At 45.2% G+C, this 115,343-nt stretch carries 105 protein-coding genes, 3 pseudogenes and 1 riboswitch (2 of these 109 cut by a window edge); of the genes and pseudogenes, 28 read left to right on the top strand and 80 right to left on the bottom strand.

All coding sequences use genetic code 11. From position 1 onward, the window contains the following. From icmF to FY534_RS10320, 3 genes are all read right to left on the bottom strand, one after another. On the bottom strand, positions 1 to 1,648 hold the start of the coding sequence (icmF, locus tag FY534_RS10310) for a fused isobutyryl-CoA mutase/GTPase IcmF (protein WP_370541572.1). The gene continues 1,676 nt to the left of window position 1, outside the view; only the first 1,648 of its 3,324 coding nucleotides appear in the window; the start codon lies at positions 1,646 to 1,648; the stop codon falls past the left edge of the window. A gap of 97 nt (positions 1,649 to 1,745) precedes the next feature. Beyond that, a complete protein-coding gene (locus FY534_RS10315) occupies positions 1,746 to 2,375 on the bottom strand; it encodes a TetR/AcrR family transcriptional regulator (RefSeq protein WP_072872889.1) in 630 nt (209 codons plus the stop codon). A gap of 62 nt (positions 2,376 to 2,437) precedes the next feature. Beyond that, positions 2,438 to 4,465 (bottom strand): peptidoglycan D,D-transpeptidase FtsI family protein, encoded by a 2,028-nt coding sequence (locus FY534_RS10320; RefSeq protein ID WP_203114492.1) that lies wholly within the window; start codon positions 4,463 to 4,465, stop codon positions 2,438 to 2,440. A 151-nt stretch (positions 4,466 to 4,616) separates the two neighbouring features. Here FY534_RS10320 and FY534_RS10325 point away from each other — a divergent pair, with 151 nt between their 5' ends. Then, positions 4,617 to 5,510 (top strand): deoxyribonuclease IV, encoded by an 894-nt coding sequence (locus tag FY534_RS10325; RefSeq protein ID WP_238413505.1) that lies wholly within the window; start codon positions 4,617 to 4,619, stop codon positions 5,508 to 5,510. A 113-nt stretch (positions 5,511 to 5,623) separates the two neighbouring features. Here the strand turns inward: FY534_RS10325 and FY534_RS10330 are convergent, their stop codons facing one another. From FY534_RS10330 to FY534_RS10360, 7 genes are all read right to left on the bottom strand, one after another. Next, positions 5,624 to 5,941, bottom strand: a complete 318-nt coding sequence (locus FY534_RS10330) for a MazG-like family protein (protein ID WP_238413506.1) — start codon at positions 5,939 to 5,941, stop codon at positions 5,624 to 5,626. Between the two features lie 88 nt (positions 5,942 to 6,029). After that, complete coding sequence (locus FY534_RS10335) at positions 6,030 to 6,395, bottom strand: Na-translocating system protein MpsC family protein (RefSeq protein WP_072872886.1); 366 nt, start codon at positions 6,393 to 6,395, stop codon at positions 6,030 to 6,032. After that, complete coding sequence (locus FY534_RS10340; RefSeq protein ID WP_203114493.1) at positions 6,388 to 9,081, bottom strand: DUF2309 domain-containing protein; 2,694 nt, start codon at positions 9,079 to 9,081, stop codon at positions 6,388 to 6,390. The genes FY534_RS10335 and FY534_RS10340 overlap by 8 nt, the downstream gene beginning before the upstream one ends. A gap of 6 nt (positions 9,082 to 9,087) precedes the next feature. Further along, complete coding sequence (locus tag FY534_RS10345; protein ID WP_203114494.1) at positions 9,088 to 10,617, bottom strand: NADH dehydrogenase subunit 5; 1,530 nt, start codon at positions 10,615 to 10,617, stop codon at positions 9,088 to 9,090. Positions 10,618 to 10,855: 238 nt separating this feature from the next. Beyond that, entirely contained in the window at positions 10,856 to 12,625 is a 1,770-nt protein-coding gene (locus tag FY534_RS10350) for an acyl-CoA dehydrogenase family protein (RefSeq protein WP_238413507.1), read from the bottom strand. A gap of 33 nt (positions 12,626 to 12,658) precedes the next feature. Beyond that, the gene (locus FY534_RS10355) at positions 12,659 to 13,837 is read right to left on the bottom strand and encodes an acetyl-CoA C-acetyltransferase (protein WP_203114495.1); all 1,179 of its coding nucleotides are present in this window, start codon (positions 13,835 to 13,837) and stop codon (positions 12,659 to 12,661) included. A 110-nt stretch (positions 13,838 to 13,947) separates the two neighbouring features. Continuing rightward, positions 13,948 to 16,353 (bottom strand): 3-hydroxyacyl-CoA dehydrogenase/enoyl-CoA hydratase family protein, encoded by a 2,406-nt coding sequence (locus FY534_RS10360; protein WP_203114496.1) that lies wholly within the window; start codon positions 16,351 to 16,353, stop codon positions 13,948 to 13,950. Between the two features lie 290 nt (positions 16,354 to 16,643). On the opposite strand from FY534_RS10360, the gene FY534_RS10365 reads away from it, so the two are divergent. Beyond that, positions 16,644 to 16,988 carry a histidine triad nucleotide-binding protein gene (locus tag FY534_RS10365; protein ID WP_203114497.1) on the top strand — a complete coding sequence of 115 codons (345 nt, stop codon included), beginning with the start codon at positions 16,644 to 16,646 and terminating at the stop codon, positions 16,986 to 16,988. Positions 16,989 to 17,046: 58 nt separating this feature from the next. Here FY534_RS10365 and FY534_RS10370 read toward each other — a convergent pair whose 3' ends face one another. The 6 genes from FY534_RS10370 to FY534_RS10395 form a co-directional block, all read right to left on the bottom strand. Then, on the bottom strand, positions 17,047 to 17,508 hold the full coding sequence (locus FY534_RS10370) for an OsmC family protein (RefSeq protein ID WP_203114498.1): 462 nt from the start codon (positions 17,506 to 17,508) through the stop codon (positions 17,047 to 17,049). A gap of 86 nt (positions 17,509 to 17,594) precedes the next feature. Continuing rightward, the gene (locus FY534_RS10375; RefSeq protein WP_203114499.1) at positions 17,595 to 17,966 is read right to left on the bottom strand and encodes a cupredoxin domain-containing protein; all 372 of its coding nucleotides are present in this window, start codon (positions 17,964 to 17,966) and stop codon (positions 17,595 to 17,597) included. Positions 17,967 to 18,071: 105 nt separating this feature from the next. Continuing rightward, complete coding sequence (locus FY534_RS10380; protein WP_203114500.1) at positions 18,072 to 18,608, bottom strand: phosphatase PAP2 family protein; 537 nt, start codon at positions 18,606 to 18,608, stop codon at positions 18,072 to 18,074. 66 nt (positions 18,609 to 18,674) lie between these two features. Continuing rightward, on the bottom strand, positions 18,675 to 19,706 hold the full coding sequence (locus tag FY534_RS10385) for a phospholipase D-like domain-containing protein (RefSeq protein ID WP_203114501.1): 1,032 nt from the start codon (positions 19,704 to 19,706) through the stop codon (positions 18,675 to 18,677). 229 nt (positions 19,707 to 19,935) lie between these two features. Continuing rightward, complete coding sequence (locus tag FY534_RS10390; protein ID WP_203114502.1) at positions 19,936 to 20,667, bottom strand: hypothetical protein; 732 nt, start codon at positions 20,665 to 20,667, stop codon at positions 19,936 to 19,938. Next, positions 20,664 to 23,672, bottom strand: coding sequence for a DEAD/DEAH box helicase (locus FY534_RS10395; RefSeq protein WP_203114503.1), 3,009 nt, complete (start codon positions 23,670 to 23,672; stop codon positions 20,664 to 20,666). The genes FY534_RS10390 and FY534_RS10395 overlap by 4 nt, the downstream gene beginning before the upstream one ends. Before the next feature lie 122 nt (positions 23,673 to 23,794). On the opposite strand from FY534_RS10395, the gene FY534_RS10400 reads away from it, so the two are divergent. The 3 genes from FY534_RS10400 to FY534_RS10410 are packed head-to-tail and all read left to right on the top strand — an operon-like array spanning position 23,795 to position 24,906. Beyond that, a complete protein-coding gene (locus tag FY534_RS10400) occupies positions 23,795 to 24,124 on the top strand; it encodes a YtrH family sporulation protein (protein WP_072872874.1) in 330 nt (109 codons plus the stop codon). A gap of 19 nt (positions 24,125 to 24,143) precedes the next feature. Beyond that, the gene (locus FY534_RS10405) at positions 24,144 to 24,572 is read left to right on the top strand and encodes a hypothetical protein (protein WP_238413508.1); all 429 of its coding nucleotides are present in this window, start codon (positions 24,144 to 24,146) and stop codon (positions 24,570 to 24,572) included. 16 nt (positions 24,573 to 24,588) lie between these two features. Continuing rightward, positions 24,589 to 24,906: a DUF1811 family protein gene (locus FY534_RS10410; protein WP_238413509.1), complete on the top strand. Its 318-nt coding sequence runs from the start codon at positions 24,589 to 24,591 to the stop codon at positions 24,904 to 24,906. 78 nt (positions 24,907 to 24,984) lie between these two features. Here FY534_RS10410 and FY534_RS10415 read toward each other — a convergent pair whose 3' ends face one another. From FY534_RS10415 to FY534_RS10460, 10 genes and pseudogenes are all read right to left on the bottom strand, one after another. Then, complete coding sequence (locus FY534_RS10415) at positions 24,985 to 26,073, bottom strand: M24 family metallopeptidase (RefSeq protein ID WP_203114505.1); 1,089 nt, start codon at positions 26,071 to 26,073, stop codon at positions 24,985 to 24,987. A gap of 47 nt (positions 26,074 to 26,120) precedes the next feature. Beyond that, positions 26,121 to 26,735, bottom strand: a complete 615-nt coding sequence (locus tag FY534_RS10420; protein ID WP_203114506.1) for a flavin reductase family protein — start codon at positions 26,733 to 26,735, stop codon at positions 26,121 to 26,123. A 21-nt stretch (positions 26,736 to 26,756) separates the two neighbouring features. Further along, complete coding sequence (locus tag FY534_RS10425; RefSeq protein ID WP_203115599.1) at positions 26,757 to 27,560, bottom strand: enoyl-CoA hydratase/isomerase family protein; 804 nt, start codon at positions 27,558 to 27,560, stop codon at positions 26,757 to 26,759. A 167-nt stretch (positions 27,561 to 27,727) separates the two neighbouring features. Then, positions 27,728 to 29,332 (bottom strand): APC family permease, encoded by a 1,605-nt coding sequence (locus tag FY534_RS10430; RefSeq protein ID WP_072872869.1) that lies wholly within the window; start codon positions 29,330 to 29,332, stop codon positions 27,728 to 27,730. A gap of 261 nt (positions 29,333 to 29,593) precedes the next feature. Further along, positions 29,594 to 30,507: pseudogene (locus tag FY534_RS10435) on the bottom strand (proline dehydrogenase family protein). 27 nt (positions 30,508 to 30,534) lie between these two features. Continuing rightward, positions 30,535 to 31,485: a 4-hydroxy-3-methylbut-2-enyl diphosphate reductase gene (locus FY534_RS10440; protein WP_072872867.1), complete on the bottom strand. Its 951-nt coding sequence runs from the start codon at positions 31,483 to 31,485 to the stop codon at positions 30,535 to 30,537. Positions 31,486 to 31,550: 65 nt separating this feature from the next. Continuing rightward, positions 31,551 to 33,071, bottom strand: a complete 1,521-nt coding sequence (locus tag FY534_RS10445; RefSeq protein WP_255567366.1) for a nicotinate phosphoribosyltransferase — start codon at positions 33,069 to 33,071, stop codon at positions 31,551 to 31,553. 46 nt (positions 33,072 to 33,117) lie between these two features. Next, entirely contained in the window at positions 33,118 to 34,005 is an 888-nt protein-coding gene (locus FY534_RS10450) for an inositol monophosphatase family protein (RefSeq protein ID WP_238413510.1), read from the bottom strand. A gap of 270 nt (positions 34,006 to 34,275) precedes the next feature. Continuing rightward, positions 34,276 to 37,458: a bifunctional cytochrome P450/NADPH--P450 reductase gene (locus tag FY534_RS10455; RefSeq protein WP_203114508.1), complete on the bottom strand. Its 3,183-nt coding sequence runs from the start codon at positions 37,456 to 37,458 to the stop codon at positions 34,276 to 34,278. A gap of 170 nt (positions 37,459 to 37,628) precedes the next feature. After that, on the bottom strand, positions 37,629 to 38,234 hold the full coding sequence (locus tag FY534_RS10460; protein WP_203114509.1) for a TetR/AcrR family transcriptional regulator: 606 nt from the start codon (positions 38,232 to 38,234) through the stop codon (positions 37,629 to 37,631). Positions 38,235 to 38,470: 236 nt separating this feature from the next. On the opposite strand from FY534_RS10460, the gene FY534_RS10465 reads away from it, so the two are divergent. Next, complete coding sequence (locus tag FY534_RS10465) at positions 38,471 to 39,964, top strand: lyase family protein (protein WP_203114510.1); 1,494 nt, start codon at positions 38,471 to 38,473, stop codon at positions 39,962 to 39,964. On the opposite strand, the gene hutH is transcribed toward FY534_RS10465, so the two are convergent. The 4 genes from hutH to FY534_RS10485 all read right to left on the bottom strand — a co-directional run bounded on the left by hutH (position 39,961) and on the right by FY534_RS10485 (position 44,555). Next, complete coding sequence (gene hutH, locus FY534_RS10470) at positions 39,961 to 41,493, bottom strand: histidine ammonia-lyase (protein ID WP_203114511.1); 1,533 nt, start codon at positions 41,491 to 41,493, stop codon at positions 39,961 to 39,963. The genes FY534_RS10465 and hutH overlap by 4 nt on opposite strands. 162 nt (positions 41,494 to 41,655) lie before the next feature. Further along, positions 41,656 to 42,066: a hypothetical protein gene (locus tag FY534_RS10475; RefSeq protein WP_203114512.1), complete on the bottom strand. Its 411-nt coding sequence runs from the start codon at positions 42,064 to 42,066 to the stop codon at positions 41,656 to 41,658. A gap of 28 nt (positions 42,067 to 42,094) precedes the next feature. Continuing rightward, positions 42,095 to 44,197: a S9 family peptidase gene (locus tag FY534_RS10480; protein ID WP_203114513.1), complete on the bottom strand. Its 2,103-nt coding sequence runs from the start codon at positions 44,195 to 44,197 to the stop codon at positions 42,095 to 42,097. Positions 44,198 to 44,222: 25 nt separating this feature from the next. Beyond that, positions 44,223 to 44,555, bottom strand: coding sequence for a hypothetical protein (locus FY534_RS10485; RefSeq protein WP_203114514.1), 333 nt, complete (start codon positions 44,553 to 44,555; stop codon positions 44,223 to 44,225). 138 nt (positions 44,556 to 44,693) lie between these two features. Between FY534_RS10485 and FY534_RS10490 the strand changes: the two genes are divergently transcribed. Continuing rightward, positions 44,694 to 44,843, top strand: a complete 150-nt coding sequence (locus FY534_RS10490) for a hypothetical protein (protein ID WP_165611920.1) — start codon at positions 44,694 to 44,696, stop codon at positions 44,841 to 44,843. A 123-nt stretch (positions 44,844 to 44,966) separates the two neighbouring features. Here the strand turns inward: FY534_RS10490 and FY534_RS10495 are convergent, their stop codons facing one another. The 4 genes and pseudogenes from FY534_RS10495 to FY534_RS14860 form a co-directional block, all read right to left on the bottom strand. Further along, the gene (locus tag FY534_RS10495; RefSeq protein ID WP_203114515.1) at positions 44,967 to 45,944 is read right to left on the bottom strand and encodes an electron transfer flavoprotein subunit alpha/FixB family protein; all 978 of its coding nucleotides are present in this window, start codon (positions 45,942 to 45,944) and stop codon (positions 44,967 to 44,969) included. A gap of 22 nt (positions 45,945 to 45,966) precedes the next feature. Then, entirely contained in the window at positions 45,967 to 46,737 is a 771-nt protein-coding gene (locus tag FY534_RS10500) for an electron transfer flavoprotein subunit beta/FixA family protein (protein ID WP_072872857.1), read from the bottom strand. A gap of 3 nt (positions 46,738 to 46,740) precedes the next feature. Further along, a complete protein-coding gene (locus FY534_RS10505; protein ID WP_238413759.1) occupies positions 46,741 to 47,199 on the bottom strand; it encodes a TetR/AcrR family transcriptional regulator C-terminal domain-containing protein in 459 nt (152 codons plus the stop codon). Positions 47,200 to 47,208: 9 nt separating this feature from the next. Beyond that, positions 47,209 to 47,367, bottom strand: a pseudogene (locus FY534_RS14860) (helix-turn-helix domain-containing protein); the annotation flags it as partial. A 165-nt stretch (positions 47,368 to 47,532) separates the two neighbouring features. Here FY534_RS14860 and FY534_RS10510 point away from each other — a divergent pair. Further along, positions 47,533 to 47,823: a hypothetical protein gene (locus FY534_RS10510; protein ID WP_238413511.1), complete on the top strand. Its 291-nt coding sequence runs from the start codon at positions 47,533 to 47,535 to the stop codon at positions 47,821 to 47,823. Between the two features lie 218 nt (positions 47,824 to 48,041). Here FY534_RS10510 and FY534_RS10515 read toward each other — a convergent pair whose 3' ends face one another. The 12 genes from FY534_RS10515 to FY534_RS10570 form a co-directional block, all read right to left on the bottom strand. Further along, positions 48,042 to 48,485: an RrF2 family transcriptional regulator gene (locus tag FY534_RS10515; RefSeq protein ID WP_203114516.1), complete on the bottom strand. Its 444-nt coding sequence runs from the start codon at positions 48,483 to 48,485 to the stop codon at positions 48,042 to 48,044. A gap of 69 nt (positions 48,486 to 48,554) precedes the next feature. Further along, entirely contained in the window at positions 48,555 to 48,863 is a 309-nt protein-coding gene (locus FY534_RS10520) for a non-heme iron oxygenase ferredoxin subunit (RefSeq protein ID WP_203114517.1), read from the bottom strand. Positions 48,864 to 48,943: 80 nt separating this feature from the next. Continuing rightward, positions 48,944 to 50,341 carry a Fe-S cluster assembly protein SufB gene (gene sufB / locus FY534_RS10525; protein WP_072872853.1) on the bottom strand — a complete coding sequence of 466 codons (1,398 nt, stop codon included), beginning with the start codon at positions 50,339 to 50,341 and terminating at the stop codon, positions 48,944 to 48,946. 53 nt (positions 50,342 to 50,394) lie between these two features. Beyond that, on the bottom strand, positions 50,395 to 50,817 hold the full coding sequence (gene sufU, locus FY534_RS10530) for a Fe-S cluster assembly sulfur transfer protein SufU (RefSeq protein WP_072872852.1): 423 nt from the start codon (positions 50,815 to 50,817) through the stop codon (positions 50,395 to 50,397). Next, positions 50,804 to 52,042, bottom strand: coding sequence for a cysteine desulfurase (locus FY534_RS10535; RefSeq protein ID WP_278247823.1), 1,239 nt, complete (start codon positions 52,040 to 52,042; stop codon positions 50,804 to 50,806). The genes sufU and FY534_RS10535 overlap by 14 nt, the downstream gene beginning before the upstream one ends. Then, entirely contained in the window at positions 52,042 to 53,322 is a 1,281-nt protein-coding gene (locus tag FY534_RS10540) for a SufB/SufD family protein (protein ID WP_203114518.1), read from the bottom strand. Before FY534_RS10540 ends, FY534_RS10535 begins: the two co-directional genes overlap by 1 nt. Positions 53,323 to 53,334: 12 nt before the next feature. Further along, positions 53,335 to 54,120 carry a Fe-S cluster assembly ATPase SufC gene (gene sufC, locus FY534_RS10545; RefSeq protein WP_072872850.1) on the bottom strand — a complete coding sequence of 262 codons (786 nt, stop codon included), beginning with the start codon at positions 54,118 to 54,120 and terminating at the stop codon, positions 53,335 to 53,337. 332 nt (positions 54,121 to 54,452) lie between these two features. Next, positions 54,453 to 54,761, bottom strand: coding sequence for a metal-sulfur cluster assembly factor (locus FY534_RS10550; RefSeq protein ID WP_072872849.1), 309 nt, complete (start codon positions 54,759 to 54,761; stop codon positions 54,453 to 54,455). Between the two features lie 14 nt (positions 54,762 to 54,775). After that, positions 54,776 to 55,894: an alanine dehydrogenase gene (gene ald, locus FY534_RS10555; RefSeq protein ID WP_072872848.1), complete on the bottom strand. Its 1,119-nt coding sequence runs from the start codon at positions 55,892 to 55,894 to the stop codon at positions 54,776 to 54,778. A gap of 99 nt (positions 55,895 to 55,993) precedes the next feature. Continuing rightward, the gene (locus FY534_RS10560; protein ID WP_203114519.1) at positions 55,994 to 56,293 is read right to left on the bottom strand and encodes a hypothetical protein; all 300 of its coding nucleotides are present in this window, start codon (positions 56,291 to 56,293) and stop codon (positions 55,994 to 55,996) included. Positions 56,294 to 56,413: 120 nt separating this feature from the next. Then, positions 56,414 to 57,478, bottom strand: coding sequence for a hypothetical protein (locus tag FY534_RS10565; RefSeq protein WP_203114520.1), 1,065 nt, complete (start codon positions 57,476 to 57,478; stop codon positions 56,414 to 56,416). Beyond that, entirely contained in the window at positions 57,468 to 58,016 is a 549-nt protein-coding gene (locus FY534_RS10570) for a sigma-70 family RNA polymerase sigma factor (protein ID WP_238413512.1), read from the bottom strand. The genes FY534_RS10565 and FY534_RS10570 overlap by 11 nt, the downstream gene beginning before the upstream one ends. A 187-nt stretch (positions 58,017 to 58,203) precedes the next feature. Between FY534_RS10570 and FY534_RS10575 the strand changes: the two genes are divergently transcribed. Then, complete coding sequence (locus FY534_RS10575; RefSeq protein ID WP_203114521.1) at positions 58,204 to 59,283, top strand: quinone-dependent dihydroorotate dehydrogenase; 1,080 nt, start codon at positions 58,204 to 58,206, stop codon at positions 59,281 to 59,283. A 103-nt stretch (positions 59,284 to 59,386) separates the two neighbouring features. Continuing rightward, entirely contained in the window at positions 59,387 to 59,995 is a 609-nt protein-coding gene (locus tag FY534_RS10580) for a superoxide dismutase (protein ID WP_203114522.1), read from the top strand. Positions 59,996 to 60,120: 125 nt separating this feature from the next. Here the strand turns inward: FY534_RS10580 and FY534_RS10585 are convergent, their stop codons facing one another. Both FY534_RS10585 and panD read right to left on the bottom strand, forming a co-directional pair. Further along, complete coding sequence (locus FY534_RS10585) at positions 60,121 to 61,674, bottom strand: IS1182 family transposase (RefSeq protein WP_203115601.1); 1,554 nt, start codon at positions 61,672 to 61,674, stop codon at positions 60,121 to 60,123. Between the two features lie 168 nt (positions 61,675 to 61,842). Continuing rightward, positions 61,843 to 62,247 (bottom strand): aspartate 1-decarboxylase, encoded by a 405-nt coding sequence (panD, locus tag FY534_RS10590; protein ID WP_072872916.1) that lies wholly within the window; start codon positions 62,245 to 62,247, stop codon positions 61,843 to 61,845. A gap of 125 nt (positions 62,248 to 62,372) precedes the next feature. Between panD and iadA the strand changes: the two genes are divergently transcribed. Then, positions 62,373 to 63,710 carry a beta-aspartyl-peptidase gene (gene iadA, locus FY534_RS10595; protein ID WP_072872843.1) on the top strand — a complete coding sequence of 446 codons (1,338 nt, stop codon included), beginning with the start codon at positions 62,373 to 62,375 and terminating at the stop codon, positions 63,708 to 63,710. A 63-nt stretch (positions 63,711 to 63,773) separates the two neighbouring features. Here the strand turns inward: iadA and folE are convergent, their stop codons facing one another. The 4 genes from folE to FY534_RS10615 form a co-directional block, all read right to left on the bottom strand. Next, positions 63,774 to 64,358 carry a GTP cyclohydrolase I FolE gene (gene folE, locus FY534_RS10600; protein WP_083574013.1) on the bottom strand — a complete coding sequence of 195 codons (585 nt, stop codon included), beginning with the start codon at positions 64,356 to 64,358 and terminating at the stop codon, positions 63,774 to 63,776. A gap of 222 nt (positions 64,359 to 64,580) precedes the next feature. Then, positions 64,581 to 65,516: a MerR family transcriptional regulator gene (locus FY534_RS10605; protein ID WP_203114523.1), complete on the bottom strand. Its 936-nt coding sequence runs from the start codon at positions 65,514 to 65,516 to the stop codon at positions 64,581 to 64,583. 288 nt (positions 65,517 to 65,804) lie between these two features. Then, the gene (locus FY534_RS10610) at positions 65,805 to 66,446 is read right to left on the bottom strand and encodes a TetR/AcrR family transcriptional regulator (RefSeq protein ID WP_203114524.1); all 642 of its coding nucleotides are present in this window, start codon (positions 66,444 to 66,446) and stop codon (positions 65,805 to 65,807) included. Positions 66,447 to 66,618: 172 nt separating this feature from the next. Beyond that, complete coding sequence (locus FY534_RS10615; protein ID WP_203114525.1) at positions 66,619 to 67,815, bottom strand: hypothetical protein; 1,197 nt, start codon at positions 67,813 to 67,815, stop codon at positions 66,619 to 66,621. A gap of 252 nt (positions 67,816 to 68,067) precedes the next feature. Here FY534_RS10615 and sigK point away from each other — a divergent pair, with 252 nt between their 5' ends. The 3 genes from sigK to FY534_RS10630 all read left to right on the top strand — a co-directional run bounded on the left by sigK (position 68,068) and on the right by FY534_RS10630 (position 70,340). Next, complete coding sequence (gene sigK, locus FY534_RS10620; RefSeq protein ID WP_072872840.1) at positions 68,068 to 68,805, top strand: RNA polymerase sporulation sigma factor SigK; 738 nt, start codon at positions 68,068 to 68,070, stop codon at positions 68,803 to 68,805. A 140-nt stretch (positions 68,806 to 68,945) separates the two neighbouring features. Further along, positions 68,946 to 69,416, top strand: coding sequence for a hypothetical protein (locus FY534_RS10625; RefSeq protein WP_072872839.1), 471 nt, complete (start codon positions 68,946 to 68,948; stop codon positions 69,414 to 69,416). 135 nt (positions 69,417 to 69,551) lie between these two features. Beyond that, a complete protein-coding gene (locus FY534_RS10630; protein WP_072872838.1) occupies positions 69,552 to 70,340 on the top strand; it encodes an SDR family oxidoreductase in 789 nt (262 codons plus the stop codon). Positions 70,341 to 70,428: 88 nt separating this feature from the next. Here the strand turns inward: FY534_RS10630 and FY534_RS10635 are convergent, their stop codons facing one another. From FY534_RS10635 to FY534_RS10645, 3 genes are read right to left on the bottom strand one after another with little or no spacing between them, the layout of a single operon-like run. Continuing rightward, entirely contained in the window at positions 70,429 to 71,661 is a 1,233-nt protein-coding gene (locus FY534_RS10635; protein WP_072872837.1) for a S1C family serine protease, read from the bottom strand. Positions 71,662 to 71,673: 12 nt separating this feature from the next. Continuing rightward, on the bottom strand, positions 71,674 to 73,635 hold the full coding sequence (locus FY534_RS10640; RefSeq protein ID WP_203114526.1) for a dynamin family protein: 1,962 nt from the start codon (positions 73,633 to 73,635) through the stop codon (positions 71,674 to 71,676). Beyond that, complete coding sequence (locus FY534_RS10645; protein ID WP_203114527.1) at positions 73,635 to 75,167, bottom strand: dynamin family protein; 1,533 nt, start codon at positions 75,165 to 75,167, stop codon at positions 73,635 to 73,637. The genes FY534_RS10640 and FY534_RS10645 overlap by 1 nt, the downstream gene beginning before the upstream one ends. 172 nt (positions 75,168 to 75,339) lie before the next feature. On the opposite strand from FY534_RS10645, the gene FY534_RS10650 reads away from it, so the two are divergent. The 4 genes and pseudogenes from FY534_RS10650 (at position 75,340) to FY534_RS10665 (ending at position 78,524) form a co-directional block, all read left to right on the top strand. Beyond that, positions 75,340 to 76,395 carry a M42 family metallopeptidase gene (locus tag FY534_RS10650; RefSeq protein WP_203114528.1) on the top strand — a complete coding sequence of 352 codons (1,056 nt, stop codon included), beginning with the start codon at positions 75,340 to 75,342 and terminating at the stop codon, positions 76,393 to 76,395. A 185-nt stretch (positions 76,396 to 76,580) separates the two neighbouring features. Then, positions 76,581 to 76,865 carry a hypothetical protein gene (locus FY534_RS10655; protein ID WP_072872833.1) on the top strand — a complete coding sequence of 95 codons (285 nt, stop codon included), beginning with the start codon at positions 76,581 to 76,583 and terminating at the stop codon, positions 76,863 to 76,865. A gap of 130 nt (positions 76,866 to 76,995) precedes the next feature. Then, positions 76,996 to 77,969: pseudogene (locus FY534_RS10660) on the top strand (tetraprenyl-beta-curcumene synthase family protein). Positions 77,970 to 78,101: 132 nt separating this feature from the next. Continuing rightward, positions 78,102 to 78,524, top strand: a complete 423-nt coding sequence (locus FY534_RS10665; protein ID WP_072872832.1) for a DUF2269 family protein — start codon at positions 78,102 to 78,104, stop codon at positions 78,522 to 78,524. Positions 78,525 to 78,571: 47 nt separating this feature from the next. Here FY534_RS10665 and folB read toward each other — a convergent pair whose 3' ends face one another. From folB to FY534_RS10690, 5 genes are all read right to left on the bottom strand, one after another. Next, entirely contained in the window at positions 78,572 to 78,934 is a 363-nt protein-coding gene (folB, locus tag FY534_RS10670; protein ID WP_072872831.1) for a dihydroneopterin aldolase, read from the bottom strand. Between the two features lie 71 nt (positions 78,935 to 79,005). Continuing rightward, positions 79,006 to 79,812: a glycosyltransferase family 2 protein gene (locus FY534_RS10675; protein ID WP_203114530.1), complete on the bottom strand. Its 807-nt coding sequence runs from the start codon at positions 79,810 to 79,812 to the stop codon at positions 79,006 to 79,008. Between the two features lie 46 nt (positions 79,813 to 79,858). Continuing rightward, entirely contained in the window at positions 79,859 to 80,698 is an 840-nt protein-coding gene (locus FY534_RS10680) for a YihY/virulence factor BrkB family protein (RefSeq protein WP_203114531.1), read from the bottom strand. Beyond that, entirely contained in the window at positions 80,695 to 81,816 is a 1,122-nt protein-coding gene (locus tag FY534_RS10685; protein WP_203114532.1) for an RluA family pseudouridine synthase, read from the bottom strand. Before FY534_RS10685 ends, FY534_RS10680 begins: the two co-directional genes overlap by 4 nt. A gap of 53 nt (positions 81,817 to 81,869) precedes the next feature. Next, complete coding sequence (locus FY534_RS10690; protein WP_072872827.1) at positions 81,870 to 82,100, bottom strand: NifU family protein; 231 nt, start codon at positions 82,098 to 82,100, stop codon at positions 81,870 to 81,872. Between the two features lie 220 nt (positions 82,101 to 82,320). Here FY534_RS10690 and FY534_RS10695 point away from each other — a divergent pair, with 220 nt between their 5' ends. Continuing rightward, on the top strand, positions 82,321 to 82,515 hold the full coding sequence (locus tag FY534_RS10695; RefSeq protein WP_072872826.1) for a DUF378 domain-containing protein: 195 nt from the start codon (positions 82,321 to 82,323) through the stop codon (positions 82,513 to 82,515). A 55-nt stretch (positions 82,516 to 82,570) separates the two neighbouring features. On the opposite strand, the gene FY534_RS10700 is transcribed toward FY534_RS10695, so the two are convergent. From FY534_RS10700 to FY534_RS10715, 4 genes are all read right to left on the bottom strand, one after another. After that, positions 82,571 to 84,310, bottom strand: coding sequence for a FapA family protein (locus FY534_RS10700; RefSeq protein ID WP_203114533.1), 1,740 nt, complete (start codon positions 84,308 to 84,310; stop codon positions 82,571 to 82,573). 85 nt (positions 84,311 to 84,395) lie between these two features. Continuing rightward, complete coding sequence (locus FY534_RS10705) at positions 84,396 to 84,956, bottom strand: GNAT family N-acetyltransferase (RefSeq protein ID WP_203114534.1); 561 nt, start codon at positions 84,954 to 84,956, stop codon at positions 84,396 to 84,398. A 225-nt stretch (positions 84,957 to 85,181) separates the two neighbouring features. Beyond that, positions 85,182 to 85,655: a hypothetical protein gene (locus FY534_RS10710; RefSeq protein WP_072872823.1), complete on the bottom strand. Its 474-nt coding sequence runs from the start codon at positions 85,653 to 85,655 to the stop codon at positions 85,182 to 85,184. 115 nt (positions 85,656 to 85,770) lie between these two features. Next, complete coding sequence (locus FY534_RS10715) at positions 85,771 to 87,927, bottom strand: ATP-dependent helicase (RefSeq protein WP_203114535.1); 2,157 nt, start codon at positions 87,925 to 87,927, stop codon at positions 85,771 to 85,773. Between the two features lie 80 nt (positions 87,928 to 88,007). Between FY534_RS10715 and FY534_RS10720 the strand changes: the two genes are divergently transcribed. Continuing rightward, positions 88,008 to 88,535, top strand: a complete 528-nt coding sequence (locus FY534_RS10720) for a DJ-1/PfpI family protein (RefSeq protein WP_072872821.1) — start codon at positions 88,008 to 88,010, stop codon at positions 88,533 to 88,535. After that, the gene (locus FY534_RS10725; RefSeq protein WP_203114536.1) at positions 88,532 to 88,930 is read left to right on the top strand and encodes a hypothetical protein; all 399 of its coding nucleotides are present in this window, start codon (positions 88,532 to 88,534) and stop codon (positions 88,928 to 88,930) included. Before FY534_RS10720 ends, FY534_RS10725 begins: the two co-directional genes overlap by 4 nt. A 120-nt stretch (positions 88,931 to 89,050) precedes the next feature. On the opposite strand, the gene FY534_RS10730 is transcribed toward FY534_RS10725, so the two are convergent. Further along, on the bottom strand, positions 89,051 to 90,622 hold the full coding sequence (locus FY534_RS10730; RefSeq protein WP_238413513.1) for an acetate--CoA ligase: 1,572 nt from the start codon (positions 90,620 to 90,622) through the stop codon (positions 89,051 to 89,053). 215 nt (positions 90,623 to 90,837) lie between these two features. On the opposite strand from FY534_RS10730, the gene FY534_RS10735 reads away from it, so the two are divergent. After that, positions 90,838 to 91,332 carry a L,D-transpeptidase gene (locus FY534_RS10735; protein WP_238413514.1) on the top strand — a complete coding sequence of 165 codons (495 nt, stop codon included), beginning with the start codon at positions 90,838 to 90,840 and terminating at the stop codon, positions 91,330 to 91,332. A 44-nt stretch (positions 91,333 to 91,376) separates the two neighbouring features. Here the strand turns inward: FY534_RS10735 and FY534_RS10740 are convergent, their stop codons facing one another. The 5 genes from FY534_RS10740 to FY534_RS10760 all read right to left on the bottom strand — a co-directional run bounded on the left by FY534_RS10740 (position 91,377) and on the right by FY534_RS10760 (position 97,217). Beyond that, the gene (locus tag FY534_RS10740; protein ID WP_203114537.1) at positions 91,377 to 92,588 is read right to left on the bottom strand and encodes an acyl-CoA dehydrogenase family protein; all 1,212 of its coding nucleotides are present in this window, start codon (positions 92,586 to 92,588) and stop codon (positions 91,377 to 91,379) included. Next, complete coding sequence (locus tag FY534_RS10745) at positions 92,585 to 93,871, bottom strand: MFS transporter (protein ID WP_203114538.1); 1,287 nt, start codon at positions 93,869 to 93,871, stop codon at positions 92,585 to 92,587. The genes FY534_RS10740 and FY534_RS10745 overlap by 4 nt, the downstream gene beginning before the upstream one ends. Before the next feature lie 88 nt (positions 93,872 to 93,959). Further along, positions 93,960 to 95,471, bottom strand: coding sequence for a carboxypeptidase M32 (locus tag FY534_RS10750; RefSeq protein ID WP_203114539.1), 1,512 nt, complete (start codon positions 95,469 to 95,471; stop codon positions 93,960 to 93,962). Between the two features lie 63 nt (positions 95,472 to 95,534). Then, the gene (locus FY534_RS10755; RefSeq protein WP_203114540.1) at positions 95,535 to 96,401 is read right to left on the bottom strand and encodes a sulfurtransferase; all 867 of its coding nucleotides are present in this window, start codon (positions 96,399 to 96,401) and stop codon (positions 95,535 to 95,537) included. A gap of 27 nt (positions 96,402 to 96,428) precedes the next feature. Next, entirely contained in the window at positions 96,429 to 97,217 is a 789-nt protein-coding gene (locus FY534_RS10760; protein ID WP_203114541.1) for an SDR family NAD(P)-dependent oxidoreductase, read from the bottom strand. Positions 97,218 to 97,311: 94 nt separating this feature from the next. Between FY534_RS10760 and FY534_RS10765 the strand changes: the two genes are divergently transcribed. Beyond that, complete coding sequence (locus tag FY534_RS10765; RefSeq protein ID WP_203114542.1) at positions 97,312 to 97,974, top strand: HAD family hydrolase; 663 nt, start codon at positions 97,312 to 97,314, stop codon at positions 97,972 to 97,974. Between the two features lie 159 nt (positions 97,975 to 98,133). Further along, positions 98,134 to 98,580, top strand: a complete 447-nt coding sequence (locus tag FY534_RS10770; protein ID WP_072872812.1) for a hypothetical protein — start codon at positions 98,134 to 98,136, stop codon at positions 98,578 to 98,580. Positions 98,581 to 98,752: 172 nt separating this feature from the next. On the opposite strand, the gene FY534_RS10775 is transcribed toward FY534_RS10770, so the two are convergent. Further along, positions 98,753 to 99,670, bottom strand: a complete 918-nt coding sequence (locus FY534_RS10775; protein ID WP_203114543.1) for a hypothetical protein — start codon at positions 99,668 to 99,670, stop codon at positions 98,753 to 98,755. A gap of 254 nt (positions 99,671 to 99,924) precedes the next feature. Here FY534_RS10775 and mnmA point away from each other — a divergent pair, with 254 nt between their 5' ends. Next, positions 99,925 to 101,079, top strand: coding sequence for a tRNA 2-thiouridine(34) synthase MnmA (gene mnmA / locus FY534_RS10780; protein WP_203114544.1), 1,155 nt, complete (start codon positions 99,925 to 99,927; stop codon positions 101,077 to 101,079). A gap of 528 nt (positions 101,080 to 101,607) precedes the next feature. Here the strand turns inward: mnmA and FY534_RS10785 are convergent. Beyond that, on the bottom strand, positions 101,608 to 103,683 hold the full coding sequence (locus tag FY534_RS10785) for a peptidoglycan D,D-transpeptidase FtsI family protein (RefSeq protein WP_203114545.1): 2,076 nt from the start codon (positions 103,681 to 103,683) through the stop codon (positions 101,608 to 101,610). A 228-nt stretch (positions 103,684 to 103,911) separates the two neighbouring features. On the opposite strand from FY534_RS10785, the gene FY534_RS10790 reads away from it, so the two are divergent. Next, positions 103,912 to 104,787 (top strand): LysR family transcriptional regulator, encoded by an 876-nt coding sequence (locus tag FY534_RS10790; protein ID WP_203114546.1) that lies wholly within the window; start codon positions 103,912 to 103,914, stop codon positions 104,785 to 104,787. Positions 104,788 to 104,862: 75 nt separating this feature from the next. Next, positions 104,863 to 105,471, top strand: coding sequence for a TetR/AcrR family transcriptional regulator (locus tag FY534_RS10795; RefSeq protein ID WP_203114547.1), 609 nt, complete (start codon positions 104,863 to 104,865; stop codon positions 105,469 to 105,471). A gap of 113 nt (positions 105,472 to 105,584) precedes the next feature. Here FY534_RS10795 and tkt read toward each other — a convergent pair whose 3' ends face one another. Continuing rightward, entirely contained in the window at positions 105,585 to 107,576 is a 1,992-nt protein-coding gene (gene tkt, locus FY534_RS10800) for a transketolase (protein WP_072872807.1), read from the bottom strand. Positions 107,577 to 107,851: 275 nt separating this feature from the next. Between tkt and FY534_RS10805 the strand changes: the two genes are divergently transcribed. Further along, positions 107,852 to 109,045, top strand: coding sequence for a glycosyltransferase family 39 protein (locus tag FY534_RS10805; RefSeq protein WP_203114548.1), 1,194 nt, complete (start codon positions 107,852 to 107,854; stop codon positions 109,043 to 109,045). On the opposite strand, the gene FY534_RS15060 is transcribed toward FY534_RS10805, so the two are convergent. The 7 genes from FY534_RS15060 to hisF all read right to left on the bottom strand — a co-directional run. Continuing rightward, the gene (locus FY534_RS15060; RefSeq protein ID WP_203114549.1) at positions 109,023 to 109,253 is read right to left on the bottom strand and encodes an energy-coupling factor transporter transmembrane component T family protein; all 231 of its coding nucleotides are present in this window, start codon (positions 109,251 to 109,253) and stop codon (positions 109,023 to 109,025) included. The genes FY534_RS10805 and FY534_RS15060 overlap by 23 nt on opposite strands. Further along, positions 109,250 to 111,400 (bottom strand): ATP-binding cassette domain-containing protein, encoded by a 2,151-nt coding sequence (locus FY534_RS10815; protein ID WP_203114550.1) that lies wholly within the window; start codon positions 111,398 to 111,400, stop codon positions 109,250 to 109,252. The genes FY534_RS15060 and FY534_RS10815 overlap by 4 nt, the downstream gene beginning before the upstream one ends. Further along, a complete protein-coding gene (locus tag FY534_RS10820; RefSeq protein WP_072872805.1) occupies positions 111,397 to 111,975 on the bottom strand; it encodes an ECF transporter S component in 579 nt (192 codons plus the stop codon). The genes FY534_RS10815 and FY534_RS10820 overlap by 4 nt, the downstream gene beginning before the upstream one ends. Before the next feature lie 85 nt (positions 111,976 to 112,060). Next, a riboswitch (TPP riboswitch) is annotated at positions 112,061 to 112,157 on the bottom strand. Positions 112,158 to 112,227: 70 nt separating this feature from the next. Beyond that, on the bottom strand, positions 112,228 to 113,034 hold the full coding sequence (locus FY534_RS10825; protein ID WP_072872804.1) for a DODA-type extradiol aromatic ring-opening family dioxygenase: 807 nt from the start codon (positions 113,032 to 113,034) through the stop codon (positions 112,228 to 112,230). After that, entirely contained in the window at positions 113,031 to 113,960 is a 930-nt protein-coding gene (locus FY534_RS10830; RefSeq protein WP_203114551.1) for a DMT family transporter, read from the bottom strand. The genes FY534_RS10825 and FY534_RS10830 overlap by 4 nt, the downstream gene beginning before the upstream one ends. 5 nt (positions 113,961 to 113,965) lie before the next feature. Beyond that, positions 113,966 to 114,718 (bottom strand): bifunctional phosphoribosyl-AMP cyclohydrolase/phosphoribosyl-ATP diphosphatase HisIE, encoded by a 753-nt coding sequence (hisIE, locus tag FY534_RS10835; RefSeq protein WP_238413515.1) that lies wholly within the window; start codon positions 114,716 to 114,718, stop codon positions 113,966 to 113,968. Next, positions 114,709 to 115,343, bottom strand: partial view of an imidazole glycerol phosphate synthase subunit HisF gene (hisF, locus tag FY534_RS10840; protein ID WP_072872801.1) — the 3' portion only. The gene runs 133 nt beyond the window's last position; only the last 635 of its 768 coding nucleotides appear in the window; its start codon lies off the right edge, out of view; it ends in the stop codon at positions 114,709 to 114,711. The genes hisIE and hisF overlap by 10 nt, the downstream gene beginning before the upstream one ends.

Below are 115,343 nucleotides of genomic sequence, written 5' to 3' on the forward strand. Positions count from 1 at the left end.
TCCGTATTTCACGGTCTCTTATCTTGCTGACCAGCTCATCCGCTTGATATTTTTGCTTTTTCTCTTCCCACTGTTCAAGAATTTGTCTCGTCTGAGGATGCAACGAGTGATAAATACGCTGAAAAGCCACATTCAAATGGGCCACAGTCTGCTGCTCCATATCCGTTTGTGAATTTTCCATCACACGTTTAGCACCCTGTAATTGATAGGCTTTTCGAGCCAAATCCACTTGATTTTCAACAAACTTTCGGTATTCCTTAACCGTCCGCGATATTTCGAGCAAATAATGAGCTCGATCATTAGCGATCAGACTTTTCTTCTGTATCTGAGCAGGATTTTTAAAAAGCCGCGATTCCCATTGAACACCCATCTTTTTACGCAAATGATCTAAAATAGCCAGGTAGAGCCGATCCGTTCCTGGATCTCGAAATTGACTTGCAATTGTTCCGTACACAGGCATCTCATCCAGGGATTGATCAAACAGATTGCGATTCCGTTGTATTTGTTTACGAACATGCCGAAGAGCATCTTCTGATCCTCGGCGTTCAAACTTATTGATAGCAACGAGATCGGCATAATCAAGCATTTCGATTTTTTCCAGCTGTGAAGGAGCCCCAAACTCACTGGTCATAACGTAGAGTGACAGATCGGCAACATCTACAATTTGCGCGTCGCCTTGGCCAATACCGCTTGTTTCCACAATAATAAAATCGTAACCAGCAGCACGCGCAACCAAAATGGCATCTTGAATGGCCGACGACAATTCTGACTGCGAAGAACGAGTGGCTAAGGAACGCATGAAGACGCGCGGATGATCGATACTATTCATGCGAATCCGATCGCCAAGCAACGCCCCGCCAGTGCGTTGTTTGGACGGATCGATGGAGAAAATTGCAATTGTTTGATTCGGAAAGTCGGCAAGATAGCGAAGAACGAGTTCATCGGTGAGTGACGATTTTCCTGCGCCACCAGTACCCGTGATACCAAGTACAGGTGCATGATTCGAACGTTGTAGAAGACGTTCCCGAACTTCACTGGAAAAACCACTGGCAACGTCTGACTCCGCGAGTGTCACCCATTCAGCCACCACTTTCGGTTGTGAAGGATTGGGTTGACTTTCTAAAATTTTCTGCACATTCCGTACCGGTGGTTTATCACACTCACGAAGCATCAGATTGATCATGCCTTGTAAGCCCATGCGCCGACCGTCTTCGGGAGAAAAGATTTTCGCTACGCCATACGCTTCAAGAGCCTCGATTTCTTGTGGCACAATTACACCGCCACCACCGCCATACACACGAATATGACCAGCATCTTTCTCACGCAGAAGATCAATGATGTAGCAAAAAAATTCCATGTGTCCGCCTTGATATGAAGATACGGCAATTCCCTGCGCATCCTCCTGGATAGCAGCATTGACAATTTCCAAAGCAGAACGGTTATGGCCAAGATGAATGACCTCTGCTCCAGAGGATTGAAGAATTCTACGCATAATATTGATGGAAGCATCATGCCCATCAAACAGGCTTGATGCAGTAACAAATCGCACAGGATTGTGCGGCCGATAGGGCTCCGTTTCCTGTTTGGCAACAGCAGCCTGATCGATATCCTCCTGACGCATACTTTCCTTCAGTCGAGTTGAATCCATTACCACAGTCAACACCCTTTCCAAAGCGTAAGCTGTTTACTGATGCTGTCCACATTACGAAAAGAACGGAAAATGGTACCATTTGATAAACTCCCGCCTACGGAGATACACCAGCAGCACGCAATATAAGATCGACTTGCGTTGCCAACAAAGTTGGTCCTTCAAACGCTCGCAACGCCCATCGGCGAAAGGCAATCATCTCACCCATAGCAACGGCATCTTGCGCCAGAATCGAAACGCGATCAGCCGGAAGTTGAATCGAACCGTCTTCAATTCCTTCGTACAGTAACTTTTCAAAAATACCTACAACCATTTGTTCTTCAGCGAGTACTTCACGCAGATAAACCTTTGGCAAGGCTTTAGATTCTTGATAGATCAACAAGATTTCATCCTGCATAGCAACCATCACTTCACAAAAACTGTAGAGAGCTTGACGTAATTTCTCCGCACCACAACCAGGAAGACGCAAACAATCTGCTAATCTATTACGCACCTCCTGATGAATATGGCGGCAGACAAGAAAGAGAATATCTTCTTTGGTTTCCACGTATTCGTAAAGGGCTCCATTGGATAAACCGCTTGCTTTGGCAATTTCACGAGTAGTCGTACGATGAAATCCTTTTTGAATAAACAACTCTACAGCTGCATGAACAATTTGTTCACGGCGCAGCCTCACTCTTTCTGGATCTTTGACTTGTGTACCAATTTGTAAGGCCAGCGTAGTCACCTCCGACTGAGCGCTCGCTCATCAATCTAATTGTAAGCCTTTTCTTGAAGTATCGGCAACTTTTAATTCGCCTCTTCTGTTGTTCGATATGCAAAACTTTGCAACCATTCCGTTGCATCGTTCGCTAACGAATGGTTTGAGCCATGAGGAGCAGAGAGACAGAAGTATGCATCCAACAATTTTTTGGCAAGCGGTACAGCAGCATCACTGGTTCCTGCCGAACCCGGTACCATCACAGCAATCGCTACTTGTGGATGGATAGCAGGGGCGTAACCTACGAACAGTGAAATATCTGTTTTTTTCCCAAACTGACTGATTTCCGCTGTTCCTGTTTTTCCTGCAACCTTATAAGCCGAACCAACAAAGAAACGAGTAGCTGTACCTTCTTTATGGGTTGTCGCAGCCTCCATGCCTTCCTGCACAACACGCATATACGTTTTTGGGATATGCAAAGAATGTCGCTGTACTGCTACGGTTTGAACCACTTTCTTACCATCTGGCGTGAGAATTGCATCAACTATGTGAGGCGTGATAAATTCACCGCCATTTGCAATCATCATAGCGCTCACAGCTAACTGTAAGGGTGTGAACTCCTGCATTTGACCAATGGCCGCAAAAGCATTATCGTAGAGCAGACCGTGATTCGGCAAAAATTTCCCCTTGGCAATTGCCTTATCCATACCCACCACATCATAGGGTGCTATATCGTGATGAATCACATCATCTGTATAAAATCGGCCAGTTACTTCCCCAGGTAAATCTATGCCCGTTTTAGGTCCGAGTCCGAACTTCCACTCCCAATCAAACAGTTTCTGGAGTCCAAGAATTCTCTCATGTGTGTACCAATAAGAAAACTTCTCTCCTGCTGGTTGATGATCATGCCATTCTGCAAGCCACATACCTAAATCGTACATAAACGTATCACAAGACACTTCGATTGCCCTTTTAGCATCAACTAAGCCATGACCATTCCACTTCCAGTCATGTGCATTATAAGTCCCCACCATTTCATGACCTTCATCAAAAATGGTGGTTGAAGGTATAATGACGTGATTCATCAGTCCGGCTATAATATTGATAGGCTTGACGGTCGAACCTGGATAACGTGGACTCGATAGACTGTGATTAATAGCCGGTGTGAGAATAGGATTATTCAGATAATGGCTATGTTTTTTATAGAGAATTGGATTGACAAACCAATTTGGATCGATATACGGATATGAAATCATCATCTTCACAGCGCCAGTGTGAACATCTAACATCACTGCTTCAGCATCGACCAAATGCTGACCTTGTTGTTGACGAACACGCTGTACTTCCTGAGCCACCAAGTTTTGTCCTTCTGCTTGTAGACGACTGTCAAACGTCAATCGTAGAGATTGACCAGCCTGAGGTTGCGGATCTACACCCATTAAACGGGTAGGAATACCGAAAGGGTTTATTTTCCATACTTCGTATCCTACACTTCCCTGCAATAGAGCTTCATAAGATTCCTCAACACCTGTTAATCCGACACGCTGACTGGAAAGATAATGTTTTTTTTGATAATAAGCTACTTCTTCCGGTGACTGAGGATGAACATAGCCGAGCAAATGTCCTGCTAGAGGTCCATAGGGATAACAGCGACGCGTGCTTTCCACGATTCTCAAACCAGGATATTGCGACTGATGCTCTGACACGTATGCAATTTGTTTCTCATTGAGAGCTTCCAGAAGTATAGCCGGATCGTCACAAGTATGTTCAGTTTCTGCTGCAGCTTGGAGAGGTTTGGCTGCCACGCCCAATCCTTTTGCCAATTGGGAAATCTGTTTTTGAGTCAATGGCGGCATTTTGGCAACACGCATATATACCAAGTTATAAACAGGTTGATTATATGCGAGCAACCGCATGTGAGCGTCATAAAGATAGCCCCGTCTTGGTAATAATGGAATTTTTGTGTACTGAACCTGATTGGCAGCTTCCTTGTATTCCTGGCGATGGACAATTTGTAAGACGCCAAGTCGAATCACAAGCCCTAACATCGCTAGAAACACGAGCAGGTAGATGAACGGAAGTCTCTTTAGACGAAGATTGTCTTCCTGTTCCAACATCTGCTCCTCCTCCCAATGAGACACTTGCAAGCAAAGGATACCCACGCTGGACCAAGTTCATGAGTAGACCGCAGAAAAGATGTAGGACTTTTGACGCGACTCAATTTCAGCTATGCTTAGAGAAAGATAAGTTACGAGAGGAGTAGAACTTTTGGACAAGCCGATATTGCTTGGCGCCAATGTTTCCGTTGCCAAAACGGGACTACTGGCTGCTGTCAATGAAACCATTCATTACGATGCGAATACTTATATGATTTACACACGTAGCAACCGAGGAGGAAAAGCAAGACCAATCACTGATTTTCATCGCGATCAAGCCCTGGAAATCATGCGTGAGCATCATATTGTCGATCCTGTAGTCCACCTTTCATATTTGGTCAACCTAGCAAGCCCAAAGGAGGATACCTGGGAGTACGGATTGAACGTTCTCAAAGAGGAGATTGAGCGAGTTGAATATCTCGGTTTTCAATACATCGTTATGCATCCGGGATCACATGTCGGTGAGGGCGTCGATTTCGCACTCAATCGCATTGCTGAGGGACTAAACAGTATACTGAGCGGCTCGGAAAATCTATATATCTGCTTGGAGACTATGGCCGGCGACGGCTCCAAAGTAGGTAATTCACTAGAAGAAATCTCAGAAATCATTAGCCGTGTTAAACACCATGAACGGCTCGGGGTATGTATAGATACTTGTCACAACTATAGTTTTGGATATGATATTGTCAATGATTTCGATGGTTTCCTGAAAAAATTTGATCAAGTTATCGGATTGTCGCGTCTTAAAGTGGCTCACATCAATGATTCCAAAAATCCGTTTGGTTCTCACAAGGACAGACATGCTAACATTGGGGAAGGTTCGATTGGCTTGGAAGCACTTTATCGAATTGTTCATCATGAAGTCTTACGCGGTATCCCACAAATTCTTGAAACACCAAACGGACTTTACCGTACCGAAATAGATATGTTACTTGATAGACCTCGAGGACCAGAAGAATTTTATCAAGCTTCTGGTAACTTAAATTCTGGTGAAGGCGAGAATTAAATCGGATCGAGAATAAAGTTTTTTTATATAGAAATCCCCGCCTCTTGGTTGGCAAACTGAGACAAAGCCTCCCCGTTATCTATATCATTGAACAGGGAGGCTTACATTTGGGTTTAAGCAAGATACCCTTTACGCCGCAATTTATCGACATGCTTGTAAACCTCATCTTCCATATCGATACCGTACATATCTTCAATTACAAACATCATAGATGTTGCAGTCTGAGCAACATCTAAAAGTTCAGAAACAATGGCTCGCGCAATCTGCGCTTCTTCTAAAACTGCTCGTTCTCCAGACAGGCCGCGGAATTTGCCAATTACCTGCGCCAACTCGCCTACTTCCTCCATGATTTTTAACATTGTGGATTCAAGCGTAGGCGATAATCCATTCAGCCTGGGCAACGATACTGTCTTGGTTTCCAACGTGAGCACCTCACTGCCTCGCCAAGTGAATAATCAGGTATCTCTTGCATTGTAACATGGCTCTCTTTTCATATGTAAGCTGGACTGACTGAACCTATTAGGAGAATAGGCTGGACATATCATTTGCCAAGCGAAACAACATGACCCGTTCTCCCGTCCGCGTGCTAATATCCGTATGAAAACACACTACCTCTTGTCCTGTAATTCTTAAGATAATTTCTTTCAGTTCCTCTATGCCCGACTCCACCAAGCTGGTGCGTATACGTTTAATAGATAAAATACCTTCCTTATCGCTGCATAAAGTATATTCTGCAGGTGTGAGTATGCCACGCAAGGTCACAATGACCATATCCCTTAAGATGTCTGACTTAACCGTCAATGATCCACGACCTAGATAATCTTTTTCCCACTGTGTCAAAGCTCTACTGATTTCTGACTCCACCATACCTTTTGATTTATTCATATAGTCCTTCCTTTGCTGCAAATTCTGCGCTGGCTTGATGAATAGAATTAAACCAATTTATCCAATGTCCTTTTTCATCTATAGACGCAAGTCGAATCCATCCGTTTTCAATTTTTTGACGAAATGTAACATCTTGAATCAATAAGTTTTCAACATAGTGATAAGGTGCTTCTATGACAACCAATAGCCGCAAGGGAGCGTGATATGGATCATAATCGGATTTCATGACGGATTGCCAGGGCAAACCGGTCAATAAATCACTCGCATTACCTTGCATAACTCCAAAATTAGCTGTCACTGTTTGTGTAGCTTTATTGCCGCTCCCGTAATAATGAGGTGCGACTGTCGAGGCGTAGTATTGGAGATTGATCCATTGTGCCACAGTAGCCGGTCCGGCAATAATGTTGGAAAGGATAGTTCCATCTTTATCTTGTTCCCAATCATAAGTATGCAAAAATACTCTTCCACCAAAATTACCTGCTTTAGTCAATTTTCTGGTTCCAATGATAAAAGCAGCATTTTGAGCTAGCCCCCATTCTGGCCGCACTTCACTCCAGTCTTCCGAGAAACGTTGCATCATTTTTTGGCTATTGGCAGAATAAAAATTTAGATTCGGCAAACGGGCGATCTGTTCTTTATTTACGATTTCACTAACTTTCGGAAGGACTTCCTGAATTCGATGAAATGCCTGCTTAGCTTCATCTGTCAATTCAGGAACGTACAACCAGCGTATTTCATTGAATGTAGTGATGTGTTCTGCGGCAACAAACACAGTATGCTCCGGAATGCAGATACCTTCAGTGGCCAATCTTTCCCTTACGTTGGATTGATTACAAAGCATGGCCAATACACGAGCGTTAAAACTTCCCGAAGCCCCCCCACATGCGCCACAATCTAAAGCGGAAGCATAAGGATTGTTTGTACTCCGGCTTCCATGTCCACAAATAACAATCAGTGGAGAAAAATTATCTATCAGACTCATGAGTTGTAGGGATTGTCTGACATAATTAACCTTTTCTTTATCTGTTAATCCCATCGGCAATTTTGACTCGTCGTGCATAAAGTCCAATGAAAGTCGAGTCGAAGGTTTGGACATCCAATGATGATGAACTTTTTTCCATAAACGTCCTGCCCCGTTTGGAAAAAAACTGCGTGCTAACATATTGACACTAAGCCACGGACCACTCAATTCCGGAAGCAATAAACTAGCTAACATATTTTGTTTCATATTTTTAAAGATCCGCGCAAACAGTTGCTTTGCTTGTTTACGGCTTTTATAACGAGCCCATTCATCTGGAGAAGCCATTTCCATAATTCGATGTTTTGGTTTCAGTATGACCGGTAATGAAGCGTGGCCGTGATGACAGTCAAGTTCGTAAGTTTCAATAGGCAATCCAAAAAAGCCAGCAACACCTATCGTTTCAAATGGACCCGCTTTTTCCAAAGCTCGGCGAAACGGTTCTGAGCGTGTATCGATGCAAAATGCCCATTGCGCCATACTTTTCTCCTCTATAATCGCTTCATCAGACATAGGCAAGATTTTCATTTTTAAACGTTCTTCGTATGTTTTCTCCCACGCCTGTAAGCCCATTTGTCTGCGCACTAAATCATTAAAGCAATAGGCGAGTTTCACATATTCACGTTGTTCTGAGATAGACAGTGATTTCCAGGCTTGAATAGGAAAATTCGCCCACATGTACCAAGCTGCCATACAATAAGCAAGATCAAAATATTCTTCCGTAGTTTCCAAAGATAGAGGCAGATAAGGTTGCAATAAAATTCGTTCCAGAGAAATTCGGATAGCTAAATAATCGATAAGCAGTAAGTTTGTTTCAGGGAATTCCTGTGATTTCCAAAGCAACATACCCGCCCATCCTGGCAACGAAAGTAAATGAGCTTCAAGATATTCCTGTACTTGATGACTAGGAATTTTCAATGCTAGAAGAGCCTCTTGTAAAGCCTCTGTTGCTTCGTGAGGACAATTTTTAACAAGCTGTCGCTGTGAACGGGTCAGTTCAGGGTCATATGGTGCAAGACGACGCCATGCTTGATAAAACCCATTTTGAGAATGCGGCATAGCCCACTTGGCTTCATCCTTGCCCAAATAAAGTTTGCACCATTTCATCATCTGGCGATTCAATTCTTCTGTAATTTGGACACCCAATTTTTCTGTAACTTGAAAACTGAGTGACTGTACTCTCCGATTCATCTTCACAGGCCAACGAAGATATGTTAGATCCTCAGCCAATATCTTGATATCAGGCTCGTCCAAAATATGAGGCGGTAACTCGTCGAATTCCAATGCAGAATTACAAAAATTCCTAACCAACTCATTAGGTAAGTGAAAAGATTGATGATCTAACCATTTCTCTAATGTATTTTTGAGTATTGATGCATGGATTTCTCCACGATTTTTTGCATCCTTTAATAAGGCAGCACTGGGTAATATGTCAACATGGTGGGTTTCTTTCAACCACTTGGCAACGGCTGTAAATGAATGATGTTCAAGTCCCTGCCAAGGATTGCGTGCTGCAAATTCAGTTATAGGTCCAAGCGGTGCTATAACACGGCTAGCCATTTCCACGTAGTGTTGAATCTCCTGAATTGAAGTCACGCTATATAAATTCTCACTGCACTTTTCTGTTTGCAAATTTTCTTTTTCTAACCATGTCACAATCCCATCCATGTAACGTCACCCCCTTAATTTCAACAGATTGGTGAGATATTTGGGATGGCTTTCAACGGAATCTCGATGAGGTTCACTCCATTGAACCAGCCACAGATAAATCATTACATAAAATCTGGATTGCGGATGACGAGCCAACCATGCACCTACTCCACTGCTTAGCAATAGAACAAGCAAAATCATAAAATTCACCATGGACGGCGGTTGAATACCTTGAGGAACAACCCCATGCAGAAGTGCGAAGAAAACCGCAAAAACCAAAGCAAATACCGATAATGTTATGAACAGGAAAGTTAAACCTAATATGCGAGTTATTCGCGGACTCCCTGGCTTCGGTATTTGTGACCACGCAAAGGCGACTGACCATCCGAGCAGCAGGGCACTCATCCAATCGTAACCTCGATGATGAACGAAGAACCAAAAACCAATTCCCGCAAGGACTCCAATGATTCCTCCAATAAGACGCCATCTCCATACATTTTGATTGCTAATCTGCTCTTCTGCTTCATCTTTGTGATGAACTGCTGAACCGGCTTGCAAGAAAAGGGCTGATTTAAACAATCCATGCAGTACAGCATGAATAATGGCTGCTAAATAAGCACCCAATGCACATTGAATGAACATAAATCCCATTTGGGCAATGGTTGAACCCACGAGTTGTCGTTTGTAATCCACTTGTACCAACATGGTTCCTGTTCCCATAAGCACAGATACGCTAGAAACCGCAATGAGTAGTATCGAAGACCATTCTCCCATGAAAACAGGCGAAAAACGCGTCAGAATGATTGCACCAGCATTGACTACGCCAGCATGCATCACAGCAGAAATGGGAGTAGGAGCTACTACAGAATCCAATAACCAGCGTTGAAAGGGCACTTGGGCTGCCGGAATAATAACTGCCAAAACTAACAAGAGCGCAAGCATGTTTTTTTGCCAAGCTATCAGATGGATTAAATGGTTTGAACTGAGTTGAAGTGAAATCTGCCATTCTCCAGTCAAAAACGTCAGCCAAGATAGCGCAAGCAAGAATAGAAACCAACTGCAGGCAAATAATCGACTCGTATGCAAAGCAGCGTTTTTGGCTGCAACCCATTCCTGATTAAGTCGAATGAGCCAAGTTAGACCAAGAAGAGTGATTCCCCAAAATAAGAGCAGAAGAAGAATGTCATTACTGAGCCAAGCTAAAGCGGCTGAACTAGTGATCAGAGTTAAGTACGTAAAGTACTTCCTGTAATTTCTATCTCCTAACATTTGACGAACCGAGAAACGTTGAACCACTGAGCCAATCATTAAAACAAATACAGCGATCAGCCAGGTGAGTGCATTCAATTCCCAAAATCCCCATACTCGATTCGTGGAATTAATCAGCAAATTTAACAGTGCAATAAATGGAGGAAGCACGCTTAACCCTACATGAAAACGCACAAATTTTATTGGAATACGAGGATGTAAGATGAATAGCCCGCTGCAGATTAGCAAAAGAAGAGAAACAAAAAATAAGATTGGACATATGTGTAAAATCATGGGTGTCAGCATTCTCTGCCCCTTTCGCAAATCGTTCAACCACGCGAATTTTTGATATTCAAATAAAAAAACCGACAATCCAAAAGATAATGACCTTAAAAGACCATTACCTTTTGAAAATTGTCGGTTTACTATCAACTAACCTTATTGGTTTTTTGAAAAGTCTACCAAGTAGCACTCAAAACGATATTCAATTGTGCAGTATCATTCTATGCATGATCCTACTTCTCGTCAAGAGCAAAAACAGTTATTAAGCTAGATATTTCTCCGCATCAATGACGCGCTGAGCAATGCGGCGCTTAATATCACGCGTATTTACAGGTTGAACGCGCGTCAATTTGCGCAAAAGTGTGAGTTGCGTCCGCAGCATATCTCCCTCTTCCATAGAAGCGAGAATATTGCGTGCTGACTGTTCTACACGGGCAAATGATTCTTGGGCAAAAATGGTGGTCATATCCACTTTTTGCTCTGCCGATGCGCCTTTATCCAATTCTTTTTGAGTTCTGAGCAAAGCGCTCTCTGTAGCATAGATTTCAATAACAATATCCGCCAACCAAGCCAGTATTTCTTGTTCATCTTTCAGGGACTGCATATATTTCTGAACAGACACCCCGCCTACAAATAGGAAGATTTTCTTCATCATAGCCAACTGGTGCTGAATAGGACCTAATTCTGATACCTCGTCAGAGATAGGCATCATTCCCATCAGTTCAGACTGCAAAGCTGTAGCAGCTTGAAGAAGCGCCAATTCACCTTTCATAGCTTTGCGCAGTAAAGTGTTCGGGATAATCATGCGGTTAACTTCATTGGTTCCTTCAAAAATACGGTTGATGCGCGAATCGCGATACATACGTTCAATCGGATAGTCCTGAATAAAACCAGCTCCACCGTGAATTTGCACACCTTCATCCACAACTTTATCCAATGCTTCCGATGCAAAAACTTTATTTACCGAGCATTCAAGAGCATATTCTTCAATCGCTTGAGCAATTTGTCGACCATCTGATGTCTTCCCAAGTTTCTCTAACTGCCGGTCGATATCACCAGTCGTTCGATAGGCCATACTTTCCGTGACAAAGGTCAAGATGTTCATATCGGCAAGTTTTTGCTGAATGAGCGGAAAACTCGAAATGGAGGTACCAAATTGTTTGCGTTCTTTTGCGTACTTCACAGAAACTTGAAGAGCCGATTTCATAGCTCCCACTGCACCCACAGCCAGCTTGTGACGACCAATATTCAAAATATTGAAGGCAATCACATGACCACGACCAGGTTCTCCCAATAAATTCTCTACAGGTACATGTACATCCTCTAGAATCAACTGTCTCGTCGAGGAAGCTTTGATACCCATTTTTTTCTCTTCCGGCCCTGTAGAAACTCCTGAATAATCTCGCTCTACAATAAAGGCTGAGAACTTCTCGCCATCAATTTTGGCATAGACAACAAAAACATTGGCAAAACCAGAGTTGGTAATATATTGCTTCGTGCCATTCAACACATAGTGTTTGCCATCTGCAGAAAGCGTAGCTGTTGTTTTGGCGCCGAGTGCATCTGAGCCTGATCCCGGTTCTGTCAACGCATAGGCAGCAATCCATTCACCGGTCGCCAACTTAGGCAAATACCTGCGTTTCTGATCTTCATTTCCAAAGAACACAATCGGTAACGTACCAATGCCGACATGTGCCCCATGACTTAAGGCAAAAGAACCGCCGCGGGTAATTTCTTCTGTTATTAGGGCTGAAGTCACTTTGTCAGCTCCAAGACCCTCATACTCTTCAGGTATATCGGCTGCCAAAAGTCCAAGTTCACCTGCTTTGTGCAACAGTTTTACGGTTAAATCCCAATCCTGGTGCTCTAACTGCTCACTGTGCGGGAGAATTTCTCCCTCTACAAACGAACGTGTCGTTTCTGCAATCATTTGATGTTCTTGAGTAAAATCTTCAGGTGTAAAAATTTTCTCCGCTTGAGTTTCTTCTATCAAAAAAGCAGCACCTTTTGCCAATTTTTCTTCCGTAGCCACGTTCCATGCCTCCTTATATTATTTCATATGGTTTTATACGCGCTCTATGACTGCAGCCGCACCCATACCGCCGCCGATACACATCGTTACCAATCCATAGCGACCCTTACGGCGCTTGAGCTCATTCAAAATAGTTACTGTCAAACGAGCTCCTGTGCAGCCCATTGGGTGACCGAGCGCTATAGCTCCTCCATTGACGTTGACACGTTCTTCGTCCATCCCCAGATGGCGAATTACCTGTATAGCTTGCGAAGCAAACGCTTCGTTAAGCTCAATCAAATCGATATCCTGCAGTGAAAGCCCCGCTTTCGCGAGCGCTTTAGGAACAGCTGCAATAGGTCCAATCCCCATGACATCAGGATCAACACCAGCGACAGCAAATGAACGGAATATACCTAAAGGCTGCAAACCGAGTTCAGCAGCACGAGTATCTGACATCATAAGGACAGCTGCTGCGCCATCACTCGTCTGCGAGGCATTACCTGCAGTAACTGTACCCCTGACACTAAACGCTGGGCGCAATTTTCCAAGAGCTTCAAGTGAAGTATCACGCCGCGGACCTTCATCGGTATTAAAAACAAATTCTTCTGTAATCAACTTATTTTCATCATTGACACGAGAAGTCTTTACTGAAATAGGCACAATTTCATCTCGAAACTTGCCGTTGTCTATAGCAGCAATGGCTCGTTGATGACTGCGCAGCGCAAAAGCGTCCTGATCTTCTCGCGATATACCAAACCGCTCCGCAACACGCTCAGCTGTATGTCCCATCGGCATATAAATTTCTGGAAATTCTTGAACCAACCGAGGGTTAGGCGAAATATTATATCCACCCATGGGCACTAAACTCATACTCTCGACGCCGCCAGCAATCACGACATCATTCATACCACTCATAATCGACTGGGCTGCCATAGCTATTGTCTGAACACCTGAAGAACAGAATCGGTTGACAGTCGCACCTGGTACACTTGTTGGCAACCCGGCATTGATGGCAATAATGCGCGCAACGTTCATTCCTTGTTCAGCTTCTGGAATAGCACATCCTATCAACACATCATCAATTTCTTCATTGGCTACGCCTTGAGTATCTTGCAAAATCCGTTTTACGACTGCCGCACCCAAATCATCCGGACGAACATTCTTGAGTGACCCTTTAGGCGCCTTGCCAATCGCAGTTCGTGCTCCCGCTACAATGACTGCCTCTCTCATATCAATGCCTCCTCACTTTGCAAATCTCCTGCGTTTATTTCTGAGCAGCCAGGCATCTCTACACTGCATGCATAAAGCCCAACTAGCTCTATAGGTAGCAACTGCAACAATTAGTTGCGCAGCGGTTTACCCGTTTGCAACATGTGCTGCATACGAGCCTGTGTCTTCGGCTCACCAATCAAACTGAGGAATGCTTCTCGCTCCAAATCGAGTAAGTATTGTTCAGACACCAATGTACCGCGCGGCAAATCACCGCCAGTCAGAACATGAATCAATTTGTCGGCAATCTTGGCATCGTGATCAGAAATCTGCCCAGCCCATTTCATGCCATAAACTCCCGTCCGCAGCAGAGCTGCACCGGCTTGCCCCACTACAGGTATGGGCCGCTCTTGGCGAGGTTGATAGCCAGCATCCGCCATACTTCTGGCTATGACTTTGGCATCATGTAATAAATAATCACGATTGACAGAAATTCCGTCCGTCTGACGAAGGAATCCTAACTTACGCGCTTCTTTGGCACTCGTCGAAACTCTCGCTAGAGCAATGGTTTCAAAAACCGTACGCACATAATTATCCAAACGGTCTCCCAGTTGCTGTGGCACATTCTCGATTGCACGGATTAACAATTCTTTATTTCCGCCTCCGCCAGGAATCAGGCCCACACCTACCTCCACAAGTCCCATATAGGTTTCGGCTGATGCTTGAACGCGATCGGCAGGAAAACAAACTTCAGCGCCTCCGCCAAGCGCCAAAGCAAATGGAGCGGCAACAACAGGTTTGGGCAAATACTTTAACTGATAGAGCGTCTGTTGAAACTCATGAACAGCAAGATTCAAATCATCCCAATTTTCATCTTGAGCTTCCATGAGCATCATCATCAAATTGGCGCCAACACAGAAATTCGGAGCTTCGTTACCAATGACCAAACCATCCCAATTACGTTCCACTTCCTGAGTTGCAAAGCGAATCATCTGGGTGACATCTGTTCCAATAGCTTGTTTTAATGAATGGAATTCAAGACATACTATTCCATCTCCAATATCCACAAGACTGGCACCCGTATTTTTCTTAATGAGCTTACCTTGTAACTTTAATTTTTGCAGAGAAATTTGCTCAGGTTGCTCTTCAATCTGCCGATACTCACCATTTCCTACATAGAATCGGTTGTTTTGTGAAGCTTCTTGCTGATAAAAAGAGGTACATCCGCTCTTGAGTAACTGCTCAACAAACTCTGGTATGCGTTCTCCCTCACTGCGCATCCGTTCTACCGATTCTTTGAGCCCAAGAATATCCCATGTTTCATAAGGGCCTAATTCCCAATTGAAGCCCCATTTCATAGCTTCATCTACAGCCAGGATGGAATCTGCAATTTCCTCTTGTCTTTCTGCTGTATACAGTAAAACTCGCTTCAATATTTCCCAAACAAAAAGTGAAACTTGGTCTTTGCCATAAGCGAGTGCGCGGATTTTTTCCGGCAGTGTTTTGGCCGATCTCGCTACTTCAAAAGAGGAAGACTTAACCTTTTTACGAGGACGATATTCGAGAGTGTGGAGATCAAGCGCCAATATCTCTTTACCAGTCGATGTTTTCTCCCTCTTAAAAAAACCTTGTCCACTCTTCTCGCCAATCCAGCCTTTCTCAACCATGTTGAGAATATAGTCAGGTAGAGCAAATGCTGCTTTTTCTTGCTCATTGCTGACTGACTCTTGAACATTTTTTGCCACATGAACAAAAGTATCGAGCCCAACCAAATCTAAAGTACGAAATGTAGCACTTTTAGGGCGCCCTAGCACCGGACCAGTGACAGCATCTACTTCATCCACACCAAAGCCAAACTTCTCCATAGCCTGCAGTGTAGCTATCAACCCATAAGTGCCAATCCGATTGGCAATAAAGTTGGGTGTATCTTTGGCCAAAACCACGCCTTTGCCCAGAACCCGACTTCCGAATTCGGTCATATATGTTACAACTTCTGGCAACGTATCTGGACCAGGGATAATTTCAAGCAATTTCATATAGCGGGGAGGATTGAAGAAATGTGTACCAAGAAAACGCTGTCGAAAAGACAAAGGACAGTCACTTGACATAGCCGCGATGGAAATACCAGACGTATTCGTGGAAACAATCGTCTCATCCCCGACAACCTGAGCGACACTCTGCAAAACCTGCTTTTTAATCGCCAAATTTTCTATAACGGCTTCAATCACCCAGTCACACTCTTTAAGACGCTCCAAATGATCGGTTAGGTTCCCAACTTCAACCAAATGAGAGTCTTCTGTTGTATAAAAGGCTGCTGGCTTGGATTTTTTTGCAGTTTCCAATCCCTTTAAGGCAAAACGATTCCTCACTTGCCAAGATGACAGTGTCAGCCCTTTCTTTTTCTCCTCTTCTGTCAACTCCTTAGGCAGAATATCGAGCAGCAGAACAGGAATGCCCACATTGGCCAGATGAGCAGCAATTGCGGCGCCCATTACGCCAGCACCTAGAACTGCAGCTTTTTTAACTGAGAAACCCACGCTGATTGCCTCCTCACTTTACGAGCTGTATAACGCCCTCTTTTTCTGAGGACTCGGCCCTTCTTTCGATCCTACATTACGGACCGACCAGTCGGTAGATTAACTATTCTTATCTTACCACGCCTACACTCTTATGAACAGTTCTAAATGGAAAGAAGTTTGATTTGAAAAGAAAAAAATTTCTGCTTACAATTTGTTTTCTGAATGGATAGACAGAACTTTGATTGTAAGTTTTACAAGTTTTAATGGTATGCTTTATCTCAGATAAAATTACAGAAAGGATGGTACAAATGGCCGACTGCTTATTTTGCAAAATAATCACAGGCAACGTCCCTTCCGAGAAAGTCTTTGAAACAGAAAAAGTTTTAGCCTTTCGCGATATCCGGCCGCAGGCGCCCGTACATATCTTGATTATTCCAAAAGAGCATATCGCTTCTGCCCAGCAAATTAACGCCAGTAATTCTCAGGCAGTCGCTGATATTGCCGAAGTTATTCCGAAAATTGCCGAACAAGAAGGAATTTCCAAACAAGGTTACCGAATCGTAACCAATATCGGTTTCCACGGACAACAGACCGTCGAACATTTACATTATCATCTACTCGGCGGCCGACAACTCGGTTGGCCGCCAGGTTAACCCATGAAATCTGTATCATCCGCCATAGTTAGATAAATACGAAACACCTCCCGGGCTTTTAATCCGGGAGGTGTTCTTCCGCTTCAACAATATCCAGAGGAGGAATTTCACTGCCGTTCAACATCAGATGCGGCACAATCTTTGCGTTTAAGGAGGCGCTAGCAGAACAGTATTTTTCTTCACTTAAATGAATGGCACGCCAAACTTTAGCTGGTTGCAAGTCTCCTTCCAAATAGTAGGTCAAATGAATTTCCGTAAACGCCTGCGGTCTTTCTTCGCGACGATGTCCTACTGCTTCAATATGCATCTGTTTGACCGGTTGTCGCATACGCTCTAAGATTAAACTCATATCAATCCCAGTGCAGCCAATAAGCCCCATTAAAAGCAGCTCCATTGGCCGATTTCCTTGTCCGGTACCACCGTCTTCACGGCTAGCATCCATATACACCGTATTTCCAGACGGACCTTCCGCTTGAAAATGCCTTTGCCCGAGCCATTTAGCCTGCACTTTCATTTCCATTTTAATGCCCTCCTGCAGCCTATCAAACTTTTATCTTCACAACTCTCTAGCCATACGGGCATAGAAAAATTTCTCCATTCCTGCAACTACTTCTCCACCACTTGCAGCTTTCCTTTCAATGCAGGTTCAGGAATGCTGTTTTTATCTGAATAGTAATCAAATAGTCCCGTCTTTTCGGGAGAAAATGACACATCGACTGATTCTCCAGGACGAAGGTTTTGCGTAAAAATATAGAAAGCCGGGATAACAAGATTGTGAATTGACTTCCCACGATTCTCAATATGCAATTTTAATGGTTCAGATTCGACTGCACGAATGAATGAGGGACGAATTTGCTTATCCGTGATGACTACTTGAACAAAGGGAGAATTCGCCACCGCAGACATTTTAACAGCTGGATGATTGAATGCTGTAGAAAGAAAGGTAAGACAAAGTATGGAAGTGATGGTCCGTAGCAATCAACAAACACTCCTTTTATCGGCATGATTCCCGACATATCTTAGGGAATGTTGTTAGCTTGGACGAAAGTCATCAATTCCATGTCCAATCATGCAATTTTTTCCTCACTGCATGATTGTAGTACTCGGCAGCAGAGAGAGCACAAACAGGCCAATAAAAGAAAGTCCCATCCCTGTCAACGCTCCTGCCCACACATCACTGACATAGTGCAGACCACAGTAAATCCGTGAAAAAGCCAGAAGAATAGCAAGCACTAATAAAACCAATGCATATCCTGGAACGAATATAAAAGGTATAACCAGCGCAAAAGCACCCGTTGCATGATTGCTTGGAAATGATTCTCCAGGGTCGTGATCCAGCAGAGAACGCATGTACTGTTCTTCAAACGGTCGTTTGCGGCTAATCCAATGGCTAATAGGGTGATTCAAGAATCTTCCTAGAACGGCACTGAGAATAGCTACCAAATCAAGCGATAACAGAGAATGATGGAACCAAGGCCGATTGGACAATCCAAACCCCATATTCAGCAAAAAAATAATGAACAGTATCAGCATTGGATTCCACTTGGCTGTAACTTTCATCCATCCATCTATCCAAGCTATCCGGCCAACTTTATCAGATAGCCACTTGGCTACTGGCAAATCAATATTGAATACCGCCTGCAGCGTAATACCCTCCTAAATGAACAATCAAGAACTACAAATCAATTAAAAAATATGGTCTGGCTGTGGTGAATCGCTCCCTCGAACCATTTGATGAAGCAGATTTTCTTGAATCGACGCAGAAAACTTTGGCATATCCTCCAGCAGTACATCTACTTCATGATTTTTATTAAACGCCTGATAACTAAAGTTGCAACTGCCAATAAAAATTATCTTGCCATCATCAATATCTAAAATTTTAGCATGCATCAATTCTCCTTGATATGGACGATAGTAACGAACCGTTGCCCCCGCTTGCCGCAACTGATTGGCAGCTCGGCGCGAATATCGTTCGTTAGGATCCAATAAAATCTCAACCTGAACTCCTCGCGACAAATCACTTTCTAAAGCGCGGATGATCTCTCTACTGGACAAATCAAACGCTTCTATCTGCACAATTTGATGAGCACTAGACAGAGCCTCTAACATTGCAGGCTCAATAGAACGGTCGTAAATAAGCAAAGAATCCGTTACAGGCGCTTGTGATGGGTAGCCACCTGCCCGTTGCCAATCAAAGAGAAAAAGTGAAAGAAAAGACTGAGAAGCATAAGGAAAATAGACAGAAGCGTCATTATTGGTCCAAGATGTTTGACCGAAATTCATTCCGCCCAAAAGTGCTTCACCATCACAGAGCAACATTTTAACATGCGAAATGCCACCAGAAATGTGTAACGATTTTACTGGTACATTGTTATTTTCCAGATAAGGGAGAGCCGTTTGTTGAGAACTTTTTTCCGTGGAATCGATGACGACACGCACATCGACTCCACGGCGTTTAGCTTCCGCCAACGCCTGAAGAATCTCCGGATCGGACAATTCGTAAATGTCTAGATAACATATGTGTTGGGCATGGTCAATCATCTGCAGAGCTACATTTCGTATGTCAGTCTTCCAGAGAAGTGTCAAATGTTTCTCAGTGACAGGAGGAATCGAAAATTCTTCATAGCGATGCGTTTCCGTACCACAGGCTACCAGAAATAAAGTAAAAAACATACATAGAGTGGTTTGAACGATGCGTCTAAACTTAAATGGACCCAAACAGCCTACACCTTCACCTAGCAGGTCGACCTACTTTAAATTTGCGCTGAAGATAAGTTCGGCAATCATCGTTGATCACCTTTTCATTTTACATAATTTCACAAAATTATAAGAAGTTTTTGCATAGAAGATGGCCATTCAATTCAATGACTTGCGCTTTCACGCATATATAGCGTTGGCCATGAAAGCTATCATATTTCATAAAGGTTACTAGAGACTTTTGGCAAATTTATTTTTTGCCCAAATAGACAGGTTCCGCATTTTCAAAAAGTAATCGGAAACGTCGCGATGTCTTGAGGAAGTCTAAAGGTGTATCAGATTTCAGATTTTCCCAAGGCACATTGTCCAAAATTTCTGCACTGCTATGTACAGAGTCACCATCTCGAATTTTCCCGTCTGGAAACTGTTCTTGCCAAAGTTTGTGCATAGCTTGATGAACACTATCCTGAAAATCCTGTACATGAAGACCGAAGAAGCGAAAAGAATCAATAGGAGACGCTTGCATTTCTTCTACAATAAACAAAAACCCTGCCAAAACATGTCTACAAAATGGATCCCCATCCTCGCATGTACAATGAGCTTTCTGCCGCCAAAGATGAACTGTCTGTTCATTAGGAACCACTGGCAAGCCCGCATGCTCAAGCCAATCCAGCCATTCCCCTCCCCACACGCCACTCAGCAATTCAGCATACCAATCAGGCCGTCGAGCAAGCCACTTGGCCATATGAGAAGCGTATGGACGCCAGTCGCCAAGCGCCGGTAGATGAAACTGTTCAATGCGCCGATAACCGCTCGCCAAAGCAACCGACCCCAGCCATTCACCACTTGAAAACCGCAATTGGACAATTTCTCCTTGCTTGAATCCTGTTTTGGCTCTGCGCAACCGGCTTTTATCGATCGCGGCAAAAAGCGGCTTCCAAAGGCGCTCGATGGTTGCTTGCCCATCCTGTCTGGCTTTCAATCTTCGTCCCCCCAAACCAGGCTGTTGTCCAGGCGAAACAGTTCTTGTAGTTCCTGATTGCCCATTTCCGTAAGCCAATGCTCTGAGCCACCGACTATTGCCTGCGACAATCCCCGCTTTTTACTGAGCATCTCATCAATTCTCTCTTCAAGAGTACCTGCCGAAACTAATTTATGCACCTGAACATCCCGTGTTTGCCCCATCCGATGAACGCGATCGGTCGCTTGATCTTCTACGGCAGGATTCCACCATCGGTCAAAGTGAAATACATGATTGGCTCGCGTTAAATTCAACCCTACACCACCAGCACGCAACGAAAGGATGAAAAAGGGAGAAACACTGCGCCCCGATTGATACTGCTCCACCATCTCACCGCGCATCCGGGCATTTAATCCACCGTGCAAGAAAAAAGGACGCTTACCAAATTGCTGTTCAATAGCTGTTGTAAGCAGTTCACCCATTTCTCTAAACTGAGTGAAAATCAGCGCTGCTTCCGACTCTTCAGCAACCTCCTGCAGACGTTCCATCAAAAGTTTGAGCTTACCGGAACGTTTCACATCGACTGCCCCACCTAATACAAGTGCAGGATGATCACAAATTTGTTTGAGCCGAACTAAAGACGCTAAGATCTGTCCACGTCGTGACATACCTGCAGCACTTGGCAAACGACCAAATAATTGATCAATCACAGCTTGGTAAAGAGCCGCCTGCTCGGTGGTCAGCAGGGCATACTCAACACTTTCCCATTTCATCGGCAACTCTTCACGAATCGCAGGATCACTTTTGCGCCTGCGCAACAGGACAGGTGATAATAAACGGCGCAAGCGCACCGCCGCTGGATGCTTCTCGTTTGCTTCATTCGCTTGGACAGAAAAATCAAATTGCTGGAGGAACCAATGCCTTGATCCGAGATATCCAGGATTAATAAAGTAGAATAGCGACCAGAGTTCTTCCAAGCGATTTTCTACAGGTGTGCCAGTAAGAGCAATGCGATGATAAGCATGCAAACGCGCCGCAGCTTGAGCTTGTTTGGTATGCAAATTTTTGATGTTTTGAGCTTCGTCCAAAATCACCGAATCCCATGAAATATTTTCAAATTCTGCTTGATCACGCACCAAAACTGTATACGTGGTAATCACCATTTGAATCCCTTGCTTTTGCAATTCACTCGCATCAAGATGTTCTCTACGCGTGGGTCCATGATGAATATAAAATTGAAATCCTGGTGCAAACCGTCTTAATTCGGATTTCCAATTTTGCAGAAGCGATGTGGGACAGACCAACAAATGGATTCCCTGAGAATCGCCACTCTCTGCAATATGTTGTAAGTAAGCAATGACCTGAATGGTTTTGCCTAGACCCATATCATCCGCAAGACAGGCTCCACAAGGAATGTTACGAAGATAGCAGAGCCAAGAAAAACCTTTTATTTGATAAGTTCGTAATCTACCTGCAAAAGATTTTGGTGTTGGAAGAAGCGGTGGATCTCCTGCTTGCACAAGCATCTTCAATATGCGACTGGCTGTGCTTGCCCCTTCTGCAAATTCAAACTCAAATTGAATCTGCTCATCTGATAAAGAATCCTGCAATAGGGCGGCTTGCGCCATTTGAAGCGTACTTGCGGTTTCTTTTCCATCTGTTTCTAAACCAGCCAAACGAATCCGTTCAAGTATCTCTTCAATCGGTATAATTTTCCACACACCCTGCAACTGCAGTAGTGATTTTTTCTCTTCTACTAAATTCATGAATTCTTTACGCGATATGACTTGATTGTCAATAACTACTGTCCAGTCAAACTCAACCAACGGAAGCGCCGGGACTACAGATTTGGTCGATCCGCCAGTTACACGGCCTGTTTTCTTTTTAACACTTGACTGTACCTGTACGCGTATTTGTATGTCCTTTGCTATCTCAGCCAACCCTTCCACACGCACAGGAAAGCCAGCGGAACGTAAAGCGGGCAGGATTTGGTCAATCCATTCCAGTAAATATTGTGAGGCAATTTCTGCACATGTAGGTACTGCTTCAGAAAGGGATTTTGCTATTGCAGGATCAATCTGAGCCGCTTGATAAAGTTGCTGCCAAACCCAAGTCTCCGGATGTTGCAAGTAGTCTTTTCCAAACAGTCCCTCACGTTTTTGTGAAGTGTATAATTCAGACATGGATACTCTTTCTTCAGGCCAAAACCGATGAACCCATTCAAATTGCAGTTGCCAAATATCCGAGGGCGCAACAGGTGGCCGCAAAGCAAATCCCAAGCGATAAAAAGCACTCCCTGAAGTATCCCCGAGCTCATCGGTTCCCCATGCGGAACCTTCAATTTCCTGGCGCAACGCTCTGCAAAGCAGCCAGCCATCTGCCGCAAACAGTTTCTGATAAGGTTGTGAAAGCGCTTCTTGCCAAGCATTCAATATCTCCTGTTCGCCTCGATAAAGCACTCGATAATTATAGGTTCGATTAGCAGCATTGGGTGTCTCTGCAACTCCAGTTGCAAATTTTTGTATAAACCAGCGAATGATCTCCAAAAGCACGGTGTCCACTAACTGCATTGCATCCACAAGCGGTTGGCTAGATTCCATCAAAACAGCTACACTGCTAATAATCCTGCGACGAATACTTCTTGCCACAGGATTTCGCCATGTTGGCAACCACAGCCCCACAAACGGTTGCCCTTGCAAATAGAGATTTGGAACAGCATCGTCACGTGCTGCAATTTGTCGCGCTAATTGAAATGTATCTAAAAGCGACGCAGTCACCGGTACTGCAAAAGCACAAACTTCCTCATCCTTGAGGAGGCTTTCTGCCAATTGCAGGCACGCATCAATCCAGGAATCGTCCCTTTCCTTGGTGTTTAAATAATCGTCGAGTATACAGGAATGTGAAATACCTGTTAACTCGTCCCTCCAGACAACGCTTCCTGGCTTCTGGATATTACTGCCGCATCGATAGGTGACAGGGTTAGCATATAATTTCCAGGACAAGCCATCCGTTGCAATTTGCGTCATCTTCTACCCTCTCGTTTCAAAGCTGATTATTCCATCTTACCACGATTTAACGATTCTATGTCCCTTTTCTCTGTCGTAAAAATAAATGCATGAGCCTAAAAGAAACGGGAGTTGACCTTAGAATGAGCATTATCACCACTTGGGTCATAGACTTTTTTGTAGCCATGGGACTTGTGGTAGGAGGTAGCCTATGCGGAGGTTTAGCCACGATTCTCACCCACTCACGTCCCCCTTTGACAACCATGCTCGATCTCGCTGAACAACTAAAAATCTGGGCACTAGTTACGACACTTGGCGGAACCATGGATACGCTTCGCGTTTTGGAAGTCAGTTTGTTTGGGATGAATCTAGGACCTCTCATGCGACAAGCCACCTATCTATTCGCAGCATTGCTTGGTTGCCAAGCAGGGTATCTTTTGATACGTTTCCTGGCTGGAAGTGATATTCTTTGAAAGTAAGAGAACGCCTCGCTTGGTTTTGTCTCGGCTTACTCATGGGGCTCTAACACTCTTTGTTATGCAAAGTCGTGAAATCAATGACTTGTATCTGAAGGCTGCAAAGTCTAACATCATTATCAGTGAACTCAAAGAAGAAAATGCGCGGATGTATGTTCAACTGCATAATCCTTCGCAAACTCTGATACAGAGCATTCGTGTGGAATGTTCAGTTCCAGGCAACAATGAAGCCGTAGCCATGATTGGATCGCGCTACGCCAAAGAACAACTCACTTTTTTAATTGGCCGGGAATTGGACATCCTCATGCGTAGTCCCACCATTCCCGAGCGTATTCTTAATGGGCAAACTTTTATGGCCCTGGGTCGAAAATACCAAATTCGAGTGACAATGGTGGTACTTGGCGAAGTCATTTATGTGCAGTTGCGGGCTAGTCCTGCGGCATAATAGTGGAGTGAACATAGTGGCGTTATTTAGTGAAATGTCGAAAGAAGAATTGCAAAAAGAAATGAAATTGCTGCAAGAAAAAGGACAACGTGCGTTTGATGAACAAAATTGGAGTGCCTATGAAGTTTACATGACCCAATGGTATCTGGCTAAATCGTATGAGATGCTTCCAGAAAATCAAGTGGAGGTAGGGAAAACATATAAAATTGCCGAAGAAATCAATGAATGGTTTACCGTGACAGGCCTGGAGGGAGTCATGGCCTGGGGGTTTCGCGAATCGACAGGAGAAACGGAAGCTCTACCTATTGCCCGACTTGAAGAAATAGAAGAGTAAAAGAACTCGCTCACGGTTGCTTAGATGATCCGTGAGCGAGTTATTTGCTTCAAAAAATACCTGACCGCCCGCCCCGACTTAAAAATTGATCAGCATAGCTTCTAACGATTTAGAGGCCTGATTCAATACTTCTACAGCATCTTCTCTTACAGCAACCAAATCTTCGATACGAACGCCAAATTTTCCAGGTAAATAGATTCCTGGTTCTATGCTCATAACCATTCCTGGAACAATGATTTGTTCATTTCCTTGCATGACAAAAGGCGCTTCATGGATATCAATACCCACTCCATGACCCGTACGATGTGTGAAATACGCACCATATCCAGCACTTTCAATGACCTGCCGCACAGCATCATCCACTGAACCCAGACTTTTCCCAGGCTGGACCGCCTCAATACCAGCCTGCTGAGCCGCTAAAACCACTTGATAAACCTCACGCATCTCCATACTTGGTTCACCAAGTATAAAAGTGCGCGTAATATCACTGCAATAATGCTGATAAATGCCCCCGGTATCAACAATCAGTGTAGAATGTTCCAATTTGGCGGTTCCGGGCTCATGATGAGGAGCTGAACCATGATGGGCAGTAGCCACAATAGGTGGAAAAGACATACCCATGGAGCCCACTTTTGTCCATAACTCCGCTAATTTCTGTGCAATTTCTGCTTCACTTGCTTCAGGATGAAAAAAGAATCGAATTTCCTCCACCACTTTATCTGCCATGCGGCTTGCTGTTCGAAGTAAATCCAGTTCATCTAAAGATTTCACCATTCGCAACGGCTCAACAAGCGGATCGACTGAAAAAAGACGCAATGAAGAGTTCTCTTTTAAAATTTGCAACAAGTGTGCCGAACGCCAGTGCCCGTCTATAGCTAAAGTATCGCCTGGCACCTGATGAAGAAGACGTGAATAAGGAGACTCTCCATCACGATAGGTTTCATATTCATGATGATCCGCAACTTCGCCTGCAAACATTTCGTGCAACAGTAAAAATGAATGTCCATCTGACGTAACAAGCAGGGCAACCACTCGTTCACCTGCTTCCACATAAAAGCCAGCAAAATAGTATAAATTGGCTGGAGAAGCTAATATAGCCGCCGAATAACCGTATTGATGTAACTGATGGGAAAGTTTTTGACGTCTGGTTTCGTAGAGAGTTGTCATTCATGCACCCCCAAATATACCAAATTTTTCATACCCAAATACTCCGCCTATTTCAAACTGGGACGCGGCAGATGAAAAATATCGGTCGTTCTCGCATAAGCATCCCCCGCCAACCTTGCTACAGGCTGTAACGCTTCTAGCAAAATATGTCGACCATCATAGACGCTGTCATCTACATGTAAAAAAATCACTTCTCCAATGACCAATGAACCAGCGCCTTCTTCATCGCCAAAATGTAAAATATCTACTTTGCGACATTCCATATGCACCAAACTTTCTGCTACACCCGGTGGTTTTACCCGTTGGCTGGGTCTTGGTGTTAACCCCGCGACTTCAAATTCATCTACTTCAAAATCATACTCAGGAGATGCCAAATTCATTTTTTCCACCAAAGACTCAGAAACAATGTTAATAACAAATTCGCCCGTTTCCTCTATGTTCAACAAAGTATCCTTTTTATCTAAATTCCCCATTTTTCGCATAGGAGCAAAGGAAACAATGAATGGTTTAGGACAGACGCCATTAAAAAATGAAAACGCGGCTAAATTTCGTTGACCATCTTGACTGACTGTAGAGACAAACGCAATGGGTCTTGGCACGATAGTACCAATCAAAAGTCGATAATTTTCTATGGCTGATAATTGACTAGGGTTAAAATCCATACCTTCCAATCCCTTCTCTTTTTATCTACCTTGAAAATTCGGCTTTCTCTTTTCTAAAAACGCTCGAACGCCTTCCACCACATCTTCCGTAGCAAAACATCGTTGAATGAGTTGGTACTCTTCCCGCAACTGAGTCTGCAAATCCGCATCGACCGCATGGTGCAACAGTCGCTTGCTCAATGTCATAGCGATGGGCGCATGCTCAGCTAGATTAGTAGCGTAAGCCATCACTCTGGACATAAACTCACCATCAGCAAACACCTCATTCACCAAGCCCACTTGTTCCGCTTCCATAGAAGATATGTCTCTTCCTGACAATATCCATTCACTGGCTCTTGTCCAACCAATCAAACGTGGCAAGAAATAGCTCATCCCTGCATCCGGCGACAGTCCTCTCCGTATGTATCCCGTAGTCAATTTGGCTGAAGTAGCCATAAATCGCAAATCACAAGCAAGTGCCATCGCCATTCCCGCCCCCGCAGCTATACCATTGATGGCTGCAATCACTGGCTTGTCACATTCTCGAATCGCCAACGCTAAATGTCCAACCCACCCCAACGGATCGAGAGACTGATGACGTGTTATCCCATGCCGCATGGACTCAACGGTACTTAAATCGAGTCCGCTACAAAATCCTTTGCCCGATCCGGTCAAAACGATGACACGCACTGCGTCATTGGCAGAAGCTGCCCGTAAAGCATTGATTAGATTAGAAGAAAGATCTCCATTCACTGCGTTATACGTCTCTGGACGGTTTAACGTCAAAAGACGTACACCATCCTTATCATCTTCCAGTAATACTGACTGACTGTTCAACTCTTCCATAGCCACTCCGCTCCCTCTTCATGTATCTGTTTTCACATTCCTCAGAATAAACCGAAACAAGGCAGAAAAAAAGAGCAAGGCGTATTGCATACTCGCAATATGCCTTGCCCAACATTCCCCATATCCTAAGTGCATCTAACATTTTGAAACGAATAGAATCCAATCTATTATACTTCTACAGCCAATTCACCAATTTCTTCTGCTTCTTTGTCCGTCGAGAAATCTGGAACACGCAGACGGCTAGCTACACCCCAGTAATAGAAGACAAGCGAACCGACACCAACCACAATTGAATCCCACCATGGACCTGGAATAATAGGCTTTTTCAGGGGTCCAAAAGAACCTATATACGACATGACACCAAGGAACAAATAGTAAACGATAACCCAAATGCCGGATTTCCAGTCCCTCTTTAAGCGAGTTATTGAATCTGGACCTTTATCCATGAATGCGAGATACAGCACCAAAGAGCCAATGGTCATGCTGATCAGTAATTTGTCTACAGTCCATCCTGTCCAATAGACAATCCAGCTACCTGCAATAAATGCTAGCGGTGCAATGATACTCATTCCGCCCAGTCTAAATGGACGTTTGAGTTCAGGTGCAGCACGCCGCATAGCTGCTGCCGAAACCGGACCAAATACATAAGTCAATACAGTTGCCGAAGTTACTGCGCCAACAAGTCCCTGCCAAGAGTGAAAGTTGCCCGGAAGAATCCAAACAATGGAGAGGATAAAACTTAACCAGAGAGCTGGTCTGGGCAATCCTGTCTTTTTGTTCAATTTACCAAAGATAGAATAAAAATATCCGTTACGCGACCATGCAAAGAGAACACGAGCTGTCGAAGACAAATAGATGTTGCCTGTACCTGCTGGCGAGATAACGGCGTCAATAAAGAGCAGCGAAGCCAGCCAGCCAAACCCAAGAGTCATGGCTAAATTAGCAAACGGTGAATTAAAGTTAACTGCCGCCCACCCTTTCGTCAAATCGGCAGCAGGCATTGCGCCTACAAAAGAAACTTGTAACAAAATATAAATAATAGCGCCAAGAGATATGGCCAAGATGATAGCAAGAGGAACATTGCGTTGCGGATTCTTTGCTTCGCCAGCAAAGTCTATCGCTTGACGGAATCCAAGAAATGCAAAGACAATACCTGCAGTGGAGACTGCAGAGAATATGCCTTTTACTCCTCCAGGACTTGCTCCGCCAGCCGCAAAACTCGCCGGATGCATATTGAATAACAAAATGATGAGTGTGAGTAACGGAAGAATGAATTTCAAAGCTGTCACAATAGAATTAATCTTACCAAAAACTTGCACACTCCAATAATTCAGCAAGAAGAAGAGAACAAGGAAAGCAATCTCAAGAATGAGTCCTGCTAGAGTATAGTTGTTGCTGCCTTTTACTGATAATCCAGGGAGATAATACGTGGCGTACTGACGCACAGCCTGTGCCTCGATGCCAGCCACACTGGAATACGCTAACAATGAAGCGAATCCCATAATATAGCCAACCAGTGAACCGTGCGTATATTCTGGGTAACGGATAATACCTCCGGTACGTGGCAACGCAGCACCCAACTCAGCGTATACCAAACCAATAAACATAACGGCGATGGCACCAAACACCCAAGCAATCCAAGCTTCTGAACCAGCCAATTGAGCACCAGACTGAGAAGCAAAAAGCCATCCAGAACCTATTATGGCACCAAGACCCAAAAAGGTTAAATCAGCCAAAGTAAGCGCTTTTTTTAACTTCCCTTGACTCGCCATTGAGACACCCCTTTCTCACATACCCTTTTGACAAGCGTTCATATTTTGCTAACATTCATAGCTTTTGAACCTATATTAATCTGCTATCACCCGCCTTCGTAGTGGTTGTTCGCCAAGCGCTTGCTTGTTCCGCTTAGTGAAACAACCGAATAAGACTTGGTGATAATTCTATGCGAATTTATCAGATAAATCAAATGTTTGAGTGCATTCAATTATCAAGAAAGTTTTGGGAATCCCAATTTTTTAACTACACAGAACGAATTAACGAAACATACCTTTTAAGACAAAACCGACGTTGGCCGGCCGTTCCGCCAGACGCCGCATGAAATAACCATACCAGTCATCACCGTATGGAACATAAATGCGCAATGGATGGCCTCCATCGGATAATTGCTGCTGTAAATTGACACGAATACCGTATAGCATTTGAAATTCATACTTATCTTTAGAAATTTGGTGTCGTTCAATAAATGATTTACAGTGTTCAATTATAGCTTCATCATGGGTTGCAATCGCAGTCAGTCCTGGTGAAAGTAGATGGGCTTCCACCATTTTTATATAATTAGCATCTACATCCGCTTTCTCAGGGTAAGCCACAGACTCTGGCTCCTTATATGCCCCTTGACAATGCGTAAAGATGCACCTTTGCTGGCCAAACGGAGCAAATCATCCATACTGCGGTAGAGATACGCCTGCAATACAGTCATGACATTAGGATACTCAGACAATAACTCTTCAAAAATATCCAGCGTTACTTGACAACGCGCGCTGTCCTCCATATCTATGTTAACAACAATACCATACAGCAACGCCTTATCCAGTATTTTCCTCATATTCTCCATACAAAGTTCACGCGATATATCTAACCCAAGTTGCGTCATTTTTAAGGAAAGCGTGGATTTTACCTGATGTTGGTGAATCGCTTCCAGCGCTTGCAGACAATCGTCAGCTGCTTTCCGCGCCTCTTTTTCGTCTGCTACAAATTCACCTAGATGATCGAGTGTTGCAGTCATATGGCGCATGTTTAATTCCCGCACAACACGAATCGCATCAGTAATTTGTTCTCCAGCCACAAACCGTTGAGCACCCAATTTATGTCCATAGCGCTGTGCCCATCGATTAGCAGATTGATTTTTAGCTAATGCCTGGAAAAATGCACGCAATAATTCTTCCATTCAAAATAATCCTCCTAGAAAATAAACTTAGGCGTCTTTATCCTTACGCACCATTGGAAGAATTTTATCCAATCCAACCTTGTGCTCTGGTTGTTGCGTTTCAGGTACATGAACATCAAACCGTTCAAGAAAATCAATCACTTCTTTAGTAATTGCCGTAGGAGTGGAGGCACCTGCAGTAACCGCCACCTTCCTGGCTCCCTGTAACCATGAAAGTTGAATTTCACTGACATCAGCAATTCGATAGGCAGGCACATGGGCTATTTCTATAGCAACTTGAGCTAAACGATTGGAATTATTACTGCGCGGATCACCCACCACCAGGCAAAGATCTGCTCCTTTAGCCTGCTCTGCCACTGCCTGCTGTCTCGTTTGTGTGGCCAGACAAATCTCATTATGCACTTCTGCTTGTGGGTATCGTTGCAGTAACGCCTCAGTCAAGGCTTTTGTGTCCCACTGACTCATGGTTGTCTGGTTCGTAATCACTAATTTGTTTGCGGTTACTTGCAATCGTTCAATGTCTTGCTCGCTTTCAATAAGATGTACTTTACCTGGAGCAACTCCCATTGCACCTTCTGGTTCAGGATGACCTTTACGTCCAATATAGAGAATTTCATAGCCCTGCGTAGTTTTTTCACGAATCAGATCATGTGTGCGGGTGACATCCGGACACGTGGCGTCTAAAACTGTCAACCCACGCTCTCGAGCACGTTCCTTGACTTCTGGAGAAACGCCATGCGCTGTAAAAATCACTGTTCCTTCGGAAATTTGTTCCAGAAGCTGCATACGATTCGCACCATCTAATGTTTGAATCCCCAGTTTAGAGAATGCTTCCACGACGTGTGCGTTGTGCACAATCATTCCCAAAATGTAAATTGGCCTTGGCAAGGAAGGATTGTCTGCTGCCTGTCTGGCGAGTACCATGGCATCCACAACGCCATAGCAATAGCCGCGAGGACTGATTTTAATCACTTCCATTTTCTTCACCTCCAATGATAAGCTGATGAGCGAATTGAAAGCCTTATCAACCCATGATAGATTCATTAACCCCGCAATTCGTGCAGTAGACGCTGCTTTAAATCCCAAAGTGGCTGGGAAAGATCAACATGATATTCGTGCGGATTAAGATGTCGCAAAGTTTCTGAAGAAAAACGACACAGTCCATCCTCTACCCGTTTGCGAATTTCTGGCAATCGCGGCAGTGTATATACTAATTCTCCTTGGATAACAATAGGTTGCAATAATTCTTCTATCTCATAATGCACTATAGTTTTGCGTTTGTAAGTATGAATTGGGTGGAAAAGCGTCAACGGCTGTTCAGGATTCAGCTCTTCATCGTCCAGAGCAATTAAATCAGCAACCGCCATCCCGTCTTTTAGTAACCGTAATACTTTTTTCTTTCCGGGATTGGTAACTTTACTTGGATTTTCAGACACTTTAATGCACGGTTCCAATTTTCCATTCATCTCGTGCGCCACTAATTTATAGACGCCGCCCAGCGCTGGACAGTTATTCGAAGTAATTAAACTCGTACCAACACCGTAAGATGTAATCTGAGCACCTTGCAAAGCGAGTTCACGAATCGTCCATTCATCGAGATCGCTCGATGCTACAATACCGCAATCTGTCAATCCAGCAGCGTCGAGCATTTGCCGCGCTCGTTTGGAAAGGTAGGCCAAATCACCACTATCAATGCGAATAGCCTTCAGTGAACGGCCTTCTTTGCGCAATTCGTGACCCACTATAATAGCGTTTGGAACTCCACTATTGAGCACATCGTAGGTATCCACCAAAAGAACCGTAGCATCTGGAAATGTACGAGCATAGGCGCGAAACGCTTCCAATTCACTTGGAAAACTCTGAATCCAACTATGTCCTTGCGTTCCAGCTACTGGAATGTCAAAAGATTGTCCCGCCAAAACATTACTTGTAGAAGTGCATCCGCCAATGTAAGCTGCGCGCGATCCAAAAACTGCCGCATCAAGGTTTTGGGCACGTCTAAGACCCATTTCAATCACAGGTGCGTTTGGCGCAACCGGATTGACTTTAGCGGCATCAACAATACGCTGAGCTTTGGTTGCTATCAAACTTTGATGATTGACAAATGTAAGTACAGCTGACTCAATGAGTTGGACTTCAAAAATCGGTCCCTCAAAACGAAGCAGAGGTTCATTAGGAAAAACGATGGTTCCTTCCGGAACAGCATAAAGATCTCCTGTAAAGTGAAAATGGCGCAAAGCTTCTATAAAATCATCACCAAACAAATGCAATGAACGTAAATATTCCAGATCTTCTTCGGAAAATCGCACATGCTGTAAATACCAAACTACCTGTTCAAGTCCAGCTGCTATGACAAATCCATTGTTGCAGGGATTACTGCGATAAAACATATCAAAAACAACTCGTTGCTGATGTCGCCCAGCACAAAAATGGCCATACATCATGGTAAGCTGATAGAGATCGGTCAAAAGCGTTGTATGGCGGTTTCGATAAACAGGCAATCGAGAAATTTCCAAAATTCGCTCCGTCGCTTTTCTTGCAGCGAGTGACGAAGGTTCTTTCACCTTACACCTCTCCTCATTCATTCCATGTCATGTGAGATAGATTTTGTCAATCGAATGGTTTTTGGATAATATTGTATATTCGTTCAGCCAAGGCACTTTTCCCCGCAACAAGAATATCGCGAGTATGTAAAGAGTGCGGGTTTGCTTCCAAGCTTATCAAGGTACCCCCAGCTTCTTCTACCATTAACGTTCCGGCTGCCAAATCCCACACATTTAAATCAAACTCCCAAAACGCATCTATACGACCCACCGCGACATAAGCTAAATGCAGCGCAGCCGCACCCAAAGCCCGAAAACTTTTAGCCTCCACAGCTACTTCTGCTACCCGTTTTGTCCGCTCAAGGCGTGGCGCAATACGTACAGGCATTCCTGTCGCTACTACAGCGCGGCGCAATTCTGTAGTTGCTGATACTGTCACACGCCGTCCAGGAAACTCTTTCTGTGGCTGCTCAAGCCATGCTTCAACTGCAGTGTCTTCTGCTAAATAAACTCCTTGCCCACGAGCTGCCAAAAACATCTCATGACGATATGGATCGTAAATGCAAGCTGTTTGTACTTTACCATGAGAAGCGTAGGCAATGGAAACGACAGAAAGCGGCATACCGGAAACAAAATTGGTGGTTCCGTCAAGCGGATCGACCAGCCAAAGATGCGGTTCGTCTGCTAACTCGGAGAAAGCTTTTGCTGCTGCCTCGCGGCCAGGCTCTACTCCCTCCTCACCCAGGACTTGATGGTTTGGATGATGTTTTTCTATCCAAGCACGAATGGCTGCTTCTGCTGCTTTATCTACTTCTGTCACCACATCGGACAATGAAGTTTTTTCTCTAATTTCAAGCGCGGTGCCCAGTCGAACAGAGAACATCCGTCCAGCTTGCAGTGCAGCCCCAGCTGCTGTTGAAAGTAATGTATCCAAAGAAATCGAGGAATTTTGCACCCTGCATGTTCCTTTCTCATGATGATCCACACATTCGAAGGTCCTGTCCTTTTCATTCTCGCTACTGTATCCTAGCACATTGTGCCGCAGATTCGATAAAAGTTTGTTTACGAAAATCTTTTCCTTGCCATCTTCTAAATATGAAAGAAAAAAGCGGGACTCGACGAGAACATCATCTCTCAAGCTACCCGCGAAGCAGAAATACATATGATTTTTACAAGTTCTGCAGATTTCACCAGCTAACCCAACTGTGCATAAGCTACATCCAACTTAATTGGCCCATACATCTTTGACGTACTGACCTCTGTCAATGAGCTGCTGCAGCCATTTTTCAGCGTCTTTTTCCTGAACACCATACACCTTTTGATAGCTATGAATCATCTCTTGGTCTACTTCAGGTGCCATTTTCCTTCCATCTCCACAAACATATAGCCGTCCACCCTTGTCCAGAATGGATATCACTTCTTGAGCGTTCTGAGCCAGTAAATGTTGAACATATGTTTTAGGCATTCCTTCCTTACGGGAAAATGCCATGTGAAGCTTGACAAGGCCGTTCCTTTCAAACTCTTTCCATTCCTCACGATAAATAAAATCCGCTTCATTTCTGCATCCAAAGTAAAGATGGGCCAAACCTAACGATTTACCTTGTTTTTGCAGAACAGATCGAGCTTGCAAAAATCCCCGGTAAGGAGCGATGCCAGTCCCCGCTCCCACCATAAGAATAGGAGTCTCAGGGTTTTCAGGAAGTTGAAAGCCTGATTCTGGCGTACGAATAAAGGCAACCACATGTTCTCCCGGCTGACGTTCAGCTAGATAATGAGAAGCAACTCCATAATATTCGCCTTGACCATTCCATGCTGGGCCTGCAACCACACCCACGGAAATGGAAAGTCGATGAGGATCTATCCGCGGAGAACTGGATATTGAATAATATCGTGGTTTGAGTGCCGGTAAAAGTTCTAAAAATCGTTCAAAAGGAATTTCACAAGCCTCATATTTTTCAAGCAAATCGAGCATAGTGACTCGTTTTTTGAGAATCTGTTCTTCATAAATACCCTTCTCCAACAGATTCTCCAACTCTCGTTTATGCGGTGGACATAGCGTATAAGAGGCAATTTCACGGATTTGAGCGCGTGTCGCCGCTTCTTGAAGTTCAACACTGTTCTGAAGAAGATCGACCAAAGCAACTGGCTGATTTAACGGCAAATGAGAGGCACCGGAGCCACTCGCCCTTAAAATTAATTGATCGCTCTCCGTCAAGTGAAAACGTTTTATGACTCGTTTTACGTTTTCTCTACGATTGCAAGCAAAAATGCCTAGATGATCGCCTTCTTGATAAGAAACATCTGCAGGCAGTTCGATCTCGATATGTCTCGTACTTCTTCCGCTACCGACATGTTGGAGTTCGCGATTGTCACGTACCACTCCATGAAACGCTTGATAAGATTCAGCCAGTGGCGTATTTGCAAATCCACTGACAAACTGGATGTTTAAAGTGCCTTGATCCTTCTCCTCCTGTTCCCGAATCTGTAAGTTAAATGTTTTCACTGCATCCGCCAACATTTGAGCTTTCCAGTTATCCAAATCCTTTTCAAAATCACCGCTAGCATCAGCTTCACCGCGAGCCGAGAATCGGTTAGCCCCTTTTTCGGCAAGCTTTTCGTCAATCCAACGCGGAACCGCTTGATACGTACTTGACCAGTTATGGTCGCCGCAACCGAGTACCGAATAGTTGACTCCCTTGAGTTGTCCTTCATCTACTTGTTCCAGCCATTGAACAAACTCCCTGGCATTGCTGGGAGGTTTGCCGTTATAAGAAGACGTAATAATCAGCAATGCGCCTTCTGTAGGCAATTTTCCTATATATTGGTTTACAGGAGCAACTTCACTGCGAATCCCCTGGAATTGGGCCAGATCTGCAAGCTCTTTGGCAATCCGACTAGCTGTTCCCATGTCAGATCCATATAACACGAGTAGTGGTCGTTGATTGACACCTAAAATCTTAGGCACAGACGAACGAGGCTCTTCCTGTTTCTTGGTTTCCACACCTAAATTCAATTGGGATTCTGCGATATGATGAGAGTTGGTAGCCTCTCGCAGCTGTACGCGAATGGTTAAATCGTCTGGCTTGAGGGTCAATGTTTGCTTGATTTTGAGTTGATAATTCATATGATCTATCAGTTGAAATTTTTGCAAAATCATGCCAAGCACTAAGCTTGCTTCATGAAGCGCAAATTGCATGCCAATACATGCTCGTTGACCATTACCAAACGGTTTATAGGCATGATTAGGCACTTGGTTTAAATCCGCAAATCGTTCTGGACGAAATTCTTCCGCATCTTCCCCCCATGCTTTTTTATCGCGATGAAGTTTGGGGATATGAACGAAAACGACCTCACCTTTTTGTATCTTGTATTTGCCACCAACCACAGTATCCTCTTTTGCATAAAGCGCAAACCCTGGAGCTGTTGGATAAAGGCGCAATGCCTCATTTAAAATCATGCGAATATATTTCAGTTGCAGTACCTCTTGATAAGTTGGAACTTCGCTTTTAAATACCGCATCCACTTCTTCATACGCCTTTTGAAGAACTTCAGGATGCTTTAACAAAAAATAAATAGCAAAAGACAAAAGTCCACTGGTAGTTTCATGTCCAGCAATCAAAAATGTAATCATCTGATAGCGAATATTCGCATCATCGAGGGATTCCCCAGTTTCCGGATCAGTGGCATTCAACATTCTTGCCAGCAGATCGTTCTCCCCTTTATCTCCAGCATTTTTCCGATCCGATATCAATCTATCTACTAAAGAAAACATGGTTTGGATATCGCGATCAAACTGGCGTTTGGTAAGAACCATGAACTGATCTTGAATAGGTAACCGATTGCCTTTATGCATGGCCTCGTCTAATGCCCGAACCATGCTCAATATAAAGGGAATGGGTGTTTCTCGATAAAAGCTGTTAAATCGATAATTGAAACCACACAAGCCAATCGTATCAAGCGTTAATCTGGTCATATCTTCCGGTACACGAATACTTTCATCCGTATTCAACCGTGACCATTTCTGTACCAACTGCAACGCGATGTCCACCATTTTGGAGTGATAAGCTTTCATGGCCGGTTGACTAAATGCTGGCAAAAGTATGCGATGTGCTTTTTGCCAATTGATCTCCTCAGTCCAAGCCGTAAACAGGCCATCACCTGCGAAAGATCGCACATGGAGTAAATGGCCAATATTTTTATCAAACCGAGTCTCATCGCAAACTTCTTTTACAATTTCTGGGTCACTCGTAACAATGAATGATCGGCCTGGAAGTTCAAGCCTTATATTAGGACCCCACTCGCCCACCAAATGATCAAAAGAAGAACTGGGAGAGTCTTTATCAATCAGAGGCAAATTTCCAAGCAGCCCAAATTTCTTAGGTTGAGGAAAGGTTGAAAGTTTTTCCATGATGGAACCTCTTTTCACTGTTAAATCGGCATAGAATGACGTTCCCAATCTAAACATGAGCAATTACTCATATTTTTATTATATGAATATAAGCTCATATTTGCAAGAAGCTGCTGACCACTCAGTGAATCAAAATTAAAATTTAGATGAATCCATCGAGACTATCCAAATCAATTCTTTAAAAGAGGCATGAGATAATTTTTAAGAACATTTTTTAACTCCCGTACTCCATCCATCCGAATTTCCGATTTATCATGTGTAACCGGCAGTAAGGCTACCATGACCCGCAAACAAATATCCGCATGCAAATGACTCTCTTCCCTCGACATATGGGGTGCCCATAACGTCAATAGTCTAACCAATCTCGACATAACTTCGTTAAACAATAAATCTGTCGCCATTCCCTTGTAAGGTTGAAAAATAACACCAAGCGCTAAATGATGAACTTCGTATAAAACAATTTTTTCAATGAGATTGTCTAACTGCTCAGAAAAATTGAAGGAATGGAGTGTCCTTTCCAAAGATTCATCGAGAATATGATTTAAATCCATACGGTATTGATCAGCTAATGCCAACAATATGCTTTCTTTGTTTGGAAAAAATTGATAAACTGAGCCTATAGAGGTTTGAGCCCGTTTGGCCACAGCATTGGTTGTTAAGGTATCTAAACCCTCTTCAACAATCAGATCAGCAGCAGCATTGAGAATTTTTTGAACCCGTCGTTGTCCACGTGCTGTTTTCGGCTGCACATAATGGATATCGGCGTCATTTTCCATATCAATTATCCCTCACCGTATCGAAATCTCACCTGCAAGACGATTGCCGATCAATGCCAATTGGGCATGATGTAAATAATGATAATAGACCACCATGATTCACAACATTTCCATTCTAATCTGAAACTGATTCGACTTCACATAGAACTGGTCTAAGGCGGATAGACTAAAATAAATAATATTCCAAAATTTCACTTGTCTTTTTATCCCTGGTTCGTGGCTCTGGAGGGTATGAAATGAAAGAAAGAAGAACCGTTCATGATTCGCTCGGTCAAATGGAAATTCCCGCTGATGCCTATTATGGAGCTCAAACTGCGCGGGCTTTGCGCAATTTCCCTATTAGTGGACTCCGTTTGCCGCCTATTTTTGTAGAAGCGCAAGCACTCATCAAATGGGCCGCGGCCAAAGCTCATGCTCATCTTCACGCCCTGTCACCAGAACTGGCAGCAGCCATCTGTCAAGCTGCTGATGAAGTCATTGCAGGCCAGTGGAATCAATGGTTTCAAGTTGACATCTATCAAGCAGGCGCAGGTACTTCGCAAAACATGAATGTCAATGAAGTGATTGCTACACGCGCTTCAGAAATTCTCCGCGGCACACGTGAAGAACCTTTAGCCGTCCATCCTAACGACCATGTCAACAAATCTCAGTCAACCAACGATACCATTCACGCCGCTATGAATTTATCCATGCTTTTGACACATCAACGTTTGGTCGATCCGTCTCTGGCTATTATGGAAACCACTCTAGCTAAAGTTGCCCATCAGGCAGGTTCTGCAGTCAAAGCTGGGCGCACACATCTCCAAGATGCAGTACCTATGCGTATAGCAGACAGTTTCTTGGCATACGCCGAAAACATTCGACGCCATCGTGTATGGTTAAATGAGGCTAGTAGCGCACTGGCGATACTTGGCTTAGGTGGAAACGCTGTAGGAACGGGTATCAATACTCCTCCAGGTTTTGCAGAACAAGCCATAACTTATCTGGCAGAAAGAACACAGCTTCCTCTCTGCCTCCCGGTTAATCCCTTCACCTTTAATCAAAATCCTGATGAAGTTGTATATTACGGGAACATCTTGCAAAGGATGGCAGAGGCCATTGGTCGTATTGCCAACGATTTACGTCTGCTGGCTTCTGGACCACGCACTGGATTGGCAGAAATTGAATTTCCTGCCGTACAACCTGGTTCCTCAATTATGCCCGGCAAAGTCAACCCAGTTATGGCAGAAATGATGAACATGGTAGTCTTCCAGGTGCAAGGTTGTCAATCGACCATTGCTCTGGCCGGATCGGCCGGACAACTGGAACTTAACGTCATGATGCCAGTCATGGCAGCAAACGCTCTGCATGCCATGACTATTTTAGCCAATGCCGTCAAACAATTTGCAGAGCAAGGAGTGGCAGGGCTGATTCTCCATACGGATGTTTCACGTCATTATGCTGAATCCAGTCTGTCTCTAGCTACTGCATTAAACGTCGCTATTGGCTACGAACGTGCAGCAGCAGTTGTTCATCAGGCACTGATAAATAATTGCAGCTTACTGGAGGCAGGGCAACAGCTCGGCTTGGATAGCCATCTGCTGCAATCAGCACTTGACATTGACAGACTGGCAGTGCCCGTTTCTCGTTATTTACCTAAATCCCGCTCAGACATGGAGTCAAACCACCCAACCACGCCTGAGCCAAACGTTCATCAAGCAAATACAAATTGGCCAGAGAATGGAGATTAAATTCCTTCCTGGAATGACGAATGGGTCATTGGAATAGGTGTAGAAAGCAGAACTTCGGCCAACTTTTCAATTTCGGCGCTGTATGAACTGTCTGCCAGCCGAAATGGAACATGCTCGGTTACAAATTCGAGAATACGTAACGTAGCAGGTGCCATCTGTTCTTGACACCTGTTCATCAGCAGAGCGCGTGTCGCAGCAATAAGCTCTATCGCCACGACACGGGCACTGTTGTGCACCATTTGTCTTACTTGACGAGCCGCAATGGTCCCCATGGAAACATGGTCTTCCTGATTGGCAGAAGACGGAATGGAATCAACAGAAGCTGGATGAGCCAATACTTTGTTTTCTGATACAAGAGCTGCCGCAACATACTGAATGATCATGAATCCCGATTCCAAACCTGCCTCACCCGCCAAAAAAGCTGGAAGATTGCTAAGTTGAGGATTAACCAGTCGTTCAGTACGTCTTTCGGAAATATTTGCCCATTCCGCTACGGCTAATTTTAAAAAGTCAAAAGCAAGTGCCATAGGCTGGCCATGGAAATGACCGCCAGAAAGAATTCGCCCATCCGGTAAAACTATGGGATTGTCGGTTACTGCGTTCATTTCAATGGCAAGTTTGTCTTCAACATAATGAACAGCCTGCCAACTCGCGCCATGAACCTGGGGTGCGCAACGCAAGGAATACGCATCTTGCACGCGCACCTCTCCCTGATGAGTGGTGAGTCTGCTGCCACTCAATAAACCCAGAATCCTTTGAGCCACTTCAGCCTGCTCAGGATAGGGGCGTGTAGAGTGCAGTTCTGGCAAGAAAGCATCTGTAATGCCACCAAGAGCCTCCATGGTTAAAGCTAGTGCAGCATCTGCGGCTAAACCCAGGCGTCTAGCTTCCAATGTTGCCAACGCACCAACTGCTGTCATCGCTTGTGTTCCGTTAATTAAAGCCAGCCCTTCTTTGGCTGTCAATTGTACTGGTTGTAAACCCGCTTTTTGCAGAGCAGCCGCTCCGTCCATCACCACTCCCTGATATTCAGCTTGACCTTCGCCCATCAACACAAGTGCCATATGCGCCAACGGCGCCAAATCTCCTGAGGCGCCCAAGGAACCCTGACTAGGAATAACAGGATGTACACGACGGTTGATACAATCGACGAGCAGTTGCAATGTCTCCCTGCGAATACCGGAAAAACCTTTAACCAGTGCGTTCGTCCGTAATACGAGTAGGGCCCTTACCACATCCACAGGAAAGGAGTCACCGACACCCATAGCATGGGAACGGATTAAATTGACTTGTAATCTAGCCACATCTTCTTGCTGAATAGGCACATCCGCCAACTTGCCAAAACCGGTTGTCACCCCATAAACCACCTGTTTTTCAGCAATACAGCGTTCAATATGTTGTCTACTTGCTTCTACTTTTGCCCAAACCTCAGGTGATACACTAACTTGCCAACCCCCTTGGACGATCCGTTCTAATTCTTCCAAAGTCATGTCTGTTCCGTTCAACCAGTATACTTTCTGCTGTTCCATCTTTATTTGTCCCCTTTCCATTACTCTGTTGCTTTAGCATAAGAAAGGGACGACCCAGAGGGCCGCCCCAGAATGAACATCGTGGTTTTTCGAAAATCTTGCATAGCTTGCAAGGTTGTGGTGATATTGGCAGGAAACTTATTTTATGAAAACTATACTTGCTCATGATTCGCCACCCTGTTTAAAATGCCTCCAGTCTAAAGCAGAGTCTTTGAGCAACTCTTCAAAAGACTGATGATCGTCCTCTGCCGGATCAAACAACTCCGCGAAAGTGGCATCCGGATTTTCTTCTAATTTCTCTTTAGCAGAACGAGTCTGAATCTGCTTCTCTTTCTTCGACTTGTCACTTATACGAAGCGCAGTATCTTCATCTGGCTTCTCAGTCATTTTTAGAGCGGACAGTTTCTCCGCCACTGCTGCTGAAAGAAACTCTTCCAAACGTGCGTTTTCTTCCGGTATAACGTTTTTTTTAGGTTTTGCTACCGGCTCCATTTTATCCATGGCGTAGTCAGGTTTCCATTCATCACGATGGTTTACTGTAGAAGCAGACTTCAACTTGTTTCTTTTTACCATTGGCTCACCTTCATGTACGCAATTAACACTATTCTGCCATAACAGGCAAGTGCCTGTCGATAAATTCTAAAATCGCTTCTAATCTTTCTTTTCTTAACGAAGGTTTACCGCTACGAGACAAATCATGGTTGGCTTCAGGTATGCGCAACAGTTCCACTTCACGCCCTAATCTTTTCAAAATCGTATAAAACTGCTCAGCCTGTTCAATCGGACAGCGCATATCCAGTTCCGAATGAATCAAGAGCAGAGGCGTGCGAACCTGTGCTGCATAAGCGAGTGGAGATTGCCGCCAGAGTGTCTCCACATTGTCCGTAACGTCACCTTTTAATTCCGATTCAGTGAAAAAAGGTCCAATATCGCTTACGCCGTAAAAGGAAACAAAATTGCTAATGGAGCGTTGCGACACGGCTGCAAAAAAACGATGATCATGAGCTATCATCCAGTTGGTCATGAAACCACCGTAACTGCCACCTGTAATCGCAATTCGCTTGTCGTCAAGCACATCATGTTGTCGCAAAGCCATTTCAAGGCCGGCAAGAATATCCTGCATATCTTGACCACCGTAATCGCCCTGGACAGCATCAGCAAATTTTTGCCCGTACCCCACACTGCCGCGAGGATTGACAAAAACAAGAGCGTAACCCTGACTTACGAGATATTGAAATTCATGAAAAAAAGAATAGCTGTATGCTGCCTGTGGGCCACCGTGAACTTCTAGTATAACTGGCACTTTGCCATCCACCATTTTGTCAGAATGATGAGGTAACATGACAAATCCTTGCAAACGCCAACCATCCGCAGCACTATACCAAAACGGTTGCACATCTACCCAATTCATCGAAGTTGCCCAAGCATTCGGATAATAAACCTGTTGTTCGTCACTCGGAAAACTGTTGGTTTCCCCTTCGTCCATACTGTCCGTTTCCTGACGCACTGGCCAAGCTGGCAGTCCCTGACCCAGTTGGCATTCTGCCAAATAACACGGTGTTTTCACGTCAGTATAAACATAGACAGCACGGCCTGCTTTGACATCAAAACCGTAAAGATCTCGCCGTCCACCTACCATACGTTGCAATTCGCCAGTTTGGGCATCCACCCGCACCAACTCTGTCATAGCTTGGCGAGTGACGAGCAGATATACCCAACGCCCATCCTCCGACCATAGCGGCGGCGGAAGACTAACTCCCGCACGCAGATCACTCATGTTGTGATTGCCTGTAGCTTCTTGCCAATTTTGCATTAAACTCGTCCACTGACGAGTTTTCAGATCAAAACGATAAAGCCGTTCAAAAGTTGCATTGCCGTATTCTTTGCCATGAGCAAGTACGGCCAGTGCAGTTTCATCTGGTGATACGGAAAGACTATGAACATCCCATTCCTGGCTGAGCAGCGTCAATTTCCGTTCAGATAAAGAAAGTTCATATAGATCGCGCCAAAGACTTATTTCTGCATCAGAACGGCGATTGGATGCAAGATAGACGGCATTGTTTTTCAAGGAAAGGGCATAAGAAGAAACGTCATATGAACCTTCAGTCATAACTTCCACGGTTGAGCTCTGCAGATGAATCCGAACGAGTTGACGAAATACAGGAGATAAAATGCCTCTGCCATCCGCTTTATAGTACAATCTACGAAAACGCTTACTATGTGCCGACCAAGATTTTTGTTGTTCCAGAATCCAGTCTTTTACTTCTGTATCCTTCAACTCTTCTGGCCAAATTTCTATTTCCCCGCCTTCCGGTACATCCACCAATCCATACATCCATTCACCTTGCGCATCTAACTGAATATCGGAAATGCCTCGTAAAAAACGAGTCATCCGATAAGATTCTCCCCCATTCAGTGGCATGCACCATACTTGTGTCGATCCGTTTCGATCAGAGAGGAAATATAACTTGCTCTCATCAGGGGCAAAAACAGCTCGAGAATTAGACCGTCCTAATTGGGTCCACTGCTTGATGGTATGGGTTGAACGATGATATGCGTAAAGATGAGTTATATTCTCATCCTTGTCCACATCAGGCCGAGTTTGCTCAAAGACAATCCAATTCATTTGCGGTGAAAATATAGGCCGTTTAACAACCTGCAAGCGAAACAGATCGGAAATCTCAACACGCGTATGTTCCACCATCCCAAACCCCTCTCTCTGCGCTAAGCTAGTTCACATCCAGACTGCCTTTATCCTGAAGAAATACAGCTAAAAACCGCTTCTCATCTTCTACTAATGATGGATGACTATCCAAATATTCGCGCAGCACCTGTTCTTCCAATGAATTGTTCACTTCACCGATTAAGATTCCTGCTGGCCAATCAGCAATTTTTCGATCATACAAAAGCTCCCACTGCTCTGCACCATCTTCCAGACAACGACGTGATACCTGCATGCGTATGCCTGGTTTTTCCTCTCCATCCCCTACATTGTCGAGATACATATACATTTCAAAATCATCCCATTGATGAGTCCAATCGAGCGGATCAAACTTAGCCATGAGTTGCCGCCTTTCTTAGCCGATATCATCATTTCATGACACTTCATTGATAGATGCATAGCACCATCTTAACATGTTAAAATGGATTTGTTGTAGAAAAGGACATACGTGATTTGTAGAGATGAAAGGGGGGCACTGGTGCGTAGATTTTTTGAAATTCTGTTTGTCATCGCCATTATTGTTGTGGGTTATTATACTTTCCGTCCTCAGCCTGCGTTTCCATATAACGCAAGCAATGGTTACCTCTCAGTTCAATCGGTAGCCAACCAAGTGTCGTCCGCTCCTTAAAAAGATTGGACAGAGGTAACGAGAAAAATCTCAAAACACGTCAGGGCTGTTCCAAAGTAAAACAAACTCTTTTGGAACAGCCCTGATTTTATTGGGTACGGTAAACCATCTACTGAATGAGCGTTATGCCAACAATTTTTTAACCTCTGCCGTCATCAAGGGCACTACTTCAAACAAATCACCCACAATGCCGTAGTCGGCCACTTGGAAGATGGGCGCTTCAGGGTCTTTATTGATTGCCACAATCACTTTCGACGATGACATACCGGCCAAATGTTGAATCGCACCTGAAATACCACAGGCGATATAAAGATCGGGTGTGACTACCTTACCTGTTTGACCAATTTGCATAGAATAATCGCAATAGCCTGCATCGCAAGCACCACGAGATGCGCCAACTGCCGCTCCAAGCACCTCAGCCAGTTCACGTAAAGGAGCAAAACCTTCTTCACTTTTCACTCCTCGGCCACCGGAGACAATAATTTTCGCTTCCGTCAAATCCACACCAGTCGATGCCTTTTGAATAATCTCTTGAACTAAGGTTGCCAAATCCTGTTGTTCAAAAGACACAGAGAGGGCTTCCACGGTTCCCGCTTTACCTGCATCTTCTGCAAGCGGAGCAAGATTGTTGGGACGAATAGTAGCGACAACAGGGTTACTCTTAACAACAACTTTTGTAAATGCTTTGCCAGCATAAATGGGACGAGTAAACTGTAATTGGCCGTTGGTCAACTCGACAGCAATCGCATCTGAAACCTGTCCCACACCCAGACGTTGACTGATTATGGGAGCCAAATCCTTACCTATGGCTGAATGGGCCAATAAGATAAGTTCAGGAGAGAAAACTCGATAAATTTCCATCAAAGCCTTACGATATGCGCCAGGTATATATTTCTCAAGTTCTGGCGCATCAACCACATAAACGCGATCGGCACCTGCCTTGCCAAGTCCTTCTGCCAAAGAACTCACTTGATGCCCCAAGAGAGCTACAGCCACTTCCCCACCTTCGGCAGCTTTTGTTGCTGCTCCGAGCATTTCCAATGTCACATTGCGCAATTTTCCATGACGTACATCAGCAACAACCAGTGCTTTTCGACTCATTCCAGTATCCTCCTTCAGAAATTTAACCAATCACTTTTTCTACAGAATGCAATGCTGTTACTAGTTCACTCACTTGTTGGGATAAATCTCCAGATAGAATCTTGCCAGCGGTTTTAGGCTGTGGCAGGAAAGTTTCAACCACTTCGCTTTTTCTGGCAATTTCCTCGGCAGTTAAACCGAGATCTGCCAAAGTCACGTGCGTAAGCGGTTTTTTCCCAGCTTTGCGAATACCTATCAGAGAAGGATATCGTGGATCGTTTAAGCCCTGTTGAGCTGTGACGAGAACTGGCAGAGTAGCCTTGACAATTTCTTCATCACCTTCTGCGTCACGATGACCAATGACTTCATTGCCGTTCACTTCAAGCTTGGTCAGCGTAGAGATATGCGGAATGCCAAGTTCTTCAGCCAATCGCACTGCTACTTGACCCGAACCGTCATCAACGGCTTGGTTGCCGGCAATAATTAGATCATATTGATCTTTACGAGCTATCGCCGCGAGAACTTTCGCAGCGGAATATTCATCACCAAACAGCTCAGAATCGTCTGCCAGTATGGCTTCATCTGCACCCATCGCCAATGCTGTACGCAGGGCCTCTTCACTGCGTGACGGGCCTACAGAAACTACCACCACTTCGGCGTCACCAGCTTCTTTGATACGGATAGCTTCTTCAATCGCATATTCATCATAAGGATTAATGACAAAACGGACACCATCTTCTTGAACTTGCCCATCTTGAAGACGAATTTTTTCTTCCGTATCGAAGGTTTGTTTAACCAAGACCAGAATTTTCAACGTTTATTCTCCTCCTGTGGACGTTATTTTCTTTTGCTCGCAATTTTGATGCAAGCCATGCAAGAGTACGTCAACCACATCGTTTGATAAATCTGCAAGCGCATATTTACTTCCAGTCAAAACCCAAGCTGTTACAGTTTCATCCATGGTTCCAAAAATCATCCGACGTGCAATTCTATGATTGAGAGCCGGACGAAACACACCTTGTTGCTTGCCTTCTTCAATCAGTCCATCCACAAGATTGTAAAAAGGCTTAACGATATCTCCTACCTGCCTGCGAATATCTGCATCAACTTGGCGCAGATATACCTGTGTAACCATGGCAAGCGCCGGATTGGCTCCGAGATGACTGAAATAGAGATGAATCAGCGTGGACAACTTGTCATCCACATGGGATTTCAGAGGCAGCTTTTGCTCGCACTCTTCGACAATCTGACCAATCGCTGTACGCAAAATGGACACTAGAATATCCTCTTTGTTTTTGAAATACAGATATACTGTGCCGTCTGCCACGCCAGCCTCCCTAGCGATGCGAGAAATCTGCGCGCCATGGTACCCATACTTAGACATGACAGCAATCGCGGCTCGCAGGATAGCGCTGTGCTTGGCATCATCACGTTCCTTAGCGATGGCCCCTCCCCTCCTCTAATGAATGAACAGTCATTCACTATTTGTAGAGTACACCTCGATGAATAAGCTGTCAACTGTCCTATCTGCTTTCAAGATGCCTGAAAGGCAAGTTTCCTGTATACTAGAGAAGAACACTGAACGGTACATGAAGGGAAGGTAAACCATATGATGCCGACACACTCTTCTGAAGAGTGGACCAAAGCGCATATCCAAGTTAATGACAATTTGAACCGACTGCTTGGCGCGTTGCGGGATTACGGCTACAATCCCAATCTTCATATTTCTTACGACCGGGAAGAGCACCATCTTCAGGTCGATCCGGCCATTCTTAACAAACATCCAGATATTAAAATGCTTTTTTTGGACTATTTGTCCGCTTGTCGAGAACGTGATGCTGCACTCGATAAAATTCAACAGTTGCCGAAGATGGACTTAGGATTTCAACAGCAACCTTAAAAAGAGGAATCATCCACTTTTCAAAACACTATTTTTATTTTAACTCTCCAGTTGTCACTTCCTTTACCATGAAAAAGCCTCCATCTCCACACTATCCGTGGATTTGGAGGCTCTTTTTTGGCTTCTTTCTTTTCAAAACAACTGGAAGTTGATATCCGCATACTGCAAGACTTTACTGTACCTGACAAAGAGAATGGAATGACGCATGAAGATTCGAATCAGATGGCAGGCAGCGAAATAGGTTTGTCAGAGAGAACGTCGGCAAGCGTTAAATTATCAAGAGCAGCTATCAGAGCTTCCATCACACACAGCCAAACAGAGCGTGTATGACAAGTAGAAACGCGATCACAAAGCAGTTCAGGACTCAAATTGTCCTCACTTACGCAAGCCATAGGTGAAAGAGAGCCTTCCAGAAAACGCATCAAACTGCCAACGGAAATTTCTGATGCCGGACGACTCAACATAAAGCCTCCATTGACACCTCGAACACTCCGTAGAAAACCAGCTTTGCGCAATTGGGAAACAATCTGATCTAAAAATTGCTCCGGGATGCCTTCTTCGAGAGCAACTGTAGGCAACGCTACGGGAGTCTGCGTCCCCGCTCGCTCGGCAATCGCCACCATAGCGCGCAAACCATACTCCGTTCGCTTCGATACCTTCATTGTTCATCCCCTCGCTTTGTGCAGGTTCTCATTTGCTTCTCAGTGAAAATCCTGACTGCTTTCTTGCTGTCAATCCAAGTGAATCCATACTTCCCCGCCGCGTACTTCTGTCTGATAAGTTTGCAATGGAATATAGCAGGGAAACGCTGTTGCTTCACCTGTTCGTACATCAAACTTACCACCATGCTTGGGACAAGAGACAATGTTTCCTTCCAACCGACCATTCGTCAACTGTTGTGCCGCATGTGTGCAAACATCCGAGGTAGCAAACAAACCGTCTTCCGTATGAAACAAACCAATATCCTCCATGCCAACTTCTACATGAAGCATTTGTCCAACCGGGATCTCAGATAATTGAGCGATTTTGACCCAACCCAAATCTCCATTCCTCCTGCTAAAAACGACTGTAAAGCACGACTTGCCAAGATATCTTGGCAAGTCTGCAGATACAGGCCGTATTAACCAATCGAACCTTCCATCTCAAATTTGATCAGTCGATTCATCTCAACTGCATACTCCATAGGCAACTCACGAGTAAACGGCTCAATAAAGCCCATGACAATCATCCGCGTTGCATCTTCCTCAGAAATGCCTCGACTCATGAGATAAAATAGCTGTTCCTCAGAAACCTTGGATACAGATGCTTCATGTTCCAAAGTTACATCGTCATTCATAATTTCATTGTATGGAATGGTATCCGACGTAGAGTCATCATCCATAATCAGTGTGTCACACTTGATATTCGCTTTGCTCCCTACAGCGTTTGGCGCAAATGATGCTAAGCCCCGATAGGTCGTTTTGCCACCATGTTTGGAAATGGATTTAGAGACGATGGTCGACGTTGTGTTAGGGGCGTTATGCACCACTTTGGCGCCAGCATCTTGATGCTGTCCACGTCCACCAACAGCAATGGAGAGTACCATCGCTTTAGCACCCTCGCCCATCATATATACAGACGGGTATTTCATGGTCAATTTGGAGCCAATGTTGCCATCCACCCATTCCATCGTTGCATCACGATAAGCCACTGCACGTTTGGTTACCAAATTATAAATATTAGGCGCCCAGTTTTGAATTGTCGTATAGCGGCAACGGCCCCTATCCTTGACAATAATTTCAACCACGGCACTGTGCAACGAATTGGTGCTGTATACAGGGGCAGTACAACCTTCCACATAATGCACAAAGGAATCTTCATCGGCAATAATCAGCGTGCGCTCGAATTGCCCCATATTTTCTGAATTGATTCGGAAATATGCCTGCAATGGAACTTCACAACGCACACCTTTGGGAACATAGATAAAACTTCCGCCACTCCACACAGCAGAATTGAGCGCTGCAAATTTATTGTCTTCCGGAGGCACGACCGTGCCAAAATACTCTTTAAAAATCTCTGGATGCTCACGCAACGCCGTATCGGTGTCGGTGAAGAGAACACCCATTTCTTCTAAATCTTTTCGCATGGAGTGATAAACAACTTCCGATTCGTACTGGGCTGATACACCTGCCAAAAACTTCTGCTCAGCTTCTGGAATTCCCAAGCGGTCAAACGTATTCTTAATTTCTTCTGGAACTTCTTCCCATGTCTTCCCTTTTCGTTCAGAAGGCTTGACATAATAGGTAATATCATCAAAATCGAGCTCGGACAAATTACCGCCCCATCGCGGCATCGACTTTTCAAAGAAAATATCCAAAGAACGGAGACGAAAATCAGTCATCCAACCCGGCTCATTCTTCATCATGGAAATCTCTTCAACTGTCTTACGTGTCAATCCCTTTTCAAATTTGACAACCGATATATCGCGATCGCGAAAACCATATTGATACTCTTCCATATCCGGCAATGGTTTAGCCATCTCGTAGACCTCCCATTCATGTGAATTCAATGAATCCAACCTAACCATTCTGCTTATGAATTTGTCTTAGCCGCATTGTCCAACGCTTGCCAAGCTAACGTCGCACATTTAATTCGAGCTGGAAATTTTGACACTCCTTGTAAAGCTTCCAAATCTCCCAATGCTTCCGCATCAACTTCTTCACCGCGCATCATGGCACGAAATTGATGAGCCAATTCAAGAGCTTTATCGACTGATTGCCCCTTGATGGCTTCCGTCATCATGGATGCTGACGCCATAGAAATGGAACAGCCGCTACCTTCAAACCGCACATCCTCAACCTTACCGTCTTGCAAAAGTAGTTGCAGACGAATTTCATCGCCACAAGAAGGATTGCGCAGTTCCACACTGACTGCCGCTTCTTCCAACTTGCCTTGATTGCGCGGATGCTGGTAATGATCCATAATCACTTGACGGTACAATTCATCCAATTGCATGAGCGAAGAACTCCTTTGCCGATTCCAAACCAGACACCAGTGCATCAATATCGGCTTTTGTATTGTAAAGATAAAAACTCGCCCGCGCCGTGGCCGCTTGATGAAGCCATCTCATTAAGGGTTGAGCACAATGGTGACCAGCGCGAATGGCAATGCCCTCTGAATCAAGCACTGTGGAAACATCATGCGGATGCACACCCTTCAAATTGAAGGTCACCAAACCGGCACGCTGTGAACCTGGTGCTGGTCCGTAAATCTCAAGCCCTTCCATTTTCGACAATTGCTCCATAGCATATTGGGCGAGTTGACTGTCGTGTTGATGAATGTCCTCCATGCCCACCTGTTGCAAATAATCAATAGCAGCTCCCAGACCTACCGCACCAGCAATGATAGGAGTTCCACCTTCAAACTTCCAAGGAGTTTCCTTCCAAGTGGATTGTTCCAACTCCACCAAGTCAATCATTTCTCCGCCAAAATACGTTGGCTCCATCTCGTCGAGCCATTCCTTTTTGCCATATAACACACCGATACCTGTAGGGCCACACATTTTATGACCGGAAAAAGCGAGAAAATCGCAATCCAAATCCTGAACATCCACGGGCATATGCGGTACACTTTGCGCGCCGTCTACAACCATTAGCGCTCCCACCTGGTGGGCCATAGCGCCAATTTCTTTAATGGGGTGAATCGTCCCCAAAACGTTGGAAACGTGCTGAATGGCGACTATTTTTGTGCGATCGCTCAATTTGCTGCGCACTTCATCCAAATCCAAATTTCCATCTGGCAAAAGTGTTAGGTAAACCAGCTTTGCCCCCGTTACTCGTGCCACTTGCTGCCAGGGCACCAAATTGCTATGATGCTCAGCAGGCGTCAGCACTATCTCATCACCTTGCTGTAAACGCAAACGTGCCCAACCGTATGCTACCATATTAATGGACTCTGTAGTCCCTCGCGTAAAGATGATTTCTTCTGGACGATCCGCTTGAATAAAATCGGCCACTTTTTCTCGAGCCCGCTCATAGGCTTCCGTTGCACGACTACCCAGCGTGTGTACACCTCGATGAACGTTAGCATTGTCCATCTCGTAGTAACGGCGCAACACGTGTAACACAGATTGTGGCTTTTGGGATGTCGCCGCACTATCCAAATATACGAGTGGGTGTCCATTGATGCTTTGATCTAAAATGGGAAAATCTTTGCGCAGTTGTGTGGGATTGAACATCATCAATCCAACTCCTTTTCCAAACGCGCTACAAACGCTTCACGCACTGCCTCTTCTACAGGCAAACTGAGAATCGTCTCTTCAAAATATCCCCAGATAATCATGCGTGTTGCTAATTTTTCTGAAATTCCCCGTGACATGAGATAATAGATCTGATTGGGATCGATTTTCCCAACACTGGCCGCATGGCCGCAACGCTTTACATCATTCTCATCAATCAGAAGCATGGGAATGGCATCGGCGCGTGCCGTAGAATCAACCAGAATCATCCGGTCATGCTGCTCACTACCCGCTTCCACAGCACCTTTAATAATTTCTGTGCAAGAACGAAATACCGCATTGGCTTTTTGCCGCAATACTCCATGCATGACAATGTCACTCTCCGAATATCGTCCGGCATGTGTCATTTTAGCGGTTAAATCATGGTGCATACGCCCCACCGCAGTACCTAATACACGCGTGTTGGAACGTGACCCATTGCCATCCAGCAAACTCTCTATATCGGACACAGCCAAACCGTCACCCGTGCTCGCTGCATACCAGTTAACTTCTGCATCTTTGCCCAACTTAGCACGGCGCGTATAAAACCGATACGGTCCTGCAAGAATTTCTTCGATCAAGCCAATCTCTAAACGCGCGTCATTCTCAGCCACCACTTCCCACACATCCGACGTGGCAGCAGCAGAAGTAGCCGCAGGTTTCGCAAATTGCATCTCTGCCACACGAGCCTTAGCACCTGTGTCTGCAATGACCAATGTACGAGGATAGGCACTCTCTAGAGCTTCTTCTTCCGAGCGAATGATGAGAATGTCTGAAGACACTTCTACATGACGTGGAACATAGAGCAGCACACCAGCCTGAAATGCAGCCGCATTCAAAGCTGCCCACTTGGAATGTGAAGAAGGAACTACACTTCCCAGATATTTTTCAAGCAAATGACGATGTGTATGGCTTGCCTCATGCAAACTCATGAGGACGACGCCATTTTTCTTATCTTCTTCTGTCAGGCGAATCGCTTCAATTCGATTCCCTAAAATCAAAACAGCCGATCCTGTTACAAACTCAAACAGTTTTCTCGCTTCCAAGTGACTTCCAGTAGAAGGACTTTTTTCTACAACTTCAAACTGACAGCGCTTCAAATCCGTTTTCTCTAACCAAGGTTTTTCTAATGTTTGAAAAGAAGTCCATGCAGACTCACGCCAATCTGCTAGCCAATCTGCTTCCTGCAACTGATGACTGAGCGCACGCCCTACAGAGGCGCTGACGACATTTTTCTCTGTCACAACAGACCCTCCTTACACGCCAGCCTGGACAGATTCGTCTTCAATGCCCAGTTCAGCCTTGAGTTCATCATACCCGTGCGCCTCAAGATATTCGGCAAGTTCCCGGCCACCCGATTTCACAATCCTGCCTTGCATCATGACATGAACGCGATCGGGCACAATATAATTCAACAGACGTTGGTAGTGTGTAATGATGAGAAAACCTGTTTGCGGAGATTTCAAATTATTTACGCCTTCCGCAACAATCTTCAACGCATCAATATCCAAGCCAGAATCGATTTCATCCAAAATAGCGATCCGTGGCTCGAGCATGCTCATTTGCAAAATTTCGTTTCTCTTTTTTTCTCCGCCTGAGAACCCTTCGTTCAAATAGCGCTCTGCAAAGCTTGCGTCTATATTCAATTTCTTCATTTTTTCCTGTAATTGACGGTGGAACTTTAACACTGGAATTTCGTTTCCCTCGCCGGCACGAGCATTTAAGGATTGGCGAATAAAATTGGCATTAGATACACCTGGGACCTCAGCAGGATATTGCATGGCCAAAAAGAGTCCGGCACGAGCCCGTTCATCCACGGACATACTGAGTAAATCTTGGCCATCCAGAGTGACACGCCCACCTGTGACCTCGTATTTGGGATGTCCCATCAAAGCGGAAGCGAGTGTACTTTTACCCGTGCCATTCGGACCCATAATGGCATGAATCTCTCCGCCTCCAACTGTCAAATCCAATCCTTTGACAATCTCCTTGCCTTCAACCGTGACGTGTAATCCTTCAATGACCAACTGTGGAACAGACATCACCATATCCTCCTCACTCAAGCGACCCTCATCATTTTGATGAAAGCCGTTTAACACCATTCATGGCTTCATACATCCATTGGCATAATGTCTTAAAGTTGACTGTTTGAGTCATGTTTCATTCTCAATGTACCATATTGCTGATGAAAATCAAGGGTAACTGCGCATACATGTACCTTGAATTAACTTCGCATACCCTTTTGTCTACAAAATGTCTACAAATAAAGAAGGCAAAGACAGTGTAGTAAAGTTTCGCACTGTCTTAACCTTCTCCAAGAATCCAGGCAAACATGCTGGGAATCCACCCACAACAGGTAGTTGTGTGAAAGCCTTTAAAACAAATATTTAAAAACCAGCTTCGCTTCCTCAGACATCATTTCTTTATCCCAAGGCGGATCAAACGTCAATTCTACTTCGACTTCTTGCACACCTTCCAAAGAAAGCAACGTGTCCTCAATTTGTTGCTTTAAATCATCGTAGGCCGGGCAACCCATAGCCGTCAATGTCATGGTTACTTTAATTTTGCGACCTTCTTCGAGTATATCGATCCCGTAGACCATGCCCAGGTTGACAATGTCAATCTGTATTTCCGGATCGAGCACATCCATCAACATATTGCGAACGACTTCCTCCGTAACCATAAAAACCCCTCCTCTCAGGAGACAAGATTGGACAACGGAGTATACGGCAATCCTAATGAATCAGCTACCGCCTGATAGGTTACATGCCCACGGTATACATTGACACCTTTGGCCAGTGCCTCATTTGCAGCAACCGCTTTTTCCGCTCCCAAATTCGCAAGTTGTAACGCATAAGGGATGGTGACGTTGGTCAATGCAAGCGTAGAGGTACGTGGCACAGCTCCCGGCATATTGGCAACAGAGTAATGCAATACGCCATATTTTTCAAATACAGGTTGGTCATGAGTGGTGATTCGATCAATAGTTTCAATACTCCCACCCTGATCAATGGCCACATCGACAATCACGCCACCAGGATTCATACCCTGCACCATTTCAGCGGTTACCAGTTTAGGAGCACGGGACCCTGGTATCAGGACTGCACCCACCAACAAGTCAGCACCTTCAATCTCCTGACGCAAATTGTAGGCATTGGACATGATGGTACGTATACGTCCCTGAAAGACATCGTCAAGGTAGCGCAACCGCGAAAGGTTCGTATCCAGTATGGTTACAGAAGCACCCAAGCCCATGGCCATACGCGCCGCGTTTGTCCCCACTATACCTCCTCCCACAATGACCACTCGAGAAGGCGGCACGCCGGGAACACCACCAAGTAATTCACCACGTCCACCATGTGCTTTCTCCAGAAAATGCGCGCCAATTTGAATCGACATGCGACCAGCCACTTCACTCATGGGCGAGAGCAAAGGCAAACTCCTATCGGGCAATTGCACCGTTTCATAGGCTATCGCCGTACAACCGCTATCCATCAACGCCTTCGTCAATTCAGGTTCTGGAGCCAGATGCAAGTATGTAAACAACGTCAAGTCTTGACGAAAATATCCAAACTCTTCCGGAAGCGGTTCTTTGACTTTCATGACCATCCCAGCTTGTCCCCAAACATCTGCAGCTGATGGCACAATTTTCGCACCGGCTTCTTCATAGACACTGTCCGTGAAGCCACTGCCCAATCCTGCCCCAGCTTCCACCAAGACCGTATGACCATCTAACTTCAACGCGTGAACACCTGCCGGCGTAATAGCCACACGATTCTCATTATTTTTAATCTCTTTCGGAACCCCCACTATCACCTTTTCCAACCTCCTCGCTATTTGCCAATCCTCAGGCGGCGCCATCAGTGTAAATCAGACCACCCCAGAAACGCAATTGCTGATAAAATAAGCAAGAATTCAGTCCTTTTGATGGCTCTTGTTCGGAGCAGAAATGACTTTCCTGACAACTCTTCTCTGTCCGCGACCTGACTGTTTTTCGGCTAATGGATGTTGACTCAAGTGTTCTCTGTTTTCCACCAACCAGTGTGCAATATTTTTCACATCACTTGGAGCAATTCGCCAATTGCGATGACCAAATTGAAAAGATTCCCCTGTCAGTTGGCCTGCTGCAGCAAGTGAATCCACAGCTATCCGTACGTGCTCGATGTTTTCATGAAGCATTTCTGCCAGTTCAGCCATGCTAAATCTTGTTGTCATGCTCAAATACCTTCTTCGTCCATTATCTCACATCTATGCTCCTCTATTCCGCTATTGAAAGCAAGAGCAACTTTACCATCATTCCATTGCACAGGCCGAGATTGATAAGGTCGAGATCGTTCAAGGAGAAGGTGTTGGGACTTGAGTAGGCAATTCCACAAGTTGAACATGCGGTGTCATACTGAAATAATCTGTCTTCTCTCCACCGATGACATGAAATTGCACATCAAAGGAGGCTCCTGGCGCTAATTTGTTGGGAATCGACGAAGGCAGATGTTCCAGAAAGCGTGCAGTTCCATATTCAGTAAATCCTTGGTTAGGCATGTTAGAGAACCAAACAACGGCAAGTAAATTATGAGTTACAATCGTCTGCTTGGTTGGATTGGTAAACTGGGCATCCACCGTGATGGCTTGCCCCCGCGCTAAAGTTGGACCATTTAAGACACTGATGTTGCTCAAGAGAATAGATGACTGACGCCAAACCAGCGGCGAATCATGGAGATTGGATGGAATATCGGAAGCATTCGACCAATAAAACGCAAGTTGGGCTTGCTCCGACAGCGCACCTGCAGCATTAACCGGTGCACCCACCGGATGAAACGACCAGGTAACTGTGGCATGAGGCGCTATTTCTTTAGGGCCATTGACAAAACTTAAAAAATTGTCTCGTGATTGGACGGATTTTCCAGAAAAACTAAGAATGCCAAATATTTCGGATTTTTTTATAATCCGATTCGACTCATTGGTCAACTGCGTAAAGACCACAGAACCAGCAGGCCAACCAGGAAGCTGACCAAATCGAATATGTTGAACAGTTATCGGTGCCGGATAGAGCAAATAGGCATCCTTACTTAAAGATAAGGAGGATGTGGATGTAGAAGCTAGACTACCTTGCGAAGCCGAACTAAAAGCACCCGAAGGAGCAATTGGTCCAGCCTGCGGCTTTTTTTGTGTATAGAGCCAAGCCCCTACAGCAATCACGCAAAATACTGCCGCTGCAGCAGTCAAATTGGGCAAAAGCCGAAACCAGCGCCGTTTTTTTACCCCCAAACCAGGAACGTTGACCAATTGTCGCTCAGCCTCTTCTAGAATGCGCTGTTGCAATTGTTCACGAAACGGGACTTTACCTGCTTTCTGAAGCGTTTGGCGAATTTTCTGCTCTATATCATCGTCCTCATGTTGCATCTGTGAAACCTCCTTTCTCCAACTCGGTTTTCATGAACGACCTCGCTCGATGCAAACGCGTTCGAACAGAGGCTTCGGAAATCTGCAAGATTTGTGCAATCTCTTGACCGCTTCGTTCCTGCTGATAAAACAGAACTAGAACCTCTCGATATTTTAGAGGGATACGTTGAATCATCTGCCAAATTTCATCCTTCTCCAACCGTTCTATCACTTCACGCTCTACATTTTCAGATGTACTGAACGTTTGAATAGGCTGTTCATTGATTTCTTCGTGCTTGACTTTCCAAGACCTGATATAGTCTTTGCATCGATTGGCTGTGATAGCCATGAGCCAAGTTTTTGGCGAGCTTTCCTGCCTGAATGTATCATACTGTGTCAAAGCCTTTAGAAAGACATCCTGAGCGATATCTTCTGCTTGATGATAATCTTTGACATAGGAGTATGCGTATTGAATAACATCCTGTCCATATAACTTCATCCAGTCTTTGAGGGCGGCTAATTTTTCTTCTTGAAGCCACTGCTCTCGCTGTGAGTTCACTGATGGTTTTCACCAATCCTTCCAGCCGTCCTCTCCTTTTTGACGGCACCATCGACTACCATGTTACAAACCATTATTTAACATCGGCCGATCCGTTTCTTAGTCTACCTTGTTGGGGTGTCAGCGTAAAGGATGCTAAACTTTGACTAGATAAAAACGCATCAAGGTGCAGAGGAGAATCCATTCGATGTATTCGGTTTTGCGAAAACTGCTTTTTAGCACCGACGCTGAGACAGCTCACCACACCACGCTCTCCATACTGAAAACAGCGCCAAATATGGGGAAATGGCTGCGTCCTAAAGCCCAACAGCCCGCCCCAAATTTAGCCACACAACTTTATCATATGGATCTTAAACATCCGATTGGACTTGCCGCGGGTCTGGATAAAGACGGTATTGCACTCACTGGCCTTGAAGCTTGTGGTTTTTCCATGCTTGAAGTGGGCACCGTCACTCTGCGGCCGCAACCTGGTAACCCGAAACCTCGTTTATTTCGAATTGTTGAAGAAGAAGCGCTGGTGAATCGTATGGGATTTAACAACGCTGGTGCCCATGCACTCAAAAAACGTCTGCAAGAAAGCCATCTCACCATTCCTGTTGGGGCGAATATTGGAAAAAATAAAAGCACCCCCAATGCTCAAGCTGTTGACGACTATGTAGCCTGTACAGAAATATTGGCGGGTGTAGCTGATTATTTGGTCATTAACGTCTCTTCTCCCAATACTCCTGGACTACGCGACTTACAAAACGAACAAGAAGCCAGCCGTATTGTCGAACAAGTGATTGCCGAACGCAATCGTCAAACCTCTCACCGCTCCTATCAACCGCCCGTCTTTGTCAAGCTGTCACCCGATTTGCCGAATGAAAGTCTGGTTCCACTAGCCAGCAAACTTCTTGAAGCGGGATGTGAAGGCTGGATTGCCACCAATACTACCCTTGAACGTTATCAAATCAAACATATCCATGCCCGAGAAAGTGGCGGACTGAGCGGCAAACCTCTAAAAACGAGATCGAACCAAGTCATAGCCGCTTTGTATAAGGTTACAGAAGGAAAAGTGCCGATTATTGGATGTGGCGGTATCTATAGTGCAGACGACGTATACGAAAAGATAAAACTAGGTGCCAGTGTCGTTCAAATTTATTCTGCTTTTATTTATCGCGGGCCTGCTTTATTGGACGTATTGACACAGGAATTGGCTGAACGGCTCGATCGTGAAGGTGTCCAAAGGATTGCAGATTTGGTGGGACAAGCGGAATCGTACAAGTAACGGAAAATGCAGAAGTGGCAAAATCAGATTTGGAAAATCCCGCATAATTACGCTAAACTAAAGAAGAACAAATACTCTACAACTTTACATAGGAGGGATTTGCATGGCTTTTCAATTACCACCGCTCCCATACGCTTTTAACGCTTTGGAGCCACACATTGACGCCCTGACAATGGAAATCCACCACGACCGTCACCATGGTACGTATGTCAACAATTTGAACGCCGCTCTGGAAGGACATGCTGACCTGCAATCCAAAAGTATCGAAGATCTGCTAAGCCATTTAGACGCTGTTCCAGAAAATATTCGCACCGCTGTGCGCAACAATGGTGGCGGACATGCCAATCACAGTATGTTTTGGGAAATTCTCAGCCCCAACGGCGGCGGAGCACCTACGGGTGAAATTGCCAAGGCGATTGACGAGACCTTTGGCTCATTCGAAAAATTCCAAGAGGAGTTTACCAAAGCTGCAACAGGTAGATTTGGAAGTGGATGGGCATGGTTGGTGGTGGATGGCGGCAAACTGTCCATTATGAGCACTCCCAATCAAGACAACCCCATGATGGAGGGCAAAAAACCAGTTCTGGGACTTGATGTATGGGAACACGCTTACTATTTGAAGTATCAGAATAAACGCCCAGACTACATCAAAGCGTTTTGGAACCTCATCAACTGGGCTGAAGTGAACAAACGTTTTGAAGCTGCGAAATAATAGCAGTTGCACCATGCTCATCTTAAAGGGGCTGTCCCAAAAGCGGTTGAAAACCGCTGACGGGCAGCCCCTTCGTTTGTGGTTGGGGATTTTTCATTGGAGGTTTAGAAAAGGATGAGATCTCCTCATCCAACCCTGTGCCTCATTTCGTCAATCGCGGCTTTCTTCAACAAATTGTGGGCAAGTGAAATCCACCCAACTTCCATGGTAACCTTGGGCAGGTTTCGGAGTAGGAATCGTCTGAATCCACGGTTGTTCTTTATCTGTCCAAATACGCTCTCCACTTCAGTCATTCGCCGTATGGCTAAGTCCCTTCCTTCTGGACTCTTAAGTCGTTCGGCTGCTTGCTGCTTGTAGAGCAGATACTGCAGGCTCACTCGAATCTCCCTATTACCAGCGGACTTTGTACAACGTTCCCGAAGTAAACACCCTTCACAGTTCTCGCTTCGGTATGTTCGTAGCTGTGTCTGGTATCCATTATCAGTGTTTCTGTTGCTTTGCCCCCAAAATGTCAGCTTTCGTCCATTCAAACACGTCCATACATCCTGCTCAGCATCGTAGTGCCAATTCTCAACTCGGCTTGGGTCATTCTTCCACGTCTTAGACTGCTCTTTGTGAAATGTGTTGTACTTTACAACGCCATCAAGTTCTTCTTTTTCGAGATACGCGTAATTCTCTTCGCCACCGTATCCTGCATCTGCAATAATTGTTCTTGGAAGTTTGCCTAGACGGTCTTTTACCTGTTTTAGATGTGGGATCAGGCATCTTGTATCCGTTGGACGCTGGTGTAGGGTATACCCCAAAATAAACTGGTTTTCCGTACCTATTTGAACATTGTAACCTGGCTTTAATTGTCCATTTTTCATATGGTCTTCTTTCATTCTCATAAACGTAGCATCCGGGTCAGTTTTACTGAAGCTATTCCGGTCACCAAGTGTCTGTTCTTGCGATTCGTACTTCTGTAGGCGAGGCAGAAGATCCCGACGAATTTGGCGTACACTTCGCCGAAGCGGCTTGTCCTTCGGTCTTTCTTGTAGTCGAGCTTCTAGATTTTGTACAGCCTGCTCCAGCTTTTCACTGGTCAACTGCGAGGACTCACCCAACTCAAGTAAGTCATCACCACTATGCTCAAGCTCCTCTTGTCGTTCCAATTCCTCTATGTTGGAAAAGAGTGTTTTCACGTTCTCCTGAAGTCGAGCTTTATGCTTGGCAACAGCCTTTCCCCAGACAAATGTGTATCGATTCGCGTTGGCTTCAATCTTCGTGCCGTCAACAAAGTAGTTCTCCAGCTTGACGTATCCCTCTTCAACCAGTAGTTCTAGTACGCCGGTGAAGATTTTCTCCAAAACGTCCTTCATGCGTTCCGTTCTGAATCTGTTAATCGTCCGGAAGTCCGGTGTTTGTCTTCCAGCTAACCACATGAACGGTACGTTCTCTCGAACAGCTTTGGCGATTTGGCGAGAGGAATATATACGTTGTGTATAGGCATAAATCACAATTTTGGTCATCATTTTGGGATGGTAACTATCCCGACCGCCGCCAGGGTAAGCCGTTTTAAAAATGGTGTCATCTAGGCGGTTAACGGCTGTGTTTACCACCCGAGAGATGTGACCAGGGGGAATGTCTAACTCCAAATCCATTGGGAGGTATTGCTGATCCATGTTATACTCAATAAACAAAGAAATCGCTCCTTTGGTGTTTTGGTTGCTCACACTTCCATTTTACCAAAAGGCGATTTCTTTTTGTTTACACCAAAGGGGCTATCCCTCAGTCATCTACGATGACTTTTGGGACAGCCCCTTTGCTTTTTTCATACTTGCATACAAAGGGTGGAAATAAAGCCTCAGTCAACGAATAACCGTTTGCAATTGCTGATTGAACGCATGTGTTTCTGTAAAATCAACCGGCACAGGCTGATTATGCTCGTCGACAATGACAATACGAGGCCGATGCTCCCGAGCTTCTTCTTGACTCATTTGCGCATAGGACATAATGATGATAATATCTCCAGGCTGTACCAAACGAGCAGCCGCGCCATTCAATTCAATCGCACCACTACCGCGATCGCCCCGAATGACGTAAGTTTCCAAGCGCTCCCCGTTATTACAATTCACAATCTGAACTCTTTCATTTTCCCATATATCTGCAGCTTCCATGAGTATTTCGTCAATCGTGATGCTGCCCACATAATGTAAATTGGCCCGCGTGACCGTGGCTCGGTGAATTTTGGATTTCAACATTGTTCGTTCCATCTTGGCAACACCCCCCACAGCATTATACACAGATTGTCCGTATCTCCATAATATCTTGCCACGTTTATTGCGGGCTATGGATGGAAAGACTTGTAGCAGCCTTTTATTGGAGCGAGGGGATTTGCATGCCTGTACTGACTTTGATTAAAAACGCTGAAGTGTTTGCACCAAAATCACTTGGCAAGAAAGACATTCTGCTTGGTGGCAGACACATTCTGGCAATTGCTGATGACCTTTCGATGCACGGAAGTTTACCCGAACTGGAAATTGTCGAAGCTGACGGATATTACGCCTTTCCTGGATTAATTGATCAACATGTCCATATGGCTGGTGGTGGTGGCGAAGGTGGTTTTCATTACCGTACTCCAGAAATATCTCTAAGCCATATTACAACAGCTGGAGTCACCACCCTTGTAGGAGTTCTGGGAACAGATGGTGTAACGCGCAGCACCCGCGAACTGCTAGCCAAAGCGCAGGCACTCGATTTTGAGGGCGTCAGCACGTACATATACTCTGGTGCCTATCAAGTGCCCACACGTACGTTGACAGGCATGCCACGCAGCGACTTGGTTTTAATCGAAAAAGTGATCGGCATTGGCGAAATTGCCATCTCTGATACCCGTTCATCCCATCCTAGCGAGCAGGATTTAGCCGAACTAGCCAGTGAAGCGCGTGTTGGCGGGCTTTTAGCTGGCAAGGCAGGCGTGCTTCATTTGCATGTGGGTGATGACGATCAAAAGCTGTCGATTCTTTTTCATTTAATCGACAAAACAGAATTGCCTCTATCCACTTTTGTCCCAACCCATCTTAACCGCAATCCTGATTTATTAGAGGATGCTGTGCGATACGGAAAAAAAGGGGGGATCGTCGATGTTACATCTGGTATTCGCCCCGACAAGCACGACCACGTTTCTGTTAAACCATCCAAAGCGATTCGCCGCTTGTTGGATGCCCAAATTCGCCCTGCTTTGATTACCATGAGTTCTGACAGCAATGGCAGTTCTCCTATTTTTGACGATCGCGGCAAACTTTTAGCCATGGGCATTGGCTCCATTAAAACACTTTGGGAAGAAACGGTGGATGCCATCGTTCAAGAAGAGGTTCCTGTGGAAACAGCTATTAGCATAGTGACCCTGCACGTGGCACGCATATTAAAACTACAACACAAAGGCCGACTCAAAGCCGGCCTTGACGCTGATATACTATTGACGGATAAAGAATACAAAATTCAACACGTATTTGCCAAGGGCCGCAAGGTAGTGGAAAACGGAGAGGCAATTGTCTTTGGCACCTTTGAAAATGCGCATGATATTCCCGGATCTCCACAAAGCAACGACGAATCTGGAGAAAAGTCAGAAAAACGCGGCAGACCCATGCTTGAACCGTCAGACGAAGACGAAGATGACTTTCCTGATCGCGACGAGCGACAAGCGAAAAGTCGCCGTCGCCACTACTGCTGCTAACACCTCAAATGATATATTAGCATGGTTTTGCCTTGAAGATGAATAAAAACTAGCCAAGTACCTTTAGTGCGCATAACGAATCATTTGCAAAATTTCCTCGCGGCGTTCTGGATGTTCTTGAAATTCGCCGCGAGCCGCAATGGTGAGTGTCTTGCTGCCAGGTTTCTTGATTCCGCGCATATTCATACACAAATGTTCTGCTTCAATGACAACCATGGCCCCTGCAGGTTCCATTTCTTGCATCAAAACATCGACAATCATGTTAGTCATGCGTTCTTGAACCTGCGGGCGTTTGGCCACCATATCGACAAGACGCGCAAGCTTGGAAAGGCCCGTTACGACACCGCCACTTGGCAGATAGGCTACATGCGCCACTCCAAAAAACGGGAGAAGATGGTGTTCACACATCGAATAAAACGGAATATCCTTAACAAATACCAATTCATCGTGATCAACATGAAAACGGGCGGATAATTCCTCGGACGGATTATGATGCAAACCTGCAAAAATTTCTTCATACATGCGCGCGACACGAGCAGGGGTATCCAGAAGACCTTCCCGATTAGGATTTTCTCCTACAGCTTCGAGCAACATACGTATGGCTTCTTCAACCTTTTCTCTGTCTACGGTCGGTCTGTGCCTTTTCATCTCAATCGCGGTTGTATCTTCCGCGAAAGTAGCTACCGATTGCAGCGCTTTGCTACGCTTGATTTGGGCCATGACCTCATCTCTCCCCCGGAACACTTGTAAACCATCTATACCTGTCCACTTTACCACTCCAATATACTTTATCCACATATCGATTGGATCACTATTCAGAAACGAATGACAAAATTTGCTGACCGATGACTTGGTAAGACATAGATAAGTCTAAAAAAAGTTGGGCGTTCTTAATACATCCCGCAGGTTTTGCACAAGGTAAAATGGATGCGCAGAATGCGTAGAAAAGTAAGCTTGGGCTCCCCGTCCGCCAAAGAAGAAAGTCGTATTGGCATGTTTTGCCGCAAATTGACTCAACTCATCTATGAGAGTTGGATGGATATGGACAGGCTCGAGAGTGGACATGGAAAGCGCCACACGAACAGGCTGCAACTCTACGATTGAAGTTTCAATTGCTCCTTCAGCTGGAGAAGGGCCTAAGAAAACACTGCGCCATCCTTCCAGAGCAGCTTCAATCATCAGCATGTGCAAAGGAATCTCATGCCGCTCATAAGGTACACAAGCGGCCAGCAGAAGCGGTCCACTTTCAGGTGTCCTCAATGTGCGTCTCATTTGAATCAGCACATCGCGTGTCACTCCTGAGGCAATATGCTCCTGATATTCGCTCCAAACCCCTTCTTCCCAAAAAGTGCCCACTTTTTGCATAAAGGGAACAACGATTTCATAAAGGAATGGCCGAATTCCTAGTTCCTGCTGCATGCGTTGCATCGTCTCAATTAAACCGCTGCTGTCCGCTCGTTCTCCTAAAGCAAGCAGTTGTTGAATTTTTGAAACATCCATTCCTCTGTCTGAAACCAGAGTCTCTGAGGTTTGCTGATATTCTGGATGACTTTCTAAAGCTCGCAAATGAGAATGCTGGTTTTGCACAGAGAGAACCGCGTTTTTTACGGAGAACCCATTTTGCACAAGCTTACTTACTTTTTGGAGAAGATCCACATCATGCTGTGTGTAAACCCTATAGCCATTAGGCATGCGTTCTGGTTGGATGAGACGGTAACGCTGTTCCCACTTCCGGATTAACTGCGTTGTCAGTCCCGTCATTTCCGCAACTTGGCTAATACTGTAAAACGCAGGTTTATTGCCCACAACATGGCCTTCCTTTCCCCAAATTAAAAAATCTCGCAATCACGACATCATGGATAACCTTGATCCTTCAGAGCATTACAAAAATTTCATAATAAACCATTTGGTGATAATCCAAGTCTCGCCAACTGATTTCTCAGGCATACTTGTCTGCCTATCCAAGAGACTGAATGGATAAATTGGACAGTAGGTTCATTTGTATTGTACAACAGTTGTATAATATTTGTACAATATTATTTTTTCGATCACGTTCCATTGCTCGAGCATCCAACGAAGCATAAGTATGAAGATTTATTCGATTGTCTGAAAAGAAAATCCTAAAACTCTAGCGGTGATATGGACAACTTCCGATGCTGCTTGCTCGGCAGTTGAAAAATAAGCAGCGCCGTTAGCCAGTTTCAAACGACCCAGTGGCAAAAGTGCTTGATAGACCTTAGCTGCCAAATAAGGATCGACATACGCTTTGGCTTGGGATTCTTGAGTTTCTTGAATTGCATGGGCTAAGGCTGTGGCTAAACGTTCTTCCGATTCTTTCATACGCCGTAACTGTTGCCGACTTAATAACGGCTTAGCTTCTCTCATCAACGTGGAAAACTCCATGCGTGGTTCAGCAATTTTCAAATAAGCCAGTGAAATTTCATAAAGCCTGTCCAGAAAAGGCATGTCTTTGGACAAGATATCCTTAACTTGATTCTCTATTAAATTCATCAAATGAATCATTGAAGCAGTAAAAAGACTCGCCTTATTAGCAAAATGGTAGTAGATACTTGCCTTTGTCAAATTGCATTCTTCTGCCACGCGCTCTACGCTCACACCTTCATACCCATAATTCATAAATAATTCAGCAGCCTTTTCTAGGATAGCGTGCGCAGTTGAAGTATCACCATTGACCAGCTTGGGGCGGCCCGGTTTGCGACGGACAGTTGACGTCATACAAATTTACCTCCCTAACCAACGCCTTGGGCCTTTTCCATTGATGCCAAGGTGGTCCATACGCTTTATCATACCCCATAGTGTACCTTATCCACCTTGGCATGCCAAAGAACAGCAGTTGTTTTACAGACATATCGGATGCTAAAAAAATGGAAACTATCATCTGCTGGTTTTAACTGTTGGGACCACAATCTACACCGCTGTCCGCAAATTGAACTGTATTGTACGTAGCTCCCCAGCTTTTTACCTGCTCTACATCAGAAATTACAGGACAACTTGCGGTGTAAGCAATATAGCCACGGATATTGCCGCCCGTTACTTCAGGTTGATTTCCCGAGATTGGAGATATGGCGATAAATGCCGGATCGGGCAAAGAGCTTAATTGATACTGTTGATACTGAAACTGATTACAGTAGAATCCTGGTTGCAAAGAGCTATCTACAGAGAGCAGTCCTTCCCGCCATCCACTGATAAAATCCTTCCATTCACTGGAGGTCGTTGCAGGTTGATTGTATCCTTCCGGATCAATCACAACAAAACTAGGGCGTATTGTCCCTGGATAGTTGGCCAATTGATTGGCAGCATAGACACCCGCAGCATGCCCAGCCGATTGAAAGCTATCTCCCGGTTCAGGCCAAGAAACCGTCCAAAAGGAAATCCAGAAGACAAGAGGATTGTTATTGTTGGCCAACGCGGCTGCAACATATTGATCAGAATGGTTAGAGAGCAACTCTGTATAAGGAGGCGTAGAGATACCCAATGCCGCTGTGCTGGCCAATCCTGACCAGCCGATTTGTAAAGCTGACTCGGCAGACTGTACAGAGTCAAACACCGCGTATAATCCAACCTCTGGCGAAAGAATATTGGTGCCAGCTTTTTGAACAGTGGTTATTGATCGTTGCAAAGGATCAATATGGTTAGACGAACCTTGGACACAAACAGCTTGCGGAGTTTCCTGTATCGGCAATCCAGTCCACCCATAAGGGTAGACACCATTAATTGCATAGTAAGTGAGCATTGTGGCTAATTTGAGCGAATCTAGTGCTGTATAACCTGCTGCATTCACAAAGAAGTTCTTGGTGATGGTTTGGATACCTCCACCATTGGCATAATGAGAAAATGGTGTGTGCCCCCCAGCTTCAGCAGCAGGATTCTGCCAATTGCACGGATTGTAGTAGAGCGCATAAAGTGCAGCGCCCCCAACAGCTATAACCAGATGTTGACCATCTGCAACATAGCGCCAGGCTTCTTGGAAATCACCCGTCACTTGGGAAACTGGTATATTACAAGCTTGCGCAGCAGCCATTGCTTTCCAAAAATCACCTTCTGTTGCTGCGTATAAATAGATTTTTTGTGAAGGCACCGTCATTCTTATAGACCTCCTATGGTATGGATGGCAACTTTGTTTTACCCCGTCATTAGACCTACAAAAGAACAGGTTTGCTTGCATTCAATAAAGCGAAAGCATGCATGAAACGATTTATCATACGCAATGAAGATTTTTTCTGCGAAGACTATGATGTAAAACAAACTTTGGGCAGGTGACATCTACAAAGCTCCTCACCAAAAATACGCTTCCGACATACGCTATCTTGAATCAAATGTCGGAGGTGTTCCTGCCTTGTTTTCTCTTGCCGCTGCTGCCTTTTCCCTGCTTCATGATGTCACGTTGGTCAGCGGCTACCTCCATCAGTCTTTTCCCCAACCGTTGAGCAAGGAGCAGGAGAAGATGTACTTCGAACGCTGGCAAAACGGCGATCGGGAAGCGCATGACATGTTGGTTAAACACAATTTGCGCCTAGTTGCCCACGTAGCAAAAAAATTTGACTCAGCCAATATCGATCAGGACGATCTCATTTCCATTGGCACCGTTGGACTGATCAAAGCTGTAGATACTTACCAGCCCAACAAAGGGACAAAATTTGCCACTTACGCTGCGCGCTGTATTCAAAATGAAATTCTCATGCAACTGCGAGCACAGAAAAAATCCCGTAAAGATGTATCCCTTTACAGTCCCATTGGCACTGATAAAGAAGGTAACGATATCGTCATTGCCGATGTACTTGGCTCTGAAGTAGACATGACTGAGGAAGAAGTCAGCAAACGCATGGAAATCCTATCCACACTAAAGTTGCTTGATATTTTGGATGAACGGGAAAGACGTGTCATTGAACTGCGGTTTGGACTGACGGACGGACGCGAGTGGACGCAAAACGACGTAGCAGATGCTTTAAACATATCCCGTTCCTACGTTTCACGTTTAGAAAAAAGGGCTCTGCTCAAAATGTTTCATCACTCGCAAGCAGGCAAGCGCCGACGAGCTGCTTTTCGTTATCAGCGCCGATATGCAGATTCTTAGAACGCTGCTAACCTAGATAGATATTTCTCACAAGATTGTTGATCAATAACCATATAGTTGCTGTTGATGTCGATGCTCTTTCAGAGTACGATACCAGAGGACGCGCCAAGCGACTTTTGAATCAAGGAGTCCTCTGCCCTATGTATGGCTTGCGAAGAAACCGTATTCCACGTACTGTCTGGATTGCGCCAATTCTCCTGATTGTCGCATTCCTGTCTGCATTTGTCGTTGACTATATCAATGAACATGTCACACTTCACGTATTGACGGAAAATATAGATGTGGCTAATGTTCGTTCCATTTTATTGCAGCCGTTGACTTCTGGCGCAACGGCTGCCAATACGCTGATTTCAGTCAGCGGTCACAACACGATTGTGCAAATTCTTAAATCTCTATCTGAATCGACTCCTATATCTGATAACAAAAACGTCCAAAGCGCTCAAGTATTCGATACGCTTTATGTGGAGTCCAATTCACAACAAATGCTTTCTATCCAACTGGCCGTAAACCCAACCTCATTACAATCGCCTTATGTTCTGGCCAATGGCCATGCATTTATGGCTTCCCCTTCACTCGTAAATATTTTGAAAAAATTAAACTCAAACGGCTGAAAATAAGGTAATCTTTGTTTATCAGAGTTTTGACTGAATGTCAGTTGAAACTCTTCAGAACAGTGGGCTCTGTGCAGAGGTTGAACTAGCTGCGCGATGAAGACCTTTTCAGGCCCGCGAAAGTGAGGAATCTTATTGTTAAACAGCGGAAGAGTTGCACTTGTTACCGGAGGAAGCAGCGGCATTGGCGAAGCGTTTGCGGAGCATTTTGTGAAAACGGGAGGTTCTGTTGCTCTTATTGGACGAAGTATTGAGAAATTGCAGAACGCCTCTAATTCGATTGCCACGCATTGCGGATTAACAGAAAACAAAACAGATCGTATACGTTATTATCAGGCAGATGTACGGGACTCAGAACGCGCAGAGGAAATTTGGGATGAGGTTTTTTCAGACTTTGGAAAAGTAGATGTGCTGATTAATAACGCTGCAGGGAATTTTATCTGTAAAGCAGAAGAACTGTCAGCTAACGGCTGGAATGCTGTTGTTCAAATTGTATTGAATGGAACATTTTTCTATTCCACCGCTTTTGCTCGACGTTTAATTGCCCGCCAGCAACCAGGAGCGATTGTCAATGTTGTCGCCACTTATTACGCGAATGGCGGCCCAGGTGTCTGTCATTCGGCTGCCGCTAAAGCTGGTGTAGTGGCATTCTCAAAAAGCGTAGCTGTCGAGTGGGCCAAACACCGTATTCGGGTTAATTGCATTGCTCCTGGGCCAATAGGCGACACCGGCGGCGCCGATCGCCTATGGCCAACAGAAGAAGCCTATCAACGAGTTCTTCATTCCATCCCCGCAGGAAGACTGGGCAGCAAAGAAGAAATCGCCAAAGCTATGGATTGGCTCGCTTCCGAGCAAGCCAGCTTTATCACCGGCGATGTACTCACGATGGACGGCGGTCAAAGTCTCGGGCCAATTCGATTTTAAAAAACGACTGTATGGCAGTCTCGACTTTTCATCCCATACGACTGGATAACCAACCGGTCAGCAAAAGACCGGTTGGTCATTGATGAAATCAACCTCCACTGGATGATGATGGCCAGTTACCAAGCGTCACGGAGATTTGTATTTTCTTACCATTCCTTAACACTGTTAACTGTATCACTTGTCCAGGCTGATCCCGATTGATATCTGCCGTCAACTGCTCAATGGTCTGAATGGGATGCCCATTGTAGCCAATAATGATATCTCCATCACCACGCAGTTTACTGATTTGCCCCGTCTGATTGGCGGCAGCCGCACCACTATCTCCGCGTAATCCTGCTTTCGCAGCCGGACTGTCGGGTGTGACAGACTCTACGTAAATACCCTGGCTGACTGGGAGGTCAAGTTGACTTTGCAAATAACTGTCAATATCCATTCCTGCAATACCAATCCAGGCATGCTTGACCTGTTCACCGCGCAATAAAGTCGGAAGCAAGCGTTCCAAACGGTTAATAGGAATCGCAAAACCAATCCCCACAGATCCTTCAACCGGACTTTCAATGGCTGTATCTATACCAACCACCTGTCCAGCCTCGTTAAGCAAAGGACCGCCAGAATTTCCAGGATTCAGAGGTGCATCGGTTTGAATTAATCCATCCATCACATGACCCGTTTGCATAGGCATCGATCGATTCAAACCGCTGATAATGCCAAAAGTCACACTTTCCGTCAATTGAAACGGATTACCGATGGCTATGACAAACTGACCGGGTACCAGTGTGTTGGCATTTCCAAGAGGCAACGGTGGCAGTTGATCGATACCCGCCACATGAACAATCGCCAAGTCATCCAATGTATCTGCAGAAAGCACAATTCCTGTATAATTCTTTTGTCCAAACGTAACCGTAACAGTTTTCTGTCCATTTACGACATGAGCGTTTGTAGCTATATCGCCCTGATTATTAATTAAAAAGCCTGTGCCAATGTCTTCCTCGCCGGCATTTTTGCCTGTACCGCCAGAGATAGCTGTTATGGTACAAATGCTGTTTTTTACCTGATTATAAACCCGAGTAATGACATTAGCCGACTGTCCACTGGCAAGGGTATTCGCAGGAGAGTTTCCGAGCGCACCCGTACTGCTTGGAGCGCCAGAAGTTGGAGCCTGCATTGGCACTTCTACTACACGCGGCGACTGCACCAACAATCCTACTCCAAGTCCTGCAGCAAATGCAGCAAATATCCCAATACCGAGTAGAACTGTCCGCGCCCCCCCGTTGCGGCGCGATTGCCATAAATCATCATCGCGCCATTTTCTTCTCGCCATGTGCATACCCCCTTATTGCGCCCTAGATAGCCCCCACAACTTTGCCCATTCTTCTGCAACAAATTGCCAACGCGATTGATTCTCTGCTATTTCCTCTGCTCTACCTTGCTCTGTAAACTGTCGCAACTGCAACATCCATGCTTCAATCCATTCTTGCTCCATCTCTGCCCATTGCTGTTGCAAATGTTCGAGTAATTGTGTTGTCAAACGGCTAATCTCGCTTTTTACTTCCCCCATCTGCAATGGTTCCACTGCTTCAAGCATATCACGTTGGCCGCCTTCTTCAAAAAACTGCCGCGCAGAACGGAAGTAGTGGAGAGATTGCAATAAAGGTTGATGATTCATGTGCACATCCTCTGCCTGAACCTCAGGCAACTGAATTTGTATGTCTGGAATATTAATTGCTGCTCGCAACATCTGTGGTAGTCGAGCACAAAGAGCATCTGCTGCTTGTTCAAGTAATTCCTGTCCAATTTTTTGCAAACGAAGCGAAAAAGTTCTAGTCTCTACCAAAATTTGCGTTTCCAATTGTCCGGCCAATTCTACGGCCGCTTCCTGCAAAGCCATTTTGGTCTCCTTACTTTGAACAAAACGGCCCGGATAAAACGCCTCACGGAATAAGTTAGAAAACCTGAGACGAATGCGTTCTCCTATATGAAAAATAAGTTCCTGACAATCACTTTGCAGTTGTACTTGCACATTCCGCAAAACAGCGCCGTTTTCTTTTTCTTCCTGAAGCAAACGATGAGCAGTTTCAACGTCTGCCACGAAACGTTCCCGCTCTTCTGCTCGAGCGCGCTGGAGCAATCCCAAACGCGTGACTTCCGCTTCGATTTGATTCATAAGATGCGTCATTTCGCGTTGTAAAGTCTCTACCCGCAAACGCTCACGCACATCATCATTTGCCGTCATTAAATCTTTTTGCAAAGCTTCCAGCCCTGAAATATTCCATATCTCATCCGGAACTGGCAATGGCTCTTCAGGACCTAATTGAAGACGTACTCTTGCCATTTGCTCAAATTTCGGATCCGTTTTTATTTTTAATTGCTTGGCCGCTAAAGCCAGTTGGCTGGAAACTCCATAAATACGCGGCTCAACGATACCCAGTGATCTCAGCTCATCTCGAACGCGCTGCTCTACAGCATGCCGCTCTTCTTCGTTCACAGCAAGATCGACCGCATTCACAACCACGTACAATTTGTTTTGACCCATTACGTTTTGCACATCAGCCAATTGTTGCAAAAAGTTTTTATCTGCACGCGAAAAAGCGTGTGTATAATAAAGCACAAAAACGATTGCATCCGCTTGGCGCATATAGTTAAAAGCAACATTGGTATGACGGCGGTGAATAGAATCGACGCCCGGTGTATCCACGAGAACAAATCCTTCCGCAAAAGGCGCATTCGCCAGCGGCACCTGTACTTCTCTGACATAACAGGCCAATGACTCATCTGCAGTGAAAGAACGCAGCTCGTCCAACGTTGCGTTCCATGATTGCCCAAGACGGTGACGCATAACAGGATAACCTTTGCTGACCGCTTTGAGATAGGAAAGGGAAGTTCTCGCTGTTTTGCCATACTGAGCTGGCTGCAAACTCTCTGCTTTGGCAAGCGCAGCCTCGAGAGAATCTGCTTCTAACTGGATGCGTCGACAGGCATCAGATACGTCTTGCCAAACCTCATCTTTCGATTTAGCTTCAATCCATAATTCACCCTGACGACCAGCAAGAATTTTTGTCACTGTCGCTGTCGTAGGATTGGGAGAGACGGTTAATACAGGTTGCTCCAGCAAAGCGTTGAGCAAAGAAGACTTGCCTGCTGAAAAAGCACCAAAAACAGCCACCATGACTTGACGATTCTGAAAACGTTCCTTTGCTAAGACAAGGCTTTCCTGAAAAGGCTGCCCGTGCGGTAAATCCGCCAGTAAATTTTGAGCTGCTGCAATTTTATCTTGGATGGTATGTTCAACACCCATTACCCTGCGCCCACCTCCGAAAATACAGGAATTTCATTTAATTTCTGGCGCCATTCCCGTTCAATACTCTCATAAACCTGCAACCAAGCATTCAAGGCGCGACAGGCTTCCGCATCAGGAGCAAATGTTTGTTTGATAGACTGTTCTTCTTCCTGCAGTTGAACAATGGCCAATTGTTGATAATCGTCCAGCATCATTTGCAAACGCGCCAATGTCTGGCCACGAATTGCCGCTACCACATCCCGAACGTACTGATAACCGTAATCTGCAGAAACCAGCGCACCAGATTTGATTTGTCTCTGCAGCAATTCAGAGCTTATGGGAACTGTCAAATTGTCAAGTTGCGCAGCATCCCAGGTTCCGGAACTGAGTTCCTCCTGAAGAAAGGCGCGCAACGCAGACTGAAGCGGCCAAAAAAGATTTTTTTGAGCGCGATCGGTTAAATCATTCAAGAAGTTCTGGATACGCTGTTCGCGTTCCTGCTCCGTTTTTTTCTCGCGACCAAACCAGCCTACACGAAAATCACTTCGCAAACTCTCAACATATTTTCTGCCCAGTTCCGTTGTCTCATAAGGAGAAATCTGCGCCAATTCAATGAGACGGGCCAGTTCAATACGCTCATGATTCCATTTGTCCTGTAGCTCATCCAGCCGCAATTGGTAGTCTTTTTGTACTTTTAGAATAGATTTCGATCTCGTTTCTAACCACTGCCTGGCTTCTTGAGCGTTTTCCGGGAATTGCCCAAAGATGTCCATAACATCTTCCTGTACCTTTTGCCATTCTTCTTGATGACAAATTTGTGCGAATTGACGAAGGATTTCCTGCACACGAATATAGATGGAAAACTGTTTCTCCCAAGGACTGATATGCGCTAATCCTAGAAGGAAAGATTGGAGCTCGACAATTTGTGAATAGGGTGAAGGACGAGTGGAAGTATAGAAAATCCGCTCGGGTTCCACACCAAAAGCTGAAAATGCTGTTTCCACCCGTTCTTGATATTCTTCAAACGACAATTCAAAATCGAGATGTTTGTCAACCTGGTGGACAATTAAAATGAGCCGCTTCCCCTCATCTTGTAAGCGTTTTGCCCATTCCAGATGCTCGTCAGCCTCCACGTGTTGGTAATCCATGACAAGCGCCACGAGATCTGCCAGGTAGAGGTGTGCAAGCGTTTCAGCTTCGTGACTCGCATCCGTTGAATCAATGCCCGGTGTGTCCAGTAGATCGATTTCACATCCAAGTTCTTCATTGACCATTGCCGCTGTTTCTACTTTGGCAGTTGTAGGTACGGCACCAGTCGCAAGAGAAGCACCTGTAAGCGCATTGATGAGGCTGGATTTACCAGCGGAAAACAGGCCACAAAAGGCCACCACTATCTTCCATTGACCCTCCCGTAATGGACTGACAATAGCGCGCAAGCGCTCAGACAATTCATTTTGTCCTTGCTCCTCCATCTCTGCGCACACTTGATTCAATGCCCGCTCTGACTTAGGTGTCCATGCTGTGTCAGCGACTGTTCTTTGCTGTACCATACCGTCTGCTTCCTTTCATTTATCACAATCTCCACTCAATGATCGTAATCTCCACCTACACTATGATACGCAAGTTTAAGAATCTGTGGAGATTTTGTTGTGATACAATGAGGCGGAATTCTGACAATAGAGCGACATTGCCTCATCTATCACAAAAAGGGAGGATAAGAACATGCTATTTTCGCAGGAAGACTTACAGTATACTCAAGATTTTTTGCTGCGCCTGTTAAATATTCCTAGCCCTACCGGAATGACGAAGACTGCCATTGACTTTGTTGAAGCAGAAGCCAAAAAGCTCGGAATTCAGTCGACCAGAACACATAAAGGTGCGCTTTGTTTTACCATCCAAGGAAAACAATCTGAGTCTAGCCGTTTGCTGACGGCTCATGTCGATACGCTCGGTGGCATGATTAAAGAAATTTTGCCCAGTGGACAAATGCGCATACAAAAAATTGGCGGCTATGCCTGGAGTACTATCGAAGGAGAAACTTGTCGCATTTTTTCTGAGAAAAAGACATTTACAGGCACTGTTCTCCTGGAAAACACCTCCGTCCACGTTAACTCCAAAGTCAACGAAACTGAACGCACTGCTGACAATATGGTGATTGTGCTTGATGAAGTCGTACACTCAGCAGAAGATGTCAAGAAACTCGGTATCTCCGTAGGAGATTTTATCGCTTGGGATCCACGCGCTGTTTTGACTGAAAGTGGATATATCAAGAGTCGGCACTTGGATGATAAAGCGAGTGTGGCCATACTCTTTGGTGTGGTTCACGCATTGCAAAGAAACAACCGCGAATTAGCTGTAGATTGTACTTTTCTCATCTCAAACAACGAAGAGATTGGCTATGGAGGTAATTCCAACATTCCGCAACAAACTGTAGAATATGTCGCTGTAGATATGGGGGCTATTGGCAAGGGTCAGACAACAGATGAGCACAGTGTTTCCATATGTGCTATGGATGGCTCAGGACCTTACCATTTCGGATTACGTCAGCACCTTGTACATATAGCTCAACAACACCAGCTTCACTATGCAGTTGATATTTATCCACATTACAGTTCTGACGCTTCTGCAGCAGTCCGATCCGGTGCAGACATCAAGCATGGTCTGGTGGGACCCGGCGTTGCCAATTCTCATACTTATGAACGCCTGCACTCAGACGCTTTAATCCACACGTCCGAATTGCTCATTCACTACCTGCAATCACCGCTTTGCGAAGTTTAAGCATAAAGGCATGTGGATTCCGCTTAGCATGACTGAGAAATACAGAACATGCATAGAATGTTAGACACAGAGCAGTGAATGAACGCACATCAGGAATGAGGCGGTTGTCCGCTACTCGCACACATCAGTTGCATATGGTAAAGCAGAAGCCAATGAAGAATTACCCTAATGCGAGGTGTATGAGCATGCAATTGAACACCATGCTAAAATTTGGGGGAATGGCTTTTGATGTGGCGCGCGATGAGCGAATTCAAGAATTAGTCAAAATGGTTCATCAGGGCGCAAAAAGGCGCGGACTTTACGGACAAATTCATGGACATGCGTCTGTGCCGAAACCGGCTATCCCCTTTGCTCCCAAAACTCAACAACCCATTCCGTCTCAGGCAGGTTTACCTAGTTGGCTAAATGCCGAGAATGCCAAAAAGATGTTAAGTGTGGCAAGTGATGTAGGTCAATTGCTGTTAAAGTAAAAACAGTTGTAGCCACTGTGTTCAACGAAGAGAGGAGGCTGCTGTGACGAAACGATTGTCTGTAATAGCTCCACCACAGTTCCTCTATCGTTTGTTTCATGATGTGATGCCAACGGCGCGCGCCGAATTAATGTATTGGCGCCGCCGGGCTGAAAACATTCCGGATACAGAATTGCGTGTTCAAGCACTTGCCAGTTTGACTGACAAGCGTTTTCACGCTGATGGAGGATGTGTTTACGCAGCCGCCAAGCCTGAATCGAGAATCTTGCTCGTCAAGATTATTGTTGCATTACAAACCATCAGCGATTATTTGGACAACCTCTGTGACCGATGTCAACGCACAGATGCCAATGATTTCCGCGCATTGCACGACGCTATGCGCGATGCCGTACGTCCAGGACAAGCTCATCAAGAATACTACCGATTTCGCAAATCTTGTGATGATGGCAATTATCTGGACGATTTAGTCAGTACATGTCAAAATGCTCTGGAAAAATTGCCTGGTTATGCAGCAGTCCAACCTGATGTAGAGTGGCTTGTAGAACGATACTGCGAATTGCAAGAAACTAAGCATATTGAACCTCACTTGAGGGAAGCAGCTCTGATTGCATGGAGTCGCCCCTATCTGCGCGAATTTCCGGAAATTGAATGGTGGGAGTTTGCTGCAGCCACTGGGTCTACCTTAGGTATGTTCGCTTTATTTTTAGCCGCTACAGAGCCATTGGAATCAGATTTGGCCAACCAGGTACGGGCTGGTTATTTTCCCTGGCTTTGCGGCTTGCATATCCTACTGGATTATCTGATCGACGTAGAAGAAGATATTCGTGAAGGTGACTTTAATTTCGTGCTTTGTTACCCTTCCCCCGCGCTGCTCGCAAAAGGTTGCGCCGTTTTATGAAAACAAGTCTATGGGTTTCTCGACGGAAGCCCTTAGAAAATAAAATTCACCAGTTTGTTGTCAAAGGTTTATTGGGGATGTATCTTTCAGATCGGAAAGCATTGCGGCAAAAAGGTATTCGCAAAGCGCAATGGCTGCTGTTGCAAGCCGGCCCAACGGCCTGGATGTTCTACTGGGCTTGCCTTTTGTATCGGATCATCCGGTGATCAAGAATTTACCACTGAATCAATGTGTTTTTAGTTTGTTCGGGGATCTTCCGGCCGTTTGGTCAATGAGTTACACTGGCATAGTAGGAGTTGCTTAAGCGACAGAATCGTTTGAGTAGGGAGAGATCGTGCGTGCCTGCGATTTTTATGCCAGTACTGGTTGTCCATCTTATAGCTGTTTGTTCGAAACTTACCATTTTCTTCGCCATTCCTAGATTGCGTTCGGTAGCTGGTGTGACACGTTTCATCCAACGCTACCGCCCTTTTGAAACCACCGCCAATATTTTGTTGTGGATTACGGGCGGCTTACTCGTTCTTTTTTCCAGTCTAAAAATGCTTGAACAAGCATGGATGATTATTTCATTACTCCTCTATCTTCTGGTATTTGTCGCTATTCGTTACGGCCTATTTCGAGAGTTACAAAAAATATCTGACAGCCGCAAGATTTTGGCTGAAGCCGAATTAAAACGCTTGCGAGTCAGCAACTGGTGTATTGGTATTCTTGCTGTCGCCCTGCTTGCCATTATCGCCTATTTAATGAGTGTCCAGCCCTAATGCACAACCTCAAGCATCCCAGCATCATAGCATTCAACTCAACGGGTTTAATGACGGCGTCGCGTCATAAGCACACTCACCGTTTCAAAAATACCGGGGATAGGCGCCCCCGGTTTTTCAAGTTCCACCGTGACTTCTTCCACCAGCAGAAATCTTTCCAAAAGCACTTTCGCAACATCTTCTGCTACAGCCTCAATCAGTCGACGAGGAACTCCAGTAACAACTTCCTTTACAGTGCGATAAACAGCTGCGTAATCAACGGTATGTTTAATAGAGTCGGTAAGACCTGCCTGTTTTAAATCAATTTTTAAATTCAGATGAACGATAAACCGTTGACCTGTAACTGTCTCCTCTGGCATCACACCATGATAACCAAAAAACTGCAGACCACGTAGACGAATTTCATCCACTTGCTCATTCTCCCTTTCCTTGTCACATTGCCCTCATTCATACATCTGCTGGATGCGACCAACTCTATGGTTCAATGCCAACCTTGCCAAATCTCTAGCGAACCATCCCAAAAAACTTCTGGCGAGTCACGGTATTTTGCCAACTCAGCCACTTCCGTCATTCTCCAGAAATTACTGCTTGGCAAATCTGGCAAGTGATGTTTTTCAATAAGACGTTCTAAAGAGGAGCGCATACTTTCAGGTCGGCTTGATTGGTTATGCCCAGCGAGCGATATTTGATAGAGCACACTGCAACCTGGTATGCGAACAGGAGATATTAGACGAGCCAAACGCAGCCATAAATCCCAGTCCCAATAATGTTCCATATTCACATCCAATCCACCAGCTCGCTCGAGAAGTGAAGAATGGACGGCAACAGCCGTAGCAAGCAAAGTATTGTAGTGTAAAAGCAGCCTTTCTCCATGCTGAAATGCAAACGTCCGACGTTCACGAACAACACCAGAAGCATCTCTAGCTACCATTTCCGCGTCTGTATAGACAAAGTTCATACCGTTTAGCAGGGCTTGGGCAAGCCGTTCTGCATGCTGAGGCAACCACCGGTCGTCATCATCACAAAAGGCAATCCATTCGCCATTGGCCCGCTCTATAGCGAGCTGACGAGCCTTTACTTGTCCAACCGGATCGAGCAACTCTAAAGCATTCACACGAAGGTTACGAGGTTTATCCAGCACCGACTGAATAGACTCGCCGCCATCGTTCACTACGCAAGCTTCAATCACACCTTCATAAGTTTGATGAGCCAGAGCATCTAGACAAGCTGACAAGTCTGGAAGTCGATTTTTTGTAGGAATAATGACTGAGAAAGTTGATTTCTCCAACCTTAGCGTCTCCCCTTGATTTTATCCAATGAAAATGTTGGGTCGTTCACGATTCAAACTGAAGCATCCATTGATGAGATACTGCGGCACCAAACAAAGCGAGCGTGCTTGCCACATACATCCACAAAACAATAATCATTAAAATCGCCAGAGTGCCATATACCATCTCATACCGTACAAAACTCTCTGCATACCAGACAAACATCTGGCGAGCGATATCGAGAAGTACCGTTGCCACAAAGGCGCCAATCAATAACGGACGCAGTGGTGCATTATGGGTAGGTAGCATCCGATACAGAAGCACACAGGTAACAAACAGAACAAACGGAAACAAAAAATTAGTAATCGAAGGATAAGGGAGATGATGAAAGATAGAAATTCTCCAGAAAGCTGAATGGGAAAACGCCGCAGGAAACATGGCAAGCGCAATAGAAGTGACCATCATGACCAAAAGCAATAACGCAAACATGGCAAACCCTACCATACGCCGAGAAAAATAAGAGCGCGGTATCTTCACTTCAAAGATGACGTCAAGTGCCTGTTGAAGTGCAATAAAAGCGCTTGTGGCGCTCCACAGCAGCGAAATCAAGGAAAACAGCGTCACTTTAGCCCCAAGTCCAGCCAAACGTGTAATGTTGTCAGCAATAAATTTTTTCGCATCAGGAAGAGCAGGAAAAAAAGGCCTAACGGATTGAACCAAGGCGTGTTCCACCAAGTCGTTAGGAGCTAGAAAAGAGAGCGAATATAGAATTAACAACAAGAGAGGAAACATGGAGAAAAGTCCATAAAAACAAATCACTGCTGCAAGTGAGGCAATGTCTTTACGCGTCACATCCAACAACAAAGCCCAACAAAATCGTATGGTAACCTGAACTCTTTGTATCATGCCTGTACCTCTGCCCCATTCAGTTCTTTGTAAAGATGATGCAATTTTCTATCGAGTCGATGGTCTCCCACAAGTTCAAGCACAGGTTGCCAAGCTTGCGGCCAATGAGCAGTCAATAAATGAGCCTTCCCAGTATATGGATGGACAAAGGATAAAGCGTGAGCATGCAAAAAAAATGCTTCTTTGGTTGACTCTATTGCAGAATGATGATTCACTTGTCTAGCGGAGGACAACCCAGGCTGCAGAGCACCATACAAGACATCTCCCACAACAGGACAACCCCGCGAAGAAAGATGAACCCTTATCTGATGAGTGCGTCCGGTTTTTAACTGACAAGCAAGCAATGATACTTTCTGCTGACCATAAAAGAGTGGCGAGAAGAGCGTATGATACTCTGTAACTGCTGGCTGGCCGCCTTTAGATACTCGATATCGTCCCGCATGGTGGCGATCCTTTCCTATAGAATCATTCAAGGTTCCATTCAAAGGCGACAGATTTCCTTCCACCAGAGCTACATAAAGCCGACGAATTTTATGTTTTGCCAACTGATGGTCAAGCGATCGCAACATCAGCGCATGCTTGGCGTATAGTACGATGCCACTCGTACCGCGATCGAGCCTATGCACATGATAGACAAATGGACTGCCCAGTTGTATAGAAACTCGTCTATCCAATGTGTCCTCTTCTGGTCGTTCACTATGTATCAGAATACCAGCTGGTTTTTGTACGGCCAGCAAATGAGGATCTTCAAAAAGAATCTCCGCACCAGGTGACTGAGTGGACACACGCTTCAAGTCGAGTTGTTGCAAAGTCGTAGGTGGTGCAAAAGCAGATAAATCTATAACGATTCGGTCGTCTGGATATATTTTGCTTTCAACATGCAAACGATTGGCGTCACGTAAAACGAGTCCTTGAGCATGCAGTCTACCAACGAAACCAGGAGGCAAAAACAACGCTTGTTCGAGCCATACGCGGCTTGTACAAGGCTCATGCAAATCTCGTGCCAAGATTTCTAATTTCTGACCCTTGAGTTCCACTTTCAAGCGTTGCACCTCCTTCCTATCCATAAGATTAAAACGTAACCCATCCGTCAGCAACAGAAAGGCGCGTCGATTCACTGAACGACACGCCCCTGATGCCTGTTATGGTAAAATCTATGTCCAAGCAGTCTTCAACATGCCTCCACATGCTCAACTTCGGGTATTTGCTGGCGGATGGAGCGCTCAACTCCCATTTTCAAGGTCATCATACTGGCCGGGCATCCTACACACGCGCCAAGCAGGGAAACATAGACCGTTTTGGTCAAACTATCATAGGAAACAAACTCCACATCACCGCCATCTTGTTGAATGGCTTCCTTGATGGGAACCAACACTTCCCGAATCCGATTTTCCACATCCATATGCGCTCAACCCTCCTCACTTCGAGGCTCTACAATCTTTTCCCTAGTAGCATACCCCGAATGGCAAAAGGCTGCAACTGCTCCTGCTGATAGCTTTCTGCAGATCAGAACCACGATATGCGAAACTGGCACAGGAAAATTTCCGGTTTTTGCTCAAAAACTGGACACATGGAAAAGTCTCACGGAGCGCATACTCTTTGTCGAAGGGGGTGGAGTTCCCATGAACAAGACAGCATTAGTTCTAGTTATCATTGGGGCACTCAACTGGCTGCTCGTTGGATTGTTTAAATTCGATCTTGTAGCAGCCCTGTTTGGTGGCACTACCGGACTTATCAGTCGTGTGGTTTATGTCATCATTGGGCTGGCTGGCCTCTATTGCATTTCCCTGCTCTTCTCTGATAGGGAAACCGTCTAGACACTCCAGCACTTATCCCCGCTAGCTGCATGCCTTCTGGCAGGCAGCTTTTTTGTTATGAGTCTTTTGTTGCGGGGACTGGCCATACGCATTGGCGCCACTCGTGCTGAACATGATGGGGAAAATCATCGACGATAAAAATTGTGCCTGGGTAAACGAGATCGGCAGATACTTGGCAACCATCCTCTTGACGAAGATGGATACGAGTTATTGACTCGGCGTGTGAACCAATAATTTTGGCAAAGACAGCCAAACCTGCTTCAATGTTGGAACCCAGAATGACGCCCGGCTTACCGAGTGCTTTTACAGTACCGCCAGCCCGCACGCGACATTGGTAAACTCCCTGATGTGTAATATCCACATCCCCCGCAGCACGCAAACCAGATGACTGCGCATAAGCGCACTGTATGGCGGCCAGTTCAGCTGACACTTCCCAGTTTTCTATCACACTCAACCACTTTTCCACTTCAGTACGATGAAGTACCCAACGCTGTATTGTAGTTGATTCCAAATACGCTTGGCGCATCCATTCTCCAGCCCGGCGCAATCTCCCCAGCCAGGGACCGAGATCGAGCGTAGGGTGCGACTCTATAAATTCTTGAAATCGCGTTGGCCAAACCAGTATCTCACGATATTTATCTGCCAAAAGAGAGGCAACAATGCGCGCATGGGAAATTTCTGAACCACGCGTCTTAACTGCTTCTTGCAAGCGTTCAACGGCCGATTGAAAGATTTGCCATTCTTGTAAGAAATCCTGAAGAAAATGGTATAGTTCTTGCAGGCAATGATAGCGCAGACCCGCATACAACTCTGACTGAAAAACTCCACCCGATATTATAATTCCCGCATCTCCAACAATTTTAGCCCGTGATACAATCCCTTGGACAAAAACTTGTCCTGAAGCAGCAATTTCTACACCTTGCTCCACATTGCCACGTACCAAAACATCGCCGTCAAACTGCACATGACCCTGCTTCGCCGTAAGAGATTCATTAAATTCCAACGTGGGAGCCACATCAAGCAAATCAGGACGGTGAATTACACGTCCTCCTCGCACAGAAATGAAAACTCCTTCATCGTTTTCTGCCAGCCCATCTCCAATACGTGGCAATTTGGCAGGAGGCGTATAAGGAGGGATGGCCGTACCATAAACACTGACGCCTGCCTCACCGCTTTCTTCCGGCAGACGTTTGGCTACGGAAATACCTTTTTGTACAGAAAGAATGGGACGCACTGGAACAATTCCATAGAGAGGTTCATGAACGGGCTGAACCAGCATGGTTACTCGCTCCGGCAAACCATCCACCGGCGGAGTACCGGAAGCGCAAACACAACTACCAGATTCACCGGAAGCGAGCAAACTATCAATAGCTTCCCAATCCACACCTTCAACAATTCTCTGTTCAGCAAGCAATTGTCTCACGTCGCTTCGCGTATAGGGCTGCGGCAAAACAGCTTCTTGAATGACATGCAATAGACAGACTGCAGTTGGAGGAGAATCGCCCAAGCGAAAGTGTTGCCCTTTTTGATATTCAATTTCGAGTGTAGCGTGAAGCGTATCTGGAGAGACTTGTATGCGTATCTCCCGATAAGGTTCCACATCAATGACACTGACCTGAATTTCCTGAAAGGCGTGCACCTGTACACGACCCACAACCTCCACACCGTCCACAAGCACATGCAAAGAAGGGTGACGAGCAACAATCAATGTCGGCGGCAAATCTTGTGGCTCGGCGAGTACCCGGATTTGATTATGCTCCACCTGTATGCGCCCTTGTGACAGTGTTTCTGACATCTGTAACGACTCCCTTTTATGTCCCGATCACGCTATTTTCTTTCTCCTCTCTATCAAATTCGACAAAATCCGCACGAATCCTTGCCTAGAGAATGCGTTTTTGGAAAGCAATTGAATGCGGTTCTAAACGAAATACTTCTTGAAAGCCAAGTTGCCTTGTAAAGTTGAGACTCTTTTCGTTATTCTCTTGCACAAAAACCTCAAGTACTTGAATTCCCTGTTCCTTTGCTCTCTTTTCAATACGCGCCATAACCTCGCGACCAATGCCGGATGACTGATACTGAGGCTCTAGCACCATTGCAGAGATATGCATTTTTTCTGCTGGCCCTACCAGATAAGAATAGTAGCCAATCCTTTTCCCGTCCTTTTCAATAATGACTGTTGGTGCCCCAGATTGCAGATAGTGCAGAAAAGTTGATTCTGGAAAAGGTTCACCAAATGCGTTCTGATGAATTCCTCCTAATTGTTCACTGGTCAATTTCACAATATATTCATCATCTTCTGGACGGCGCAGACGATAGGTTAACGCTGTTGGTAAACTGACGGAAGGCGTTTGACCTGTCGTTTGAGCTGTTTTTCTACCCTGCGGACGCTTTTTTTTGCGCACACTCTGTAATCCGGTAGACGTACGGCGTTTCTGTTGCATGCTAGTTCCTCCTCGCTTCGCGGGCTTCATCCAATCTCCACTGGAGACCACTGCCCCTCGCTTCACGGGTCTCCATACAATCTGAATCGAAGACCCAGCCCAACTCACAACAGCCTATGCAAAAACATAGGCGTTGGTCCGTAGAAGAAACATTCAGCATGCAAATCCATGTAAAAAGCTGTTCTCCTGTCCATCCTGCGGATGGCTTTGAGAACAGCTTTGAATTTACGATTTCACGTTTGATTTCTTATTGTTTTTACCTTTGCTCTCCGATTTTCCTCCAGTCGTTTTGGACGACGACTTTTTTTGTTTAGAAGGCGTCGGTGCTATCACATTACCAATATAATTTCCCGCAATGTCCATTTTGTATTTATGGTTGATCTCGATTTTATCGTATTCCTGTTTGGTGGTCCGAAATGTGACTGTCTGCATCTTACTCATCTGCATTCCACGCATAGCTTGAGAGACAGTAACTCGGCCTACCACTTGATAAGATTTCATTTTCATAAATCGCGCCCAACCCTGTTGAGGTCTTTCTTTAGTAATTTTCTTATTGAGAACGAAAACTTCATGTCTTTCTTTCATAGATAGGTATTGCTCATCAAACGCTTTTTGTTTTTTCCTCGTGTAGAGAAATACACCCAGATAAACTGCGACAAAAACCACAAAAAGGATGCCAATGATTATCCAGTAACGCACACTGATTTGCCTCCTGACCGCAAGCCTGTCGGTTCTTCATTATTGTATAAACTTGCGATGGAAATGTATCCGTATTGTACCACGCTCACTGAACAACGGAAACGAGATCGGCCTATTACGCTTTTTTTCGTTCCACAGCAGGCTTGGCGTAACGTTTGGGAAACGTCTTCATTCCAATGCGCGGATGACACATCACAGTTAACAGTTCTTCACCCGTTTTGACATCTTTGCCAATTTCCAAAACAATACCTTCTCCAAACTGTGAGTGAATCACTTTATCTCCCGCTGAATAGGAGTAAATGACATCATTGGTTAATCTTTCACGCTCCACAAGTTGGGCAGGTAACTCGGCCAAAAAACGCGAAGGCTCACGCATGCTGGTCTGTCCAAAAAGAGTACGCTCGCTGCAATACGTTAAATATAACTTGTCTTTAGCTCGCGTTAACCCTACATAACAAAGGTTGCGTTCCTCTTCTATGCCCTGTTCATCATCTAGAGAACGCGCATGAGGAAACAGCGTCTCTTCCATGCCAACCAGGAAAACGACAGGAAACTCCAAGCCTTTACTCGCATGCAAAGTCATCAGTCGAACACTGTCCCGCTCCTTGCCTTTATCTTTATCCACATCACTCAGCAGAGAGACTTCCGCCAAAAACTCAGCCACTGAACCACCCCTACGCCGATCAAAGGATTGGCTGACGGTCAGAAGTTCATCAATATTTTCAAGGCGCTGCTGGTCTTCTGTTTTGTTGCTCTCCGCATACATCTTGCGATAGCCTGTCCCATGAAGAACTTCGGCCAGAAATTCTGTCACACTCATGCCTTCCATCCATAGTCTAAGCTCTTCGAGTGTCTGATAGAACTGTTCAGCGGCTAATGCCGTTTTTTCTGTCAAACCTGCTTCCCGTCCAGAGGCAAGTGCCTCATACAAAGTTTTATTTTCAGCATGCGCATAGTCTAACAGTTTTCCCAGCGTACCATCACCGAGTCCACGTCTTGGTACATTGGCGATTCGCAACAAGGAAATTTCATCTTTGGGATTGACAAGAACACGTAGATAGGCAAAGACATCTTTAATTTCTCGACGATCGTAAAAAGTCAATCCTCCTACTATGGTATAAGGTATGGCTTGACTCATCAAAGCTTCTTCAATAGCCCGTGACTGAGCATTGGCACGATATAGTACAGCACAATCACCAGGGTGTCCGCCGGATTGCAGGTGCGCTTGAATGGTGTCAGCCACATATCGCGCTTCTGCTTCGCTGTCTGTTAACTCGGCCACACGAATGGGCCAACCTCCTTCACGAACGGCTCGCAGGTTTTTTTCCTTCCGGCGTTTGTTCTGGGCAATCAAGGCATTGGCCGCATGGAGAATAGTTTCAGTAGAACGATAATTGCGTTCTAATAAGATAACCTTCGCTTCTGGAAAATCCTTCTCAAAACGCAGCATGTTTTCGATATCTGCTCCACGCCACGCATAAATCGCTTGGTCAGAATCACCAACAGCACAAAGATTACGATATTGATCAGCCAACATCCGGACAAGAAGATATTGGGCACGGTTGGTGTCCTGGTATTCATCAATATGCAGATAGCGGAATTTTTCTTGATAATATTGAAGAACATCGGAATGATCGCGAAAAAGTTTGACCGTCAAACCTATTAAATCATCAAAATCCATACTTGAAGCGGCAAAAAGACGATCTTGATAAACGGGATAAATTTGTGATGCTACCGCCTCTGTCAAATTTTTGGCTGATCTCGATTTGGACAATTGTGCTTCTGTCACCAATTCATTCTTCCAACGCGAGATGACAAAATGGACTGCGGCTGGATCGAATTTTTTCGGATCGTAATGCGCATCCAGTAACGACTGAGCAATTAATGCTCGTTGGTCATCACTGTCGAGAATTGTAAAATTCAAATCATAGCCCAGTCTGTCAGCATGGCGACGAAGAATTTTTACACATATTGAATGGAAAGTCCCCATCCACAGATCGCGCGCAGCATCTCCAACCAGTTTCTGCACGCGTGTCTGCATTTCGCGAGCCGCTTTATTGGTAAACGTGATCGCCAAAATTTGATGAGGGTTAGCCAAGTGTTGGGCAAGTAAATACGCTATGCGGCGTGTGAGCACACTCGTCTTGCCACTACCTGCCCCAGCCACTACAAGCACTGGTCCCTCTGTTGTTTGAACGGCTGTACGCTGCTCATCATTGAGTCCGCCAAGCAGTTCCTCAACGCGCACGGGTATTGATGTTTTGTCTTTCATAGAGAAACAGCAACTCCTGCATGACTTTTTTTCCTGCTGCGTGTACGATGCAGATGAAGAAGAAAGCGAGGTGTACACAAATGAAAGCAGCATTGTTGGCATTTGAAGGTTGTTCTCTCTGGCAGATGGGTCAAGTCAACCAGAGTTTAACAGACGCGGGCATCGTCATTCGCACCCTAACTCCGGGAGGAAATAAAATTCGTCTGGATGGGCAGCAATGGTTGCTTGCTGATAGCGCACTGGAACCATCAGCCGCATTTGATTATACCATCGTTCTAGTACCAGGCGGGCGATATACGCCAACAGTTGCTGAAAATCCTCACGCCATCCGTTTTTTGCGCCAAGCAGACAGTCATCACGCCTGGATATTAGCTACAGGCCAAGGCGTTGGTTTATTAGCTACGGCTGGTTTGCTTGGCGGTCTACAGGTGGCTATTGACGACGAATGTGAACAACTCTATTCCTATCGACTGCAAAATGTGCAAAAATCAAATCAAGTACTGGCTGTCCACGGAAATATTTTGAGCGCCCACGCGCATGCTGGAGCCAGTATGGCCAGTTGGTTTTACAGGCACGTTCTTTTAAACGACTATTTAAAGAAAGGATGAGAAGACTGGCAAGAAAAAATTGGATTTGGATTATTTTATTGGCAGGTTTTCTAATCATCTATAAGTTGCATAGCACTCCGAGTGCAGAAATACCTGCACATGATAGCGACGGTTCATCTATTCGCATTCCCGTCAAAACGCAAAACGTGACAACCCAAAATGAGACTTGGACACTGACGCGAAACAGCGCTGGAGCAGCTTTTGTCAGCGTGTATAACCATCAGCGACTGGTACAGATTTTCCCAAGCTCTGGGCATCCCGAGCACCGACATCAGGATCTGGTATTTGCCACGCATGGAAATATCACCTTGAGTGGCGTTCTGTATCAAGCAGAACAGATTGTTGTCGATCCGGCAAATCAATCAGGATTTATCATTCTCAAAAAGGTTAATTAGGGCCTGCTGAACGGGTCGTGCATCAGCTGGATTGGGCAGAGTGACAGTCTGGAACAACAATGCGAGAAATAGCGTTAAGAAACCGTTCAGTAGACCCCAACAAAAAGCAGAACCTAAGAACTAGGTCCTGCTCCAAGAGGAATTTTTTTGTTCTTTGTTGCGCAATTCGATACGCCGGATTTTCCCACTGGTTGTCTTCGGCAAATCTCTAACAAATTCAATTTTTCGGGGATACTTGTAGGGTGCTGTCAGTTGCTTTACATGATTTTGTAATTCCTCGACTAACTTCTCACCCAGAAATTCATCTTCCGGATTGCGCAAAACGACAAAAGCCTTGACAATATGGCCACGCTCTTCATCTGGACTGGCAACTACTGCACATTCTGCTACTTTGGGATGCTTGACTAAAGCGTCTTCAACTTCAAAGGGCCCTATGGTATATCCCGCAGATATGATGATGTCATCTGAACGGCCTTCAAACCAAAGATATCCCTCTGAGTCTTGACGACCTTTATCCCCGGTAATATACCATTCTCCTCGAAATGCCGCCTGGGTCCGTTCTGGATCATTTAAATAGCCACGGAAAAGTGCCGGAAATGACTTGTGCACAGCAATATGCCCTACTTCTCCTACAGGTAGCGGCTGACCTTCCTCATTGACTATGGCAATACGCATTCCAGGAAAAGGTTTGCCCATGGAGCCGGCACGAACTTCCATATCTTTGAGCGTACCCACCAAAAGACTATTCTCCGTTTGACCGTAACCATCTCGAACTAAAACTGAAAATTCTCTCTGAAATGTATCAATAACCTCACGATTTAGAGGTTCTCCTGCAGAACAGGCTGATCTTAACTTTAACTGGAACCTTTGCAAACCATTCACTTTGGCCATCAAACGATATTCTGTAGGTGTCGCACAAAGTAAAGTGATTCCGTAATCATTCAGCAATTGCAAATAAGTTTCGGGTTGAAAACGCCCGGTATAGACAAACCCTGTGGCGCCATTGCCAAGCACCGAAACAAATGGGCTCCACACCCATTTAGCCCATCCAGGACCAGCTGTAGCCCAGGCTAAATCTTCAGGTTTCGCATCAAACCAGTATGTTCCTGCTATTTTTAGATGTTCTCGAGGCCAACTGTATACGTGCTGAACTCCTTTAGGACCACCTGTCGTACCACTGGTATAGGAAAGAAAAGCCAATGCTTCATCATCCATAGGTTGAACCAGTGGATGATGAGCAACTCCTTGCACAATGTCATCTAACGATTTCCAACCCTCATGCGCCACTCCAGCCACAAAGCGATATTTGACCGGTTGTTGCTCAAGCGCCTTTTCAACCTCAGAAAGCAGTCCTTCATCCGCAATGACAGCTTCTACACCAGCATGTTGGAGTCGATAGACTATATCATGAGAACGCAACATTTCCGAGCCTGGCAATATGGTGGCACCGATTCGCAATAAAGCTAAATAGACAGTGTATGGCAAAATACCACGTGGCAATAGTACAAGTACTCGTGAACCCATATGCAAACCCTGCAGTTGTAACGCTCTAGCCAGTTGAGAACTGTGCGCAGTCAACTCGGCATACGTAAGATGGCTTTCCTTTCTATTTTCGTCCACACAAATCAAGGCCAGCTTATCACCAGCTAATTGGGCAATTTCATCAATTTTCTCGGCAAAATTATATGTCACATAACCATCTCCAAAGGAATGATTTTCTATGACTATGTATTCAATCTATCTCATTTAACGCTACACGGAAAAGAAAATTTGGTCAATATTGAATAGTAGAAAATTTTTATGGGGCATTTATGTATGAGACGTTGAAGGAAAAACAAACTAATCCAGTAACATGTGCAGATTCGATGCGATTTGCGACAATTTCAAATGAATGGCAGGAGTTCTTCATGAAAAACTATCGATACGTTTATCGCTCTATTCAAACTGGCGCTTTTTTTTCTGTCGTCTTAGGATTGATGTTGCCAAACATCACTTCTGCTAAGGCCAGCCCATCAACTTCCTCCTACCGGCTTGAAGTTTCTCTTTCTTCACAACATGTGCTCGTCTATCAGGGAGATCGGCTGCTGGCCGACATGTTAGCGTCAACAGGCAGTCCGCATGAAAAAACACCTCTTGGACACTTTCACATTCAAGCAGAACGCGGGGTGTGGTTTTACTCACCTTTATACCATGAGGGAGCAAAATACTGGATTTCCTTTAAAAATCACGGAGAATTTCTGTTTCACAGTATACCCATGGATATCCACCAACAAATTTTAAAATCAGAGGCACAAAAATTAGGTCAACCAGCTTCACACGGCTGCGTGCGTCTCTCCCTGAAAGACGCTCAATGGCTGTATACACATATTCCTAATGGAACGGACGTATACATTCACCCCTAGCTTTCGTCTATATTGACATGCCTTTTTGACCCATCTGATCACACTTAGAATAAGGGTAATCTTGAATCACTGTTGCGAGTTTTCTGTATTTCGTTTACAGCTGCTTCGGAAAGCATACGCAAAACCACATCATCCATAGGCGGATTATGCAATCCCGCGCGCACATCACGATAAAACCGTTCTAAAGGATAAGAACGAGAAAGACTTTGTGCTCCCACTACACGCATAGCGAGATCGACCACATCCATCGCAGCTTGGACAGCAATCGTCTTGACCGCACCAAGAGCAGGCCTCAATGTAGGACGATCCGATTTACTCGCTCTATCCCACCTTCTCGCCATGTCGTACATCAACGTTCGAGCGCTTAACAATTTCATTTCCATCTGTCCCAATTTTTCTTGGATATGCGGGACATGCGCAATGGGGTGGGCTAGACTATTAGGTTGATACTCCGCAGCATAGCGGACAGCAAAATCTCTAGCAGCCATTGCAATACCAAGATAACAAGCAGGAATATGCAACATCCAACCGCCACCATCACGATTGCGCGGTGATTTTTCTCCCGGCTTTAAGCGTGCAACCAAATAACGATGGGGAACAAAAATGTTTTCCATGACAATATCATGGCTTCCTGTTGCTCTCATACCCATCATATTCCATGTTTCTACAATTTGGACTTGATTGCCGGTAATGAGAAATTCGCCGACATCTTCAGAATCTTCAATACCAGCTGTGACTAGAATCCAATGTAATTCAGGAGAAAGTGTGCTAAACGTTTTTCGGCCAGTCAATAGAAATCCATCTTCCACTTGCCTGGCAGTTGTTAGCGGTCGTCCGCCGCGGCTTGGACTTCCTGTGGCAGGTTCCGTTGCGCAGGAGTTCATGAGCCAGCCGTGTTGAACAGCGGTTGTAGCAACTTCCGCAAACACTTCTTCTGGTAATGCGTCGGTTGCTGATAAATTCAGGAACAATCCCATATGCCAACCAATCGCAAGTGCGGTAGACCCATCGCCCTGAGCTAATTCTTCTTGATGAGCCAGCAATTCATATAATGATAAACCGAGACCACCATACATTTCTGGAACTGTCCAACCCACATAACCCGCCTGTCGCAGTGCTGCAATATTTTCGCGGGGAAATGATGAATCTGTATCGTGAAGTGCTGCCCGATTTGAGAACTGCTGCGACAAATCACGAATGATTTTGAAACGCTTTAACGCCTTTTCATCATCCAAAAACCAATGAAGTTGACTCATACTCCCACCTCATTTTGGAATGCTTGCCTTCTTTCTCGAATAAACAGACTGCCTATCACGCCAAGCAAGGTAAAACCTGTGGGCACCAAAAAGGCAACCGCATATGCCGTATGGATACCTTGGCGAAGGTGAGCATCATACAGTGCGCCAAACAGTACCGGTAAAAGAACTGCTGATAAAAAGCCTCCCGTATTGGCAAATCCAGAAGTCACACCAGCACGCTCTGCAGGAGTCTGATCTCGAATCACGGCAAACGTCAGCAAACTACCTCCCGATCCCAATCCGAGTACAAACATAAGCATATAGGCAATCAGTACGGGTGGTTGCCCAGCAAAAAGCGGAACAGACAGCCAAGAGAGACAAATGAACACTTGCAGGACAATATAGGTACCACGGCGCGAACCGATACGGTCAGTCAGCGTACCCGCAAGCGGGCCACCGATCAAGGCACCTACAAAGGCTGTCAAAGTAAACGTTGTGGCTAAAGAGCGGTTAACTGCATACGTATGTTCAAAATAAGGAACAGCCCAAAGCCCCACAAAACCGATATACGTTCCAACCGCTGAAAAATGGCAAAAAAACGTAGCCCAAGCATTTCTGTCATGAATCACAGTAGATAAAATGCTTCGGATGGGAACAGGTTTAATTTTAAACTGCACTGGATGATCCGATAGGACAGACACCCTATCCAAGCTTGGCCTTTTTTTCCGAATCACTGCAAAATCAAATACGGCCGTGATAACGAGCAAAATTCCAAGAAGAGCAAAAGGTTCACGCCAACCAGCAACTGTCGTCCAGGCGGCAAACGGAATCGTGGTCAACAATGCTCCCACATTTCCTGCTGTGGACACAATACCAAGTAAAGCGCCAAATTGAGACGGGAGAAAATAGCCTCCGATGATCAATACAATATTCACCCAAATGAGCGCATCACCTAAGCCAACGATAGCTCTACCGACTAGAAGCATGGCAAACTGGTGGCTATCCGCAAAACAAAGCGTTCCTATGCCGTCTAAACAAACGCCGGCTGCCAGAAGCTTCTCAGGGCCAAGTTTGTCTCCAGAAAGCCCAACTGGAATCTGCAAAATCATATAAAGCAAATATTGCACGCTGGTCATTGTGCCTAATACAGCGCCACTTACGTGGAAAGTATGCTGCAAAGTGGTCGACACAACACCCGGTCCTGTCCGTTGCATAAAAGCCAATAGATAAGACATACAGAGAAGTAGCCCTATCCAAAATGTTTTCCCCAACATAGTCTGAATTCGAGCTTGCCAGGGCATGTTCTTTCACCTCTCTCGGCAAGTCAAACGGCGCCCCGGAATATCTTCCGGATCGCCGTCGCCTGTTCTCCCAGCTCTTTTTCTCTTCTTAGACTTGATATATATCGCTCATTTTTTGTTGCAAGTAACGAATGAGATAATCTGCAGACAGCGGTTTCCCTGTAGCCTGCTCGATCAATTCGCTTGGCAAAAGCACTTTTCCGTGACTATGCACTCGAGTTGAAAACCATTTTAAGACTTGCGAGAAATCCCCTTCTGACCACTGTTCTTCAATATCAGGAATTTCTTTGTAAAGAGTCTCTCGAAACTGAGCTGCGTATAGATTGCCAAGCGAATAAGTGGGAAAATATCCAAAGTCTCCCCCTGACCAATGTACATCCTGCAAAACGCCCAACGCGTCGTTTGGCGTCTCAAGTCCCAGATAATCGCGAACCTTCTCATTCCAGAGTCGAGGCAAATCACCAACTTCACACGTTTCTTCAAAAAGTGCGCGTTCAATTTCATAACGAATCATAATGTGTAAATTGTAAGTCAATTCATCTGCCTCAATACGAATGAGTGATGGCTCAACATGGTTCGCTGCTTGATATAGAGTCTCCAGATGGACATCAGCAAACAATCCAGCAAATGCTGTTTGAAAGTCTCCATAAATCGCCTGCAGAAAAGACCGGGATCGACCCAACATGTTTTCCCAGAAACGAGATTGAGATTCATGAATACCCATAGAAGCTCCATGACAAAGCGGTGTACCAATCAGTTCAGCACTGACGTGCTGTTCGTAAAGAGCGTGGCCGCCTTCGTGTAAGGTGCTGTACATAGCATTCAATACGTCATCGAGAACAAACTTGGTGGTTACGCGCACATCATAATGATTGAGGGATTCCTCAAAAGGGTGAGCGGTCTCATCCAAACGTCCAGCCTGAAAATCATATCCAATTCGTTCCAAAAGTTTTTCACTAAAATGACGTTGCTGATGAATCGGCGCTTCCCGACGCAACGAAACAGGGAATTTAGGAAAACCTTTCTCACCGATCCGTTGTACCAAATCAACGGTAGCCTCCCGCAGTTGTTTAAAAATCGGATCTATTTTTGCTACTGTCAGTCCTGGCTCATATAAATTGAGCAAAGTGTCGTAAGGATGATTTTGAATCCCCCAATATTGAATAAATTCTCGCTTAAAAGCGATGATTTTTTCCAAATAAGGCTTTAAAATACTAAAATTCGCCTGTTTTTTAGCCTCTTCCCATACAGATTGCGATTTAGCAACAAGCATGACATACGCTTGGTGCCGTTCGGGAGGGATTTTTTTGCTGCGCTCATACGTTTCACGCACCACGCGAAGCAGAGCGCGATCGACCTGAGACAGTTCCGCTTCCGCACTGGTCAGTTCATTCAGATAACGGCCCATATTTTCACTGGTTAACATGGCGAAAATCTTTGCCGACAGTGTTCCGAGCGCTTCCGCACGCAATTCATGTCCTTTTTTGGGCGCTCCAGTACGTAAATCCCATTCCATCAACCGTGTAGCTTCCTCGTAATGTCCAATTTCTCGCAGTTCACTTCGAAACTTTTGCAGTAAACTCTGCAAATCCTGATTCATATAGAAAATTCCTCCTCACCTGGTCTGTAGAGCATTTTCCCTATGAGATATCACTGTCAAAAATCATGGCAAGATGTACTTGTTTTCATCCTTTTCTCCTGTAGCTACCAGAGCATTGTGATGACTGATGTAATCGCTCCAACTTCCCGGATAGAGGCGAATCTGGCGAAGCCCAGCCCGACGCAAAGCAAATATCAACGAGCAGGCCGTTACTCCAGACCCGCAATAAGCAATAACTGGCGTATCTTCAGACAGTTGCAGAGAGGCAACAATTTCTTTTGCTTCTTGCGGCGACTTCCATGTCCCATCGCTATGAAGGAAATACGTCCAAGGTAAATTTTTGGCCGTTGGTATATGTCCGGCCACAGCATCAATAGGCTCGGATTCACCACGAAAACGAACCGCGTCACGAGCATCCAGCAACTGAAACAACCCATTGCCTGCTTCTGCAAGGGAAGCAACTTCCTCATAATCGACAGTCCAACCTTGCATCGGCATAGCTGTAAAAGTTTGGCGCGTCTTCTGCTCTTCTCCTTGTCGAAGCGGGTACCCAGCCCTCAACCAAGCATCTATTCCGCCATCTAGCAAAAACACATGCTGATGTCCAAGATAAGTCAATAACCACCATGCACGAGCCGCCATACCCTGATTATCATCATAAACCACAATAAGACAGTCCTGATGAATTCCCTTCTCTGCAAAACAGGCAACTAAATCGTCTATTTCAGGCAAGGGGTGACGTCCACCCGGACGAGCTGCTGGCTTCGACAATTCCTTTTCCAAATCAATATATACTGCGCCAGGAATATGACCCTTTTGATACATTTCCAAACCCGCTTCTGGTTTCCCCAGTCGAAACCGCGCATCAAGCACAACGATATCTTCTTGTTGCTGCATAGCAGCATGCAATTGTTCTACAGAAATGAGCAATCCTAGCACATCCTTTGCAGACCGAGACTATTCCTGAACGGGATGTCTGGCTACCTTCCCTGCACCCGCTTGATCGGTCGGTTTGACCACAATCATATCAATATTGACATGTTGTGGCCGAGTAGCGGCATAAACCACACAATCGGCAATATCAGAGGCCGTCAGAGGCTGCATACCTGCATAGACCGCATCTGCCTTGCTTTTATCACCGTGATAGCGAACAACAGAAAATTCCGTTTCGACCATGCCTGGATCAATCGTACTGACACGAATCGGTTGACCCAGCAATTCTTGACGCAAAGCGTCTGTTATAGCTCGAACAGCAAATTTGCTCCCGCAGTACACAGAGCCTCCTGCATAGGCCTCATGTCCAGCAATTGAGCCAATATTGATGATATGTCCACTAGTGCTTGTCTGGATATGCGGTAAAATCAATCTTGTCATTCGCAATAAACCCATAACATTGGTTTCCAACATCTCTTGCCAATCCGTTTCATCTGTCACTTCAGCCACATGCGCAGTGCCTCGAGCCAAACCAGCATTGTTAACCAATATATTTACTTGTTGGAAATGCCCAACGACACCCTTGACAAACGCCTCAGCACTCTCCCGCCTTGTCACATCCAATTCAGCTATGTATACTTCAGTCTTCCATCGCTCTGCGATTTGCTGAGCCACTTGCTCAAGACGTTCTTTGCGTCGCGCACCTAACGCCAAACGAAAGCCAGCTTCCGCCATACCATAGGCAATAGCTTCACCGATTCCTGAACTTGCTCCAGTAATGACAGCAACGCGATTTTGTCCCTGAAATCCCATAAACAAAACCTCCCCTCTCTATTGTAAACCAAACTCAGCCCATGCCAAGTGTTCAAGAATTCACCGTTTTCTTTCATACTGGTATACTCATATCATGAAACCTTGGACTGATTACAGTACCCTTATTTTTGATCTTGACGGAACATTATTGTCATCTGCTTCCTTCATCCTGCCAATTTACAAAAAAATTATTGCCCAATATGGCGACAAAGCGCCGGATGACCTAACCATGACGCGCACATTCGGGTTGCCCGATGAGCAAATCTGGGAAGTATTGATGCCCAACTCAACTGGGCAAATTCGCAAGCAGGCTGAGACAGACTGCGGAAAAGAGGTAGCTTTTACCCTGTCTCATTGCGATATTCTTTTTCCTGAAACAAGGTTTACTTTAGAAGCCCTAAAACAAGCAGGTTATACTTTGACCACAGCTAGTAATTGCGGTTGTGATTACTTAGACGCTGTTCTGTCAACCCAACACCTTGATACGTTATTTACGCTTCCACTTTGCCTAGAAAGCGTTCACGGTAAACGAAAAGCGGATATTTTGCGTGCACACTGCAAAGTATTCGATATAGAGAGTATGGTGATGATAGGTGATCGACAGAGCGACGTTGAGGCTGCGAAAGAAATTGGAATTCCTTGTATAGGTTGCGCATTTGGATTCGGACATGATGACGAATTGACAAACGCAGACGCAATTATCACGAATTTGTCACAATTGCTCACCTTATTCAAGGTTCAGAATGAACGGTCCTAACGTAACTTAGATGACGCGACTTTGTAACATTTCGCAAAGTCAAAACGTCTAACAAAGTAGAGAAATAAAAATGAGAAAAACCGCCTTGACCATAACGAAGCCATTGGACTTGAGCGGGAATCCAACTGAGCTAAGAGCAGTTTGGAGAGGGGTGTCTGTATGACCAACAAAATCCTTCACTGGTATCGAATGATTGGGCAGGAACGTCCTGTCGATTCGTCACAAGAAAAAAATCGTTCCATTATTACTTATGTAGAAGCTTCTTCTCCAAAACGAGTGATTCGAGAATATGGTGGCCTTCATCGTATTTTAAGTTATGCGGGTGAGATGATTGTTGTTGATTATCCGCAACACCCAAATCACTTGGAGATCCTAGAAAAAAACTGGCATCCCCCCACTTTAAAATCAATGATTCGGCAAGTCGATCCGATGACACTAGAAAGATATATCCCCGCCATTCGTTATCTATGTACTTGTGGACGGATGCATATATCTGAACATCCGTACCCTTCTGTATGGTGTACTTGCGGACAGCGGGCTTATCCAGTGGAACCTAAATCTCCAGAAAACATTTTACCTAGCCAGGACAGCCATTTGACTCATTAATCAGCTATTGAAAATTGCGAAGGGACGGGCAGAGGTTCAATCTCTGCCCGGACTGTATCCCTCTGCATACCATACGCAGGCACAACACCACTCTGCCACTCAATAATTGCCAAAGTGGAGTCTTCATTCATCTATTTGAAACACTTTTTGCTTTTTCTGCTTACTCTATCATCTAACGCTGTTTCTCCCACATCGATGGCGGCAACTTGCCCACCGACTCCAACAGGAGAGAGTATAAATCTTTTTGTAGAGCCTCTTCCAAAGAGATATCTAATAATTTACATATATCTTTCAATTGATAAGATTCTTTTCGCAATGTACGCATGGCTTTTTCCCACTGTTGTAAATGAGGCCCATGATAGTCAACCAGAACTTCCCATTTCTGAGGATCGATTTGCATGCAACATTCCATCATGTCACTGACCACTTCAACAGTCGCCCCTTGCGCTCCCCTTTCAAAGAGTCGCTGACGAAAGACATGTTTGATGAGCGCTTCTTCAGAAAATTCAAAGAGAAAGGGCGGCATGATATAGCCCACAGGCAATTTGGCACGCGCCGCCTGCATTTGTTCAACCCGATCCGTTTTAGCCAATTGAATTACACGACGAATGCGATCCAGTTCTTCCGCATACTCTTCTTCATTCCTCGCCTCTACAGGCAATTCAAAACCCCAGGGCACATTAGCTCGCTGCCCACCAGCAATCCGAGTAGGTCGACCGACCGTATAAGTAACCAGATGATCGTAAACCGGTTTGCCAATACCAATAAACAGAAAGAGTATGGTTTCTCCTCGAATCGGTTCGTAGGAATGTCCAGCAGATACCATGCTTTTCAAAAACCGTTCTGTATTCGCCATATCTTTATATTTGCCAAGATATAGGCTTGCCTTGAAAGCTGATGAAAGTCGTTGTTCATCAGTAGCCCTTAGAGCTATCACTCGTCCATGTTGAACCACATTCCATCCTTCGTCGACATAACACAGGTTAATAAATTTTTCGATCCCGTCCATATGTTCATCAATAGGTACGACATCTTGTAAAAATTTTAATCTTGGATGTTCCAAGATAACTTGGCGATTGATTTGAAACATTTGATTCTCCCCAATCCTGTTTGAACACTCGCTGCAGCGGAAATTAACAGTATAATCATCTTGAGTTTCGACAAAAAGAACGCGTATCCTCCAGTTCCCTCTGAAGGAAAAGTTCATATCGAAAACAGTTTACCTCTTCTTGACCGCATAGATAAAATTGCGCAAACTACTAAGGTACGAGCGCTTGAATGGCAAAAACCGTAAGATGGTTCTGCATATAAAAAGCTCAAGCCAAGAAATAAGGAGGGAACAACATGCACAAGGCTTCCTCTCCAAAAAGAATTGTTGTAGGCATGTCAGGCGGAGTGGATTCTTCAGTGGCTGCATGGCTTCTGAAACAAGCAGGACATGAAGTGATTGGAGTCTTTATGAAAAATTGGGACGATACAGACGCGGAAGGACGTTGTACTGCAACAGAAGACTTTGAAGATGTGGCCAAAGTTTGCGAAATCATTGGCATCCCTTATTACGGTGTCAATTTTGAAAAAGAATATGAACAACGCGTCTTTCAATATTTTCTTCAAGAGTATCAACAGGGAAGAACGCCTAACCCAGACGTTCTTTGTAATCGTGAAATTAAATTCAAAGAATTGTTGGATGTTGCCCTTGAACTTGGTGCAGATGGACTCGCGACTGGTCACTATGCCCGTATGGAACTACAAGATCAAGAAGCCATCCTGTTGCGAGCGGCGGATGACCAAAAAGACCAAACCTATTTTTTGCACTTACTCAGTCAGGAAGCTTTAAAAAAAGCTGTTTTCCCAATTGGTCATTTGCCTAAACCAGAAGTACGTAAAATTGCCGCCGAAGCAAAATTACCGACAGCAAAGAAAAAAGACAGTACGGGTATTTGCTTCATTGGCGAAAAAAACTTTAAACAATTTCTACAACAGTATTTACCAGCTAAGCCTGGAGAAATTATAGATGCAGACGGACATGTATTAGGAACACACGATGGCTTGATGTACTATACTCTCGGCCAACGTCATGGATTAAACATCGGTGGTAAACGTGAAGGTAATGGTGAACCGTGGTTTGTGGTGGACAAAATTTTATCTACCAACCAGCTTGTGGTTGCTCAAGGATTGAACAACCCCTTGCTCTACAGCACTTCATTACAAACCCGTGAAATTCATTTTATTGCTGGTCATCCACCTGCTGAGACTTTTCGCTGTACAGCCAAATTTCGCTATCGCCAGCCTGATCAACAAGTTACTGTCTATATGCACGCTAAAGGTGCGCACGTCCTCTTTGATACACCCCAAAGAGCTATTACTCCCGGACAATCGGTTGTACTCTACAATGGAGAAGTTTGCCTCGGTGGTGGTATCATTGAGTCGTTCGAACCATACGTCAAGTCATTCTCTCCGCACGTCGTCCGCCCGTTAGCTGCTGATATGGCTCTATAATCTGTTGATATTGTCAAACAAAAAAGGTTGCCCTTAGGGACAAGCCAAGCTCTGCCATCTGTGACTAATTGTAAATGCACAGAGCGATTTGACTTTTTCCGTGAGGGACAACCTTTTTTGCTGACTTCTTACTACCAAGTTGCATCAGCATCCCTTTCCCATTTGTCGAGACAAGAAGAACATACTTGGCGATAATTTACTTCCCGCTCTTCTTGCTCCATTTCCGACCCGCAAAATGCGCATTGTGAATGATTGTATTCCATCTGAATTCCTCTCTTCCCCAGGCTTGTATTCATCGAAATTCGCAAATATTTCAAAATTCACAGATATTGAATGCGAACGCGATTTCAGCCTTTTTTCTCGATTCTCTAAGGAATCGTTTCTTAACATTATATTAGAAATTTTCAATTAATTCAATCTTCTTTTGCTCAAAAGTTACCCATTTCTTCATAGGCAGCCTCTTATAGAATAGAAAGTCGCAGAAACCTGCTCATATGCAGGCTTCTGCAGCCTTCCTAATAAGACAGATTAGGGCATAACACCCTTTTCTGGTTGTTGAGCAGCAAAAGTTGAGCTCCAATTGGCCGGAAATTGGGGATTAATCCATTGACTTTTAGGGAAAAACTCGTGATGCAATTGAAAATACGCATTAAATAAACGATGAGCTATATGTGAAGCAGTGGTTGTACTCGCTCCACCACCTGGCACCATGACAGCAATAGCAATTTGTGGATGGTTATAAGGCGCAAAAGCAATGGTCACGGAGTCGTCCACATTGCGCCCGTTTTCAGAGATCTGAGCAGTTCCTGTCTTACCAGCAGCGTGATATGGAGATCCAGCAAATCCACCCTGGTAAAGTAATCCCATAGGATTATTGGCCATCAAATACATACCTTGCAACGCAGCCTGCATATACGTTGGATTAATGTTAAGCCGTGCCTCCACTTTAGGCTTAAAAGTGTATATCGGTTTACTGCCAGGACTGCCAGGCGCTTCGTCCGCTGGATAAATGGCTTGAAGAACATGCGGCTGAAGTTTTACTCCGCGATCGGCCAAAGTCATCACATATTGGGCCATTTCGATAGGCGTAAATTCTTGTGACTGGCCTATGGCTGCAAACGCTAAATCAGGTACTGCCCCCCAGTTATCATAATAGCCTTTCTTCTTTAAAGAAGCTTCTGCTTGCTTTAAGTCATAAGGAACTTCCAGATAGTTCTGCTGCGTGTCTTCTTCCCAGAACATACCAGGTACTTCTCCCGGCAAATCAATGCCGGTCATGGCGCCAAGACCAAACCGATATTCCCAGCCAAACAGTGTATTCAGGGCTTTGACAAAACGAGTTTTTACCCACTGATTGTAGGATTCTCCATTGGGGTAACCGGTATTGTTATTCCATCCCCCCAGCCATAATCCAAGCTGGTAGAAAAACGTGTCATCGGAAAGTTCAATAGCCTGCGTCACATTAACCGGTCCAAATCCAGGAAGATACCAGTTGTGAAAAATGCGGTTACCAATTTGCAAGAAACCGTGATCGTACACTATCGTATTCGGTGTAATTGTTCCCGACTGCATACCTGCAATCGCGTTTGCCGGTTTGACAGTAGAGCCAGGATATTCAGGGCTTTGAATCACATTGTTAATCAACGCATCAGATTTTTCTAAGTAAGTAGCGTGTTTTAAATAATTACCATTCAAAAACCAATTGGGGTTGTAATAAGGATAACTAACCATAGCTTCCACCCCGCCTGTTTTGACATTCAAAACAACAGCGGAAGCTTCTGAAATCTCATATTTAAGTGGTGAATTTTGAATATAATTGGCCACAATTTCTTGGGCCAACGCCTGATAGGTAGAATCAATTGTTAACTGCAAATTGTCTCCCGACTGTGCTGGTGGCTGCATGCCAATTGACTTTATAGGCACACCTGCACTGTTGACCAGGTCTTCCTCTTCTCCTACATGTCCCTGCAGATAGGACTCATACTGCGCTTCCACGCCCGTTTCACCAACAATTTGTGAATCAAGATACCCCAGTTTGTTATAGTAAGATTCAGAACTGGAGGTAATCGGTCCGACATATCCAAGGATATGCGCTGCCAAATCGCCATAAGGATAATAGCGAATTGGATCGACCTCAACACGCACTCCCGGCAGTTCGCTTCGATGCTCATAAATGTAAGATACAGCAGCTTCAGAAAGATTTCGTTTAATGAGCACTTGAGTAGCAAGCGGGCTCGTTTTCATGGCCGTCAATACTGCTTTCGGACTTTCACCCAACCAAGGCGCCAACTTGTCTGCCATATTCTGAAGATTTTCTGAAACATTGGGCAAGCGAGTTAGATAGGCATCATATACTGGCTTGTCCTCAGCGAGCACAGTTCCGTTACTGCTATATATAAATCCGCGAGGTGGTAAAACCGGGTAAGAAACCACCTGAACATTCGTTGATTCTCCGCGAAACTGCGAACCTTCCTTGACTTGCACATAGCCTAGGCGCAATAAAAGTCCCGCCAGAGCAAGAGTGGTTATACCGGATACGACCCACAGGCGATTAGCAGGATTGTGTCTTTTCACGCGTTTGCCTCGATTCTTTCGTTTCAGCATGACAATCCTCCCTGTGTAAATATCAGTTTTCTCGTATCTATCAGCCATTTTCATCGTCAACAATTGACAGTCATCGACACGAAAAAACCCACATTCTCTAGTTTACTCTGAAATTGCGAAAAGAGGATGGAGAAATCTTGGCAGCATGACGAAATTCTCATCAATATCTAATTGTTCCTTTCAAGCAGCACATGATAGAATGCAGAAAAAGGTCAGTTGGGTGATGATGTGGATACACGTGATGTAGAGCTTTTTTTGGCTATAGCAAGGCTAAAATCGATTTCCAAAACGGCCGATAGCCTATTTATGTCACAATCCACCGTCACTACACGTTTGCAGCGACTGGAACGAGACTTGGGCTATGCTTTGTTCGATCGCGTTCCGACAGGAGTTGAATTAACTGTTGCAGGACGACAGTTTTTACCCCTCGCTGAGCGTATGCAACGGCTGGTCACTGAAATGAGCAAGCCCGAAAGTTCACCTTTACCTATTTTGCGCATCATGTCTGGCCGCGCTTTTGTCTCTACTGACGTGCCTAGTTGCCTTGCCACCTTTCACCAACAAAGTCGGATTCGCCTGCAAGTACAAATGGGACTTTACGATGAAATGGTGGAAGCCTTGACCACTGGACGCGTGGATTTTTGTTTTTTAGGTGAGCCGATTTATCATCCACGTGTGCGTCTTGTAGAGTTTGTTCCAGATAAAATTGATTTGGTAGTTTCGAAAAACCATCCTTTTACACATCATTTTCCTGGTCCTCAGGCACTGGTCAATGAACCTTTCGTCGCATTCAGCCGGGAAACAGCGCCTTTTCGCAAGCGTGTTATGGAACTCCTTGCCAAATCACATGTCTATCCCAAAGTGAGTATGGAACTCGACAGTCTTGACGCTATTAAAGCCATGGTTGGACTCGGTGTTGGATATTCTCTGTTACCAAGAAGAACTCTTGCAGATGCGGTCCACAAGGGCTGTTTAGCTATTGATGTGGGACTGGAGGATTGGGTGCGGCCGACATTACTGGCTTATCCAGAAGAAATAGCCGAACATCCTATCACCCATCAGTTTTTAAAAGTCGTGCGTGATCATTATGCATCACTGACATAAAACATTCTCTACATACCGCGCGGGGGTAAATTACGTAACTATCATTTCAGCGCAGTTGAAAAAGGAGCTTCTGAAATGCGTCAATCCATGACTAAAGAGCAACGTCATCAACACATTCTGAATACTGCCAAATGGCTCTTTCAAGAATATGGCTATGACGATATTACGATTGCCGATGTCATCAAAGAAAGTAACATTGCACGCGGCACCTTCTACCTGCATTTCAATTCACTCGAAGATTTGCTCACCGCTTTATTTGACGAGATGGTGGAGCAGACCTGGACTCGAATTTCCCCCATTCTTGACAATCTTGAAAACTCTTTTGAAGAGGCAACTGAAGCGACAGTCAGAACCGTTCTGCGCATGTTTGACCATGATAAAGCCATGGCGTCAGTTTATTATTCGGGTGGCGGCCGAGCGTTTATGGAAAGAAAGCAGGAAGCTATGTATGGTTCTCTCGGTGACAAACTGCTAGAGGCTCTCAATCGTCGCCACGAGGGACGTTTTCAAAGCAAGGAAGATCGCTGGACGATTCTCATGCTTATCTCATTGGTGGGAGACATGGCTTATTATGCAGCAATGCATATTGAGGAGTCCGATAAAACAACATTTGAAAACCGTATTATTCGTTTTGTCATGGCAGGATTGCAAGCTCATTTACAATCATCGGAAACTCTTTCCTGAAATTACTGAAAACAATCATGATTGTTTGAAGAGAACAAGCGATTTCTGTCCTTCGAGCATTGAACAAATGGGGCGTCCACAAGGACTGCCCCATTCTGCATAGAAATTGACGTTTAACGATTTAAAATGGCTTTTGCTTTTGCGATGACGTTTTCCACGGTAAATCCATATTCTCGCATCACAACTTCTCCAGGGCCAGAAGCACCAAATCGTTGTATGGTCAACGTATCACCATCCAACCCCACATACTTGCCCCATGACATGGGGTGAGCCATTTCCACGGCAAGCCGCTTACGCAATCCACCGGGCAGGACGCTCTCTCGATACGCCGCATCCATTGATTCAAACAATTCAAAAGATGTGACGTTAATCACACGCACCGCGATTCCTTCAGCAGCCAAACGCTTGGCAGCTTCGAGTACAAGGTGCACCTCAGAACCAGTAGCCATGATGGCTAATTGTTGACCATCCCCATGTTGATACAAGACATAAGCACCCTTGGCAAACTCCGTTCGATGTTTTTGGATTTCAGGTAAAACCGGGAGTTTTTGTCTGGACAAGGCTAGCACAATCGGTGCCTCCCGATGCGTCAATGCATATTCCACCGCATAACCTGTTTCCTGAGCATCTGCCGGACGAAAAACCACTAATCCTGGGATAGCGCGCAGAGAAGCCAATTGTTCAATCGGTTCGTGCGTCGGTCCATCTTCACCAACAGCAATACTATCGTGTGTAAACACATATAGTGCTGGTTGTTTCATCAGTGCAGCCAAGCGAATGGATGGACGCAAGTAATCGCAAAAGACCAGGAAGGTCCCAACATAAGGGAATATACCTTGATGCAAACACAGTCCGTTGATCATGGCTCCCATGGCATGCTCACGTACTCCATAAAAAACATTCTGACCGGCATAATTTTCTGGTCCAAAATGATCTTTTCCAGCAATTAAAGTTTTGTTGGATTCTGATAAATCGGCAGAACCGCCAAGCATTGTTGGAACGTGAGGAGCAATGGCATTGATGACTTTTGCAAAAGCATCGCGTGTCGCTACTTCACCTTCAAACTGCGGCATGACTTGCGGAAAATCAACACGAACTTTCCCAGAGCGGGCTGTATCTAGTTCTTGAGCCAGCTCAGGATATTTCTTTTGGAACTCCACGTAGACAGCGTTCCAAGCTGCTTCCCGAGATGCACAGGCTTTTTTGAGTTCTGCAAACAATTCTCGAACTTCGGAGGGAACATGAAACGGATCGTCATGACCCCACTGATAAAATGCTTTTGCTTTAGCTGCTTCCTCTTTACCCAACGGGGAACCATGAGCTTTGGATGTCCCTTGCTTGGTAGGCGCGCCATATCCAATGATGGTCTTGACTTGAATGAGTGTAGGGGCGTTAGCGTGGCGAGCTTCTTTGATAGCCTCCTCAATTTCTTCCAAATCGTTACCATCTTTCACATGCAAAACGTTCCAGCCGTAAGACTGATAACGCGCTTTTACATCTTCCGTAAACGACCAAGAAGTAGGCCCATCAAGAGAAATATCGTTAGAATCATAAAGAACAATGAGTTTGTTCAATTTGAGATGACCTGCTAGTGAAGACGCTTCACCCGAGATACCTTCCATTAAATCGCCGTCGCCGACAATCACATAAGTGTAATGATCAACCACTTGCGCATCAGGACGATTGTATTTAGCAGCCAAAAATCTTTCCGCAACAGCCATACCCACAGCTGTCGCAATTCCTTGTCCAAGCGGTCCAGTTGTAGTGTCCACTCCCGGCGTGTGTCCGTATTCTGGATGTCCTGGTGTACGTGAGCCGTATTGTCGAAAAGATTTCAAATCGTCTATGGTCACATCGTAACCAAAGAGATGGAGCAGGCTGTAGAGTAACATAGAACCATGACCAGCCGACAGCACAAATCGATCACGATTAAACCAATGGGGATTTTCAGGATTGTGTTGCAAAAAACGGGACCATAATACATAGGCCATAGGTGCAGCACCCATGGGCAATCCTGGGTGGCCTGAATTCGCCTTTTCAATGGCGTCAATAGAAAGTGTACGAATCGTTTGAACAGCTAACAAATCTTTTTCTGTGTACGGCATTTCTCCACTCCTCTGCAACAAAAGATGGGCAACGGAAAATATGAGTGCAACGTGGACAAAACGCGCTGCTTCTCCGCATATGATAACATTTACAAAGTAAAATTTGGACAACAAGGCTTACGAACTGTAGAGGTGAATCCGTCATTTTACAGGAAAAAAACAACAAACCCCAAAAACGTTTCTGGCCGATAACCTATCTTACCCGTTTTCAACATTCTAATCTCTTCTGGGTCGTCCTCATCAACATTTTGCTAAGAGGAGCCTTTCTTTTATACATGCAACCGCCACAACGCGCTGATTTTGAGTGGTATTTTATCCATGCTAGAGAAATGGCGCTTGGACAAGGTTACCATTGGCGCGGACAGGCAACCGCATACTGGCCGATTGGCTGGCCATTTATCCTGTCCATCATTTATCGTCTGACCGGTCCGGTAATGATTTCTGGGTTGATTTTTAATACGCTCCTGAGTATTGGAATGGTCATCTTGATTTACAAATTCATTGAACACTTTACCCATCATGCTCGGCTAGCTACAATTGGTGCCCTGTTTTACACTCTCTTGCCAAGTCAAATAGAATGGAACGCTGTCAACGGATCGGAAGAATCGTTTACTTTTTTACTTGTGATTGTACTCTTTGCCTTAACCTTGCTTTCAAACAAAAAAGAACACCGTTGGTGGCCGTTTGCGCTTGTAGGTTTACTACTTGGTCTAGATATTGATATACGTCCCATCCCGCTGTTGTTTCCTATCTTTTATTTATTCTCTGAACGTTGGTTAGGACAAATTGCATGGCGAATAGCTTTTCAACGAACGGTTTTATTCGTCCTGGGCATGGTCGTCGGCATCTTTCCAGTGACGCTGCGCAATTGGCTGGCCATGCATCATTTTGTCCTGGTATCGACAAATGGAGGAGTCAATCTTTGGCAAGGAATTATGACAAATTCAGGATACTATTGGTCATACAATCCCAACATCAATCCATTACTTGCGGCTGGTAAAAACGAAGTTCTAGAAAATGCAATTGGCGAAAAAGTAGCGTTTCAATACTACTGGACTCATCCCTGGCAGACCTTCCTGAATGGCTGGGCAAAAATTTATCATCTATACAATAATGACGTAAACGCTGTTCGTTATACATTCATCAATGCTGGAGCCCAACCATGGTTGGTCACAACCATGCGTAACGTGGATACAATTGCCTATTGGATTTTTATGCTCTTTGTACTACTCGGCCTGATGTATTTGGCCATCCAAGCAGAAAAACGCCCACTGCTTCGACAATGGGCCATTATTCTCTGCTTTTTAGTTTACTATACTCTTGTTTTTTTCTTTTTCCCTGCTTGGGATCGTTTCCGTTATCCATTGATGCCTTTATACGCTCTCTTTACGCCCATGGGTTGTGTAGCGTTCCCGTGGATCTGGAATAGGACCATTCGCCACAGGTTTAAGGGTGAGCAAAAATCATAAGCAAAGCGAACACTGAAACAGGAAAAGCGAGAGCAATAAAAATATCCAAAGTTCCATAGGACACATCACGGTAAAAGCTGCGTTCCTTAGCGGACGCAGCCGCATCACCCTGCAAACCACGAGCTTCCATAGCCATGGCTACACGCTCGCTCATGCGTACAGCCTGAGCCAATAGCGGCAACGCAAAAATACCGATGCGCCATATCATCCGTTTAGGGATAATCCTCGCACGCGACGTGCATCTTGAATTTTGTTCCACTCAGTGTGCAGCAACGGCAGTATGCGAAAACCTGCCAGAAAACCATAGGCGAACTTAGGCGGCAAGCGAAAATGTCGCGTCAGTCCAATGGTCAATTCTGTTAAATCCACGGCATCCACATAGAGCAGGCCAAGCGCCAACGTGCCAATCATTCGTGTGGCGAGCACGATACCATTGAGAAGTCCGGCTATACTTGGATGCCACCAAAGAATCGTCACGCTGGCACTTCCAGACGGTACTGCTGAATTCAATGTCAAAGAGACAAGGGAAAGAAAATAAATAAGGACAAATGGCGCAAGAATTTTTAATACACGCCAAGGAGATTGATGTCCCAAGGTCATGAGCAAAACCATAGGAAAGAGTAACATCGCCAAACCTTGTTGCCAGTTGTTTGCAAATACCATCAAGACCGCTGCCACCAGAATACCAATGAATAGCCAGACTGGGTGAATTTTACGAAACCAGGACAAACGAGCATGATTCTTAGGAACACTCTTCGGTTCCCAAGCATTCCAAATATCTTTCATGCTCAATTCCGTTCGTTGCAACTCTGCCGCAATCAATTCCTGTTCCGATAAAAGATGAGCTTTTGCTCGAATCGCTTGATGATTTTTTAAATCCTGCGGCAAACCATCCCAAATCAACCGACCATTGACCACCACCCAAACGCGCGTAGCATAACGATAGACGAGTGACAAGTCATGGCTAACCATGATCAGAGTTTTACCGCGAATGTGCAACGACTCCAAACGTTCCATAAGAAAACGGGTTGTCGCAGCATCCTGACCAAACGTTGGCTCGTCAAGCAAATACGCCTCATGTTCCTTACGTAACATAGAAGCAACAGACAAACGGCGTTTCTGGCCTTGGGAAAGCATATAAGGCGATTGTTCAGCTAAACCTGCCAGGCCAAAATCACTGAGCCAGGACTGGACATCATCAGGAATGTCACCTGACAGACGTTGATTGGCTATCTCTTCTCCCACTCGTTCATAAACAAACTGATGCTCTGGATTTTGAAAACTCACAGAAATTCGTTGATACAATTCTTCTGCCGACCAATCCTTGAGTGGACGTCCAGCATACGACAACTCTCCAGACTCAGCCGGAACCAATCCCGCGAGCGCTTCAAGTAATGTCGATTTGCCCGATCCGTTTGGACCCACAATGGCTATCCATTCGCCTTGCCGTATTTCTGCATTAACCTGCTTCAACACTTCACGCTTTCCACGCTTTACGTCCAACCCACTCAAAGTCCATAGCGGATTGCCCAAAGACAAACTGGACGCATCATTAGCGCGCCGCACCGCAGTTTGGACAAGCTCATGACTTTCTGCTACTCCTTCTGCCAGCATCCATGCCCATTCTTCAGCAACCACTTCTCCAGCAGGACCTTGGCGATGAATGCTACCATCTCGATTGAACAAGACCACCCTATCCACATAGGGCAGAAGAGGTTGAAAATGATGCTCAATTATCAGCAAGCTAGTCCCTTGTTCGCGCAATTTTTGAATGGTCGCCAATACCTGTGCACTAGCTAACGGATCGAGATTAGCTGTAGGTTCATCCAGGACACAAAGTTGAGGACGAAGTGTCAAAGCGGAAGCAATCGCCAATTTCTGCTTCATTCCGCCCGAAAACTCATGATGATGATCGTTTGGAGCAACGGGCAACAAAACATTGGCCAAAGCTTCTTTCATTCGTTCACGCATCTTGGCGCGGGGAATTTGCCGATTCTCCATGCCAAACGCCAATTCGTCATCCACTTGCAGCATGCAAAACTGTGTATCCGCATCTTGAAAAACATAGCCAATATTCCCCGGCTTGCGCAAAGAATCGCTAGAAAAGACTTCTCCTTTGACTTCTGCCTCAAGAATCCCGGGTATCAGACCAGCAAGTACCATAGCTAATGTGCTTTTTCCCGATCCGCTTGGGCCAAGCAGCAATACAGATTCACCTGGATGCAGGACAAAATCAATATGGCGCAAAATCCATGGCCCATGCTCCTCATAGCGCAAACAGAGATCCTTTACAAAGAGAAGCGGACTTGCCATCTCTTCGAGGGTACGAGGACTCTGCTTCAGTTGGCTACTCACTGTGAAATCCCCTTAGCTCGCTGAGCAATCGCGTAATTGCGAAGAAGCCCTGTACGCGCAAGAGCATCATCAATCCATTTCGGCACAAATCCAGCAAAAAATACTCCTGAAATACAGTTGATGAGAACGGCAAGAATAAAATCCAAATGAGTGAGATGATTACCGCCATACTGATAGTAATATTGCACAGCGTACCCCACACCGGCCAGCGCACCTGAGAGTGATAAGACGCCGAGATTGTAGCGACGATAAGCAAAGAACAGATAGGCCAATTCGCCGCCAAGACCTTGCAATAAGCCAGAAAGAACGCCACTAATTCCATAAGGACCAGCGAGCGCCCATTCAACGACGGCAGCAAGCACTTCTGCCAAAAGCGCAGCCCCTGGTTTACGAATGATATAAGGTACCAAGCCGACAGCAATAAACCAGACACCGTTTAAAATATTTTGACCAGGCGGCCAGACAATATTGCCGATTTGCAGAATGTTGTACAAGAAATCGAAAATACGGAAAATCAGACCACTGACAACCGCGAGAATGGCTAACAAGACAATGTCTCGCAACTTCCAACTCATAAACATTCCCCCAAATTATGATTGTTTTGCGAGAGTTGACATAAAAAAACACCTCTCCCGCTAATGGCGTGAAAAGAGGTGACTCTCCCCGAACTTGGCACTTCCTCTCGCTGGCATTATCCAGATCGAGTCTAAAGGGTTGACATAGGTCTCTCAGCCAAAGGGCACCCCTAGCGCCTCTTTTCTTTATGCTGTTTGCAAGCAGTGTAGCAAATCCGCGTCTGAGTAACAAGAGACTCGTTCACAAACCGCTTAAGCGAGTCCTGCTACTAACATTCCGAAATAGGTAGGACACTCATATTCGCATTCTGTAATTTTACGATCCGCTTTGGACACAGCACCAGCTAACATTAAAATTTGTGGGATTCCGTCGGGTTTAGCAGCTTCAACAAATGAAGAATCCCAATCCGCCATTTCTTCCCATTCACCACGCATAAGTACATCCCGAACTTTTTGATCCAACTCCACGGCTTCTTTGGCAAAACCATAAGGTCCGCCCTCATGGTGCGTATGCGCCCAGTCACAGGAGGCAATCAAGCCAACACGTTTTTTCTGACGCACTGTCCACTCTGCCAATAGCTCTCCACAGCGAATATATGACGCTTTATCCAAATTTCGCGCTGGGGTGATAATAACAACAGGAACATCAGGCATAAACCAGAGCGGAACCATACTTCCCCAATCAAGCGGTAAAACAGAGAGCGGTCCTGCTGCCGTGGCAAACTGAACACCCAAAAGTGGTAAACCTGCAGCCTCAGCAGCCTCTACGTAACCCACTGCAAAAGACTGCGCTACAGGACATTCCATGCTGGCTTCTTCTCCGTCGTATTCCGCTAACCCGCGTACCCAAGTGCTGGTTGTTACTGTAGTGTAACGGGTCGTGCGCAGTCCATGCGGTGTCAAAACCACCAATAAATCAGGTTTAGCAGCTGTCATACGTTTCCCTTGCTTTTCCAAAGCACTCCTTAAACGCTGAATTCCCGGACGTTTGGCTGTGTCGAGCGAAGGAATCAGTTCAAATCCGTGAGGCGAAATAAGCGTGTGAACAAATGGATTCAATCCGACCGTTCTCCTCTCTGTTGTCTACCTAGAAATAGGCTAAATAGAATAACGACACTTCCGACATAAAAGGATGCTTCCGGTTGAATGTGAAGCAACCAAACGGAGAGCAACACCCCAAAAACGGGTTGCAAATAGAGAAACAACGCTGCAAAAGAGGCGTGAAAAACACGCAAAATAAGATTCCAGAGCACATAAGCGCCAGTCGTACAAAAGAGTGTCAAATAGGCTGCTGCATATATGTCTTTGGAAATCCATTCGTGCGGCAGCGGATGATGGAGCAAAAGCCAGATAGGTAAACTGCCAAGGGCACCAAATAACAATGATGCTGAAGCAGCTGGCATAGAAGGTACAGAATCGGTCAATTTTTTTGACAACGCATTGTACACAGCATAGCACAGAACGGCAGCCAACATAAACAAGTCGCCAAGCCAATAGCCTGGATTGTCTGGACGAGGAAACCCTGCAATCGCATAAGCACCTATCAGCGCTAAAAACAAAGCAAAAATCCGCCGCCATGTTAGCCGCTCTCGCAAAACCATCGCAGCAATGAAGGTTGTAAAAAGAGGTTCCATCGCTATAGAAATGGCAGCTACAGCTGGAGTCGATTGATACAGACCTTCTGTCTCGAAAAAAACTGGCAAGGAAAAACCGACTACACCCAAGAAGGCACTGAGTGCTAACACACGAGGATGGAAAAGGCGACGCGCTGATCGCAAAAAAAGCCAAGGCGACAAAAGCAGTCCGCCTACCGATAGGCGCATCAGTGTCAAAAAAACGGGAGGAAAACTATGTACGGCAAACGCAGTGGCCGGAAAACTCGCAGCCCAAATAAGATTGACAAAAAGGACGGAAAACAAACCAAATGCCTCGCGCGATGGCGAGGCAGGCACTTCTCCAGGAGGTGGTACAACTTCTGACTGCATCTGCGCTATCTGCTCCTCAACACTGCCATTACATCCGCCGGAGAAACCCCAGAAGCACTCCAAAGAACCAGCAGGTGATAAAGTAGGTCAGCGCTTTCAGCCGCTACTTCTTCCCGCTGTCTGACAGCATCTGACGATTTGGCTGCCAGAGCAACTTCGACAGCTTCTTCTCCAACTTTTTTGGCAATTTTGTCCATGCCCTGCGTGAAGAGATAGGTGGTATAACTTCCTGCAGGCATTTCCGATTGTCGACTGATGACAGTATCCCACAAATCAGCCAGCAGTGTAAAGTCAGTTCCATTATCTAACACTTTTCTCGCAGAATCGTCTGTCTGTTTTTCTATTGACCTTTCTATACTCACTTCCCCACTCAGTTTATCCGCCTGTTCAGCCATACTGTCCGATACCAAGGTTCGATAAAAACAACTACGCTCACCTGTGTGGCATGCAGGTCCAACAGCTTCTACCCAATAAATGAGGCTGTCCGCGTCACAATCGACCCAGATAGAAAGCACATTCAGCGTGTTTCCAGAAGTTGCGCCTTTGCGCCAATATTCTTGACGAGATCGGCTGAAAAACCAGGCTTGACCTGTCGCCAACGTACGTTTGAGAGCTTCGCGATTCGCATAAGCCATCATCAATACCTCACGCGTCTTAGCCTCTTGGACGATGACCGGCACCAATCCTGTTGTTGCATCGTAACGGACGCGAGCCAGTGCTACAGACTGCATGGCAGATTCGCCTGTTGCTAAATCCATCGAATAGCCACTCCTCTCTGGCGGCAATACGACTTGACTTCACGAATAGAAGTTTCAGAAAAATGGAAAATTGTAGCAGCTAGTGCCGCGGCTGCTTCTGTTTGAGTAAAGACATCGTAAAAATCTTCTACACAACCAGCCCCACCTGAAGCTATTACGGGCACAGAAACTGCTTCTGCAACCGCCCGCGTCAATGTAATATCAAAACCACTTTTAGTTCCATCTTGCACAAACGAGGTGAGGAGTATTTCACCCGCCCCAAGGCTGACAGCACGGCGTGCCCAATGGACAACTTCAAGCCCTGTCGACTGTTTTCCGCCTTTTATCATCACTTCATAGTCGCCTGTCAGAGAATTTTTTTTAGCATCAATGGCCACAACCACACACTGCTCGCCAAAACGGCGGGCTGCTTCCTGTATGAGCTCTGGAGAACGCACGGCCCCCGTATTCATGGACACTTTATCCGCTCCAGCCATCAGCAAATCACGCACATCTTGAATACGATTGACACCCCCGCCTACGGTGAGCGGAATCTGAATACGAGAGGCCACTTCCTCTACCACTCGCAAGACGGCCAGTCTGCCTTCCAAAGAAGCCGAAATATCCAAAAGTACCAGTTCATCGG

Source organism: Alicyclobacillus sp. TC, from assembly GCF_016804365.1.
Taxonomy (GTDB): domain Bacteria; phylum Bacillota; class Bacilli; order Alicyclobacillales; family Alicyclobacillaceae; genus Alicyclobacillus_I; species Alicyclobacillus_I tolerans.

Excerpts from the sequence above, each read along its gene's own strand:
- FY534_RS10395 (WP_203114503.1), bottom strand. The coding sequence starts at position 23,672 with ATGACGCAAATTGCAACGGATGGCTTGTCCTGGAAATTATATGCTAAC.
- sufC (WP_072872850.1), bottom strand. The coding sequence starts at position 54,120 with ATGTCTGTTCCACAGTTGGTCATTGAAGGATTACACGTCACGGTTGAA.
- FY534_RS10430 (WP_072872869.1), bottom strand. The coding sequence starts at position 29,332 with ATGGCGAGTCAAGGGAAGTTAAAAAAAGCGCTTACTTTGGCTGATTTA.
- FY534_RS10720 (WP_072872821.1), top strand. The coding sequence starts at position 88,008 with ATGAAAGCAGCATTGTTGGCATTTGAAGGTTGTTCTCTCTGGCAGATG.
- iadA (WP_072872843.1), top strand. The coding sequence starts at position 62,373 with ATGCCTGTACTGACTTTGATTAAAAACGCTGAAGTGTTTGCACCAAAA.
- FY534_RS10725 (WP_203114536.1), top strand. The coding sequence starts at position 88,532 with ATGAGAAGACTGGCAAGAAAAAATTGGATTTGGATTATTTTATTGGCA.
- FY534_RS10480 (WP_203114513.1), bottom strand. The coding sequence starts at position 44,197 with ATGGTGGAACATACGCGTGTTGAGATTTCCGATCTGTTTCGCTTGCAG.
- FY534_RS10475 (WP_203114512.1), bottom strand. The coding sequence starts at position 42,066 with ATGGTAAAAAGAAACAAGTTGAAGTCTGCTTCTACAGTAAACCATCGT.
- hisIE (WP_238413515.1), bottom strand. The coding sequence starts at position 114,718 with ATGGATTTAGCAACAGGCGAATCTGCCATGCAGTCTGTAGCACTGGCT.
- FY534_RS10700 (WP_203114533.1), bottom strand. The coding sequence starts at position 84,310 with ATGTCAGAAACACTGTCACAAGGGCGCATACAGGTGGAGCATAATCAA.
- FY534_RS10340 (WP_203114493.1), bottom strand. The coding sequence starts at position 9,081 with ATGGATGGGATTGTGACATGGTTAGAAAAAGAAAATTTGCAAACAGAA.
- FY534_RS10805 (WP_203114548.1), top strand. The coding sequence starts at position 107,852 with ATGCAACCGCCACAACGCGCTGATTTTGAGTGGTATTTTATCCATGCT.
- FY534_RS15060 (WP_203114549.1), bottom strand. The coding sequence starts at position 109,253 with ATGATATGGCGCATCGGTATTTTTGCGTTGCCGCTATTGGCTCAGGCT.
- FY534_RS10655 (WP_072872833.1), top strand. The coding sequence starts at position 76,581 with ATGCAATTGAACACCATGCTAAAATTTGGGGGAATGGCTTTTGATGTG.
- FY534_RS10485 (WP_203114514.1), bottom strand. The coding sequence starts at position 44,555 with ATGGCTAAGTTTGATCCGCTCGATTGGACTCATCAATGGGATGATTTT.
- FY534_RS10610 (WP_203114524.1), bottom strand. The coding sequence starts at position 66,446 with ATGACGTCAACTGTCCGTCGCAAACCGGGCCGCCCCAAGCTGGTCAAT.
- FY534_RS10765 (WP_203114542.1), top strand. The coding sequence starts at position 97,312 with ATGAAACCTTGGACTGATTACAGTACCCTTATTTTTGATCTTGACGGA.
- FY534_RS10415 (WP_203114505.1), bottom strand. The coding sequence starts at position 26,073 with ATGACAACTCTCTACGAAACCAGACGTCAAAAACTTTCCCATCAGTTA.
- FY534_RS10775 (WP_203114543.1), bottom strand. The coding sequence starts at position 99,670 with ATGTTTCAAATCAATCGCCAAGTTATCTTGGAACATCCAAGATTAAAA.
- tkt (WP_072872807.1), bottom strand. The coding sequence starts at position 107,576 with ATGCCGTACACAGAAAAAGATTTGTTAGCTGTTCAAACGATTCGTACA.
- FY534_RS10400 (WP_072872874.1), top strand. The coding sequence starts at position 23,795 with ATGAGCATTATCACCACTTGGGTCATAGACTTTTTTGTAGCCATGGGA.
- FY534_RS10680 (WP_203114531.1), bottom strand. The coding sequence starts at position 80,698 with ATGATACAAAGAGTTCAGGTTACCATACGATTTTGTTGGGCTTTGTTG.
- FY534_RS10575 (WP_203114521.1), top strand. The coding sequence starts at position 58,204 with ATGTATTCGGTTTTGCGAAAACTGCTTTTTAGCACCGACGCTGAGACA.
- FY534_RS10560 (WP_203114519.1), bottom strand. The coding sequence starts at position 56,293 with ATGACAACAAGATTTAGCATGGCTGAACTGGCAGAAATGCTTCATGAA.
- FY534_RS10510 (WP_238413511.1), top strand. The coding sequence starts at position 47,533 with ATGATGCCGACACACTCTTCTGAAGAGTGGACCAAAGCGCATATCCAA.
- FY534_RS10785 (WP_203114545.1), bottom strand. The coding sequence starts at position 103,683 with ATGCTGAAACGAAAGAATCGAGGCAAACGCGTGAAAAGACACAATCCT.
- FY534_RS10770 (WP_072872812.1), top strand. The coding sequence starts at position 98,134 with ATGACCAACAAAATCCTTCACTGGTATCGAATGATTGGGCAGGAACGT.
- FY534_RS10830 (WP_203114551.1), bottom strand. The coding sequence starts at position 113,960 with ATGCAGTCAGAAGTTGTACCACCTCCTGGAGAAGTGCCTGCCTCGCCA.
- sufB (WP_072872853.1), bottom strand. The coding sequence starts at position 50,341 with ATGGCTAAACCATTGCCGGATATGGAAGAGTATCAATATGGTTTTCGC.
- hutH (WP_203114511.1), bottom strand. The coding sequence starts at position 41,493 with ATGGAACAGCAGAAAGTATACTGGTTGAACGGAACAGACATGACTTTG.
- FY534_RS10740 (WP_203114537.1), bottom strand. The coding sequence starts at position 92,588 with ATGAGTCAACTTCATTGGTTTTTGGATGATGAAAAGGCGTTAAAGCGT.
- mnmA (WP_203114544.1), top strand. The coding sequence starts at position 99,925 with ATGCACAAGGCTTCCTCTCCAAAAAGAATTGTTGTAGGCATGTCAGGC.
- FY534_RS10580 (WP_203114522.1), top strand. The coding sequence starts at position 59,387 with ATGGCTTTTCAATTACCACCGCTCCCATACGCTTTTAACGCTTTGGAG.
- FY534_RS10735 (WP_238413514.1), top strand. The coding sequence starts at position 90,838 with ATGAAAAACTATCGATACGTTTATCGCTCTATTCAAACTGGCGCTTTT.
- FY534_RS10650 (WP_203114528.1), top strand. The coding sequence starts at position 75,340 with ATGCTATTTTCGCAGGAAGACTTACAGTATACTCAAGATTTTTTGCTG.
- FY534_RS10335 (WP_072872886.1), bottom strand. The coding sequence starts at position 6,395 with ATGAATAAATCAAAAGGTATGGTGGAGTCAGAAATCAGTAGAGCTTTG.
- sufU (WP_072872852.1), bottom strand. The coding sequence starts at position 50,817 with ATGCAATTGGATGAATTGTACCGTCAAGTGATTATGGATCATTACCAG.
- FY534_RS10365 (WP_203114497.1), top strand. The coding sequence starts at position 16,644 with ATGGCCGACTGCTTATTTTGCAAAATAATCACAGGCAACGTCCCTTCC.
- FY534_RS10695 (WP_072872826.1), top strand. The coding sequence starts at position 82,321 with ATGAACAAGACAGCATTAGTTCTAGTTATCATTGGGGCACTCAACTGG.
- FY534_RS10550 (WP_072872849.1), bottom strand. The coding sequence starts at position 54,761 with ATGGTTACGGAGGAAGTCGTTCGCAATATGTTGATGGATGTGCTCGAT.
- FY534_RS10645 (WP_203114527.1), bottom strand. The coding sequence starts at position 75,167 with ATGGTACAGCAAAGAACAGTCGCTGACACAGCATGGACACCTAAGTCA.
- FY534_RS10440 (WP_072872867.1), bottom strand. The coding sequence starts at position 31,485 with ATGGAAGTGATTAAAATCAGTCCTCGCGGCTATTGCTATGGCGTTGTG.
- FY534_RS10535 (WP_278247823.1), bottom strand. The coding sequence starts at position 52,042 with ATGATGTTCAATCCCACACAACTGCGCAAAGATTTTCCCATTTTAGAT.
- FY534_RS10625 (WP_072872839.1), top strand. The coding sequence starts at position 68,946 with ATGTATGGCTTGCGAAGAAACCGTATTCCACGTACTGTCTGGATTGCG.
- FY534_RS10715 (WP_203114535.1), bottom strand. The coding sequence starts at position 87,927 with ATGAAAGACAAAACATCAATACCCGTGCGCGTTGAGGAACTGCTTGGC.
- FY534_RS10635 (WP_072872837.1), bottom strand. The coding sequence starts at position 71,661 with ATGGCGAGAAGAAAATGGCGCGATGATGATTTATGGCAATCGCGCCGC.
- FY534_RS10705 (WP_203114534.1), bottom strand. The coding sequence starts at position 84,956 with ATGCAACAGAAACGCCGTACGTCTACCGGATTACAGAGTGTGCGCAAA.
- FY534_RS10750 (WP_203114539.1), bottom strand. The coding sequence starts at position 95,471 with ATGAATCAGGATTTGCAGAGTTTACTGCAAAAGTTTCGAAGTGAACTG.
- FY534_RS10795 (WP_203114547.1), top strand. The coding sequence starts at position 104,863 with ATGCGTCAATCCATGACTAAAGAGCAACGTCATCAACACATTCTGAAT.
- folE (WP_083574013.1), bottom strand. The coding sequence starts at position 64,358 with ATGAAAAGGCACAGACCGACCGTAGACAGAGAAAAGGTTGAAGAAGCC.
- FY534_RS10370 (WP_203114498.1), bottom strand. The coding sequence starts at position 17,508 with ATGGAAATGAAAGTGCAGGCTAAATGGCTCGGGCAAAGGCATTTTCAA.
- FY534_RS10320 (WP_203114492.1), bottom strand. The coding sequence starts at position 4,465 with ATGTTGGAACAGGAAGACAATCTTCGTCTAAAGAGACTTCCGTTCATC.
- FY534_RS10345 (WP_203114494.1), bottom strand. The coding sequence starts at position 10,617 with ATGCTGACACCCATGATTTTACACATATGTCCAATCTTATTTTTTGTT.
- FY534_RS10455 (WP_203114508.1), bottom strand. The coding sequence starts at position 37,458 with ATGGAAAAACTTTCAACCTTTCCTCAACCTAAGAAATTTGGGCTGCTT.
- FY534_RS10615 (WP_203114525.1), bottom strand. The coding sequence starts at position 67,815 with ATGACGGTGCCTTCACAAAAAATCTATTTATACGCAGCAACAGAAGGT.
- FY534_RS10760 (WP_203114541.1), bottom strand. The coding sequence starts at position 97,217 with ATGGGATTTCAGGGACAAAATCGCGTTGCTGTCATTACTGGAGCAAGT.
- FY534_RS10565 (WP_203114520.1), bottom strand. The coding sequence starts at position 57,478 with ATGCAACATGAGGACGATGATATAGAGCAGAAAATTCGCCAAACGCTT.
- FY534_RS10355 (WP_203114495.1), bottom strand. The coding sequence starts at position 13,837 with ATGAGAGAGGCAGTCATTGTAGCGGGAGCACGAACTGCGATTGGCAAG.
- FY534_RS10690 (WP_072872827.1), bottom strand. The coding sequence starts at position 82,100 with ATGGATGTGGAAAATCGGATTCGGGAAGTGTTGGTTCCCATCAAGGAA.
- FY534_RS10460 (WP_203114509.1), bottom strand. The coding sequence starts at position 38,234 with ATGGAAAATGACGCCGATATCCATTATGTGCAGCCGAAAACAGCACGT.
- FY534_RS10515 (WP_203114516.1), bottom strand. The coding sequence starts at position 48,485 with ATGAAGGTATCGAAGCGAACGGAGTATGGTTTGCGCGCTATGGTGGCG.
- FY534_RS10745 (WP_203114538.1), bottom strand. The coding sequence starts at position 93,871 with ATGCCCTGGCAAGCTCGAATTCAGACTATGTTGGGGAAAACATTTTGG.
- FY534_RS10495 (WP_203114515.1), bottom strand. The coding sequence starts at position 45,944 with ATGAGTCGAAAAGCACTGGTTGTTGCTGATGTACGTCATGGAAAATTG.
- panD (WP_072872916.1), bottom strand. The coding sequence starts at position 62,247 with ATGGAACGAACAATGTTGAAATCCAAAATTCACCGAGCCACGGTCACG.
- FY534_RS10820 (WP_072872805.1), bottom strand. The coding sequence starts at position 111,975 with ATGAGTTGGAAGTTGCGAGACATTGTCTTGTTAGCCATTCTCGCGGTT.
- FY534_RS10425 (WP_203115599.1), bottom strand. The coding sequence starts at position 27,560 with ATGGAAGAGTTGAACAGTCAGTCAGTATTACTGGAAGATGATAAGGAT.
- FY534_RS10420 (WP_203114506.1), bottom strand. The coding sequence starts at position 26,735 with ATGGATTTTAACCCTAGTCAATTATCAGCCATAGAAAATTATCGACTT.
- FY534_RS10465 (WP_203114510.1), top strand. The coding sequence starts at position 38,471 with ATGAAAGAAAGAAGAACCGTTCATGATTCGCTCGGTCAAATGGAAATT.
- FY534_RS10640 (WP_203114526.1), bottom strand. The coding sequence starts at position 73,635 with ATGGGTGTTGAACATACCATCCAAGATAAAATTGCAGCAGCTCAAAAT.